The organism is Parabacteroides sp. Y3-G-102, assembly GCF_023656845.1.
GTDB classification, from domain to species: Bacteria; Bacteroidota; Bacteroidia; order Bacteroidales; family Tannerellaceae; genus Parabacteroides; species Parabacteroides distasonis.
In genome coordinates, this window is sequence record NZ_JAMOKU010000018.1 from 1 (window position 1) to 103144 (window position 103144).

Below are 103144 nucleotides of genomic sequence, written 5' to 3' on the forward strand. Positions count from 1 at the left end.
ACTGTAATACTCGCGTAACACGGATAATTTAAAGGGTTCCGTGAACACTCTTTTGGGCTTTCTTTTGATCATTTCTATACTTTTTAGCCCCTTAAAAGTGTCAAGCTATTTCAGGACAAGACATGTCACTAAACTCACGACCTTCCTGGTTTACTGAGATACCGGAGTGATACTCATCTCTCTCCGGTTACTCTTGTATATGTTAAACTCAAAACATATCTGCCCTTTTTATGTTTATACAGGATAAATGACATTCGTTGACGCAAAAACTAAAACATTGTCTATCAAAATAAACAAAAAACAGTAGTTATGTTGAAAAGATTCAGACCAGTCAGCTTAATCCTGTTGGTAGGGGCGCTTGGGTTCTCGGGAAACTTATACGCCACGCCTATGCCCGGGATTCCGAAGGTTGACATTTCCCAGCAAAACGCAAAGGTGTCGGGAATAGTTGAGGATGCCTTAGGACCCGTTACCGGGGCGTCCGTAATCGTGAAAGGAACTACCAATGGTACTATGACCGACTTGGACGGGCATTTTACTTTGGATAACGTGAAGAAAGGGGATATCATACAGATATCGTTTATCGGTTATACCTCGCAAGACATCCCATATACCGGCCAGTCCGAGATTACGGTTAAACTCGTGGAAGATACCCAGAAACTCGATGAGGTGGTGGTGACTGCCTTGGGTATGAAACGAGATAAGAAAGCCTTGGGCTATGCCATGCAGGAGTTGAAAGGGGACGACCTCTTGGCCTCCCGTGAGCCGAATTTGGCGAACTCCCTTTCCGGTAAGGTTTCCGGTTTGCAGATCGTCCGTTCAAGCAATGGCGTAGGAGGGTCCTCTAAGATCGTACTTCGTGGTAATAACTCATTGACGGGTAGCAACCAGCCCTTGATCGTCGTAGACGGTACCCCGATGGATAACTTCACCGGTGGCGTGGATGATGTATGGGGTAACTCCGGAGCGGATATGGGTAACGGTCTTTCGGATATCAACCCGGAAGATATCGAGTCCATGACGGTATTGAAGGGTGCTTCCGCCGCCGCCCTTTATGGCTCACGTGCCGGTAACGGCGTGATCTTGATCACTACCAAGTCCGGACGTAAGAACGAGGGACTCGGTATTACGATCAACGCCGGTATCACCGCCGAGACGATTTTCCTGAAACCTGATTTACAGAACGACTTCGGACAAGGCTCCGTGGGCGTTTACGATAACCAATCCCGCCTTAGCTGGGGACCGAAAGCCACGGGACAAATGGTAACCGATTGGAGAGGCAACCAAATCCCTCTGCATACATATGATAATATCGACGCTTTTTTCCGTACCGGAACCTCCTTTAACGAGGGTGTCAGCTTCCAGCAGAACATAAAGGGTACGGCGGTATTCGCCTCCGTAAACCGTTCCGACGATGCTAGCATCACCCCACGCTCAAAACTAAACAAGACGAATATTACCTTGCGTGCCACTACTTTCCTAGATGAGGCGGAAAAGTGGAAAGTAGATGCCAAGGTGAATTATATCAATCAAAACGCACATAACCGCCCGATTCAGGGCGTGAATCCCTCGAACGCTTTCAATACGATCTATAACCTGCCTCGTTCCTTGAATATCCGTGAGTTTGAGGATGACGTGGATGAGCAAGGCAATATGATTTGGTATGACGCCTCCAAGAATCCGCAGGAGAACCCTTATTGGGTGACCCGTTATCGCCAGAACGAGGATACCCGTAACCGTTTGTTAGGAAATATCTCCTTGAAATATGCCCCGACCGATTGGTTCGATATTGAGTTGAGAGGTGGTACGGATTATTATACCACGACGAAGAGCGAGAAAGTATATGCCGGTGGTAATACCAGTCCGAGAGGTCTGTATACCGAGGGATCGGAGACCTTCTATGAGAATAACTTCAGTTTCTTGGCTACGGCCCGGAAGGATAACTTGATCGATCGGCTGGGAGGCTTCGTTACTTTCGGTGGTAACTTGATGCTCCAGCAGCGTAATAAGATGAACGCTTCTGCCGGAGAGTTGTTGGTGCCGAACTTGTTCTCGCTGAATAATGGCGTGAATAAGCCAACAGTCACTTCCGAGTTGATCCGCCGTCGTATGAATTCCTTGTACGGGTCGTTGCAGTTGAACTGGGATGGTTATCTGTTCTTGGATGTTACGGCACGTAACGATTGGTCGTCTACGATGTCGAAAGCCAACCGCTCTTATTTCTATCCGTCTGTCAGCTTCTCCGCGGTGATCTCCGATATGTTGCCGAAGATTGGCGGAAGCATGCCGGATTGGTTCTCTTTCGCTAAGGTACGTGCCTCCTTCGCTGAGGTAGGTAACGACTTGGACCCGTATCAATTATATAACTTCTACTCTGTAGGCAAGGACCCCAACGGGAATACGACGGCGAAATCGGGTAAGGTACTTTACGACTCGGACGTACGTAGTGAGTTGATTAAATCATGGGAGGCCGGTTTCGATATCCGTTTCTTTAATAACCGGTTAGGCTTGGATGCCGCTTGGTATAAGTCCAACGCTACCCGCCAGTTACTGGATTTACCGATGGACCCGTTCTCCGGCTATGCTTCCCGTAAGATTAATGCGGGTAACATTCAGAACGAGGGTTTGGAGATCTCCTTGAACGGTACGATTCTAGACAATCCCGCCGGATTGAGCTGGAGCTCTACGGCGCAGTTCTCCTTGAACCGGAATAAGATCAAAGAATTATACGAGGGCGTGAATCTATATGATATAAAGACGTTCGACGCTATCCAGATCGTAGCTCCGGTAGGTGGTTATTATGGTGAGATCTACGGGCAGACCTTTATGCGTGTGACCGATGAGAATAGTCCTCACTATGGAAAGATCGTCGTAGGTGATGACGGTTTGCCTTTGATCTCTACCGAGAAGTCGAAAGTAGGAAACCAGAGTCCGGATTGGATGATGGGTTGGACCAATAATTTCTCTTATAAAGGTTTTAACCTGAGCTTCTTGATAGACTTCCGTATCGGTGGTAGCATCTATTCGGCGACAGCCTCCAACCTGTATACCCGGGGTAACGCCGCCGGAACAGTGGTGAATGGTGATCGTGCCGAATTCGTGGTACCGAATACCGTGGTTCAACAGGGCAGTGGTTATGCGGAGAATACGGTCGCCGTCACTCCCCAGAACTATTGGGAGCGTATTGGGTCTACCGGAAATTATGGTTTACCAGAGGTTTATACCTATAGCGCCACCAATGTCCGTTTGCGTAATATCACCTTTGGCTACGAGTTCAATCGACAGATGTTGAAGAAAACGCCTTTCCAGCGTGTACGTCTATCCGCTACTTGTAACAATGTTTGGATGATCCATTATAACTTGCCGGGTATCGACCCTGAGTCCGTTGCCGCCACGAATACCAACGCTACCGGATTCGAGAATGGAGCCGCGCCGACCAGCCGTTCCTATACGTTTAATGTAACCGTGGGATTCTAATGGAATACATGATAATTTGAATTACGATAAAAATGATGAAGATGAAAACAAGAAATATACTTTTTACCGGACTGGTATCGGTGGCTGCTCTTCTTTCTTCCTGTAATGACTTTCAGGAGATCAATGAGGACCCGAATCTTGTGGGAGAGGATAAGGTGAAACCCCAATGGTTCCTGAATGCCTCTATCATGGGAGACCAGATGAACCCAGAGATAGCCGAGCGTATCTTTATCTTGTACTGGGACCGTGCTTCCCGTTTCAATAGGGGAAGTGGTTTTACGATCGGTACGGATAACAATGATTATAGTACTACCTACTTGAGTAACGATTACGCCGTGGGTTGGCTGAACCAAGTGACCAAAGCGATCCAGTTAGGAGAGCAGATGGTTGCCAATGGCGAGGCGGATACTTATCCTTATTATAAGAACGTGATCCAGATGTCCCGCATCTGGCGTGCTTACTTGAACTCGGAAGTAGCTGACGGTTTCGGGCCGATCCCTGCGTTAGCCGCTTTCTCCGGTGTACCGGCTGAGTACGATAGTGTAGAGGCTATCTATCAATTTATATTGAAAGAATTACGGGAAGCTGAGTCTGCGTTAGACCCCTCCTTGGATATGTCCGCTATGGCTAACGAGGATGCTTTCTATGCGGGAAATGTTGCGAAATGGAAGAAGTACGCCAACTCCTTGCGTATGCGTTTGGCGATGCGTATCTCAGCTGTCGATCCTGCCTTAGCGAAAGCGGAATTTGAGGATGCCGCCTCTAAGACATTTATTTCCGAGCCAACCGATATCGCTTCCGTGCAGGAGAAAGAGGGTTGGGATGAGCTGACGAGCGTGATGTCTCGTCCTTGGAATGGGCAGGCGATGTCCGTGACGTTTAAGAACTTGGTAGTTGGTTTGGGTGGACAGGAATTTCCGTTGCCGGACTCCTTAAAAAGCCATTTGAAGAATCCATACGATTATCAAGGTTTATATTTGAACCAGCACTTCCCGCTGACGACGAATGATCCGTGCGCCGGTTTCTATTTCGACGGTATACCTCAATATGTAGATCCCCGTGCCCCGAAGTTGTTTAGTGTAGTGGGCTGGGATGATGGTGTGGTTTATTCCGATTATATCGGTGCGGCCAGCGAGGTGAAGCCGGTTCACTTGAAGAATCCGGCGGATAATACCCAGAATATGTTGACGATCGATCCGAAATATACGTGGGGCACTTGGGTCGCCGGAGAATGGGACGTGAAAGCCGGTCTGGTAAGTGAGCTGACAGGTAAGAATTATAATTATCCCTCTATATCGAAACAATATCGAATGAGCACCAATAAGCGTGTCTTCTTCGGCCCGTGGGAAAGTTACTTCTTATTGGCGGAGGCTGCAGTGAAAGGCTGGAAAGTTCCGGGAACGGCTAAATCCAATTATGAGTCTGGTGTTACGGCTAGTTTTGAGTATCATGGCTTATTGAGCCAAGTCGGTGATTACCTATCGTCTCAGAAATACAACCGTGTAGGTACTTCCGTCGCTTTCGACCATACGACAGAGGCGAAATCGTATACGATCCGTTATACGGACCCATATACGAAGGAGGTAAAAAGCCGTACGTATGAATATCCCCATAACTCGATCTACCGGAATGGCGCTTATAATAATGACGCTCTGACGAAGATTATCACCCAGAAATATATAGCGCAAGTTCCTTGGTTGCCGGAAGAGGCTTGGAGCGATCATCGTCGTTTAGGTCTTCCTTTCTTCGAGAACCAAGCGGTAGAGAAGGATTACAACCCATTGAATCAAGTTCCTTTGACGGTCGCTACCTCTAAGGAATGCCGTTGGGATTTCTACCCGAAACGTTATCGTTATCCGGCGAATATCCAAACGAATAATCAAGTGGGTTATGCGCAAGCTCTCCAGCTTTTGGGCGGCCCGGACTTGACGACTACTCCACTTTGGTGGAACGCTAAATAGCGAACCTGCTTGGTCTGTTTTATATATACTTTTTCGGTGTCACGCATTTACTTGTGTGGCACCGTTTTTTATGGATATCCCTTCCGGTTCCTCGGCCGCTAAGGATGCGGTAGACGAATTGATCCGTCTTTATTTACCGATGGATGGTAAGGAGGCTCCTCAAATCCCGGAGATACTTGGGATTCGTTCCCCTTATTCGGGTGCGGTGAAATATTTGCGAGGCCCAATCTCTGTCTCAAACGCCAGTACGTCTTTGGCTGAATTGCTGGAAGATTGCCCGTTCACGGGAGTCTGGTTCGTGGGAGAAAGGAAGACCGATTATTTTCAAGCCTTAATTTACGTGAAAGATCAAAAAACCTTGAAACGTTGGGGTGAGAAAATATCGGCCTCTTCTTGCATTCGCAAGGGAGATGACTTTATTTATATAAAAGGAACGGAGGAGGAGACAGCGGACGAGGGTCATGGAGACTTCGGGTTTTAACCCGAGTCTCTTATTCGATCATACTTAACCATTTCTCCAATTCCTCAGTCCATAAATGCTTAAAGATAAAGCTGTCCCTGAACCCAAAACTATGGCCGCCTTTTGGGTAAATATGCAAGGAGGCGGACACCTTGTTCTTTAGCAAAGCGAGATAATAAAGCACGCTATTCTCCGGGCTAATCGCCTCGTCATCCGAAGCCAACGCTATAAAGGCGGGAGGCGTCAGTGAGTTTACGTGCAATTCCAAAGAGAAAGCTTCCTCTTCCTCATGCGTGGGATTCGCTCCTAATAGCCGTTCCCTCGATTTAAGGTGCGTTAAATGAGGTAGCATACTGATAACCGGATAAAGGAGTATTTGGAAATCCGGACGTGCGTCGTCTACCCCGAATATTGCGGCATGCCCGGCGATATAACCGCCAATGGAGGCACCCATGACACCGACCTTCGTAATCTTCCACTCTTCCGAGTAATTACGGAGGATGCGGAGACCTTGGCGAACATCGTCCAGAGGGACTTCCCTATGTCCGTTCGGCATCCGGTATTTCAATACGGCATAAGTAATACCTTGCGCATTAAACCATGCGGCCATATCACGCCCCTCATGTCCGATCGAAATCTTGGAAAGTCCGCCACCCGGACACATCAAGATCGCCTTGCCATTCGGCTTCGTCGCCGGATAAACCAATAGGGAAGGATTCGATATATTGGATATGGCATTCGGGGCATCTTCCAATTCTACGCCGGCCAATCCATTACTAGTGGGCGCTCCATCCGGCCAAAGTAGGATAATCCTATTTTTCTGTTGTACTGTTTCCATTTTCTATATTCTGAATTGTGTTTATAGTATAAAACAACGTTGGCCTTTGATTAGTTTAGCATTCAAGATCTTTTCGAATCATCATCGTATATAAAAAAGTCCGGAAAAGACGAGGGAAATCACCCTCCATCCTTTTCGGACTTTTATCCTATTACATTGAAAGGTAAATTATTGCATACCTTCCGTAGTCATTTCCTTATTAATCTTTTTAACCAATCCCTGAAGAACGGCACCCGGGCCTAACTCGATGAAATGAGTGGCACCGTCGGCGATCATGTTTTGTACGCTTTGGGTCCAACGTACTGGGGCGGTTAACTGTGCGATCAAGTTAGCCTTAATTGTTTCCGGGCAAGTCTCGGCTTTCGTGCTTACGTTCTGGTAAACCGGGCAAGAAGGTTTATTGATCGTCGTAGCCTCGATAGCGGCAGCCAACTCCGTACGAGCCGGTTCCATCAATGGAGAATGGAACGCTCCACCTACTTTCAACTTCAAGGCACGCTTAGCGCCTGCGGCCAATAACTTCTCGCAAGCCTGATCGATACCGGGGATAGAACCGGAGATTACCAATTGGCCCGGGCAATTATAGTTAGCGCAAACCACTACCTCGTCCTTGATGCTTGCGCAAATTTCCTCAACCGTCGCGTCCGGCAAGGCTAATACGGCGGCCATTGTAGAGGGAGTTGCCTCGCAAGCCTTTTGCATAGCCATGGCACGTTTGGAAACTAATACCAAGCCGTCCTCGAAAGACAATGCTCCGGCAGCTACCAAGGCAGAGAATTCTCCTAATGAGTGACCTGCGGTCATATCCGGTTGGAATTGATCACCTAATGTTTTCGCGAGAATAACAGAGTGTAAGAAGATCGCTGGTTGAGTAACCTTGGTTTGTCTCAGATCCTCGTCTGTTCCGGCAAACATTAAATCCGTGATACGGAAACCAAGGATCTCGTTAGCCTTCTCAAACATCTCTTTAGCAAGAGGATTATTATCGTAGAGGTCTTTGCCCATACCTACGAACTGTGCCCCCTGACCGGGAAATACGTACGCTTTCATCTTTCTAATTTTTTTCTAATTTCAGTTTTTTAAGACGGTGCAAAGGTAATAAATTTGGAATAATGAGGCTACTATTCATTACAAATTGTATCTTTGCCCCCATAGAAACGAGAATATTAATGACTAATATTATAATATCATGAATGAATTACTATTTTTAGGAAACTTAGGTACTGGCGAGATCGTGATCATCGCCATTGTTGTGTTGTTACTTTTCGGTGGAAAGAAAATTCCTGAGCTGATGAAAGGTATCGGTAAGGGTGTGAAGAATTTCAAGGACGGTGTAAAAGGTTTGGAAGACGATATCAAATTAGACGATACGGAAAAGAAGTAAAGGAAGATGCAACAAGAAGAAATGTCATTCTGGGATCACCTAGAAGAACTTCGTTGGACTTTATTTCGTTCTGTTTTAGCGCTCTTTGTTTTTGCTATAGCCGGGTTCTCGGTAATGCCGTGGCTGTTCGATAATGTCGTGATGGCCCCGTGTAGCTCCGATTTCATCGTCTATCGGGAAATGTGTAAGATTAGTTCTCATTTTTCTTTTCTCCCGGACTTTTGTAATGATACGTTCCATGTGAACATTGTCAATATCAAACTGGCTTCCCAGTTCTTCACGCATATGACAAGTTCCTTCTGGCTGGCGTTATTATTGACTTTCCCCTATTTGATGTGGGAGATCTGGAAGTTCGTAAGTCCGGCTCTCTACGAGAATGAGAAGAAAAATGTACGTTGGGTATTCTTGTTCGGAACTATAATGTTCTTTATCGGATGCTCAGTGGGTTATTTCTTGGTGTTCCCGATGACACTACGTTTCTTGGCGACTTACGAGTTGAGTGCCGCCATTACGGAACAGGTATCCCTTGATTCTTACATGGATAACTTCTTGATGTTGATATTCGTGATGGGAATTGTATTTGAGATGCCATTGGTATCTTGGCTATTATCTCAGATAGGGTTGCTAAACCGCTCGTTCTTTCATAAATACAGACGGCATGCTGTTGTCGGCTTGTTAGTTGGTGCGGCGTTCATCACTCCAAGTAGTGATCCGTTTACGTTAAGTATCGTATTCTTACCGCTCTACGGTTTGTATGAGTTGAGTGCGTTCTTCGTGAAGAAAGCCCCAAAGGAAGAAGACGAGGAGAATGAGGAAGATAATAATGAGGAATAAACCCCGAAAGTTATAATAATGTAATATAAAAGAGGCGTGATCCATAACGGATTACGCCTCTTTTTGTGTAGGCCTTGTTTATCTGTTTTTCTCTAGGCTCAATATGAACCGTACCAATTCCGGATCATAATGTGAGAAAAACAGGCTTTGGGCTTTGTCTAACTTCGCGATTTCATTCATGTCCTGTTCCGAAAGTTCAAAACTGAATACGTCGAAGTTCTCTGCCATCCGTTCTTTATGCGTGGATTTGGGGATAACGACTATGTTGCGTTGGATGAGGAAGCGCAAGGCGACTTGCGCCACGGATTTATTATATTTCTGTCCGATTCCCGTCAATATCCCGTTCGTGAAAAAGTTATTGCGCCCTTCTGCGAAAGAGGCCCATGACATGATTTGTGTACCATATTCCCGCATGATTTCCTCTGCTTTCACTTGCTGATTGAAGACGTGTGTTTCCACTTGATTCACTGCGGGTTTTATTTTTACATGTTCCGCTAGGCCGATAAAACGGTCCGGGTAAAAGTTACTTACGCCGATGGCCCGGGCTTTTCCTGCACGGTAAGCCTCTTCCATGGCACGATATGTTCCATAATAGTCGCCAAAAGGCTGGTGAATGAGCAGAAGATCAACATATTCGGTCTGTAATTTGCGCAGAGACTCATCGATGGAGGCTTTCGCCTTCTCCTCTCCGGCGTTGGTCACCCATATTTTTGTGGTGATGAACAATTCATCGCGAGGTACGCCACATTTACTTATGGCTTTGCCTACACCTTCCTCGTTATAGTACGCTTGTGCCGTGTCGATGGAGCGATAGCCTACGCTGATAGCATCCAATACGCAACGTTCACATTCCTCGGGGGCTATTTGATATACACCATAACCCAAGATCGGCATTTCTACGCCGTTGTTCAATTTTACTGTTTTGTTCATCGTAATGTTATTTTAAATTGTGGTCGCAAAGTTATGTCTGATAAGCGGATATGACGATAAATAAAAGTCGGTGCTATTTTCATTTTTTTCGGTTGTTGAGTCTCGATTTTATTTTTATATCGTGTTTTTCTGTATCTTTACTCTGTAAACAAGAGAGCTGATTATGAATACGGATATCCTATTTGCTGACAACCTCGATGATATGATTTCCGGGAGTTTTGACCGGTATTGTACACATGCGCTTTGTCGTGAGGGTGAAGCTTCATTCCTGATGACGGGCGAATGGTTTCGGATGAGGAAAGGGGATTGCGTTATATTTACTCATAATGAACTTATATCTAAGATAGAGATAAGCGACGATTTTCAGGTAACGGTACTTTATATCTCGAACAGTTTTTCATTCAAGAATATCCCTCGAAATGATTATGACGTGATAGGAAAGTTGACACTACTCCGTAACCCGATCATGTCGCTTACAGAGCGAGAACAGCGGATATTTATGGAAGATATTGAACTTATCCGCAGGCGGTTGACGGACCATACGCATCGTTTTCATGACGAACTAATCGGTTGTTTGGCTAAAACTTTCGTGCTCGACCTTTACGATTTCCATGCACGAATTTATGAATCTCCCTCTGTATCGGAACAAAATGCCGTGTTGATGGAGCGATTTATAAATCTGCTAAAAGCGGGGGATTATCGAAACCACAGGGAAGTATCCTATTACGCTTCACGGCTCTGCATTACGCCTAAATACCTTACGGAAGTTTGTAAGAAAGCAAGCGGATTTACAGCAAATTACTGGATAGACCGTTTCACCATCTCCCGGATTACCCACTTGCTTTCAGACAAGAACCTGACATTGAAAGAAATCTCAGACAATATGAATTTCTCTTCTTTGTCTTTTTTCAGCCGTTACGTGCAACGATTGCTGAAAGTCTCACCATCAGAATACCGGAACGGCAATCTGATTGCTTAAGCTTTTAACAGTGGTAATTGACTCAACATATTCCTAAGCTTAATCGCTATCCGTGGCATAGGTTCGGCGACGGTAAGTCCTACTAGATCGTATTCGGACGCAATGTCATTGATGGCACGTACTACCTCGTTTATTTTCATCCCGTTCGGTTCTATGCCGCCCCCGGCTATCATATCCGCTGGATCAATGACATCTATATCGAGATGGATGACAACCTTGGAAGCACCTGTCCCTTTCAACCATTCGAGGATAAGCGAGCTATCAGCCGCCACTTCTTCCGGAGATAAACCTTTTATACCTAATTCTTTCTGCCGTTCCTTCATACCCTCGTCCCACGAGCGTAAACCTACGATTAAACTATTCGAGATCTTGAACTTTCCCGGTAATAATTGAAGAATCTCCTCATCACCCATCCCTAGACAGGCCGTCAGGGCCATCGCATGATATCCCTTATACTCGTCATACGGCAAGTTTATATCCGGATGCGCGTCTATCCAGACAATTGCGATATCATCCGGGTATTTAGCGGCCAGATAGGTGAAGGGTACGACACTCACCGAACATTCGCCCCCTAAAGTGACGATCTTTTCCGGAGTGTTTTCATGTAATAATTCAAGGGCCGCTTTTGTTTGTTTCAGAATAATCTTACGGGCGCTGACCCCTAGATCCGTTTCCCTATCCTTTATATCTAGTGAGATGGGTACTTCCACGGTTTTCTGGGGACTTGGGGGAGCGAGGATATTGAGTAATTGAGCACCAAGGTAATACCCTCTGGAAGCGTCGTCCGCAGGAAGGTCGGGCATCCAATGATTCACGATCCCACCTTGCCATTGGGGATAGATCAAACGAAGTGTCGATGTTTTATCTTCCATGTTATCGTAGTTTTTGTACAAAGTTAAAGGATTCCACCGAATTCTCGTCTTGATGAAAAAAGATTTTCTCCTTGATGAAAAAAGATTCTCATCATAATGAAAAAAGATTTTCACCCCGATGAAAATAGAAAGTTTTCCCCGTAAACTGTTTCTCTTTCGAAATAATTTATGTATGTTTGCTCAAACTCAAAACGAATTGCATAACATGAAGCACATGTCTATATTGGCGGTCTCTTTGCTGGCACTCGTGGCCTGCACGCCTGAAAAGAAACAGGAGGCGGATTACTCGCAGTATGTGAACCCCATGATCGGTACGGATTTTACCGGCAATACCTACCCGGGAGCCCAAGTTCCTTTTGGTATGGTACAATTGAGCCCGGATAACGGTTTGCCGGGTTGGGATCGCATCTCGGGGTATTTCTATCCGGATACGACGATCGCCGGCTTTAGCCATACGCACCTTTCCGGTACGGGGGCAGGCGATTTATACGATATCTCTTTTATGCCCGTGACCCGTCCTTATAAAGAGGCCCCTGCGCCGTTAGGCATTTACTCCACGTTCTCGCATAATGACGAGGCGGCTTCCGCAGGATATTACCGGGTATTGCTGAAGGATTATAACATTAACGTGGAGCTTACGGCTACCGAGCGTTGCGGTATCCAGCGGTATACCTTCCCGGAGGCCGAGGCTTCGGTATTCTTGAACTTGAAGAAGGCGATGAATTGGGACTTTACCTTGGATTCCAAGATCGAGGTGGTAGACTCTACGACGATTCGTGGATACCGCCTATCCCAAGGCTGGTCTCCCTTGCAGCATGTTTATTTCGAGACCCGTTTCTCTAAGCCTTTCGTGGCTTGTCATATGGATACGACTTCTATCGTGACCAAGGAAAAAGGTTGGATCGGTACGGCCTATGTGGCCCGTTTCGATTTCAATACGAAGAAGGATGAGGAAATCCTTGTCACGACCGGAATCTCTGGCGTCAGCATGGAGGGAGCGGGAAAGAATTTGCGTGCGGAAGCCCCGAAGGATGATTTCGATTACTATCAAGCGCAGGCTAGCGCGAATTGGAACCGACAGCTTTCCAAGATTGAGGTGAAAAGCCGGAATACGGACGATATGGTGAAATTCTATACGGCCTTGTATCATTCCATGATCGCCCCGACGATCTATAGCGACGTGGATGGTTCTTATTACGGCCCGGATCAGCAAATCCATAAAGCGGACGGATGGACGAATTACTCTACTTTCTCTTTATGGGATACCTACCGTGCCTCCCATCCGTTGTTTACGTATACGGAGCCGGAACGGGCGAATGATATGATCAAGGGTTTCTTGAAGTTCTATGAGCAGAACGGGGCTTTGCCTTTATGGAACCTTTATGGCTGGGAAACGAATATGATGATCGGTTATCATGCGGTGCCCGTTATCGTAGACGCTTATCTGAAAGGTATCGGTGATTTCAATGCCGAGAAAGCGCTGGAGGCTTGTATAGCGACAGCCAACCGGGATGACTATCGGGGTATCGGCGATTATAAGAAGTTGGGCTACGTACCGGCTTATAGCGATCCGAAAAAATGGGAGAACTGGTCTTTATCGAAGACCTTGGAGTATGCCTACGATGATTATTGCATCGCTAAGATGGCCGAGAAGATGGGTAAGAAAGAGATTGCCGACGAATTCTTTAAACGTTCACAGAATTATCATAATGTGTACAATCCGGCAACTTCCTTTATGCAGCCTCGTGATGAGAAAGGAAACTTTGCCGCTAATTTCAGCCCCGATGATTATACGGAAGATATTTGCGAGAGCAATGGTTGGCAATATTTCTGGTCCGTGCCGCAAGATCTGGACGGTTTGATCGGATTGGTAGGAAGTAAGGAACGTTTCGCCGAGAAATTGGATAGTATGTTTACCTATGTCCCCAAATCGGATGAGGAATTGCCTATCTTTAGTACAGGCATGATCGGTCAATATGCGCATGGAAATGAGCCGAGCCATCATGTGATCTACTTATATAATAAGGTCGGCCAGCCTTGGAAGACTCAGAAATACGTGGCTCAGGTATTACATGATTTGTATCTGAATACCCCGGACGGTATTTGCGGTAATGAGGACTGTGGGCAGATGTCCGCTTGGTTTGTGTTTAGCGCCATGGGATTCTACCCGGTTGATCCGATCAGTGGCCAATATGAGATCGGCTCCCCGTTGTTCCCGGAAGTGAAGATGCATGTAGGTAATGGCAAGACCTTTACGGTTTTGGCTCCCGAGGTCTCTGCGGAGAATATTTATATCCAATCCGTGAAGCTGAACGGACAACCTTATGATAAGAGTTATATCACCCACGAGCAAATCATGAGCGGGGCGACATTGGAGTTCGTCATGGGCAGCCAGCCGGGACCGGTATGGTATACGAACGAATGAAATAGCTCTCTATGATATAATAAAGAGAAGTGCCGTGGTCATATTGCCACGGCACTTTTTTTAATCCGGCTCATGGGAATCTTTCCCATAAGCCTTGACAATATCCTTTACGATGTACCAGAGTACGAACACTACCATTATGCTTCCGATCAATATCTTTCCCACTCTTATGATAGAATCGATGTATTCTTCCATAATGTTATTATTTAAGAGATTACCGTTCGAAGTAAATGTACGGATAAAAATCGGGAAATAAGTCTATGTCTCTAAGATAATTCAGATATTTGTTCTATTTTTGAACATTGTATAAATGATTAAATATAATAGCATGTTAAAACAAATGATAGCCTTGACGGCTTTGATGGTGTCATCCATTGCTTTTGCGCAAGACCGGGAGTATGTAATCGTGGTACATGGTGGTGCGGGGGCGATGGCCGGATTGGAGGAAGATCCGGTTAAGTCGGCTCAATATTACGCCGCATTGGACTCCGCTTTAATGATTGGAGATAAAGTTTTGTCGGCGGGAGGCGAGGGACCGGAGGCGGTTATGGCCGTCATTAATTACTTCGAGGGAAATCCGTTGTTTAACGCCGGAATCGGTGCTACCTGTACGGCGGAGGGAACTTTTGAGTTGGACGCTTCCATCATGGAAGGCAAGGATTTAAGCGCAGGCGCTGTAGCTGGCCTAAAACACGTGAAGCATCCGATCAATGCCGCCTATGCCGTAAAGACAAAATCTCCGCATGTCATGCTGAGCGGAGCCGGTGCCGAGGAGTTCGCCAAGGAACAAGGCTTGGAAATGGTAGAAGACAATATGTATTTCGCTACGCCCAAGACGATGGGGTGGATCGAGAAGTTAAAGCAAGAAAGTAAGAAGAACGGTACGGTAGGCTGTGTCGTTCTGGATAAGCAAGGAAACTTAACGGCCGGGACCAGTACCGGCGGTATGTTTAAGAAACGTTGGGGGCGTATCGGTGATTCGCCCGTGATCGGGGCGGGAACGTATGCGGATAATAACAGTTGCGCTGTCTCCTGTACGGGGCATGGAGAGTATTTTATCCGTCATGCGGTAGCGTTCGATGTGTGTGCCCGCTATAAATACCTTAAGGAAAGCGTAGAGAAAGCGGCGGATTATATCATCCATACGGAATTGAATACGAACGCCGGCAACGGCGGCTTGATCGCCGTGGATAAACTAGGAAATATCGCCATGCCTTATAACAGTGGTGGCATGTTCCGCGGATTCTTGTATAAGGAGAAAGGTAGCCCGGAAATTAAGAAGGGCTGCGGTATCGGAAAGAAGATCGTTGTAGTAGGGGAAAAGTAGTTTTTTGTATCTTTACGCCAAATTCAAGATAGAATGGCGAAAACAAAAACCGTATATGTCTGCTCTAACTGTGGCGCTGATTCCCCGAAATGGCTGGGTAAATGCCCGAATTGTGGGGAGTGGAACACCTATGTGGAGGAGATCGTAACGAAGGAGCCTGCCGTGAAGCGGCCAGTTCCCGGTATTATGGAGGGCAATAAGATCCGTCCGGTGTTATTGCGTGATATAACGACGGAAGAGGAGGCCCGTATCGATTTAAAAGATGATGAATTAAACAGGGTCCTCGGCGGAGGCTTGGTGAAAGGCTCTTTGGTCTTGATCGGGGGAGAGCCGGGAATCGGAAAATCCACCTTGGTCTTGCAAACCGTGTTGGGCTTGACAGGCTTGAAAACCCTATATGTCTCGGGCGAGGAGAGCAGTCGCCAGTTGAAACTCCGGGCGGACCGATTATCGCATGATAATCCGAACTGTTTCATCTTATGCGAGACACATCTGGAACAGATTTTTACGCAAGTTGCCAATATCCAGCCGGACTTGATGATCATAGATTCCATACAAACCATCTTTACGGAGGTCGTGGAATCTTCCCCCGGCAGTGTTTCCCAAGTACGTGAGTGTAGTGCCGCTATCTTGAAATACGCCAAGGAAAGCGGTGTCCCGGTCTTATTGATCGGCCATATCAATAAGGAAGGCAGTATCGCCGGTCCGAAGGTATTGGAGCATATCGTGGATACGGTGTTGCAGTTTGAGGGCGATCAGCATTATATGTATCGTATCTTGCGGAGCATCAAGAACCGTTTCGGCAGTACGGCGGAACTAGGGATTTACGAGATGCGCCAGAACGGGCTTCGTGAGGTCAGCAATCCATCCGAGTTATTATTAACCCAGAATCATGAGGGACTGAGCGGCGTCGCCATCGCCGCCGCTATCGAGGGGGTACGTCCTTTCTTGATCGAGACGCAAGCCTTGGTCAGCTCGGCGGTTTACGGTACGCCGCAACGTAGCGCCACCGGATTCGATTTACGCCGAATGAATATGTTATTGGCGGTATTGGAGAAAAGGGCGGGTTTTAAGTTGATCCAGAAAGATGTTTTCTTGAATATCGCCGGAGGTTTGAAAGTGAATGATCCGGCTATCGATTTGGCGGTAATCAGCTCCATCCTTTCCTCTAGCTTGGATATCAGCATCGAGCCGGGTGTTTGTATGGCTGGCGAGGTGGGCTTGTCCGGAGAGATCCGTCCGGTCAACCGTATCGAGCAACGTATCTTGGAGGCGGAGAAGCTGGGTTTCTCCCGGATTATCATTCCGCATAATAATCTAAAAGGTTTCGATACGGCGAAAAGTAAGATCCAAATCGTACAGGTAAAGAAAGTGGAGGAAGCCTTTCGGCAACTATTCGGTTAATATATAATAAACAATGATAAAAGAATTACAACTCCGGATATTGCCGGAAGAGGCTGTTAATGAGCAATCGCTAAGGCAAGTAGTAGCCCGTGAGACGGGTGAGGCTCCGAAAAATATCCGAGCCGTACGCGTATTGAAACGTTCGATAGACGCACGCCAGCGAACGATATTTGTCAACGTGAAACTGCGTGTTTTCATGAACGAGATGCCCAGCGAGCCGGAATATCAATCGATAGAGTATAAAGATGTCTCGGCAGGGAAACCTGTGATCGTCGTAGGAGCCGGTCCGGGAGGTCTGTTCGCTGCCTTGCGCTTGATAGAGTTAGGTTTGCGCCCCATCATCGTCGAGCGAGGTAAGGACGTGCGGGAACGCAAGAAAGATATCGCCTTGATCAGTCGTGAGCATAAGGTGAACGGAGAATCAAATTATAGTTTCGGTGAGGGCGGTGCCGGCGCTTATTCTGATGGAAAGCTGTATACCCGTAGCAAGAAAAGAGGCTCGGTAGATAAGATACTGAATATCTTTTGCCAGTTTGGGGCCAGTCCCTCTATCTTGGCGGATGCCCATCCGCATATCGGAACGGATAAGCTCCCCCGTGTGATCGAGAATATCCGGGAGCAAATCAAGCGATGCGGAGGTGAGGTACATTTCGAGACCCGTATGGATGCTTTTATCATGAAAGAGAACGAGGTGATCGGCATCGAGACGAATACGGGAAAGAGCTTTTACGGGCCTGTTATCTTAGCTACCGGCCATTCCGCCCGTGATGTCTATAACTATTTATACGAACGCCAGATCCAGATCGAGGCGAAAGGGATCGCGGTCGGTGTTCGTCTGGAACATCCTCAGGAATTGATCGACCAAATCCAGTATCATCGGAAAGAAGGTCGTGGGAAATATCTTCCTGCGGCAGAGTATAGTTTTGTGACGCAAGCGAATAACCGGGGCGTCTATTCCTTCTGTATGTGTCCGGGAGGTTTCGTAGTTCCTGCGGCGAGCGGACCTAAGCAGGTCGTGGTAAATGGAATGTCGCCTTCTAACCGGGGTTCCCGCTGGTCTAACTCAGGGATGGTGGTAGAGATCCGTCCGGAAGATTATTCCGAACTGGTAGGGCAGGAGGAGCTTTATCTTCGGAATGGCGAGAAGGTGGATGCGGACTCCCCATTAGCGTTGATGGCCTTTCAGGAACGTCTGGAAGAGGTCTGTTGGTTGAATGGAGGCATGAAGCAAACGGCTCCCGCCCAGCGCATGGATGATTTCATGCGGAAGAAGAACTCTTTCGATTTACCGGTTTCCTCGTATACGCCGGGTCTGCTGGCCTCTCCGTTGCATTTTTGGATGCCGGAATTCGTGACCAGTCGCCTGCGGGAAGGTTTCCGTTATTTCGGTAAGGTCTCTAGAGGCTTCTTGACCAACGAGGCAACCATGATCGGCGTAGAGACCCGTACATCCGCTCCGGTTCGTATCCTCCGTGATCGGGATACCTATCAACACGTCACGGTAAAAGGTCTTTTCCCTTGCGGTGAGGGAGCGGGGTATGCGGGAGGAATCGTATCCGCTGCCATCGACGGGGAACGTTGTGCGGAAGGAGTGTATAATTTAGAATCCAATAAATAAGAAAAATGAAAAGTGGTATGAAAATAGGAATATCCCTTTGTCTGGGAGTTCTTATGTGTTTGAATGCGGGTTGTACGGGAAAGAAGTCTGCCGCGGAAGAGCCGGAATTAACGTACAGTAATCCTTTGTCGGTCCAGTTTGGCGATCCATACGTATTGTTGGCCTCGGACGGACGTTATTATATGTATGGTACCGGTGCTGGGGCTGTAGACGGCTTTTGCGCCTATTCTTCCGATGATTTGATCCATTGGAAGTCGGAAGGGCAGGTTTATCGGGGCAATACGCCCGATTCTTGGGCAATCGCTAATTTCTGGGCGCCGGAAGTGTACGAGCGTGACGGGAAGTTCTATATGTTCTTCAGCGCGGATTGGCGGAAGAATCCGACCAACGAGGAGGAAAATTTCCGTATCGGCGTAGCTGTGTCGGATAAGCCGACCGGACCATTTAAGGAATTGGCCGATGCTCCTTTGTTCGATCCGGGATATCCTGTAATCGACGGAAACTTGATCGAGGATGAGGAAGGCCGTACCTATCTCTATTATTCCCGTTGTTGCTATAAGCATCCGGTAGAAAGCGAGATCGCCGATGAGGCAAAGAAGAAAGGCATGTTCGACTCCGTTGAGGAAAGCTGGATTTACGGGGTGGAGGTCGCTCCGGATCTTACGCACGTGATTGGGGAACCCGTACTTCTGCTGCGTCCGCCTGTGAAATTGGATGATGCGCAAAGTGAATGGGAAAGTCGCTCGGTTACCAAAGGGGAGGTCGGACGTCGTTGGACGGAAGGCTCTTTCATGCTACGTCACAACGGCTTGTATTATATGATGTATTCCGCTAATTATTTTGGCGGGGCAAATTATGCGGTGGGATATGCCGTGTCCGAACATCCGTTAGGACCGTTTGAGAAGGCATCTAATAATCCGGTGCTGGAGAAGAACGTGGAAAAAGGCGGTATCGTCACGGGTACCGGACATAATAGCGTTACTTGGTCGAAGGACGGAAAACAAATGTATTGCGTTTACCACGGGCGTACCCAGAAGACAGGGGATGAGCGGGTCGTATTCATCGATAAAATGCGAATCGATGAGAATGGCCTTCTAGTCGTGGAAGGCCCTACCACTGATCCGCAATCTATTCAATAGTTATTTATCTCTTCCAGCAACGCCACTCGTTCCAATGAGAACGTAGTGTCGTTGCGTTGGATATATTCCAATAGCTCTTTCGCTCTTGCCCGGAGTTTTTTACCTTGCGCCTCCGGCAAAAGGAAACTTTCTTCCAGCAAGGTCTTGGTCGCCAGCTCCATGCGTTGGAGGCCACACGAATCATCACCGTCCAGATAAGTGCGGATGCCGTCGATAGGCGTGTTCAGCAAGAAATCGTTATCCAGTTTTAAGGATGTGTAGACGGATTGGATTAACTCGGGGTTCTTGCGTGCCCCATCGTTGGAATTACGATTGAAGATGATCTGGGCGATCACTTTGCCCAGTTCCTCGATCTGTACCATGATGAAATCTCTCTTTAACATAGGAGTGGTGAATTATTCGATCGTTATACTTTGGATGCGGATGTCTTTCTTCGGACGGTCATTCTGGTCTTTCGGCTGGGTGGCGATCTGATCCAGAACGTCGAACCCCTCCGTCAGCTCCCCGAAGATCGTATAAGTGCCGTCCAGATGATGGCAACCGCCTACGGTGGTATAAGCCTTCCGTTGCTCGTCCGTAAATAGCAAATGCCCGGGAGTTGCTTGAATAACGGAGTCTATCTGGGCGTTGATCATTCTCAATCGCTTCTGGTATTCCCGTTTGTTACTCATCTTTATCATATTCAACTCGGCACGGACCGGTGCGTAAAACTCCTTCAGGGCCTTTTGCCGGGCCGGATAGTTGGCGGTACGCTCTAACGTATCCAGTTCGGTTTCCCTATAGACCTTCCCCTGCACGATAAAGAATTGCGACATGTCCGATTTCTTTTGCGGGTTGACATCGTCCGGTTGGCGGGGAGCGGCCAAGGCTCCTTTCTTATGGAAATATTTCTCGTTGATCTCGGGCAGGATCTCGGCGGAAGGATCGCCAAAGCCGCATTTGGCACCGGCGGGAGCGTTCTTGGAATCCGGGGCTCCTCCTTGGATCATAAACTCCGGCAGGACACGGGTGAATAAGGTCCCGTTGAAATCCCCCCGTTTCGCCCGTTCGATAAAAGTACGGGTGTGATTAGGCACATCATCGTACAGGATGGCCCTCATAGTACCTACATTGGTTTTAATAACTACCGTTTTTCCAGCTTCTTGCGCCGAGGTGGCTACCACGCAAAGGAACAATGCTGATAAAATGTAATATATCTTTTTCATGAGATTTTAATTTAAAAGGTAAATATAGGTGTTATGTTGTAAAACACAAAGTAAATGCCTAACTTCGCGTCTTTATTAATAGGTAATAAGATTTTTAAAGATTTTAGCATGGATTGGATAAACGACTTATTATGGGGAGAAGGTATCGGGCATTCTATCCTTTTACTATCTTTCGTGATTGCCGCCGGCATTCAGTTGGGAAAGATAAAGGTGTTTGGGATTTCGCTTGGGATTACCTTGGTGTTGTTTGTAGGTATTATTTTAGGGCATTTTGGGTTTACGGTTAACCACAATGTGATTCATTTCTTTAAGGAATTTGGATTGATCTTATTTGTTTATTCGGTAGGTATGCAAGTCGGGCCGGGTTTCTTCTCGTCTTTTAGGCAGGGGGGAATCACGTTGAATATGCTTGCCTGTGGAATTGTCTTCCTTGGCGTGGCTACGGCTTTGGTATTGCATTTCGTGACAGGTATTCCGATGCCTACGATGGTGGGTATTTTATCGGGGGCGGTGACGAATACCCCCGGATTAGGTGCGGCTCAGCAGGCTTATTCCGATATGTACGGGGTTTCTGATAATACGATCGCCTTGGGTTACGCTGTGGCTTATCCGCTGGGCGTGATCGGTATTATTCTTTCGATCATTTTCGTACGTTACGTATTCCGTGTGAATTTCGATAAGGAGAATGACGATTTGAATAAGGAGGATGCCTCGCATACGAATGAGGCGAAACCGATCTCGCTGGTCGTAAAGAACCCTGCGGTTTTCGGTAAGACGGTAGGGGAGTTATCCGGTTTGATGGATCATCTGGATTTCGTGATTTCCCGTGTATGGCGTAATGATAACAAGCAGATCGAGATCGCTTCCGCCGGTACGATCTTGAATGAGGATGATAAGATTTTCGTGATCACGACTGATCAAGATGCCGAGTCCGTAAAGACATTCATCGGCGAGGAGATCGATATGGAGCGCAAGCAATGGATTCGTATGGAGAGCCAGTTTATCAACCGCCGTATCTTGATCACGAAACCGGAGTTGAACGGCAAGAAGCTGGGGCAGTTGAAACTGCGTAAATTATATGGTATCAATATCACCCGTATCAACCGTGCGGGCGTGGACTTGGTCGCTACGCCGGGCCTGACGTTGCAAGTGGGTGATCGTGTGAATGTGGTGGGTACCGAAACCGCTGTCTCCAATGTGGAGAAGGTATTGGGTAACTCCATGAAACGCTTGAACGAGCCGAATTTGATCACGATCTTTATCGGCATTGCCCTCGGTATTGTCTTGGGTAGTATTCCTATCACGTTCCCGGGCATTCCGCAACCGGTTAAGTTAGGTTTGGCGGGAGGTCCGCTGATCGTGGCTATCTTGATTAGCCGTTTTGGTTACCGTTATAAGCTGGTTACCTATACGACCCAGAGCGCTAACTTGATGTTGCGTGAGATCGGTATCACCCTCTTCCTCGCTTGCGTGGGTATCAGCGCCGGCGATGGTTTTGTGGATACGATCGTGAACAACGGCGGATTCGCTTGGATCGGTTACGGTTTCATTATCACGACGGTTCCTTTACTGATCATCGGTTGTGTAGGCCGCTATTTCTATAAGATCAATTATTTCACCTTAATGGGCTTGATCGCCGGTAGTACGACGGATCCGCCCGCTTTGGCTTACTCGAACGCTACGGCTGGAAACGACGCTCCTTCCGTAGGTTACGCAACGGTATACCCATTGACCATGTTTTTGCGGGTGCTTACGGCGCAATTATTGATCTTGTTCTTCGCTTGATGCGGTAGTTATAATGGTGCCGTCTTACACGTATACCGGCATTGCCTCACACGTATATCGACGTTGGCCTATGCGAACGTAGGCGTGAGGCGATGTCGGTATACGTGCTGGATGGAGTTGACGCCGGGGAAAATAAAAAGCATAGATGTATTAAATTTACCAGTTTAAAAGGCAATGTTATTCGTAGCATTGCCTTTTTTGTTAGTTTTGTGGGAGTATAATCTAATTTAATATCGTGGAAAGAATGAGTGTAGAGAAGAAAAACGCTTATATCGGAGTGGATTTAGGGGGGACGAATATGCGTGCCGGCCGTATCGCAGGGGATCGATTAGTGGCTCAGGGGAATGCCCCGACTCCCCAGGACGCCGCGGATTGCGGGGAGACATTGGAGGCTTTGATAGAGGTGATCCGTTCAGTGTGGGACGAGGGCGTGGTAGCTATCGGTATCGGTGTGCCGAGCGTGGTGGATCGTGAGAAGGGGATCGTATATAACGTGGTGAATATCCCGCATTGGGAGGAGGTACATTTGAAGGAGATCTTGGAGGCTCGCTTCTCCGTGCCGGTTTATGTGGATAACGACGCGAATTGCTTCGCTCTGGGTGAGCGTATCTTTGGCGACGGAAAGACGGTTGATAACTTCGTGGGCCTCACCTTGGGTACGGGCCTGGGGGGTGGAATTATCCAGAATGGCAAGCTGCTGGCCGACGCTAATTGTGGCTCGGGAGAGTTTGGCATGATTCCCTACCAAGGACAGATCTTGGAATATTTCTGTAGCGGTTCCTATTTCATGAACGTATGGGGCGTGGATGGGAAGGAGATGTACACCCGTGCGATGCGGAAGGACGAGCAGGCGCTGGAGGCTTACCGGCAGTTGGGCGTACATGTGGCCGCCGCTATCAAGATCGTGGTATTGACGGTAGATCCGGAGATGATCGTCTTCGGAGGCTCGGTGACCTCCGCCCATGAGTTGTTTGAGGAGAGCATGTATGAGGACTTGAAGGATTTCGCTTATCCGAACTCTATCAAGAACTTGAAGATACGTTTCTCTAAGCTGGAGAATCCGGGGCTATTCGGTGCCGCTTCCCTTTGTTATGAATAAATAAAGACGGATAATCAATTGTTTACTTAAATCTGATTCATACCATGAGACATGTATTTTGTAGGAAGATCGTTTTCCTTTTGGCCGCTTTACTGGTTGTATGTGGCATGTCGGCCCGTAAGCCGATCAAGACGTTATTAATAACGGGGCAGAATAACCATAATTGGCAGGTGAGCCACGTGGTGCTTAAACAGATATTGGAGAACTCGGGACGCTTCTCCGTGGATTTCGCGGTCTCTCCGGAGGCGGGGAAGGATATGTCCGGCTTTGTCTTGGATTTTAGTCCTTACGAGCTGGTGGTGCTGGATTATAATGGGGATGCTTGGCCGGAAGAGACAAACCGTCGTTTCTTGGAATATGTGCGAGGAGGTGGTGGTGTCGTGGTCTATCATGCCGCTGATAACGCCTTCGTGAACTGGCCGGAATACAATAAGATTTGTGCCTTGGGCGGTTGGGAGAACCGGGATGAGAAAGCGGGACCCTATGTATATTGGAGCGATGGTAAGTTGATAAAGGATAGCTCGGCGGGCGTGGGTGGCTCTCATGGCAAGCAACATGAGTATGTGCTGAATGCCCGGAACCATGAGCATCCGATCATGAAGGGGCTGCCGAATAAATGGAAACATGCGCAGGATGAGTTATATGATCGTATGCGTGGCCCGGGAAATATAAAGGATTGCTTGTATACCGCTTATTCGGACAAGGAGACCGGAGGCTCCGGTCGTGAGGAGCCGTTGATCTTTACGGTTGATTATGGGAATGCCCGTATATTCCATACGATGCTAGGGCATGCGGGGGAAACGGTAGAGAATTGTCCGGCTATGCAATGCGCCGGCTTCCAGATCACCTTGTTAAGAGGTGCGGAATGGGCCGCTACCGGCAAGGTAACCCAAAAGGTTCCCACTGATTTCCCGACGGAAAAACAAGTATCTAATCGGAGTAATTATAAGCGGTGATACTTGGTTTATTAGAATGCCCATTGTAAGCTCCTTATGATGGGCATTCTAGCAAGCTAACAATGGGCATTCTAAGGAGCTTACGATGGGCATCGTGCTATTTTGCTGAATCCTCGTGCGATAGATAGCCGTCGCTTAATGTGAATCGGGGATCTTGATCCGCCAGAAAGCGGATGGCCGTGAGGCTTTTCTCTTGAGGGAAAGGTAATTTCTCAATAAGCTCTTTCACGGGGATAGGGGATTCCTCGGCCAATACCTTTACGAGACTTTCCCGGATAGCGCTGAATTCCCAATTCATAAGCTGTGATTCATGCTTCGATAAGCATACGTCGCAACAGCCACAAGGGGCGGAATCTTCCTCGCCGAAATAGGATAGGAGCATGCGGCTACGGCATACCCGCTCCTCGTTGATATATTCCAGCACCTTCTCGATCCGTTTCCCGAAACGCTCCTTGCGTTCCTCATACGCCGAGCGGGGTATGGAAAGATACCGCTGTTCCTCCCGGGTCTGGGTATAGATAATCAACGGGGTTTTCTTATGCGGGATGTAGTTTACGATCCGGTATCTGGATAAACCTACCAAGGTCTCATACACCTCGTGAGGCGTTACTCTCGCACGGGTAGCGATTACGCTCTCATCTATATAAACATAATCCGCAAATAACCCGGTGTAAGAACGCAAGATCGTCTGAATCACCTCATCCGTTCGCTTGTTCTCACTTAAATACCTGTAAAGCTCGTCACGGGTAGCCGTGAACATCAGGCGGGAAGCGTTGTCCACCTCCTCCGTATACTCGATATAGCCCGATAGCCCAAGGATCTTCAAGGCATGATGCGCTTGCAATAAAGAGAACTTATAAGCGGAACAAAAATCCGTTAACGAGAAATCGTGTACCGTGTCTAGCCCGTACCCTACGGCGATCTGGTAATAATTACCCAACGCCTCATAGACCCGGTAGATAAACTCCTTGTCCGGAAACTCATCCGCCAGCCGTTTCTTTAGCTTGGCGCTATCCGTGGAGGAACAAAGAGCCACGGCGAAGGCTTTCTTCTCATCACGCCCCCCGCGTCCGGCCTCTTGATAATATTCCTCCAACGATCCCGGCATATCCATATGCACGACCAATCGTACGTCCGGCTTATCGATACCCATACCAAAAGCGTTGGTCGATACGATTACCCGGCACTCGTTGTTTTTCCAACGGGCCTGACGCAGTTCTTTCTCGTCACGGTTTAATCCGGCATGGAAGAAATCGGCGGAGATACCCGCCTGTTGCAGCATGACGGCGATCTCCTTGGTGCGTTTCCGATTGCGGACATATACGATGGCCGTACCCGGAACTTTTCCCAATATATAAACGAGTGTATTTAACTTATCTTCCGTCTTCCGGACAATATAAGCCAGATTTTTGCGGGCGAAGCTCTTTTGAAATACGTTCTTCTCCTTGAACCGCAGACGCTCTTGTATGTCATTCACCACTTCCGGGGTAGCCGTGGCGGTCAAGGCCAATACCGGAACACCCGGCAATAAGTCCCGGATCTCAGCGATATTGAGGTAAGAAGGACGGAAATCATATCCCCATTGCGAGATACAGTGACTCTCGTCGATCACTAGCAGACAAACTTGCATGGCCTCCATCTTGATCCGGAAAATATCCGTACTAAGCCGCTCTGGGGAGACATACAAAAACTTATACCCTCCGAAGATGCAATTCTCCAGTTGCGTGATAATCTCTTGCCGGCTCATGCCCGAATAAATAGCCGTAGCCTTGATGCCGATCCGGCGTAAGTTCTCCACTTGGTCTTTCATCAAGGCGATCAAGGGAGTGACGACGATGCAAATCCCTTCCATCGCCAAGGCCGGCACCTGAAAGGTGATGGATTTACCACCACCTGTAGGCATCAGCCCAAGCGTATCTTTTCCGGCACAGACGGAATGGATAATATCCTCCTGCAAGGGGCGAAAAGCAGGGTATCCCCAATACTTCTCTAATATCTTATGGTAGACGTCCACCTGTCCTCCTCATATATCGTCGGGTTTGATGTCTTTGATCATCAGCTGGATAGAGGTGTTGCCGTTGTAGGTGTTCTCCTCCACCGTGTAGCAGATGTTGAAAGGCTTCATACCCTTGATATGGTCGTTGTGCCTGTGCATGCCGAAAGCGATGGCGTGCATGGGGGTGCTTGAGTTTCCGTCGATCAATTCCAGCTTGAGATGCTCCAGTTCCTTACCCACGAGCTTACTGGTGCCGTAGTCCTTTACGCCAAGCGAGCAGAATACAGGCTTCTGGTTGTCCGGTCCGAACGGGCTCATCTTCTTTAGGTCGTTCACGAACTTCTGGTTGATCTCTTTCAAATCCAAGATAGCGTCGATATCGATCTGTGGGATCATCTGTTCCGGTATGATCTCCTCGGATGCGATCTTCAAGAAACGCTCGGTGAATGCCTCTAGGTTCTCCTCCCGAAGGGAAAGCCCGGCGGCGTAGGTATGTCCCCCGAAATTCTCCAATAAATCCCGGCAGCTCTCTATCGCCTTGTAAATATCGAAACCCGTTACGGAACGTGCCGATCCGGTGATCAACTCGGACGATTTGGTAAGAACGACCGCCGGACGGTAATACTTCTCGGTCAAACGGGACGCTACGATACCAATCACGCCTTTGTGCCATCCCGGGTTATACACCACGATCGCCTTCCGGTCATCCATGTTCTCTACTTCGTCGATGACAGCGTTCGCCTCGTCGGTGATCTTCTTGTCCAATTCCCGGCGTTCCTCATTATATTGGTTGATGCTCTCGCTCTTCTCCCGGGCACTGGCGCTATCCTTGGACAGTAGCAGTTCCACCGCCTCCTTCCCGTTCATCATACGGCCGGAAGCGTTGATACGGGGACCGATCTTGAATACGATATCACTGATCGTGATCTCCTTTCCGGTCAATCCGCAGATATCGATGATCCCTTTCAGCCCGAGGCTGGGGTTGCTGTTCAATTGCTTCAGCCCGTAATAGGCGAGGATGCGGTTCTCTCCCGTAATCGGGACGATATCCGAGGCGATACTGACCGCCGTCAGTTCCAACAACTTCTCCAGATCCGAGAACGGGAAATTATTACTCTTGGCGAACGCCTGCATGAACTTGAATCCCACTCCGCAACCCGATAAATGCTCATACGGATAGATAGAATCCGAGCGCTTGGCATCCAATACGGCGACAGCGTCCGGCAAAGTGGCGTCTGGCATATGGTGGTCGCAAATAATAAAGTCGATACCTTTCTCCTTGGCGTACTCGATCTTCTCGATCGCTTTGATACCGCAATCCAGCGAGATAACCAGCGACACGCCGTTCTCGGCGGCATAATCGATACCCTTGTAAGAAATACCGTACCCCTCGTCGTATCGATCTGGGATATAGAAATCCAAGGTAGACGAGTAAGGTCTTAAATACTTGAAGACGAGCGATACCGCTGTCGTTCCATCCACGTCGTAATCGCCGTAGATCAAAATCTTTTCTTTATTCCCCAAGGCTTTGTTCAAGCGCCTCACCGCCTTATCCATATCCGGCATAAGGAACGGGTCGTGCAAATCGTTCAAGCTGGGTTTAAAGAATTTCTTCGCCTCTTCGATCGAAGTGATACCTCGTTGAACGAGCAAGAGACAGATCACCGGGCTGAATCCTAATTCAGCCACCAATTGGTCTCTCTTATGTAACTCTTCTTCTGATGGGGTTTGAAAGTTCCATTTGTTAATCATTATATATTGTTTTTTTCTTTTTTGCTTGCCTGATACTACGGATACCTTGTCATCCTTAATCTACCGTATGACAAAGGCGAGATTTCCGCAATATATTTCAACCCGTAAAGTTAGAAATTAAATATGGTATATCCGGTATGGCTTAAAGAAAATAGTTTTTTTGTTATTATTTTTTTGAAGTAGGAGAATGATTCGTACATTTGCCTAAATATTATAAAATACAATGACGGAAGATATTAAAAAAGCTTGCGAAGTAATGGCCGCAGGCGGCATAATACTTTATCCTACAGACACTATCTGGGGAATTGGTTGCGACGCTACCAATGAAAAAGCCGTACAAAGAGTGTACGAGCTAAAGCGAAGGGCAGACAATAAGGCTATGTTGGTCTTGATGGACAGCGAGGCTAAATTGGATAGGTACGTGTCGGATGTTCCCGATATCGCTTGGGATTTGATTAGCGTGTCTGATAAGCCGTTGACCATCATTTACTCAAGTGCCAAGAACTTGGCGACAAATCTATTGGGAGCCGATGGTAGCGTGGGTATCCGCATCACGAACGAGGAGTTCTCCAAGAAATTGTGCGAGCGCTTCCGTAAACCCTTGGTCTCTACTTCCGCCAACGTAAGCGGCGAGCCTTCTCCCGCTAATTTCAGCGAGGTATCGGAGGTGATCAAGGAGGGTGTGGATTATATCGTGAGTTATCGTCAGGACGATATGAGCAAGGCCGCTCCGTCCGGCATTATCAAGCTAGGAGCCGGTGGGCTTGTGCAGGTAATTAGATAAGGATGAAGAAAAGCGTACAAGCCGGAAAATATATTGTCTCGGATTTTATAGCGTCGTCGGTAGTCTGGTTATTATTTAACCTGATACGCTATGAGGAGGTGGCGGTGTATGAAGGGTTTGATACCGTCGGGGCCTTTTTGCTGCATATCCCCTCGTTGAAGGGGCAGCTATTGATCCCGTTTTTCTGGTTCGTATTATATTGGTTTTCCGGTTATTATAATAAACCGTTCGGTAAGTCGAGGCTTACTGAGTTGTTCTCTACCCTTGGGAGCGTGTCGATCGGTGTCGTGATCTTGTTTTTTGCCTTAGTGCTGAATGACTTGCCCCGTTCCTATCATGTGTATTATGATATGTTTTTCTCTTTATGGGGATTACAGTTTGTCTTGACGTATATTCCCCGGTTATTGATTACGCAGGCCGGGTTACGGAAGATAAAGTGCAGGGAATGGGCGTTGAACGTATTGATGATTGGGGCGGGGAAGAAGGCGGCGTGTATTGCCGACGACCTGTATGGGTTGGGTTATAATATCGTCGGTTTTGTCTCCGATGGTACGGAGAAAAAAGGCGGGGTCGCCGGAGATCGTGTGATCGGTAGGCTGGAATCTTTGCCGGTGATTGTAGAGGAGAAAAAGGTGGATGAGCTGGTTGTCGCCTTGGAGACGGTGGATAATAGCCGTTTGATGGATATCCTGTATTCGTTATATTGCTATAAACGGCCGATCAAGATATTGGCGGATAAATCCAGTTCATTATCGCAAGTAAAGATCAAGGCGATAAAGGGCGTTCCGCTGGTGGACGTGACGGATAACAACTTCTTGCCCATCGAGCAGAATGTAAAGCTCTTTATGGATAAGATGTTATCTCTGATTTTCTTGGTGCTCTTATCTCCCTTGTTCCTGTATATCGCTTGGCGGGTGAAGCGGGATTCCCCCGGCCCGGTGTTTTTCAGTCAGGAACGGATCGGATACATGGGCGAGCCTTTCATGATCTATAAGTTTCGTACGATGTATACGAACGCCGAGGAAGAAGGTCCGTTGCTCTCTTCCGAGGACGATTCCCGTATCACTCCCTTCGGACGGGTGATGCGGAAATACCGCTTGGACGAGTTACCGCAGTTCTGGAACGTGCTGAAAGGGGATATGTCGCTAGTTGGCCCCCGTCCGGAACGTAAATATTTCATCGAGCGGATCGTGAGGAAAGCCCCCTTCTACTATCTGCTGCATAACGTACGTCCGGGAATCACCTCGTTGGGTATGGTGAAATATGGATATGCCGGCAGTGTGGATGAGATGATCGAGCGCTTGGAATATGATATATTATACTATGAGAATATGTCCTTGATTCTGGACATAACGATTCTCATTTATACAGTTAAAACAGTGTTTACAGGTAAAGGTATTTAAAATGGCTAACGAAGGGTTATTCTATAAATTGTTGTTATGGCGGGAAAAGCGCATCAAGGAGAAGCATTTTATCCTTATTATCAGCTTTATCGTGGGAATTTGCACAGCTGCGGCCGCTATCATATTGAAACAATTGATCCATTTCATACAACATGTATTGACGGGTAATTTCAGTGCTGATGGCGTGAACTATCTCTATTTGCTTTATCCGGTGATCGGTATCTTGTTGGCCGGCTTGTTCGTGAAATATATCGTGCGTGACGATATCGGCCATGGGGTGACGAAGATCTTGTATGCCATCTCGCAACGAAAGAGCCGTATCAAGCCGCATAATACATGGACGTCTATCGTAGCCAGTTCCGTGACGATCGGCTTTGGTGGATCGGTCGGGGCGGAGGCTCCTATCGTATTGACAGGGGCGGCTATCGGTTCTAATCTGGGACGGGTGTTCAGGATGGAGCAGAAGACGTTGATGTTGCTCGTGGGATGTGGTGCCGCCGGAGCGATCGCCGGTATCTTCAAGGCGCCTATCGCCGGGTTGGTGTTCGTGATCGAGGTATTGATGCTGGACCTTACGATGACTTCCGTGCTTCCTTTGCTGATCTCGTCGGTGACGGCGGCTACGATGTCTTATATCTTTACCGGTACCGAGGCCATGTTTAAGTTTTCTCAGACCGAGGCATTCGAGATCGAGCGTATTCCTTACGTGCTCTTGCTGGGTGTTTTTTGCGGATTGGTATCCCTTTATTTTACCCGTGTGATGAACAAGGTGGAAGGGATGTACCGGAAGTTGGGTACGTATTGGAAGAAGTTCATGTTGGGCGGCGTGATGCTGAGTATCTTGATATTCTTGTTCCCCCCGCTATATGGTGAGGGCTATGATACGATCGGCTCGTTGCTGAACGGGCAGTTCTCGCATATCATGGACAAGAGTTTGTTTTACGATCTGAACGATACGTATTTCGGGGTCTTGATCTTCTTGACCTTGATCTTGCTTACGAAGGTATTCGCTTCCAGCGCCACGAATGCCGGAGGGGGTTGCGGTGGTATCTTCGCTCCTAGTTTGTATCTGGGCTGTATCGCCGGTTTTATCTTTGCGCATACGTCTAATTATTTCCCGTTCACGATGTATATCTCAGAGAAGAATTTCGCTTTGCTGGGTATGGCGGGCATTATGTCCGGGGTGATGCACGCTCCTTTGACCGGTGTTTTCTTGATCGCCGAGCTGACGGGTGGGTATGATTTGTTCCTCCCCTTGATGATCGTCTCGATCAGTTCCTATATCACGATCCTTATGTTCGAGCCTCATAGCATCTACTCCATGCGTTTGGCGCAGAAAGGCGAGTTGTTGACGCACCATAAGGATAGGGCGGTGCTTACCTTGCTACGGGCGGATAGCGTGATCGAGAAAGATTTCCAGATGGTGTCTCCAGAGATGACGTTGGGCGATATGGTAAAGGTCATTTCCCGAAGTGGACGTAACACCTTTCCTGTCGTGGACGAGCGGGGCGTGTTGCTGGGTATCGTCTTGCTGGATAATATCCGGAATATCATGTTCCGTCCGGAGTTGTATAATCGTTTCCATGTATCGAAGTTCATGGTTTCCGCCCCGGCCAAGATCGTAATCAACACGCCGATGGATCAGATCATGCAGACGTTTGATGATACGAAAGCGTGGAATCTTCCGGTGGTCGATGAGAATGGCCATTATATCGGCTTTATGTCGAAATCGAAGATATTTAATTCCTATCGGGAGGTATTGGTCGATAACTTTTCCGGGGACTAACTTGTTAAAAACAGATCCAATTTATTGTATATGAAGAAAGAGGATTTACGAATCGTATATATGGGCACTCCCGATTTCGCCGTGGAGAGCCTGCGTGCCTTGGTAGAAGGTGGATATAATGTGGTAGGTGTCATTACGATGCCGGATAAGCCAATGGGCCGTCATGGTAGCGTGCTTCAGCCGAGCGCTGTGAAGCAATATGCCGTATCGGTGGGTCTTCCGGTCTTGCAGCCAGAGAAATTGAAGGACGAGGCATTTTTAGAGGAACTGCGTGCCTTGCGGGCGGATTTGCAGATCGTGGTGGCGTTTCGTATGTTGCCGGAGGTGGTCTGGAATATGCCCCGTCTGGGAACTTTTAATCTGCATGCCTCCTTGCTTCCGCAATACCGGGGCGCCGCTCCGATCAACTGGGCGGTTATCAATGGTGATACGGAGACCGGCGTGACTACTTTCTTTCTTACGCATGAGATTGATACGGGTAAGATCATCCGTCAGAAACATCTGCCGATCGCTGATACCGACGATGTAGAAACCGTTCACGATGCCTTGATGGCGATGGGGGCGGGGTTGGTTACCGAGACCGTGGACTTACTGTTGGATGGAAAAACAGACGCTATCCCTCAAGAGGAGTTCTATAAGGATGCCGCCGAGTTGCGTCCGGCCCCGAAGATATTCAAGGATACCTGTCATATCGACTGGAACCAACCGGTGAAGAAGATCTATGATTTCGTCCGTGGGCTTTCTCCTTATCCTGCCGCTTGGACGGAATTGATCTCAGCGGATGGCAAACGTATGGTCTTGAAGGTTTACCAGACGGAGAAGCGTCCGGCAACGCATAACTTCCCGGTAGGTTCTATCCATACAGATCATAAATCGTATATCGATGTGGCCGTGAAGGATGGTTTCCTTCGATTGCATTCCTTGCAACTTGCCGGAAAGAAACGGATGAATATAACGGACTTCTTGAACGGTTTCAAGCAAATCGCAGAATATACGGTTGGCTGATGAACGGGACGAGACGTATCATATACATTACGTTAGGAACGTTTTTTCTCATATTGGGAGCGATCGGCATCTTTGTCCCTTTGCTCCCGACCACTCCTTTTTGGTTACTGACTTGTTGGTTTTATGTCCGTAGCTCGGAGAGACTTTATAACCGGGTGATGAGCAATCGTTATTTCGGGCCGCATATTAAGGGCTTTGTGGAAGATAAGGCTATTCCTTTGCGTTCCAAGATTATCACGATCGCTATCATGTGGCTATCTACGATCATTACTTCCCTTTTGCTAGTCGGCTATTGGTGGGTGAAAGCTTTGTTAGGGCTTATCAGTATCGGGGTCTCATGGCATATCCTCTCTTATCCTACTAAAAAAGAATGAGATAACCTGTTCATCCATAGGATTACTGGGGTTATCCCTCTTTTATCGCTTTCTATCGTAGCCTTACTACTTTATCGGTCTTCTTTCAAGGCCTCTTCCAAGCTGATTCCTAGAGCTTCAGCTACTCCCTTACCGTAAGCAGGGTCTGCCTTGTAGCAATTGCGTACGTGGCGTTGCTTGATGAACAGTTGGGCGTTACCCATCGCACGGGCGGTATTTCCGAATAACAACTGTTGCTCTTCCGGCGGCATCAAACGGAATAAGGCACCCGGTTGGCTGTAATAATCATCATCATACTCACGCTCGTTGTAATTATAAACATCCCCGTGTACTTTCAAAGGCGGTTCCTTCTTCTCGGGAGAGTCTTTCCATTCGCCGAAGCTGTTAGGTTCGTAACCCTTTGCGGCTCCATAGTTTCCGTCTACACGCATCGCTCCGTCACGGTGATAGGCATGGAACGGACAGCGGGGCTTGTTCACCGGGATCTGCTCTAGGTTCACGCCAAGGCGGTAACGCTGGGCGTCGCCATAAGAGAATAGACGACCTTGTAACATCTTGTCTGGGGAGAAGCCGATACCTTCGACAGTATTCATCGGGTTGAATGCGGCTTGCTCCACGTCTTGGAAATAATTCTCCGGATTACGGTTCAACTCGAGGATACCGACATCCATTAACGGGAAGTCCTTATGCGGCCATACTTTCGTGAGGTCGAACGGGTTGATCGGATAGGTCTCGGCTTGCTCCTCAGTCATCAATTGGATCTGGAATTTCCATTTCGGGAAGTCCCCACGCTCGATACTCTCGAACAAATCACGCTGATGGGATTCACGATCCTTGGCGATGATCGCAGCCGCTTCCTCGTCACTCAAGTTCTTGATACCTTGCAGGGTTCTGAGATGGAACTTCACCCAGATACGTTCGTTCTTATTGTTGATAAAACTGTACGTATGGCTACCGAAACCATGCATATGTCGATAAGAGTAAGGAATGCCGCGAGAACTCATCGTAATCGTTACTTGATGCAGGGCCTCGGGAAGCAAAGTCCAGAAATCCCAGTTGTTATCCTCGCTTCGTAGATTCGTTTTCGGGTCACGTTTGACCGCATGATTCAAGTCCGGGAACTTTAGGGGATCACGCAAGAAGAATACGGGGGTGTTGTTGCCTACCAAGTCCCAGTTACCCTCCTCTGTGTAGAATTTCATGGCGAATCCACGGATATCACGCTCTGCGTCGGCTGCTCCGCGCTCTCCGGCTACGGTGGAGAAACGGACAAAGCAGTCAGTTTTCTTGCCTACCTCGCTGAAAATAGCCGCTTTCGTATACTTTGTGATATCATGTGTAACGGTAAAGGTACCGAATGCGCCGGAACCTTTGGCGTGCATGCGTCTTTCTGGGATCACTTCACGGTCGAAGTGCGCTAGCTTCTCAATGAACCAAGGGTCTTGTAATACCATCGGGCCACGTGGCCCCACTGTTTGTACGTTCTGATTGTCCGCAACAGGGCGCCCGTTGGCGGCAGTTAGTTTTTTGTCTTCCATAACTTTAGTTTTTATGTCGCAATAAAGAATTTTAGATAAAGTAATCTTTAAATAAAACTGTTTAGAAACAACAATTGTTTTTAACTTCTTGACAAAAATAAGATGTTGTTAGACAGTTGTCAAATAGTTAATATCTATAAATATATAGACGGGTAGTAGAAACTCAGTGGGGATAGGCGCATGAGTTATAAAAGTATCTTAGTTTCATCGCCCCATACACCTAAGATACTTCGCCAATGAACTTAGGATACTTTCTCTATGAAACTAAGATACCTTGTTTAAAAGGTATGGATACAAAAAAGCGGTTGTCTGGCAAGATGCCAAGCAACCGCGGTATGGTTTGAAAAAATCAAATGTTCACCTTCCCGGTAAAATGGGGTGTTACTTATTTATTGTAACCCCATTTCGTTAACTCCGACTGACCGATAGCAGCGAGTGATCTCAAGCAGCTATCCAAAAAATGTCTAATAAAACTTTTCATAGCTCATTTTCTTTTTAATTAATAAATCTGTGCCTTTCGACACGTTTTAAATCTCACATAACTTTTGAAGTCCGAGTAACGAATGAATTGAAAACCTAAACCTTTAACCTTTTAACCTATTACTAACCTAATTCCGGACTTCTGATAACCTTAACCTAAACCTTCCTCTTTTTCATCGTGAGGTTTACCACATGCGGTAAACCCAAATTGTCCAAGGTTGAAACCCTAGCAAATCGATGTAACGTTTAAACAATCTCTTTACCATATTTGCTTTACAATTATGTTTTACGACACAAATATACGGCGTTATTCCATACGTGGTATGTTTTATAGCATGTTTTTTGCGGATTCCTATGTTTTCTTGATCTATGATAAAAAAAGCGGGAATCAGATTCATATAATGATAGTATTTGAACGTTTGGCATGTCTATTGTGTTACCATGCCATTGCGTTTCTATTTCTATTTGCTACATTTGCGGAGCTAAATGTAAGATAATGTAATATATATGAGTAGAAAAGAGGAGTACAAAGAGAAGAATCTATTGTATTTGGACGAGATCGCTTCGGAAGAGGGAATCCGGACATTACCGTGTGGTATATTATATAAGGTAATACAAGCGGGTACAGGCAAAGTCTCTCCTAATCGGGAAAGCGTCGTTTCCGTACATTATAAAGGAACGTTGATTAACGGAAGGGAATTTGATAACTCATGGAAACGGGGTTGCCCGGAAGCCTTTCGCTTGAACCAAGTGATTGAAGGCTGGCAATTGGCTCTTCAAGAAATGCGGGTAGGGGATAGATGGATAATCTATATCCCTTACAATTTTGGTTATGGTAATCGTGCCTCGGGTCCGATCCCTGCTTTCTCCACATTAATATTTGAGGTAGAGTTGTTGGGAATCGCCTAATTCCAATCATAGAATATATAATAATGTATTTGAAGGGAGTAAAAAAGAATAGCCATGGCTAAACCCATGGCTATTCTCTTTTTGCCTCATTAGAGGATTGGAAACTTTCTATTGTTTAGGCGTAACATCCGTCTTCTTTCCTTTATCCAGCCATTTCTCTTGGATGGTCTGCATCAGTTCATAGAAGTTAGGGATGAACATCGTGGCGAATATCGTATTGATAGCCATACCGAATACTACCGCCGCACCTAAGGATATACGGCTGGCCGCTCCCGCTCCGGTAGCGAAAAGCAAAGGCATGACACCCAATACAAAGGCGAACGAGGTCATCAGGATCGGACGTAAACGAACGTGTCCGGCTTCCAAGGCGGAATCCCGTATCGGATTACCTTCCTTTCGGAAATCCCGGGCGAACTCTACGATCAAGATACCATTCTTGGCGGACAAGGCGATCAATAAGATAATACCGATCTGGGTATATACGCTTACCGGAACCCCCATCACCCAGCAGCCGATAATAGCTCCCAACAAGGCGATCGGCAAACCCATGATAGCCGCCAACGGACTTGTCCAGCTCTCATATTGAGCCGAGAGAACCAAGAAAGCGACTAGCAACGCCATGGCGAAAATAATCACCGTCGTAGATCCTGCTTTCGTCTCTTGATAAGCGACCGAGGTCCATTCATATCCAAAATTATCACCTAATTGTTCCTGTATCAGCTCCTCCATCGCTAGGATCGCTTCTCCGGAACTATATTTCGGGTTGGCGATACAAGTAATAGCCGCCGATGAATACATATTATATAGGTTGATCTGGTCTAATCCCAATTGCTCGTCTAATTCGATAAAAGAGGAGAAGGGTACCATCTCTCCTTTACTATTCGCCAGACTCAAACGGAGTACATCATCGATCACTTTCTGCGCCTCTCCGTTCGCCTCGATCTTAACTTGGTAAATACGTCCGAACTCCACGAAATCGTTCACGTACGCCGCTCCCATATAATAGCTGAGCGTGGAGAATACTTGATTCAACTGAAGACCGAGCATCTGCACCTTATCCCGGTCTATCTTCAGTAGATACTGCGGGGTATTGGCCTGATACATACAAGAAAGGTTCAGCAATTGCGGTTTCGAGCGGTAGCTGGCCAGCAATGTCTCCACGGCATGCTGCATCTCCGTCGGACCTAGGTTCTTACGATCCTCCAATTGCAGTTGCAAGCCGCCCGAAGCGCCCAACCCCGGGATAGCTGGCGGTACCATACCGAATACCTGCGCTTCTTGGATAGCCGATGCCTCCCGGTTGAAACGGTTGGTCACGGCCTCTGCCGTATGCTCCTTACCTTTACGTTCGTTCCAGTTCTTTAGGATCACGAAGAAGGTGGCCGTATTGGATTGCTCCCCTCCACCCATCACGGAGAATCCGCTAACGCTGATGAATGATTTCACCTCGGGGTATGTCTTTAGGATCTCGTCGATCTGCTTGGTGACCGCCTCCGTCCGGTTCAAGCTCGCCGCCGGGGGTAATTGGGATACGATTAGGAAATAGCCGTCATCCTCTTCGGGTATAAAGGTTGTCGGCCAGCGCATAAACAAGATAACCGCTACCGCCGTGATGATACCGTAAACGATCATCGCCGCTCCCGGTCGTTTCAGCATCCGCTCCACGATCGAGTCGTACATCTTCTGAGTCTTTCCGTATACCTTATTGAATCCTTTGAAGAGGAAGAATTTTGGTTCTTCCGTATTCTTCTCCAAGAAAAGGGCGCAAAGCGAGGGCGTAAGCGTAAGCGAGTTAAATCCGCTTAATACGGTAGCGGCGGCGATTGTCAAGGCGAATTGCTTATAGAGCTGCCCGGAGATACCGCTGATAAACGTTGTCGGGATAAATACCGCCAATAATACCAATACCACGCCCACGATAGGCCCTACGATCTCATCCATGGCCTTCGATACCGCCTCGTGGGCCGTATATTTCCCGGTATCGAGGAGCCGGGTGGAGTTCTCTACCACCACGATGGCGTCGTCTACCACCACCGCTATCGCCAGAATCAAGCCGAATAAGGTCAACGTATTAATGGAGAAGCCTAAAGCCGCCATGACCGCCAGCGTACCGATCAATGAGACCGGAATCGTAATGAACGGGATGACTACCGCCCGGAAATTCTGTAAGAATAAGAAGATAACCAAGACCACCAGCAAGGTTGTCTCTAAGAACGTGATAAGCACCTCATGGATGGAGGCGTCGATCACCTCGGTCGTATCCAAGGTCACTTTGTATTCCACGCCTTCGGGTAAGGAACTGCCTAATTCTTTCATCTTGGCCTTTACCACCTTCGATACATCCAAGGAGTTGGAGCCCGGCAACTGGTAGATCGCTATCGCAGCAGTCGGCTGTCCGCTTAATTTAGAGACCACGTTGTAAGAGGAGCTACCCAACTCTATGCGGGCGATATCCTTCAATCGCAGGATCTTGCCACCTTGCCCGGTCTTAAGGACAATATTGCCGAACTCATCCGGTGTCGTCAACCGTCCTTTCACGGTCAAGGTATATTGATAGGGGTTATCCGCCCGTAGAATCGGTTGGCCTACGTAACCGGCGGATACTTGGGCGTTTTGCGTGGATATGGCTTGATAGACCATGTCCGGCGTCAAGTTACGGATACGCATCGCCTCCGGGTCTAGCCAGATACGCATGCTATAGTTTCCGGCTCCCATTACCTGTACCGAGCCTACACCCGGCAGGCGGGTTAGCTGGTCTATCATATTTAAGGTGGCGTAATTACTTAAATACAACCCGTCGTAAATGGAATCCTTGGAACTTAGGGTAAGCATCATCACGATATTGGAGGATTGCTTGCGTGTGGTGATACCTTGTACGATCACGGGTTCCGGCAAGCTACTTTGGGCGATACTCACCCGGTTTTGCACCATGACGGTCGCCATGTCGATATCCGTTCCCACGGCGAAGGTGATCGTCAGGGAGTAAGCCCCCGAACTGGAGGAGTTTGAACTCATGTAAAGCATACCGTCCACGCCGTTTACCTGTTGCTCGATCGGTAAACCTACGGTTTGCGCTACCGTCTGTGCGTCCGCCCCGGGATAAACGGCGGATACCTGTACGGTAGGCGGCGTGATCTCCGGATACTGGGCGATCGGTAATATATTGAGGGTGACCAAACCCGCCACGACGATGATCAGAGCAAGTACGGTGGCGAATATCGGTCTGTTAATAAAGAACTTTACCATAGCTTGCTTATTTTATAGGTTTGATAGTCATGCCATCTCGTACCTTAAGCAGGGCGGAGGTGACATAGGAGTCTTTGGGGCTGATACCGGCGGTCACTTGGCGAAGCGTATCGTCTACCAATTGGCCCACCTCGATAGGACGGTATCGTACGACATTGGAGTCGTTCACGATATAAAGGTACTTCCCTAATTGGTCGGTACCGATCGAGGCATCGCGAACCAAGACCGCATTCGGCTGCTCGGCATACGGCAGGGTGATGGTGACGTATAAGCCGCTCTTCAATACATGCTTCGGGTTATCCAGATTGGCACGTACGTTCAGGGTACCGGTCGATAGGTCGATATTGGGGGATAGATAATCCAGCCGGCCCGTATACGCATTGCCACCATCCTTGCCTATGCTGACGAGGATCTCGGTCGGAAGTTTCACGGTGCTATCGTTGCGGGCGGCTTCCAGCATCATCTTCATGAACTGGTTATCCTCGATATTGAAATTGGCGAACATCAAGTCGTCCTTGTATAAGGTGGCCAAGGTAACCGGCTGGACGGCTCCGTTGATGTAATTACCTATATCGTAGCTGGCCCGGGTAACCGCACCGTCGAAAGGCGCACGGATATAGCAATAGCTCAAGTTGGTCCGTGCGGTATTCAATTCCGCCTCGGCGTTCTTCACGGCAGCCTCAGACTCCGATACGGTAGCCTCCGCTTGGATCACTTGTATCTGGCTTACGGCGCCGCTCTTAGCCGCCTCCTTCATACGCTCGTAGTTGCTGCGTGCATATTCCAGCTGGGCTTTGGAGGTCTTTACGGAAGCCTCGGCTTGGGTGACGTTATCTTGATAGGTGTCCGGTTCGATCACGAAGATAAGATCGCCCTTCTTCACCCGGCTTCCGGCCTTGAGGTAAGAGGTACGCAAGTATCCGTTGACACGGGCTACCAAGTCTACTTTCAGTTGTGAACTAAGGTATCCGGGGTATTCTTTCGTCAAGGTAATGTCCCTCACGATCGGCGTGGATACGCTTATGGAGGGCACGGGCGTTTCCATCGGCTTGCTTTTCCCCTTGCAAGACGCCAGTAATAAGGCGGAGGCTCCGATAATCCCTATGTAAACAAATGTCTTCATATCTTTTGTCTTTAATGATTATTTATATTAATTGTTTGAGTGGGCTTTTGTTCGATCGGATCGAACGGCCTACATAGGATTCCATCCTCCGCCCAATGACTGATAAAGCTGTATCAAGTTCAGTAGGGAGCTACCTTGAGCCTGTGTCAATTGGTTCTGGTAGGTGAGGAGGGAGCGTTGCGCGTCCAGTACGTTTTGGAAAGGCGTAAGGCCCTGCTTATAGAGGTCTAGGGAAAGATCCAAGGTCTGTTTTCCTTGGTTTACCACTTCCCGGAGGGCTACGATCTGCTTGATCGAGTTCTTGTACGAGCTCATGGCGTTATCCACTTCCTGTACGGAGGTAAGCACGGTCTGGTTGAATTGCCGGATCGACTCGTCCAACTGGGCTTTCGCCAACCGGGTAGCCTGTATCTTCTGGGTGCCTTGGAAGAAGTTCCACGTAAGGGTAGGGGCGATCTCATAGGTCAAGCTATTATGATTCGCCAGCTTGTCGAAGTCGTGGGAGGCGAAACCGACCGAGCCTTTCACGAATACTTTCGGCCACCAATCGGACTTAGAGGCCCCGAGCGAGGCGGCAAGCGCATTGACCTGCCGTTCTGCCGCACGTACATCCGGACGGCGTAGCAACAGGTTTGCCGGTAGCCCTACACCGACCGGCTCGATATATTCCGGCAAGGAAGCGTCTGTCTCCATGATCTTTTGTAGATCGGAAGGGTACAGGCCTAGCAAGATCGCCAAGGAGTTCGCGTATTGGATGATACCGGCCTCCAGCATCGGTAGGGAGGCTTTCGTGCTGTAGTATACGGATTGCGCCTGCGCTACGTCCAGTTTGGAGACTAGCCCGGTCTCATACCGTTTCTGGGTGATCTGTACGACCGTCTGTTGGGAGCGGCAGTTCTGTTGCGCTACCTTTACCTCTTGTTGCAGTTCCCTCATATTGATATAGGAGGAGGCTACTTGAGCGCAAAGGGAGACCATGGCGGCGTTGTATTCCTCTTTCGAGGCGGCGAAATTCTCTTTCTCCGCTTTCACCCGGTTCCGGATACTCCCGAATACGTCCACCTCCCAGTTCATATCTACGGTAGCGCTGGAATATTGGGTGATCGCCTTGGGTACCTGATTGATATTGCCGCTACTTTGTTGCCGTGTCCATCCGGCGGAAAGCCCTAGGGTGGGCGAGTAGCTTCCTTGTGCCGACCGCAGGTTGGCTTTCGCCATGGCGATCCTATCCATCGCCATTTGCACGGAATAGTTTTGTTTCACGGCTACTTCTATCAGCGAGTCCAGTAACGGGTCCTTAAAATTTCTCCACCAATTATCTTCTACGGGAAGTGTCTGCTGGAAATCACTCCCTTCCTCAGACCATGATCCGGGTAGGGCACGGTCTAAATACGTATGCTCTGTCTGCGCCATTACCCCGATCGGCACCAGCAAGCACAACAAAGCATAACATGTCAGGCGTAAATGTTTGTGCATAAATATATATGTTTAGATTTAGCTTTTAGCAAAACAGTTAAGGGTGGGAAATGTTTGTATCTTTGTCTATTTATATATCCTAAAAACTGAAACGTATGGAAAATGGCAAGATCGTTATTTATCGGACAGCCGATGGTGAGACTTCAATTGACGTGAAATTGGAGAATGATACAGTATGGCTTACGCAAGCGCAGATGGCGGAGCTTTTTCAAAAGGATCAATCGGTAATAGCTCGGCATATCAGAAATGTTTTTAAAGAAGGAGAACTTGAGGAAATGAGTAATATGCAAATTTTGCATAATACTTTTTCCAAATACAAGCCTACTGGGGTTTATAGTCTTGATGTCATTATCTCAGTCGGCTATCGTGTCAAGTCTAAGCGTGGTACGCAATTCCGTATCTGGGCGAATAAAATCCTAAAAGAATACCTTGTCAAAGGCTACGCTGTCAATAAACAACTGACCCAACAAAAATACGACGAACTGAAGCTGCTTGTACAAGTCCTCGGTCGTACAGTTAAGAGTCAGGAGGTTCTTTCCTCAGATGAAAGCCGTACGTTACTAGATGTGGTTGTAGACTATACCTATGCCTTAGATACACTGGATAAGTATGACTATCAGCAATTGGATATTCATTCGACGACAAATGAGCAACGGTTTAAGGCTACCTATGAAAATGCGATGTTGGCTATCCAAGGATTGAAAAGTAAATTTGGTGGAAGTAATTTATTCGGAAACGAGAAAGACGGTTCTTTCAAAAGCTCTATCGGACAGATTTACCAAACTTTTGGAGGGGAGGATCTTTATCCATCGGTAGAGGAAAAAGCGGCTATGCTTCTTTATCTGGTTACAAAAAATCATTCGTTCAGCGATGGTAATAAGCGTATAGCCGCAACGCTTTTCTTGTGGTTTCTCGATAATAATGGAATCTTATATAATCCGGATGGAACGAAACGTATCGCCGATAATACATTGGTCGCTTTAACCTTGATGATTGCGGAAAGTCGGACGGAGGAAAAAGATATGATGGTGAAAGTTGTGGTGAATTTGATTAATAAGGAGAATTGGTGAAATAAAGGATTATTGTAAAGAGTGATTGTATGGATATCTTATTGGTTATACTAGGCGTTATCTGTTTGTTGGTGGGATTGGCGGGGTGTTTTTTGCCGGTCTTGCCGGGGCCGCCGGTGGCGTATTTGGCTTTGTGGCTGCTGCATTTTACGGGTTATGCGGAATTTACGGTTACGGAGTTGGTCGTGTGGGGATTGCTGGTCGTGTTGGCACAGGCGATGGACTATGTTACGCCCATGCTGGGGACTAAGTATAGCGGAGGGTCCAAGTGGGGAAATTGGGGATGTGCCGTGGGAACCGTGGCCGGCATATTCGTGTTTCCGCCTTGGGGAATCTTGCTGGGTCCTTTCGTGGGGGCTTTCGTTGGGGAACTTTTGGGAGGCAAGGCGTCCGGAGATGCGTTGAAGGCTGGTTTCGGGGCGTTCGCGGGTTTTTTATTGAGTGTCGTGCTGAAAGTCGCTCTTTGCGGCTATTTTATTTATAGCTTTGTGAGAGGGATAATTAATTGAAGATGGTAGTTAATAAAGTAAGATATGTTTGAGAAAATTGTAGTGGTAGATTCTACCGGATTGAATACATGGGGAGTGGAGCGTTTGAAGGAGCTTGGAAAAGAGGTTGTTTTTTATACCGGCATTCCGGAAACGGATGAGGAGATTGTGAACCGGATCGGGGACGCAGATTGCGTACTCGTCTCTTATAATACACAGATCCGGAGGAACGTGATCGAGGCTTGCCCGAATATCAAATACATCGGGATGTGCTGTACCCTCTATAGCGAGTCTAGCGCGAATGTGGATATAGCCGCTGCACGTGAGCGGGGGATAACGGTCTTGGGTATCCGCGACTATGGCGATGAGGGAGTCGTGGAGTATGTCATTAGCGAGCTGGTCCGTTTGTTGCATGGTTTTGGCGGGAAACAGTGGAGACATAAGGCGTATGAGCTGGGCGGGCAAAAAGTAGGCATCGTGGGATTGGGTCGCACCGGGAGAATGATCGCTGACGCTCTTCGTTTCTTGGGGGCTGAGGTTTATTATTTCAGCCGTACCCGTAAGCCAGATGCCGAGGCCGCCGGTATCGCTTACCTGCCTTTGCGGGAGTTGCTGCCGGAGGTGGATATTTTATGTACTTGCTTGCCTCGTAATACGATTCTTCTGGGGGCGGGTGAGTTTCGTTTGTTCGGTAATCTGAAGATATTGATCAATACGTCGGTAGGGCCTACTTTCCGTGTCCCGGATTTACAACGTTGGCTTAGCGCCCATAAGCGGAATTTCTTCTTATGCGATGAGGTGGGTATCGGGAACTACGCGGATACCTTGACGCAATTCGATAATGTCATATATACCCCGAAAGTCTCCGGCCACTCGGAGCAATGTATGGAGCGATTGTCGCAAAAGGTAATAGCGAATATCGAAAGCTATCTAAATTGACATGACCCTGTGTCAAAACTCTTGGTGGTCTATCTTTTAGACGCAGATGACGCAGATGACACGGATTTATTTTATTCTTATCCGTGTTATCCGTGTCATCTGCGTCAAAACTTATCTATTTTCTTTCTCGATCTGCTCCTGAACGATAGCGTCTACGACAGCTACGGTAGTCAGGTTCACGATATCGCGGGTAGAGCTTTCTACGTCGGTGAAGTGGATCGGTTTGTTCAATCCCATCTGGATCGGGCCGATCGTCTCGGTGATACCCAGCGTATCCAATAGCTTGTACGCGCTGTTGGCTGAGCTTAGGTTCGGGAAGATCAAGGTATTCACGTCTTGCCCTTTCAACTTGTTGAACGGGTACATATCGTCGCGCAGCTTCTTGTCGAGGGCGAAGTTTACTTGCATCTCTCCGTCTACTACCATGTCTGGGTATGTCTTATGCAAGAAGTCGATCGCCTCGTGCACCTTCAGCGGGCTACCCTGCTTGTCGGCCCCGAAGTTCGAGTAAGATAACATCGCCATCACCGGCTCGTGAGCGAAGAACTTCACGGCGTCGTGCGTCAGGCGGGCGATATCGATCAATACCTCGGCCGACGGATGACGGTTGATCAACGTATCGGCCATAAAGAACGTACCCTTCTTGCACGTCAGGATGTTCAAGGCGCCGAAATGTTTGTAACTCGGGCGGATGCCGATGATCTGCTCCGCCATCTTGGTAACCTCCGAGTAGCGGCTGTATACACCCGTCACGAAAGCGTCGGCGTCGCCGGTAGCCACCATCATCATACCAAAGGCGTTACGGTCTACCATCTTCTCGCAAGCCTCCGAGTAGGTCACGCCCTCGCGCGCCTTCTTATCGGAAAGGATGCGGGCGTAGCGGTGGCGGCGTTCCGTCTCACGGTCGTGGCGGAGGTTGACGATCTCGATACCGTCCAGACTGATATTCTCCTCGGCGGCGATCTTGGCCAGACGCTCCTCGTTACCCAGCAAGATCGGGAAACAGATACCTTCCGCTTTCGCCTCGGCGGCGGCTTTCAGCATATTCACGTGGTTCGCCTCGGCGAATACCACCCGTTTCGGGTTCGCTTTCGCCATATCGGTGAACGAGCGCAAGAGTTTATTATCGTACCCCATCATCTCACGCAAATGGTTGGCGTAGCCCTCCCAGTCGGTGATCGTCTTGCGAGACACGCCCGAGTCGATAGCGGCTTTCGCCACGGCGCAAGATACACGGGTCAGCAAGCGGGGATCGAGCGCTTTCGGAAGGATATAGTCGCGTCCGAAAGTGGTTCGTTTCAGCTTATAGGCGGCGTTCACCACGTCGGGAACCGGTTCCTTGGCAAGGTCGGCGATGGCGTAGACGGCGGCCCGCTTCATCTCCTCGTTGATCGCCTTGGCGTGCGTATCCAAGGCGCCGCGGAAGATATAAGGGAATCCCAGCACGTTGTTGATCTGGTTCGGATAATCGGAACGTCCGGTAGCGAAGATGATATCATCCCGCGAGGCCATAGCGTCGGCGTAGGAGATCTCCGGGTTCGGGTTCGCCAAGGCGAATACGATCGGGTCGGCGTTCATGCTACGTACCATCTCCTTGGTCAATACGTTCGCCACGGAGAGGCCCAAGAATACGTCGGCTCCCACCACGGCCTCCTGCAAGGTCTTGATCGGACGGTCGGTAGCGAACTCCCGCTTGGCGGCGTTCAAGTCCGGGCGGCTGGTAGAGATAACGCCCTTGCTGTCGCACATGACGATATTCTCCTTGCGCGCTCCCAGCATCACGTACAGTTTCGTACATGAGATAGAGGCGGCTCCGGCGCCGTTCACCACGATCTTCACGTCCTCGATCTTCTTGCCAGCGATCTCCAAGGCGTTGATCAGCCCGGCGCCGGAGATGATTGCCGTACCATGCTGGTCATCGTGCATGACGGGGATATCCAGCTCGTTCTTCAAGCGAGTCTCGATCTCGAAACACTCCGGTGCCTTGATATCCTCCAAGTTGATTCCTCCGAACGTGGGCGAGATCGCCTTCACGGTCTGGATAAACTTCTCCGGATCTTTCTCGTTCACCTCGATATCGAATACGTCGATGCCTGCGAATATCTTGAATAGCAATCCCTTGCCTTCCATCACCGGCTTACCGGCCAAAGGGCCTATATCGCCCAGCCCGAGTACGGCGGTACCGTTGGAGATTACGGCTACCAAATTACCTTTCGCCGTATATTCGTACGCGTCCAGCGGATTCTTCTCGATTTCCAGACACGGCTCGGCTACGCCCGGCGAATAAGCTAGGGATAAATCCGTTTGCGTGCTATGAGGCTTTGTCGGGATAACCTCGATCTTACCCGGTTTGCCCTCGGCATGGTACCGAAGGGCCTCCTCTTTTGTAATCTTTGCCATAGGTATGTTTATTAATTATGTTGTTCCTATTTAAAACCACCGCAAAAGTAACAAATTATTATGAGTTGGCTAGGTTTTGCTTACAAATAGTTTTTTCAAGAAAGTGCGAATAGTAATCCGGTTTTAACTTGTGAGAGTGGAACTCTATTGTTATATTTGAAGATTTAATAATCAGGGCCTCCATCCAAGAGAGACCTATAAATCTATTTATCATGGCAATACTAGTAAAACCCGTGCAACGAATAAACCCTTTGGACAAGGAAGCGCCTAAGAAATGGTATGTAACTCAAGTAACTACCGCCCAAGCGGACGAGACCGAGGTAGCGATGGAACTCGCCGACGAGACTACGTTGAACCCTTCCGAGGCGATGATGGCCATCCGCCAGCTTCGTAAGATCTTGCTTCGCAGGCTGCTGGGAGGAGAGAGCGTGAAACTGGGTAACTGGGGTAGTTTCAGCGTTACGCTTTCCAGTTTGGGGGTACCTACCAAGGAGGAGGTCAACGCCAAGAATATCAAAAGTGTGAACCTTAACTTCCAGCCTGACGAGGCTTTCAAGACGGATCTTCAGAAGGCTACTTTCGCTTGGGTGGACAAGCTGGCGGAAGGACGACCGGGTGGCTCCGGCGGCTCCGACTCGGAATCTCCGGACGAGATATAGGCTAGGATGATAGCCGCGGGCCGGTATCCGGGCAGGTACTCACGTGTACCCGCCCAGATACCGGCTTTTTGTTGCTCGGATACAAGCGGGTACCCGTACGGTTACGCTCTTGCACTTACGTATCCGCGTCCTTGTATCTACGTATCTGCATCTTCGTATCCGTACGGATACACGGATGCAGATACGTAGATACAAGAATGTAGCCGTACGGATACGAGTAAGGAAGATGCCGGGTAGATAAATAATCGTGGAAGAGGTGTAGGCGTTGTCCCTGCGGGACTCTGGTTAATTATGAGATCAAAGATAATAATATTTATTAAATAGCTGGTGAAAATCAATAATAGTCTTAAGAAAAAAAACAATAGTGTTAATGAGCGGAGTGAAATAAAACCATTTACCACCAGAGTCCCGCAGGTACTCGTAAACTTAAAGAACCATGAAACACCTACTTTATATATTTTTAGTTTTAGCAACCTTGCTTACGGGGTTGTACTTGCTACCTAAGCATACTCCCTTATTTGAGTATTATAGGCTGAGGCCTGTTTTTGAGGTAGCTACTATCGTATTTTTAATCGGTGTCTTATGCTTGTATGGGCGGGAGAAGAGGCAAGTCAAGATGATCTTCTCCCGTCTGTCTCAAAAGAATTTCTTCTTGGATTTGGCCATACAGTGTGGAGGCATATACATCTGGGAGTTTAAGGACGAGGAGTTCTTTTTCGAGTATCCTGTCGGTGACCAGTCACCACGGATCGAGTTGGAAGAGATGTGGAGGCTGATACATCCCGATGATCTCACTGCTTTCAAATTACTTTGGCAATCCTTATGGAAGGCGGACAAGGAGGTATTCCAATGCCGTGCCCGCTTCGCCGGATCTGATTATAAATGGTGGGAATTCCGCTTTAGCGCCATGCCTGCGTTAGATAATGCGGAGAGAGGCAAAGACGTGAGCGGTATACTTATCAATATCAATGACATGAAGAAACGAGAAAAAGAGCTTATCCTCATGAGGGGATATGAGCAAAAGTTCTTGGCGAACATGAGCCATGAGATACGTACGCCGCTGAACTCTATCGTAGGCTTCTCGAACCTGCTGGCCTCGGAGAAGGACTTAGACGAGGCCGACAAGCAGCTGTTTGCCAAGACGATCAATCAGAGTTGCGATCTGTTGTTGGTGCTCATCAATGATATTTTGGAGGTTTCGAGACTTCAATCGGGACAAATGAAATTCGAGAAAGAGAGCTGCTCCGTCAAGGAGTTGGTAGACGATCTTTACCTCGCCCATCAGTTATTGGTCCCCGCCCACCTACGATTCTCGAAAGAGGCGGAGGGGGATTTGTTTATCTATACGGATAAAAAGAGACTTTCTCAAGTTATAACCAATTTCTTGACAAACGCTTGTAAATTCACGAATAGCGGATATATAAAGTTGGGATTTAAGCATCTGAGGGGGACGGATGAGGCGGCGATTTTTGTCGAGGATTCCGGGATCGGTCTATCGGAGGAGCAACAAGAGAAGGTGTTCAGCCGTTTTTTCAAGCAAGATGAATTCAGCCAAGGGGCCGGTCTGGGGTTGTCTATCTGCCAAGGAATCGTACAAAACTTGGGGGGACGGATAGCGCTGAGTTCTAAGCAGGGAGAAGGAAGCCGCTTCTCGGTCGTGCTGCCGGTATATAAGGGGGGATACGCTTGATCATTCGTCTTTTTCATTCTACCAAAATCTGATATCTGAAGGGAAAGAAGTACATTTGCCGGATCAAAATAGAAGAAGATAAATGGCATTGAAACTTATCCATACGGCCGACTGGCATCTGGGCCAGACCTTTTTCGGCTACGACCGGGAGGCGGAGCACGACGCTTTCCTCGGTTTTCTGACAAATCTTTTGGTGGAGCGGCAGACGGATGTCCTGTTGATCGCCGGCGACGTGTTCGACGTGACGAACCCTTCCGCCGGGGCGCAACGTCGTTTCTATCGTTTCCTGAAAGAGGCGAATCGCCGGAATCCGGGCTTGCAGATCGTGATCATCGCCGGCAATCATGACTCCGCGATCCGTCTGGAAGCCCCGAATCCCTTGCTGGAGGAATTGAATACCTCGATTGTAGGTATCGTGGGGAGGACGGATTCCGGGGAGATCGATCTCGGATCGCTCGTTGTCCCCTTGAGGAACCGGGCGGGAGAACGGGAGGCGCTTTGTCTAGCAGTGCCTTTCCTCCGCCAAGGGGATTACCCGGCGGCGTCCGAGGGAGAGCCCGACTCGTATGTGGCGGGCATCGGCCGGATGTACCAGCGGCTCTACGCTTATGCGGATGCCCGGAGGAACCCCGGCGAGGCGATCGTAGCCTTGGGCCACCTCCACGCCACCGGAGCCGAACTATCGGACGACGACCGGAGCGAGCGTGCCATCATGGGAGGGCTGGAGTCCGTATCTGCGGATACCTTCGACGCCGGGATCGCTTATACGGCGCTAGGGCATATCCATAAAGCGCAACGGATTGGCGGGCGCGAGGCGGTACGTTACGCCGGAAGCCCGCTTCCCATGTCGTTCTCGGAGAAGAATTACCGGCATCAAGTGATAGCCGTAGCGGTCGAGGAGGGGAAGGTCGCTGGTACCGAGGCGATCGAGATCCCAAGAGTTGCGGACTTGATGCGTATACCGGATAGCCCGTTACCCCCGGAGGAGGTCTTGCGATGCCTCGCCGGGCTTCCGGAGCCGGAGGTGGTCAGCGAGGATGAGAGCCGCTGGCCTTACGTGGAGATACGGGTCCTGCTGACGGAGCCGGACCCTACGTTCCGCCATCGGGTAGAGGAGGCGTTGGTCGGGAAGGCAGTCCGCCTCACCTCCATCGTTCCTTCGTATCCCCGGCGGGAAGGAGAGGCAGAGGAGCGGGCCTTGTCGTATAATGATTTGCAAAAGATAGCCCCGCTGGATATGCTGAGACATACGTTTGCCGTGAAATACGGAGGCGAGTTGCCCGAGGAGATAGAGACATTGTTTAATGAGGTGATGAGGGAGGTTTCTTTATGAGAGTGCTGGCGATCAGAGGACGCAATCTGGCGTCGCTGGAAGGAGAGTTTTCCATTGATTTTACGGAAGAGCCTTTGGCTTCGGCGGGTATCTTCGCTATATCCGGGCCTACCGGGGCGGGAAAATCCACGTTGCTGGATGCCATGTGCCTCGCCCTTTTCTCCCGTACGCCGCGAACGGAGCTGGCGAAGGAGAATAACGTGCGGCTGAGGGACGTGCAAGAGGATGTGTTGCCGCAAAGCGACCCCCGCTTCCTCTTGCGCCGTGGGACGGCCTCGGGCTACGCCGAGGTGGATTTCGTGGCGCTGAACGGGTGCCGGTATCGCGCCCGCTGGTCCGTATCCCGGGCCCGGGAGAAGGAGAGCGGACGTTTGCAGGCCGCCCGCCTTACATTATATAATATAGATGCCGGGAAAGAGGAGCCGGGAACCAACAAGGACCTGCAAGCCCGTATCATCGAGCTGATCGGCCTGACTTTCGATCAGTTCACCCGCTCGGTGCTCTTGGCCCAGAACGATTTCTCTACCTTCCTGAAAGCGGAGCAGGGCGAGAAGGCCTCCTTGTTGGAGAAACTGACCGGTACGGAGCAATACTCGGAGATCTCCCGCCGGATCTTCGCCAAGAACGCCGAGGCGAAGGAGGCCTACGAGCGGCTATGCGCCCGCGTACAAGGCATAGAGCTTCTATCGGAGGAGGAGGTGGAAGCCTCCCAAACCCGCCTTTCGGTCTTGGAGGGGGAGCTGGCCCGTCTGGAGAAGGCGAGGGTCGAGCGGCAAAGCTTACGGGAGGCCGTGAAAGCGGCCGAGGTCCAGATCGCCTCGAAGGAAAAACAGCGGGAGGAGAACGCTCGTTTCTTGGAACGGGCGTTGGCATCGCTGGAAACCGTAAGGAAGGAGTATGAGCAAGGAGAGGTGCGATTGGCGAGGACGGATGAGGAATCTAAGCGTCTGCGACTGGAATTGCAACAGGCCCGGAAACTGGACGTGCAACTGGAATCTGCCTTGAAAGCCCGCTCCGAGGCCGATGAACGGATGAAAGACTTCTCCCGGCGGAAGCAGGAGGCGGAAGAGAAACTCAGGAAGGTGGAAGAGCGGCAGAAGAAAGCCTCGGAGGAATGGGACAAGCTGACGTCGTGGCGTGAACGTTACCGGAGCAAGGAGGGGATCGCCGAGCAACTGTCGGCCTTGTTGATTCATCTGGATACCTGCCTTACGGCTCGCCGGGCAGTCGAGCGGTCGGACAAGGCCTTGCTAGCCATCCGACAGAAAATCCAGCGGTTGGAGGTTCGGAGGCAATCCTTGCGGCGGGAGGCGGAGACGCACGCCAAGGAACAGGTAAAGATTGAGGAAGAGCGGAAGTCCGTAGCGCTTGCCCTCAAGGAATTGGAACCGGAGGCTTTGGATCGATCGATCGAGACCTGCCGTACGGAACGGGAGCGTTTATTGTTGGAGCAAGCCCAGTTCGTGACGACTGGCGATATCAAAAGCCTGCGGGACAAGCTGACCGCCGGAACGCCTTGCCCGGTCTGCGGAAGCCTTGAGCATCCTTTCGCCTCTCACGAGGCGCATGAGCGTCTGTTGGCCTTGGCGGATCACATCTCGGAAGCTACCCTGCGCCTCAAGCGGCTTCTCGACCGGAAAGAACGGCAGGAGGCCTGCGGGAAACAACTCGCCGCCCTGCAACAGAAAGAACTGGAGCTGCATAAACAACTCGCCGCGGACGAGAACGCACGGACGGAATTAAGGAATCAGCTACAATCCCTGTCCGAGCAAATCGACCGGGAAGAATTGGATAAGCGGGAGCAGCAGGAGAAGCTGTCCCAATCCCTATCCGCCGCCAACGCCCTGTTCGGGAACGACGCATGGCAGACGGGCTGGAACAAGGAGCCGGAAAGCTTCCGGGAGACCTTGACGGATTTCGCCCGGCAGTGGCAAGCCAACGGGGAACGCTTGCGGGAATTGGAACGGGAGCGGAGCGCCTATAAAGCGGAACGGGAGTCGTACGAGGCTTTCCTCCCTCCCTTGCGCAAGCAGTACGAGGACGCCGCGAAAGCCTACGACGAGAAGAATCAATCCTATACCCGTTTGCGCTCGGAACGGAATCTCCTGCTGGGAGGCCAGCCCGCCGACCAGGTGGAACGTACCTTCCACGAACGGGTGGAAGCCTTGAAGAGCCATTTGAAGGAGCTGCAAGAGAGTACGACGAAGCACGCCGGCGAGGTGGAGCAATACCGGGGGATTACGGAACAGATCAAGAAGGATCTGGTGGAGACTTCCGGCCTTCTTTCCGCACGCCGGCAAGAACTGGATAACTGGTTGGCCGCCTACCAAGAGACCTACGAAGGCAAGACGCTGGAGGAATCCCTGTCGGAAATGACGGCCCAAAAGTCTGAATGTAGTTTCCGTCTGCGTACGCACGAGGAGAATAAGCGGAAGATAGCCGGCTTCCAGCAAGAGCTCTCGGAGCGGAGGGCGATGAGCGAGCGTTGGGCGAAGCTGAATGAATTGGCAGGCTCGGCGGATGGCGCCAAGTTCCGTAGGATCGCCCAAGGCTACACCTTGGATGTCTTGTTGAGTTACGCAAATGTGCAATTGCGGCAACTATCCCAGCGTTACCGGTTGGAGCGTGTGCCGGATACCTTGGCTTTGCAGGTGATCGACCAAGATATGTGCGACGAGATCCGTACCGTGCATAGCCTTTCCGGAGGGGAATCTTTCTTGGTCTCGCTGGCCTTGGCGCTAGGCTTGTCCTCTCTCTCCTCGAACCGGATGAAGGTAGAGAGCCTGTTTATCGATGAGGGCTTCGGCTCTTTGGATGCGGAGACGTTGCGGCTCGCTATGGATGCCTTGGAGAGCCTGCGTACGCAAGGGCGCAAGATCTGCGTTATCTCGCACGTACAGGAAATGACGGAACGTATTCCCGTGCAGATCCGGGTGAACCGGGCGGGAAACGGACGGAGTTATCTGGAAGTCATATAGCTTTACCAGCCATTGTGATGGATCTGTTGGACGTTGTATTTGTTTTTGGGAGTCTCTTTCTGCATGGGGTATCCCACAGGTATGACGTTCAACGGCATGATATGATCCGGTAGCCGAAGCTCTTTCCGGACGATCTCAATCCGGTCCGGATAGGGGTAAACAGCCGTCCATACAGCTCCCAATCCCATGGATTCGGCGGCAAGTAACAGGTTTTGCGAGGCGGCGGAACAATCCAGAAACCAAGCGTTGGAGGATTTGATCGTATCGCCGCAAACGACGATCGCTTGCCTTGTCTCTTTCAGCATCCGGGCGAAGGGAAGGCCTTCGGCCATCGTATCCAAGGCTTTCCGGTCGGTTACGATAATGAATTCCCAGGGTCGCCTGTCACGGGAGGAAGGGGCGGCCATTCCGGCTCGTATCAGTTTGTCTATCTTTTCCTTTTCTACCGGGCGATCCTTATACTTACGTACGCTTTTGCGATTGAGTATCGTTTCCAAGGTCTGGTTTTCCGGTTCCTGCCGCTGGTTCCCCGTAGAGGAGCAGGCCATGAGGAAAACGGTGATCAAGAAGAAAAGACAGATTCTCATAAAGACGGGTTTATATGGTTTATAACGGATTATTTACTTAATATCAACGTAGAAGGCATCTTCTGCAAGGCTTCTTTCCGGTGCTCGGAGACATCGTTCCATGTCTTATAACTGATCAGCATGAAGTTGAAGCCGTTGAAAGACTGGGGCGTAAGGTCTTTCTCTCGTAGAAGCGTGGTCTGCTTCACGTCTTCCGTGAATCGCAGGATTCCTTCCTTGATCACCTCGTTCCCCGGGGTCGTGCTGCTGGATTTATCAAGTACGCTGGCCGAGCCGTGTGTAGACTTCAATAAGGTCTGGGCGTATCCCAACAGGAATAAATCCTCCTCGGAGTCGATGACCACGATTACGTTCGATGCCTTGACGAAATTCCGGTTCACGAATACACCTACCGGGCAATTGCTTTGCTCGATAAACATCTTCGTCTTGTCTTTCAATAAGGCACCCGGATAAAACCAGGATTCCGGAGCCTTGAAGCGTTTGAAATAACGGTTGTAGAACGAGGCCCGATAATGGCTTGCCGCTATATCGTCCGGTGTGTTGCTCATCGATATCCCGGAACCGACCAGAAGGAAATCGTACCCCTCATTGTTTACGATGCTACAAATATCCACTCCGGCGTTGTTCGATACCTCGTAGCGGGTCTGTATCTGAATGCCCAGCTTCTTGGCCCCGTAAAGGATCGGGCCGAAGCTGACTTCCTCGAAATTATCCGTGTGTAGCGGGTTTACATCCGAGCCAACCGTCAAATGCAGTGCCGTCAGCTCCAGTTTGTTTTTGCCTTGGGCGAACATCTGGTAGGCTACGTCCAGCATGATCTGTCCATTTCCGGCTCGTCCGAAGGACAACAGTACCTTGAATATCCCCTCCAATGGCATTCTCTCTTTTTGCTCCATCAGCTTGTCATGCGCTCGGTAACAGAATTTGATGAATGAGACCAACGGTGTTGTCATAAAGGTGGTGACCAGCGTCATTAGCACTAAGATCACGAATACGGAAGGCGTCAATATCCCCATCTCGTACCCGATCGTCAATACGACCAGCTCCATCAACCCGCGGGTATTCATGAGCGCCCCTATGTATAGGCTATCCTTCCAGCTCTCACCCACGAATCGGGCGGAGAACATCGCTCCCCCAAACTTTCCCGCGATGGCCACGACTATGAAGATAAGGCATAGCCACCATAACTCAGGCTTGTTTAGAAGACCTATTTCCGTACGTAATCCGGTAGATACGAAGAATAAGGGAAGAAATAGAGCAAGGGATACATCCTCTACTTTCTCGGTCATGATCTTGCGGAATTTGACATTTCCCGGCATCACCACCCCTGCGATAAAAGCGCCGAACAAGGCATGCAATCCCAATATCTCAGTCAGATAAGCCGAGGTGATCAATAGCAAGAAGATGAAAGCTACTAGCCCCTTGTCGATTACCTCCTTGTTGTGGTAAATATGTCCGATCATCCGCAGGAATGGCCGCACCGCCAAAAACATAAACACTATGTAAAGGACTGAGAATAAAATGTTGTAAACGGCACTTAGCATCGAACCCGCTTGTGCGATCGCTATGACAACCGCTAGCAAGCACCATGCGGTGATATCCCCATTCGCTGCGCTTGCCAACGAGATGGTACCCAAATGTGTCTTGGTAAGTCCTTTCTCTTGGATAATACGTGCCAATACGGGAAAGGCGGTAATACTCATGGCGATACCTATAAACAAGGCGAAAGAGAGGAAAGGCGTACTCTTATCCGCATATTTGTCGTACACGAAATAGGCGGTCAACATACCGAAAAAGAAGGGGACGATCGTACTGGTATGACTGATTAAGATCGTCTCTTTCAGCTTTTTCCTTACCTCGGAGATATTAAGTTCCATCCCGATAGCGAACATAAAGAGTATAAGTCCGAATTGACTCAGCATATTTATATTCACCAACGATTCCACAGGGAAAAGGAAGGCGGAAGCCTCCGGGAATAAATTGCCTAATACGGACGGCCCTAGCACGATTCCGGCAACGATCTCGCCGATGACGGTGGGTTGCCCGATCTTCTGGAATAACCAACCGAACAAACGGCACGTAAGCAATATCGTGATGATTTGTAAAAGCAGAATTCCTATGGAAGACTCGATATTATGTACTAATAATTGAGTAAATATGGTAAATCCCTCTTCTAAATTACTAGGTGCGTTTTGGATGGACGCAATCGAATTTTCCAGTTGCTGACTTTCCCCTTCTTTGGCGATAAAGTACATCAGCGAACCGAAAATGAGGATCATCATTAGGTAAAAGGCTATACTTTTTGTTCCTTTGCTCATCTTTGTACGGTTTACCGCGAATATAAGAAATATCCTAATATTATCAATGGGTATGTTTTTTTCTTTTATCTTTGCCGAGAACCAAATTATAATAAATCATGGAGTCTCTAAATCTGATAAAAAATGACCCGTGGCTGGCCCCTTATGAGGCGGCTATAGAAGGCCGGTATCAATACGTGATTGATAAAGAAAAGAGCCTGACGAATAATGGTAAACTAACCTTATCCGAGATGGCTTCCGGATATCTTTATTTTGGGTTACACAAAACCACGAAAGGCTGGGTGTTCCGTGAATGGGCGCCGAATGCTACCGCTATTTATTTGATTGGAACATTCAACGGATGGCAGAAAGATAATAAATACAAGCTTAAACGTAAGGCGAATGGCGTATGGGAGATCGCTTTGACCGATGCGCAGATGTGTCATGAGGACTTGTTTAAGTTGCTGGTCGAGTGGGACGGCGGTAGCGGAGAACGTATTCCCGCATGGACTCGCCGGGTGGTGCAAGATGAGCAATCTAAGATATTCAGCGCTCAAGTATGGAACCCGGAGAAACCTTATAAATTCAAGAATAAACGATTCAAACCTAAGAAGTCTCCCCTTTTGATCTACGAGTGCCATATCGGTATGAGCACCAACGAGGAGAAGGTGGGGACGTATAATGAATTCCGTCAAAATATATTACCTCGTGTAGCGAAGGATGGTTATAACGCCATTCAGATCATGGCTATACAAGAACATCCCTATTATGGATCGTTCGGCTATCACGTAAGTAGCTTCTTCGCCGCCTCTTCCCGTTTCGGTACGCCGGACGAGTTGAAACAACTGATCGATGAGGCGCACGGGATGGGTCTCGCCGTGATCATGGACATCGTACATAGCCACGCCGTAAAGAACGAGGTGGAGGGATTAGGCCGCTTTGACGGTTCGTATGACCAATATTTCCTGAGTGGCGAACGCCGTGAGCATCCGGCATGGGATTCCCTGTGCTTCAATTATGGAAAGAACGAGGTGCTTCATTTCTTATTGTCGAATTGTAAGTTCTGGCTGGAGGAGTATAAGTTCGATGGTTTCCGTTTCGATGGCGTGACCTCCATGCTTTATTACAGCCATGGCTTGGGCGAGGCTTTCTGTAATTATGGCGATTATTTTAATGGCCATCAAGATGGCGACGCTATCGCTTATTTAACCTTGGCCAATAAATTGATCCATGAGGTGAACCCGGGTGCTATAACGATCGCTGAGGAGGTGAGTGGCATGCCGGGTTTGGCTGCCAAGGTCGAAGATGGTGGTTATGGCTTTGATTATCGCATGGCTATGAACATTCCGGATTATTGGATCAAGACGATCAAGGAAAAGAAGGATGAGGATTGGCATCCGTCTTCGATCTGGTGGGAGACGACGAACCGTCGTGCCGATGAGAAGACGATCAGTTATGCCGAGAGCCACGATCAAGCCTTGGTGGGTGATAAGACGATCATCTTCCGCTTGATCGACGCCGATATGTATTGGCATATGCAAAAAGATGACCATAATTTCATGGTAGATAGAGGTATCGCCTTGCATAAGATGATCCGTTTGGTTACGGCTTCTACCATTAATGGCGGTTATCTGAACTTCATGGGAAATGAGTTTGGGCATCCGGAATGGATCGACTTCCCAAGGGAGGGCAATGGATGGTCTTATAAATACGCTCGCCGCCAATGGAATTTGGTGGACAACTTGGATTTGAAGTACCATTTCTTGGGCGATTTCGACCGTGAGATGTTGGAATTGATCGGGGATGTGAAGAATTTCCAAGATACCCCTATCCAGAAGGTTTGGGATAATGATGGCGATCAGATATTGGCTTATATGCGTAAAGACTTGGTTTTTGTGTTCAACTTTAGCCCGACGAAATCGTTCACGGATTACGGTTTCTTAGTTCCGAAGGGAGAATATGAGGTCGTATTGAACACCGACGCTACCCGTTTCGGGGGGTTTGGCTTGGCTGATGATACCATAAGGCATTTCACGCAATTTGATCCGTTATATAAGAAAGAAAAGAAAGAATGGCTGAAACTTTATATCCCGGCACGTAGCGCCGTCGTATTAAGGAAAGTGAAGGTCAAAAAGTAAAACTCTATACACAAAACACGTTATGTTATATCCATTTACATTTAAGCCGATCCTCAAGAAGGTGATTTGGGGCGGTTCTGATATCTGCCCGTTTAAGGGCATTACTCCGGTTGAGAATGGTGTAGGCGAGAGCTGGGAGCTTTCTCATGTTGAGGGAAATTATTCTATTGTCGACAATGGTGAGCTGGAAGGTAAGTCTTTGGATGAGTTGATCCGCTCTTATGGCAAGGAATTGCTGGGAAAGAAGGTGATGGAGAGATTCGGGACGACTTTCCCGTTGCTAATCAAGTTTATCGATGCCCGTGATAATTTATCTATTCAAGTTCACCCGGACGATGAGCTGGCGAAAAAGCGCCACAACTCTTTCGGTAAGACGGAGATGTGGTATGTGATCAAGGCAGAGAAAGGCGCTGGCTTGTATTCCGGTTTCTCTGAGCAAATCGACGCAGAGGAATACGTGAAACGGGTGGAGAACAATACGATCATGGATGTGCTTCAACGTTACGACGTAAATGAAGGCGATGTATTCTTCTTGCCGGCGGGACGTGTGCATGCGATCGGAGCGGGTTGTTTTATCGCCGAGATCCAGCAGACCAGTAATATCACGTATCGTATTTACGATTACAACCGTAAAGATGTGAACGGTAATGGCCGTGAGCTGCATACGGAATTGGCGAAAGACGCTATCGATTATACGTTGTATCCGGATTACCGTACTCACTACAAAGGTCATACGAATGCCACGGTAGAGTTGGCGGACTGTAAATATTTCACGACAAACCTTTTGGATCTGGATACGATTATGGTTCGTAATTTCTCGGAACTGGATTCTTTTGTCGTTTACATCTGTATGGCAGGCAAGGCTTCCATCCGTGATAATAAAGGAAACGAGATCTTTGTTCACCAAGGTCAAACTGTCTTGATCCCTGCGGATACGGAGGTAATAACCATTTCTCCGGCTCCGGGCGCTAAGTTCATGGAGACTTATATCGGTCAATAAGATCAGCTCACTAAAATAATAATGAAGGCGGGAACATGCTGTTTCCGCCTTTTTTATTATCTTTTTCGGCAAACGCAGTCCACCAGATGATCGTTGATAAATCCCGAAGCCTGTAGGTGGGCGTAACAAATTGTAGGTCCGAAGAATTTGAATCCTCGTTTCTTCATATCCTTGCTCATGGCTTCGGATTCGGGAGATGATACCGGAATCTCACTCAATGACTGAAAGGTGTTGATAATCGGTTTTTGGTTAGGAAAGAATGATAGAGTGTAATTATAAAAGCTACCGAACTCTTTCTGTATGGAGAGAAACTGCCTTGCGTTTGTGATTGTCGATTTAATTTTCTGACGGTTTTTCACAATTCCCTCAAACTGCATCAACCGTTCAACATCTTCATCGGTCATTTGCGCCACTCTTTCGATATCAAAATCACAAAATGCCTTGCGATATCCCTCACGCTTCCTAAGGATAGTTATCCAACTTAACCCGGCTTGAGAACTTTCCAGCACAAGAAACTCGAACAGTGTTTTATCGTCAGTCACCAACTTTCCCCACTCTTGATCATGGTATCTCATATACAACTCGTCAGTTCCGCACCAACCACAACGCCCGTTTATTATATCTTGCATAATTATGATATTTCTGTTTTCTTCGGATAGGGATAAAAAGACAATCCGTTATACATAAATCGATAAGTAGGGACATCAACGCCGAGCTTCTCCGCTTGACGAATTACATATCCTGTCAATGTTTCCAACTCTGTTTTTTTCCCGGCGAGAAAATCACTATGCATGGAAGTCGTGGAGCCGGTCGGCATCATCTTTTGCGTCTCGATGGAAGTATAGACGATGTCATCGGGTAAACGGACTCCCATAGCCTCCGCTACGCTTTTTAATTCCGTACCCAAAGCGATGAACAGGTCGATATGTTGGGCTAGTACTTCATCAATGGGCTGGTTGAAGAAACTCGTAGCCGTAGCCGCCGTAGAAATCATGAAGAATTTCTTCCAGATGCGTAGGTCTATATCCGCTGGATTAAAAGCGTTTAACCGGGCATACATAAGTAATTTAAGCAACTCGGTTTGCTTATCTTTGTTTGCATCTTTGTTGCCGAAGAAAATACGTTCTTTCAAGGAGAATTTCAAGATAACACCCGGCTCTGTCAAGCGGGAACCGATGTAAACACATCCTTTCCAGACCTCTTGTTCGGGTAGTATATTATGGATTCGTTCTTCGATATCCAATCCGTTTAGCAAGGGGATGATAACGGTCTCAGGTCCGATAACAGGCTTTAGCTGCTGGATGTTTTCTTCTAGATCGTAACTTTTTGTACAACAGAAAAGGTAGTCTACCGGCCCTATCTCGGCGGGATTATCGGTGGCTAGTGCCGGAGCCGTATGGATTGTCCGGATGCCTAGTTGCATTTGTAAACCGTTTTCACGGATAGCCTTTAGATTTTCTCCACGGGCGATAAAAAAGATATCTGCTTTTATTGTTCCTTGATAGCGGGCGGCGACCATACCTCCGTAATAACCACCCACCGCACCGATACCAGAAAACGCTATTCTTAATTTAGCCATACTATTATATTCCTTTTATTTGCAAATATGAGAAAAAAAAGGCTCTCATTTATATCAGTTTCAGTTCTTTTAGTAAATCCGGAATGGATTGTTCGAAGTTCACGCCAAAGCGATAATCCGTTTGCGCCTTGAATGTTCGAAGAATACTTTCTGTCGTGAAGCGAACGGCTATTTCCGCAGATCTCTCCAAGTTGAAATTATTTAACAAACCGGACAGTAAAGCACTTGCGAAAACATCTCCCGTACCATGATAATAACCGGGTATTTTCTCTGTTAAAACATACTCTGTCGCATTTCGTTCCATATCGAAAGTGGCGGCTCCCAGTTCTTTCTCGTCGAAATAGACACCGGTCAAGACAACTTGCTTAGGGCCTAGCTGACTTAGTTTATGTAAAATACCATCGATATAAGCTTTGGTATAGGGACCTGCTTGGTAGGGTTCGCCCAACAATAATGCGGCCTCCGTCAGGTTCGGTACGATAATGTCCGCTTTTTCACAAAGGGATCTCATTCCTTTGGCGAATTTAGGGGTGAATATCTTGTATAGTTCTCCGTTATCGCCCATGACAGGATCAACTAGAATCAGGTTATCTTCCCGCTTGAAAAGGGAGAAGAACTCTTTTACGATATCTAATTGCTCGAAAGATCCAAGAAAGCCGCTGTAGACGGCGTCGAAACGGATATCCAATTCTTTCCAATGCTTCATGAACGGACGCATATCTTCCGTCAAGTCTCTATAAGTATAGCCGAGAATACCTCCTGTGTGTGTAGAAAGTATGGCCGTAGGTAAGGCGCTTGTCTCTATTCCTGCCGCCGAGAGGATCGGGAGGGCAACTGTCAATGAACATTTGCCAAATCCCGATAGGTCATGAATGGCGGCTACTCTTTTTTGTTGTTCCTTATTCATCTTGAATCGATTAAAATGTGATAGGAAAACAAGAGCGGATCGGGAAAGGTTTATTTTACTTTCCTAGAAATAGTTCCATGTCTTCGTCCACGCTACCTATTCCGGCGATCCCGAAATTATCGACCAATACTTTGGCTACATTCGGCGACAAGAACGCTGGCAATGTCGGTCCTAAGTGAATGTTTTTTACGCCTAGGTAGAGTAGGGCGAGTAATACGATTACCGCTTTTTGCTCGTACCATGCGATATTGTATGCGATAGGTAATTCATTGACATCATCCAGCCCGAAGATCTCTTTTAACTTGAGGGCGATCATCACCAATGAGTAACTGTCATTACATTGTCCGGCATCTAATACCCGTGGAATACCTCTGATCTCCCCCAAAGGCAGTTTGTTGTAACGATATTTGGCACAACCGGCGGTTAATATGACGGTATCTTTCGGTAATTTCTCGGCGAATTCGGTATAGTAGCTACGGCTCTTCATTCTTCCGTCGCAACCTGCCATGACAAAGAATTTACGTATCGCTCCTGATTTTACGGCATCGATAACCTTGTCGGCTAATTGGAATACCTGCTCATGAGCGAATCCACCGATGATTTCTCCGTGTTCGATTTCCGTTGGAGGGGCGCATTTCTTTGCGTGTTCGATTAACGCAGAGAAATCCTTAGAGCCTCCGGGCTTACGATCGGCGATATGTGGGAATCCTTCGAACCCGGTAGAGCCGGTCGTATAGACCCGATCGGCATAAGTGGCGGAAGAACGGGGAGGGACAAGGCAGTTGGTCGTAAACAGGATAACTCCGTTGAATGTCTCGAAATCAGATGTTTGTTTCCACCATGCGCTACCGTAGTTTCCTACAAAATGCTTATACTTCTTGAAAGCCGGGTAATAATGTGCAGGAAGCATCTCGCCATGTGTATAGACATCTATGCCTGTACCTTCGGTTTGTTCCAGCAAGTCTTGAATGTCTCTCAAGTCGTGTCCACTGATAAGTATACCCGGGTTCTTTCCTACGCCGATATTCACTTTCGTAATTTCCGGGTTGCCATAGGTGGAAGTATTCGCTTTATCTAATAAGGCCATGGCTTTTACTCCGTATTCGCCGCAGGTGAGTACCCATCGGGTTAAATCGGCGACGGTCAGGTCCGATTGAGTCGTTGCGACCAAGGCGTCTTGGATAAAGGCATAGAGGCTGGTATCCTCGAAGCCTAGATTGTAAGCGTGTTCCACGTAGGCAGCCATACCTTTTACCCCATAAGTGAGTAATTCTCGTAGAGAGCGGATATCCTTGTTTTCTGTGGCGAGAATACCTACTTCTTTCGATTTGACCTCCATTTCCTCTACTTTGTCCGATTTCCAAGTCAGACAATCGCAGGTTAAGGATGGATGGATTCCCTGTCGATGTAGCTCGTCGAGAAGGTTCTCCCGTAGCTGATAGGCTTCTTTGATCTTTGAGACGAATCTGGATGAATCGAAATTGGCGTTTGTGATGGTCATGAAAAGTCCGTCGACGATAAACTTGTTGGCCGTGGATGATTCCACGCCTCGCTTGCGTAAAGTCGTTGTTAGTTTGGAGATTCCCTTCATTAAGTACATCAGTAAATCTTGTAATCCGGCCACTTCGGCGGTCTTACCACATACACCTTTTAATATACAGCCCTTTCCTTGGGCGGTTTCTTGACATTGATAACAGAACATAGCTTTTATTTTATAAGTTTATCGCGAATGTAGGGGATAGAAGATCGTTTAACCTGTAACAGTTGTTACACTCTTTGATTATTTTCTTTATCTTTATCCGCAAAAGGAAGTTTTATGAATCTGAGTTTGTGTCCTATTTGCGGAAAATTGTCTGAGGAAGAGCAAACCGCTCTTTTCAGTTCGTTGGATTATTCGACAAGGTCGTTTAAGAAAGGTGGCTGGGTAGCTCGTCAGGGAGATGCCTTATCTTCGCTTTATCTATTGAGTAAAGGACGGGTAAAGACAGAGATGATCACCGAAAGCGGGACAATTTTGGAAGTGGAGACTTTATCGGCGCCTACTCCTTTGGCCTCCGCATTTTTGTTTGCGGAAAATAATCGCTTCCCGGTAGATGTTATCGCCTTGGAGGAATGCGAGATCATTTTAATACCTAAGAATGCGGTGATGCGTTTGCTGGCGACAAACGAGCATTTTCTTCAAAGCTATATGGCTTTTAACGCCAACCGGACACAATTTCTTTCTGAACGTCTTCAATTATTATCGATTAAGACCATTAAAGGTAAACTGGCTTACTATATACTTAAACGTATTCAAGGAGATCATTATAAGCAGGATCGTAATCAAACAGAGCTTTCGGAATATTTTGGAGTGGCCCGTCCTTCATTGGCCCGTAGTTTCTCGGAAATGATAGAGGAAGGGGCTATTTCCCGGGAAGGGAAAATAGTTGATATGAATAAGCTGAAAAGCTACGTGCTTTGAAAATCCATCTACGAATGTACTTGTTCTCGAAACAACTTCCTCTCTATATATGTTACTAGAGTAGATGATTTTTCATTCGACATGGTTATGATGATAAATGAATTAAATACAGGCTTGATTGAAGCTTTAAAAGAAAAACTTCCCCCTAAGACAAATTTGGCGAATCTGTTGATGGATACCCTTTATATTGGCAGAGAAGCCATTTATAGGCGCTTACGTGGCGAGGTTCCTTTCACCTTGGAAGAGGCAGCTCTTATCTCAAGGAAATTGGGTGTGTCATTGGATAAAATAGTAGGGGTTAGTTTTAGTGCCAATGCCGTGTTCGACTTGAATGTGGTAGATCACGATGATCCTTTTAATGCTTATTTTACGATCTTGTCTAGATATGTGAAGATCTTTAGGGCCTTTCAGGATGATCCTACTACGGCTTTGGGTACCTCTTCCAATACTATTCCTCAGACCCTTTATTTGAAGCATGACCTTTTGTCAAAGTTTCGTTTATTTAAGTGGATGTATCAGAATAAGCATATCCAATGCAATCATTTTGAGAATCTGAAGATACCGGAAAAACTGGTTGATACCCAAAGAGAATTTGTATCGTTGACACAGTATATCCATTCTACGGATTATATTTGGGATAATATGATCTTCCATCATTTGGTCAATGACATTAAATATTTCTCCGATATCCATCTTATTTCCTGTGAGGATATACAACGTATCAAAGAGGAGTTATTAGTGTTGGTGGATGAATTGGAAGAACTTGCCATGAGAGGAAAGACCGAGGCTGGCAATAGTGTACGAATTTATGTATCGCATATTAACTTTGAGGCTACGTATAGTTATCTGGAAACAAGTTCTTTGCAGTTAAGTATGATACGGGTTTACTCGATAAATTCTATTACGACACAGGATTCTGAGATGTTTAATAGCTTGAAAGACTGGATTCAATCTTTAAAAAAGTTCTCTACCATGATCTCCGAGAGTGGAGAGATGCAACGTATCCAGTTTTTCAATAGACAAAGGGAGATTATAAATACGCTTTAGAGTTTGAACTTGTTTCGATAAATGAAACAACCTAGATCTTCCGATTGCGCGATTCGAAATTTATAGGTGCTTTTTTAGTTTAATTTCGTTTTCTATCTTTTTCTGTCTGTATTTGCTTTAATTAGAAAAGGAACAATTCTCATAGGCTTGCTTTATCGTACAAAACTATCGTTTACATGTTTTACATTTGCCAAATGTATCAAGGAATATTAATAGTTGGAAATAAGGTATAAGGCAATGAAAGATAGTATTGTAAATGAATTGATAACCGCAATGAAAGATAGGCTTCCTCCCGGACAAAATCTTGCTAATTTCTTGACGGATACTTTATGTATCGGGAGAGAGGCGGTGTACCGCAGGCTTCGGGGAGAGGTCGCTTTTACGATTGATGAGGTTGCGCAAATTTCCTATAAGTTGGGGATCTCCATAGATCAGATCATAGGAAATCACTTGCATAATAGAGTGACTTTCGATATGAACTTGCTCCGGTCTGCCAATGCGATAGAAAGTTATTATGAGATTATTGATCGTTACTTACGGATATTTGACTATGTGAAAGGAGATAAGAGTACGGAGGTTTGTACGGCATCGAATGTTTTGCCTTTTACGCTTTATTCCTCTTTTGAATATCTGTCTAAGTTCCGTCTTTGCCGCTGGTTATATCATCATGGACAGATAAAGACTCCAAATTCTCTATATGGGATGGTGGTGGAAGAACGAATTATAAATGTACATAAAAAATTAAGTTATAGCGTAAAGAATTGTCCGAAAACCAGTTTTATCTGGGATATGAATATTTTTGTTTCTTTCGTGAAAGAGGTCCAATACTTTGCTTGCCTGAATTTGATATCGAAAGAGGATGTTCTGTGCTTGAAAGAGGAACTTTATCAATTACTTACTCATATGGAGGCTTTATCTATCACAGGAGAGTTCAGTGAGGGCCATAAGGTGTTTTTCTACTTATCAAGCATTGATTTTGAGGCAACCTATACTTATATAGAGAAGCTGGATTTCCAAATTAGTATGCTACGAGTTTATTCAATCAATTCTATGGACTCCCAAAGTCCGCAGATTTGTAAAATGCAACGAGATTGGATTCAGGCATTGAAACGCCATTCTATCCTAATATCCGAAAGTGGAGAGGCACAACGTATCGATTTTATAAAAAGACAGAGATCGGTTATTGATATATTATAATTATAGATAAGACGAAATATAACGGACCTAATTTCTACATAAATGAATATTATAAGGGATGTTTATTGAGCCTTTAAGCGATCTTTCGTTTAAGGGCTTTTTCGTGGATTCTTATTAATGTGATTTGTTTCGATAATCGGAACTGTTTGATAAGAGTCTTGCGTATAATAGAAAAATAGAGCCTTTTGATCTTGTTTTTCTGGAAACTGTAACGGCCTGAAAAATAATTGCATAATTAGATGTAAACTGTGATTCATATTGTCATTATTGGGTGCATATTTAGTTTATTGTGACTTTTTATATCGTGATATTTGCATTATAACATTAGAGCAATTTTTATGATAGTGGAAGAGTGTAAAATATATAAAGGTTTCGTGGCAGTCTTGTTATTGATAATCCTTTTCTCATGTACGGATGAGACAATGATTAGCGGTAATGTGGAAGGAGCCTATATTTCTATTAGGAATATAGATTCTCAAAATACGACTCATTCGGGTAGCGAAGAGGACTACGACGTGAATACGCTTCGTGTTTTGGCTTTCAATAAGACAACGGGAGCATGCATATCTAATATTCACTATAGTAAGAATCAATGGATAGAAAATATCATCCGGCATCCAATCGTAGCTGGGAATTATGATTTCGTATTTTTGGCGAATGAACCGACGGATAACGTTATAGCCAATAAACTGAACACTCTTTCACGTTATGACGATTTGAATCTTATCGCTTATCCCGCAAGCTCTTTTTCTTCGGAGAAATCGATCCCAATGATGCAGGAAATAAATAACGTAGAGGTTTTACCAAAAGGTAAAGGGGCTAAATTGAGTGATGGGACAACGGTTTCTTTATTACAACTGGCCCTTAATCGTCTGGGAGTTCGAGTAGATGTTGTTTTGGAGGCGGCAGATAATTTCGATGATATTTTTAATGGAGTTATATTTAGTGGTATCCCTAATTTGATCCCATTGACAGCTCAATATAGTGGCTCTACTATTGAGAGGAATGTAACACGTAATTTTACATTGAGAGAAGATGGTGATTATTTCTCCTCTGTTACTCCAAATATTCCCGGAATGAATTGGGCTCGGAAGATCACTCGTATTATTTTGCCCTCTAATGAGTTGGAGAGAAAGAACGATCCGGCAAATGCGGTGGTTTTTACGGTAGATATGGAGGATAGCTATAATCCCTCCTGTGAGTTGAAAATAAACTCAGAGCCGGTTGATTATAACTTACCTAAAAATACGAAGCTAGATCTTACCGGGATCATTAAACAACCCTTGGAGATGAATATACAGGCATCGGATTGGGATTCAATAGCAAATGATTGGAATATATCTGGTAATAGAGTGCTAAATGTGTCACATACAGAGGTCGATATTACCGATTTTAACGGGGCACGAATCTCTTTCTCGTCCAATATGCCGGTTGTGAGGATTTTTGATAAAGTAAAAGTGCTAAGTACAAACACTTATAAGGAAACGAATGAGGTGTTTAACGCTTTGTCGAGTCAAGAGTGGCAGCCGAACGCTGATGAGAGGATTTTGTATGATCCGAGTACTGGAGCGGGCTATATGGATATCTTACTTGATTTGCCAAACTATATTATAGGTAAGGAAACCTATGAGATTACATTGATGGCTGCGGAAGATTTCTCGGGGAAGAACGCTATTCGTAGAACGATAACCGTAAAGGTCAGTCAATATGGAAATCGTTATCCGTTTGATATTAATTCAACGAATCATCTATGGTCTAACCCTTATGTAGGGGCTTTCTATAAGGATGATGAAAGTGGAGAAAGGATAATTAGTGGGAACAAGTGGAGTTATTGGTATCAGTGGCGTGTGGAAGTTCCAACCGAATATCAGGATTTTATAGTGATAAGCTCGACACCTAGCTTTGATCCTAACGTTGGAACAGGTTCTCCGGGAGATCCGGAAGACTATCCGGTTATTCCTAATTCACAGAAAGGTGAGACAGGCAGTTTTGTACAAGGAAGAGGACGTGTTTACTTCCGGATAGGATTGAAGAGCAAGAATCCTAGAAAAGGAGTGCCTAGATATGGTGTCGTAAAGCTTTCTTATACGGAAAATGGGACGACTTACGAAACTGATTTATATGTCCGCCAAGGAGAGGCTCCTGATTATATAATGCGGAGGGGTACAAACGAGGGGCCGGATTTAGGTGTAAAATTTAGTGCGTACAATTTGACAGCTCGGTCATTCTTAAATGATGTTGATACAAAGGATGAATGGAGGCAGATAGATAAAAGCACTGATCAAGTTGATTTTGTTAAGTATCCGACTCAAGCCGGCGCTCATTTTCAATGGGGATTACCGGTAGCATATGCTTCTTTAGCACTTCGTGCGTATCACCCTACCAACGTGAATAATAAGAGTGCTACGTGGGAGTTATCGGAATGGCCGATAAGACGTATTGAGACTCCCACTTTTTGGGATGCTACGAGCGGGGATAAACTGAAAGATTATTACGAGATCTGTCCCCCGGGTTATCATCGTCCAAGCGACGGTCCCTTGGATAGGATTGTGTTGAATAGTTATACCTATAATGATGTATATAAATCCGAGATAAGAATGTCGTTATTCCGTAATCCAATGAAAGGGGATGGAAATTGGGTGACGGCTGAAAAACCGATTGATCCACAGAATAAACCGGAGAAATATATCCCTAAGATTCTGGAAGAGATCAAGTACGGATTCTATGCGGATGGTTTTTTCGACAGGCGTCCTATCGTGGAAAGAGATATGATCGATGGCATAGAAAGAGGTTCGGGGAAGGTCAGTAAGTATAAAGGAGTGTCTTTAGATACGACGGAAGCGGCTTATGGGGGTGTCTTGATATTTAATCCGGACAATAACGCCTCTATTTTCTTTCCGGCCGCAGGCCGAAGATGGCATACGGATGGTAGTTTGGAATATGCGAGTGAGACAGGGTATTATTGGTCTTCTTCAGCGGCTCCGGGGTGGACTGATACGTCAAGTGGAGAAGAGAAAGGTTCTGCTCACGGTAATATTTGGGGGATAGAGTATAATTATTTAGCGACAACTCCCAAGTCTTCGAGTCATCAATTTGGTTTTACAATTCGTTGCGTGAAAGAATGAGAATAATTAGTATGCATATGATCGGTTTTTGGGCTCTGTTATCCCTATTAATGCTATCTGGCTGTGAGCATGAATTTGCTTTGTCTGAACAGGTAGGAGAGGAAGAAGTCTTTTCTGAAAAAGTACAGCTGGAGATTTTCGCCCGTGCTAATTCGTACCATCTCCCGTCAACAAAAGGACTTATGGATGAGGGTACGGTGGGTAAGAACCCATGGATGTTTGTTTTCAAAGGAGAAGGGCCTAACGCTACTTTTGTGGAAGCCGTGCAAGCCTTTGAATTAGCGGGAAAAAGATATGTGATATTGACTAAACAATCGAATGACAGTAAATATCAGTTATTGATATTGGCTAATTCACCCGATAGATTTTATTATGGGGATGCGGTTACGGAATATGGATTCGATGAAACTGGATTTTCTGCCCAATTGATGCAAGGTTTGACGACATTGGCTGATTTCTGTACGAATATGCTGACGGCTCCATTGGCGGTACCTTCGGTTTCTGTCATTCCTTATAGTGGTAACGGGCAAGTGATCCCGATGAGTTATTTACTGGAAGTAGATAAGATAGATCATACAACAAAGATCGAGAATACGGACGGAACGCCCTTGATGCTTACCCGGGCGATCGCTAAAATGGTAATTGTCAATAAGGCGACGAACTTTGAGCTAAAGGGAGTTGTGGCGGTTATGAATGTACCTAGGCAAGGACCGTTTCATACGCTGGATGGTCTCATTAGGGATAATACCTCTAATTTGACTGAATACAGGAATGATGCTGCTTATTCATCCTTATTGGTTCAGGCAGATTTCATAGATGGGGGGGAGAGTACTGAGAATGATCCAGTCTATTTATATGAGTCTGATATGCGGAATAATACACACTTGATTATTCAAGGTGCGTATGGGGGACGGGATTATTTCTATAAAATGGCGATCGTCAATAAGGATGTCCAGTTAATGGATTTACAACGTAATCATTCTTATCAATTCACTATTGTTACGGCAAAAGGTCCCGGCTATGATACGGTAGAAGATGCAAAAGCCTCTAAACCTTCCAACACAGCTCTGGATTATGAGATCTCAGTTGATAATAGAGACTCATACGAAGTTGTAGCGAACAACGATTTCTTTCTGGGAGTCAGTAATTCGGTATTTATCGCCTATACGAGTGAGGGTGCCAATTTTGAGGTTTTTAAATTGATTACGGATTGCCGGACTCGTTTTCCGAATGCCTGCCGGATTAGTGATAATGGAAACGAGGTCGGCATTGGGGTACCCTTGCTGGTAAACCCATCTAATGGAGCGAGAATACCGATCGTGGATGATACGACATCAGATCCGAATATCACGGCTGTGGAAGCTCAAATATCGAATGGCTTGTTAGATCATGCGTATATCACGCTGAAATTGGGGACTCTCGAAAAGACGGTGCGTATTAGGCAAAGATATGCTATACCGGCGGCTGGAGTGACAATTAAATATATGCCGGCTGCGGATAGCAGCGATAGTTTCGATATGAACTACTATTGTCTTTCCGCATATGTGGAAGATGGGGCGGATGATCCTAAGAGCTGGATAAAGCTGCGTCCTTCCGTCGGCGCTGTACGGGAGGACACGGATAAGATCACGGTTGATGATGGGACAATTTATATTGAAGTCTTGGGGAATACAATGTCCAAACAGAGAAGTGGCATTATATACCTGACTACTATAAAAGATCCCGGTGTATCCTCGAATACTAATTCTGTACAACGTATAAAGTTAAATATTAGTCAATTATCCCAAACGGTCGTGACGGATTAAAAGATGACTAAGAGATAAAAAGTGATAAGTGTTTAGTTAGAAACAGTTTAATTGTTGTAAAATGAAAAAGAAAAGACTTTTTATGTTTGCGCTTGCGACGCTAGTGTTTGCTGCGTGTAGTGATGACCATGCTATTTCGGATGGGAATAGCGATGTAGTAACCGATCCTTCGGGCGATGCGTGGGTGGCTTTGAATATTAAGACTCCCGCCGCCGTTACCCGTGGATTGAATATCCCTAATCAAGAGAATGCGATAACAGGCGAATATGAGATTGAGGATGTTAAAGCGATTTTCTTCGATGGCGATCAAGATGCGAGTCTAGTTACAAAAGTGATAGACCTAAGTACCGGCTCCGGTGATTTGACATCTTCCGGCGCAAGCAGTAGCAGTAAGGCTTTTCAGATTCCGGCTACTTCTAAGACAATACTGATTATCGCGAATCCGGGTGCCGGTTTCTCCAGCGTCGGGGAAGGCTCTAGTTTCGTGGATGTGAACAAGGCGGTGAAGGATGAGTCGATAACAACGAGTGTCGCGAAAACAGGAACATTTTTGATGACAAACTCAAAAGGTCATCTGGAACCTTCGGATAACTCGGGAAATACGATAAACTTAACTCTTTATAAGAGCCAAGATGTCGCGGTAAAGAATCCGCTAGCGATTTATATAGATCGTGTTGTCGCTAAAGTACGTGTATATACCAGCGCTATGGATAATAGCACGGCATCGATCTATAGCCCGAAATGGATTCTGAACGTTACTAATAAATGGTATTATCCTGTATCGAGGAGGATTAAGACTTGGAATGAAGATCCTGCCAATACTCCGGATGCTCGCGGTACTTGTGTCACTCCATTCGATAGGTATGAGATCGGTTCATACCGGGTAGACCCGAATTACAACAATACGAATATCGGTGAGTGGAACGAGGCGAATCAAGTGGCGTATACGAATAATTACAATTTTGTGTCTGCTTCGACGAACGCATCTGCCATATCTTGGAATGAGATAAGTTCAGCATCTAATCCCGTTACTGAATATTGTCTGGAGAATACACAAGAAAAAGAGTATAACAACCATGCTTATACGACCCAAGTCCTTTTACAAGCGAACTTTGCGCCGAAGAAACTGAAAAAATTAGATGGCGGTACGGTTGATGTGGGAGAGGGTGAGTCTTGGATGATCGTAAATGGCGTAAGCTATACATATGATACCTTGATGGACTGGATAGAAAATGAGTTGACAAAGAAATATAAGGATGGGAACCCTGACGGTTATCCAACCTCTATATCAACAGCCTTCAACCGGTATGTAAAATACGTGGATTCCTCCAAGGAGGTTACTATTCCAACCGGAGATGAATTTAAGCAATCCGGTCAAAGCGCAGAAACGCAGGCTGCGGCACTTAAACAGAAATTTGTAGACGCAAGGCTTGCCGTAGAGAATAAAGGGGCGGGTAGTTATGGTACGGTCTTTTATTATGATGGTGGTGTAAGTTATTACAAGATCATGATTAAACATGATGACTCGGATAAGGCGATGAATGAGTTTGGAGAGTTTGGGGTTGTGCGTAATTCCGTTTATGATATTAATATCAAGGGATTTAATAATCCGGGTTATCCTACTATTCCGGATCCGGACCCAGATACGCCAGATGAGAATGATGAGACATGGTTGTCTATCCAGATTAACGTGAACCCGTGGACTTGGTATAGCCAAGAGGAGATCTTATGATTTTAGGTTATTAGTTAGGTATCGCAGGTTAGAAAAGGGGAGTTTCCAAACAGTGTTTTTTCCTTCTGGGAACTCCCTTTAATTAGAGTAAGGATTAATTAGAAAAATAGAAAAATATGAAACAGAACCGTCTTATACGTTATACAATTTGGGGAATCCTTATTATCTGTCCGTGGATATTGACCTCTTGCGATATGTTTCATGAGGATCTTCCCGAATGTCGTTTATTTGTCAAGTTTAAGTACGACTATAATATGCTTTTCACGGATGCGTTCCATACGCAGGTGGATAAAGTGGAGCTTTATGTATTTGACAAAGACGGAAAGTTTCTGTTCAGTCAAGTAGAGGAAGGTGAAGCGTTGGCGACAGGCAATTACCAAATGGAGGTAAAGCTTCCGATAGGAGAATACCAATTTCTGGCTTGGGCCGGCGCACGTGACTCCTACGATATTTATACGCCTAGGGGAGAGAATACGATTACTGATATGAGGTTAAGGCTGAAACGTGAGGAGTCTCTTATCATCAGTAAAGAACTGGAGCCTCTTTGGTATGGTTATATCAGTGACGTTGATTTTACAGGGACCAGCCATCAGACTAAGACGATTGATCTGATAAAAGATACGAATAAGATACGGTTTGTTTTTCAAGGTTATTCCGATAGTTATATCCGGGCTACCTCCGGAGATAATTGGAATGTGAACATGAATGATTATGAATATGAGATCATCGAGTCGAATGGCCATCTGGCCTATGACAACTCGTTATTGGAGGATGATGTGTTAAGTTTCCGACCTTATTATATGGAACAAAAGTCATCATCGGCGGCAGCTGTCGAGTTGAACACGATGCGGCTGATGGAAGATCGGCCGACACGTTTTGTCGTAACGGAGAAGTCTACCGGCAAAAAGGTATTCAATATTAATTTGACAGATTTTTTAGCCTTGACTAGTATGGAGGGAAATAATATGGATGTACAAGAATATCTGGATCGCCAAGATAGATATAAGATTATCTTTTTCTTTGCTGATAATACATGGAATGCCGTACAGGTAAATATAAATGGCTGGACATGGTATCTCCAGTCCGAGGGGATATGAAGAGGCTTTACACGATAAAGGTTAAAGAACTAGCTAACTTCGCCCGGATTCTACTTAAGGATTGAGCCGTGACACCTAGATAAGAAGCTATATATTTTAGGGGGACGGATTGGATGATTTCGGGCTGTTTGTCCAATAGAATGGCGTAACGTTCAATGGCGGTTCGTTTGTAAGAACTTAACCATGAAGTCTCGATCTCAAGCATAAAATTCTCTAGAATCCTTCTTCCGATATTTGCTAATTGCACGGAGGATTGAAATAGGATTTCTAGTTTCTGTTTGGATAGGCAATACGCCTCGCTTTCCGTAACGGCTTCTATGGTATAAAGAGAAGGAGAGCCGGAAGTATATCCCCATACCGGGAGTGCGATCTCGCTCTCCACGGCGAACCAAAAGGTATCTTCCGTCCCATCTTTAAATGTATAAGCCCGCCAGATTCCCTTGGATAAGATATACATATTCGTGTTTATCTCACCTTCATGTACGATTATATCTTTGGGGACAAACGACATCATCTCTGCGCTTTCCAGCAATAACTGCATGGCCTGCTCAGAGATTGAAAACCGTTCCATCACTTTCTGGCGAACTTCCTCTTTCATGCTCTTCTACGTTTCAATAGATAGTATACCACTATGATTACAAAAGTAATTAATTCCGACAAAGGTACGGCCAGCCAAATACCTTTAATTCCGCAGACAACAGGTAGGTACATGAAACTTAGGGTGATAATCACGATTCCTCGTAGAATAGTGAATAGCGTAGCGGGTTTGAAACGTTCTATGCTCTGGTAGTACCCGATACAAACGATATTGAGAGCGAAAAAGACATATCCCAAAGAAAAATAGGGAATGCCGGAGACCGCTATCTCGTAAGCGTTGCCATGATTACCGAGAAATAAGGAGGAGACTTCCGGGCAGAATAAAATAGTACCCACGCAGGCGAGTCCTCCGCACACGACAGCGCATAGCAGGGCTAACTTAAACGCCTGCCGTACTCTTTTCCACTGCTGTATGCCATAGTTGTAGCTTATGATCGGCTGGGTAGACTGGGCGATCGCATTGTTCACCATGAATACGATAGGAAAGCAATAACAGGCTACACTATAGGCGGCAACCCCGTCTTCCCCAAGGTATCTCATGAATATATAATTACCCACCAGCATCATACAAGCGATAGCTGCCTCAGTTAAGAACGCGGAAGAACCAAGCTTTACCATGTATCCGATATTGCGGATTGTCAATAAGATACTTTTAAGCGAGAATTTAGGGCGGTAAAGATGTAATACTTTAGAAAAACCTACGATATAAACCACGATCATAATACTTCCTACGATTACGGAAATAGCGGAAGCTAAAGCGGCTCCCATTAATCCCCAATGCAATGGGAAAACGAAAATATAGTCTAATGTTAGGTTTATCAGGGCCGGGATAGCGCTGCATAACATGGCGTATGTAGGTGATCCGTCTAACCGGATAATGAATAACCCGATATTCAATAACATGTAAAAGGCAAGGAACGGGACGATCCAGTTCATATATTCCAATACGGAGGGCAATAATTGTTCGGAACTACCCAATAAAAGAGCGACCTCAGTACGGAATGTCATCACTAACAAGGAAAGCGATAACATAATACATAATGAGACCGAAAGCGCTTGCGTGATATTAATATTCGCTACCTTGACTTTCTGGTGTGAAAGGTGGATCGAGGCGACGATAGATGCGCCTACTCCGAACATAAGCCCGATTCCGGTTGCTAACATGAAAAAAGGAGCCACGATATTTACCGCAGCCAAGGCGTCACTTCCTACGCCTCTTCCTACGAATATTCCATCGGCGATATTAATAGTGGCGGAAAGGACCATACCTAATAAGGTAGGGATAAACATCATACGGAACAACTTCGGAATGTTCATTGTTCCAAAATCAATACTGTCTTGCATCATCAGTTTCTTTTCTTTTTATTTTTGCGGCACAAAAGTAGGCTTCTCCATTTAGAAAAAAGTTACCATTAGGGTAAAAAACGGAGTATTTATCAAGTTTGAATTCGATAGCTTATATTTCCTTTGTACATTTGTCCATAATTAAATATTATAGTGACATAATGAAAGACGCATTTATAAAACTGCATATATCTATTATTTTGGCAGGTGCGACGGGCATATTTGGAAAATTGATTAGCTTGAATGAAGCCCTATTGGTCTGGTATCGTATGATGCTTGCGTCTTTGTTGTTTTTACTCGTTTTATCCGTCGGCAAAAGATTGAATCGAATTTCTTTCGGGGATGCCTTGAGAATAGGGGGAGTAGGGTTATTGCTGGGATTGCATTGGGTTTTCTTTTATGGAAGTATAAAGGCTTCGAATGTGTCTATTGGAGTGGTTTGTTTTTCTCTGGTAGGTTTCTTTACGGCTTTTCTAGAACCATTGGTTAATTGTCATAGAGTGTCTTTCAAGGAGGTTGTTTTTAGTTTGTTGACTTTATTCGGGGTGGTGCTGATTTTCCATTTCGATACTCGCTATCGTTTAGGAATAGGTTTGGGTATTATATCATCCGCTTTAGCGGCTTTGTTCACGATCACGAATAAGAAGATCGGAAATAATTATTCAACAAGTACCATGCTCTTGTATGAAATGGTAGGTGGCTTTATCGGGCTTTCCTGTATTTTACCGTTCTATTTGCGATATTTTCCTGTATCGACGATTGTTCCCGGGCTATTAGATTTTACTTATTTATTGCTTTTAGCTTCTGTTTGTACGATTGGTTTGTATTTACTTCAGATACAAGTCCTGAAAAAGATCTCTGCGTTCACGGTAAACTTGAGTTATAATCTGGAACCTATTTATAGCATTATCTTGGCTATGCTTCTTTTTAGTGAGGCTAAAGAGTTGAACGCCGCTTTTTATATAGGGCTAGGGGTAATAATATTGTCTGTCATCTTACAAACACTAAGTGTTATTCGATCAAACAAGAAGATTTAGTGTAGGTAACAAAAAATCTAAAAAGTCCCACAAATCCAACGATTTGTGGGACTTAACTGTTCATTGTCTGGTTAGTTCTGCGGAGAGAGCGGGATTCGAACCCGCGAAACCCTTTAGGGGTTTACACGCTTTCCAGGCGTGCCTCTTCAACCACTCGAGCATCTCTCCAAGGTCTTGTTGAAACCGGGTGCAAAGGTATTGATTTTTTTTGATTATGCAAGAGTTTCGCTTGCGAATTTACATAGAGATGCAATGTCTGGATGCGATTACTTGGCTCACCCGATATTTATTGGGAACAGAGTTAATTCAAAGGGATAAAACAAGAATCGCGGATGTCAGCTTAATGCGATGAATGGTATCTTTTTGATTGAAATGCCTTCTTTTTCACGACACGGCTCTCTGGCTATAAAAGCCAACGAGCGTAAACGGGGAGCGCGAACAAGCTGCCACAACCGCTTTTTAACACGATAAGCGTCGCTTTTTAACGAATATATACGTATCAACCTACACATATGGCTGTATCAACTCACACATATAGCAGTGTCAACCCACACATATAGTCGCGTCAAGCTACACATATAGTGGCGTAAGCCTACACATATATAGGCATCGGCCCTCACATGCGGTAGCGTTGGGCATTTTTACCGCCTTACGACCGTAAAACATGAACTAGGGTGAATTATTTCGACTGGAACGAAAGGCCGTTTTTCAGCAAACGGCTATCAAACAGAGAATTGCTGTTTTTTTCTCTCGAATTTGGAAGCGAGACTCACTTAGGTACGGAATAATCGATTCTCCGGGACTTCAGATTACAAGTTGTCAAAAAGACAAATGGGCCACTTGTATCTATAGTTCCTCTGCCATTTCCCGATAACCATCGGGGGAGAGACGGTTAATGTATAATTTATGCCTTGTCAGGTGAATAACTTACGGCTTGTCAAGTGAATAACTTACGGCTGGGGGTAGCCGTAAGCTTACGAGTCTGGAAATGGTTAGTTATTCACTTGGGAAGCCTTTCTCAAGTGAGTTGGCCTGTTGATTAACAGGATATAAGACAGCGATTTATATGGCAATGGTTATCCCATGATCTCATCTGTTGGCCGACTTCGATATTTCTGTAGGTCGACTTGTCTTAGGTTGCCGGCTGAAATGAAATATATATGAGCCTGAAGATACCCCCACTGATTATCGGGTGAGCCGAATTTTCTTCTGATAAGGCATTGGAGACAAGACTTATAGGCAATAATAAAAAAACCTACAAATCGCAGATTTGTAGGTTTTTGTCCACTTACTCTCTTGTTTTGTTCAGTAGATTCTGCGGAAAGACAGGGATTCGAACCCCGGGAACCTCTCGGTTCAACGGTTTTCAAGACCGCCGCAATCGACCACTCTGCCATCTTTCCAATATGTTTTGCGATCAAACGTTTCGTTTAATTGCTTTGCAAAGGTAGTCATTCTTTTGGAATATACAAGAGTCTTATGCGCTTTTTTTCTTTTTGTTTATTCTTTTCTTTTAAGAATAGAATGTGTGGGAATCCCCTTTTTATTGCTATTTTTGTAGCAAATAATTTATCAATCAAGTAAAAGGTTTCTATATGAGAAAGTTGAAAAGTTTATGGCTGGTTTCGGTTGTGCTGCTATTAGTAAGCTGCTCGATGTCCGCTAAATCAGATAAATCAAGTGAGGCTGGTACCGCCTCCAAGGGAGAGGTCGTTACTTTGAACAAGGCAGAGTTCCTGCAAAAGGTATTCAATTACGAGAAGAACGCTACGAAATGGGTATATGAAGGTGATAAGCCTTGTATCATCGATTTTTATGCGGACTGGTGTGGTCCCTGCAAGCAAGTGGCTCCTATTTTAAGGGATTTGGCTATCCTGTATAAGAATGATATCGTAGTTTATAAGGTAAATGTGGATAAGGAAAAGGAGTTGGCTGCCGCTTTCGGCATACAAAGTATTCCTACGTTCTTGTTTATCCCTAAGGAAGGACAGCCTCAGATATCGATGGGAGCTCTTCCCCGTGAGGAGTTTGTGAAACAGATCGATACTTTCTTGTTGAAGAAGAAGTAACACGACTTAGTTAATCATCATTTATAGATCGGAAAGCCGTAGAATTTTAGATTTTACGGCTTTTTTAATTGGGAGGGATGCTTTATGAAAGTAGGAATTATCAGATGTATGCAAACAGAGGATTTTTGCCCCGGTACTACTGATTTTAGGATGATCCGTGAGAAAAAGGGAGCCTTTGAGGGTGTAGAGGAAGATATTGAGATCATTGGGTTTATCAATTGCGGAGGTTGTCCCGGAAAAAAGGCCGTATTAAGGGCGAGGGAGTTGGTGAATAGAGGGGCGGATAGTATCGCTTTTGCTTCCTGTATCCAAAAAGGGACGCCGATAGGTTATGCCTGTCCTTTCGCCAAAAGGATGAAGGATGTTATCCAGAACGATTTAGGCGATGGCATCCGGCTGATCGATTATACGCATTAGGAAGATCCGGTAGCTGGTGGAAAAGGCATAAAAAAAGAGGGCATTGAAAAATGTCCTCTTTTTTATTTTGGCATCGCACGAATTATTCAGCGCTTTCAGTTGCCGGAGCTTCTTCAGCGGGAGCCGCTGCGGCTGCTTCCTCAGCTTGCTTAGCAGCTTCAGCTGCTGCCAATTCTGCTTTCTTTTTAGCTACGATTTCTGCTTTTGCCTTATTAGCTTCCTTCTCAGCCTCAAGACGTGCTTTAGCTTCTGCTCTAGCTGCTTCGCTGTCTTTTTCTTTGATAGCTTGTACGGAAGCTTGTTTGTTCTTCAACCAAGCTTGGAATTTCTCCTCAGCTGCGGCTTCGTCGAACGCACCCTTCTTAACACCTTCCAATAAATGCTTTTTCAAGCAAACGCCTTCGCGAGAAAGGATGTTACGAGTTGTGTCTGTAGGTTGAGCACCTACTTGTAACCAATACAAAGCTCTTTCGAAGTTCAAATCTACTGTAGCAGGATTAGTGTTCGGATTATAAGAACCTATCCTTTCAATAAATCTTCCATCACGTGGAGCCCTGCTGTCTGCGATCACGATTTGGTAGAAGGCGTAACCTTTACGACCGTGTCTTTGCAATCTAATTTTTGTTGCCATGTTTGAATAATTAATTTAAGCTGTTTGTATTAGCGGGTGCAAAGATAGGAGTTTCTGTTTATAAAACAAGCGTTTTGTTGGAAAATATGTGGATGCTTCTGCTTTTTTTAAAGGTAGTTTAAGGGATTAGTCCCTTATGCAATTGGTTGCCGACACCGTCGGCAATAATGCTGACGCTGTCGGAAATATTGCTGACGGCGTCGAAAATATTGTCGACGGCATCGGCAACCAATTTCTTCCTAGTCTTGCCCCGGAAAGATCGTATGAAATCTCCTGTACATCCCTAATGAAAGGGATTTTTCTTATCTTTGCGGCTTCATTATATTAATGTATTAAAATAAACATATGATTTCAGTTGACGGACTAACAGTAGAGTTTGGTGGAAGCGCCCTTTTCTCGGATGTTTCTTTTGTGATTAACGAGAAAGATCGTATCGCCTTGATGGGTAAGAACGGTGCCGGTAAATCTACCTTGTTGAAGATATTGGCCGGCGTGCGGGAGCCAAGCCGTGGAAAAGTGTCCGCCCCTAAAGATACCGTGATCGCTTATTTGCCGCAGCATTTGATGACGGAGGATGGCCGTACCGTTTTCGAGGAGACGGCGCAGGCTTTCGCCCATCTGCACGAGATGGAGGCGGAGATCGCCGAATTGAATAAGCAACTGGAGACTCGTACGGACTATGAGTCGGATGGTTATATGGAACTGATCGAGCGGGTCTCTACCTTGAGCGAGAAATTCTATTCCATAGAGGAGATCAATTACGACGCCGATATAGAGAAAACCTTGTTGGGACTGGGTTTCAAACGGGAGGATTTCGACCGGCAAACCAGTGAATTCAGCGGTGGCTGGCGTATGCGTATCGAACTGGCGAAACTACTGTTGAAGAAACCGGATGTCCTTTTGCTGGACGAGCCGACGAATCACTTGGATATCGAGTCTATCCAGTGGTTGGAGGATTTCTTGATCGATAACGGTCAGGCCGTAGTGGTGATCAGCCACGACCGTGCGTTCGTGGATCATATCACGACTCGTACGATCGAGGTGACGATGGGCCGGATTTATGATTATAAGGTAAACTATAGCCAATACTTGCAATTACGGAAGGAACGTCGTGAGCAACAACAGAAGGCTTATGACGAGCAACAGAAGATGATCGCCGAGACGAGAGAGTTCATCGAGCGTTTCAAGGGCACGTACTCCAAGACCTTGCAGGTGCAGAGCCGTGTGAAGATGCTGGAGAAACTGGAGATCTTGGAGGTGGATGAGGAAGATACCTCGGCTTTGCGCTTGAAGTTTCCGCCTTCGCCCCGTTCGGGCTCTTATCCGGTGACGATTGAGAATGTCTCGAAAGCGTATGGCGATCATACGGTTTTCCGAAACGCTAATCTGATGATCGAGCGAGGGGATAAGATCGCTTTCGTCGGGAAGAATGGCGAGGGTAAGTCTACCTTGGTGAAGTGTATCATGAAAGAGATCGAGCATGAGGGGACGTTGACGCTGGGGCATAACGTGATGATCGGTTATTTCGCCCAGAACCAAGCCTCCCTGCTGGATGAGAATCTTACGGTTTTCCAGACGATAGACGATGTGGCACAAGGCGATATCCGTAATAAGATCAAGGATCTGCTGGGTGCGTTCATGTTTGGCGGCGAGAACTCGGCGAAGAAGGTGAAGGTGCTTTCCGGTGGCGAGCGTACACGTCTGGCCATGATTAAGCTATTGTTGGAGCCTGTGAACTTGCTGATTCTGGATGAGCCGACAAACCATCTGGATATGAAGACGAAGGATATCTTGAAGCAGGCGTTGCTTGACTTTGACGGGACGTTGATCGTCGTATCCCACGACCGTGATTTCTTGGATGGGCTGGTCTCTAAGGTCTATGAGTTCGGAAACCAAAAAGTGACGGAGCATTTGGAAGGCATCTATGAGTTTATGCAGCGCAAGAAGATGGAGAATCTGCGTGAGCTTGAGCGGAAGAATTAAATCCTCCACCCAAGCGTCAGCATAATATCATACGTGGAGCTATCTATATCTTTATGATACTTATAATGGGTACGGCGGGAGAAATAACGATTTCGCAACGCAATATTCCATTTATGCTTGGACATATAGGCTAAGGTGGTGGAAAATACCGTTAAACGTGCGTTGCCGGCATCGCCTTGTACGTTTAACTTTGTAGGGTCCACCGCATTCCAGTCTATATCCGGCTCGTATCCTTTCCATGTGAAGATATGGTAGTTCTCCAAATCGATCAAGAACGCCCAGCGTTTATCGTAGGCCAATCCGGTAAACGCTTTCACGCTATAACCGCTTCCCAGATTATAATCTCTCTCTTCCAGCCGGAGGTAATCGGAGATGCTTGCGCCCAAGGCGACTCCTGTTCCGTATAATTCGGCGTAAACATCTACTTTATTGTCCGGCGTGCCTCTTTTGTAATAGATCAATCCACCACCGACCGCCGCCGCTTCCGATATGCGGTAGGGAGCTACCGTTTGGGAACTATTGGATTTTAACTCGGAATCATAGTAGTCGAAATGCTGAAAGATTCCAGCGGCCAGACTACGAGGGCCTTTACTCCAGACCTGTTTCCCCCAGATAGCCCCAACGGCATTGACTTGGCTGATGAGCGGCTGGCTCGAAAAGAAATCGAACCCGGCCTTCAACTGAAACCATTCATAGGGCGAATAGAAGTCATCATTGAAAGGATCTCCATAATCCAACCTGAAGGATACGTGCATGCTCGTAGTGCCATGCTTGGAGCCTTCCTGCTCGGCAAGGAAGCGAGGGCCGACACCCACGATGAAGTTTACGGGAACCGAGGTGTAGACACGCCCCTTGGAGCTGCTGTGTCTCCAAGCTTCTCCCGTGATGATACGATTGATCGCCCGCATCGGAGATATCAAACCGGATAAGATCTCCCGTCCCACACGTTCCGCCCCGTGGGAGCGGTTGTCGATGAATAAGTCGGAGAGCCGGTAGGTAATCTCACCTAATTCTATACCGCCGAAAGAGGTGGCAAGCATGTCATTGATGGAGGGCGGTTCCGTTTCCATAAAGAATTCCCACATTAGGCTGCCTCCCGCCGCGAATGGAATGGATTGCCAGAAATTCAGTCCGTTGCTACGGGCCGCGTTGAAATATAATGATCCGTGATAGGGATGGGCCACCAGATTGGTAGAGAACTTATCCGTGTCCCAAACAGGCCCCGTCTTGAAGTTTTGCTTAATCGTATGTCCGTTTATCTTCGCGAAATCCTCGTTCATTAAGAAACGGTCGAAAGTCCAGACGGCCATGTTCATTCCGAATACCTCGCTTGCTGCCAACCAAGGGCGGCGTGGAATGAAAAGGGCCGTGTCGCTCACGTAATTGCGGGCATCCATCTGAGGGAAGTGTTGCCCCCACATCCATTGGCTGGATAGCAGACAGATCAACCCGATCAACATGCATTTTTTCATCCTCATCTAACTCAATTCTCTTTTGTGAATAAAAATCAATAGGTTACGGTTATAACCACTCCGCAAACTTATATATAATAAACATTAAGGGATTCGTTTGGTTTAAATTATTGTTAGGTATTCTTTCTATAAATGCTGTTATTTGCGAACTATTCCGTATTTTTGCGAAAAAAACAAAATGATAGATTTTATCACCTTTTGTGACTATACAGGGACCTTTGCGTTTGCCATAAGTGGCATAAGATTGGCTTCTGCGAAACAATTTGATTGGTTTGGCGCCTATGTGGTGGGTGTCGTGACCGCTGTAGGAGGAGGTACGATTCGTGATATTTTATTGAATGCGGTGCCTTTTTGGATGGAACAAGCCTCTTATTTGATTGTCTCGGCCTTGGCTTTGTTGTTCGTTATCGCTTTCCGAAAATACGTGATCCGTTTGAACAATACATTTTTTATATTCGATGCTATCGGATTGGGGTTGTTTGTGGTGGTAGGTATCGCCAAGACCTTGGATTTCGGGTTTCCCATGTGGGTGGCGATCGTGATGGGAACTATAACCGGCTCGTTTGGCGGTATGATGAGGGATATATTGATTAATGAGGAGCCTTTGATATTCCGGAAAGATATTTATGCGTTGGCTTGTGTCTTTGGCGGTTTGATATATTATATATGTATGCAAACTTCTATGTCGGCGGCGATGATACAGTTCGTATCGGCGTTGAGCGTGTTCCTCGCACGTATAATCGCCGTAAAATATCATATAAGTGTTCCGGTGTTGAAAGGAGAAGAATAATTTATTAACTTTGCATAATTATATGGACATGCATACTCAACAAGAAAAGGCTTCCATCCTGTTGATATATACGGGTGGGACGATAGGTATGATCGAGAATCCGGAGACTGGAGTGTTAGAGTCGTTTAATTTCCAGCATTTGAAGGACAATATGCCGGAGTTGAAGAAACTGGGGTATTCGGTGGCCACGATACAGTTCGATCCTCCGATGGACTCCTCGGAGATGGGGCCGGACTCGTGGATGAAGATCGTGAAAATCATCGCCGATAATTATCAGAAATACGACGGCTTTGTGGTACTGCATGGCACGGATACAATGTCGTATACGGCATCGGCATTGAGTTTTATGCTCGAGAACCTGAGTAAGCCGGTGATCCTTACGGGATCGCAATTACCGATCGGGATGTTGCGTACCGATGGGAAGGAGAACTTGATTACGGCGATCGAGATAGCGGCCGCCAAGGAGAACGGCTTACCGTTGGTCCCGGAGGTCTGTATCTTTTTTGAGAATGATTTATTGAGGGGGAATCGTACGAGTAAGATAAACGCAGATAATTTTAATGCGTTCCGTTCGTACAATTACCCGGCTTTGGCTCATGCGGGTATCTATATTAAGTATGATCTGCCGCAGGTATATCATCCGGTATCGCGTAAGCCGCTGAAGCCGCATTATTTGTTGGACCGAAATATCGCTATACTAAAACTATTCCCCGGAATTTCTCCGCAAGTAGTGGAAAGTATCCTGAATATCCCGGGTCTGAAAGGCGTGGTGATGGAAACATTCGGAAGCGGAAACGCTCCGTGCGAGGAATGGTTCTTGAATATGTTGAAGGAGGCTGTAGACCGTGGTATCGTCATCGTGAATGTTACTCAGTGTAGGGCCGGAAGTGTGGAGATGCACCGTTATGAGACGGGGCACAAATTGTTGGAGGCAGGCGTGACGAGCGGCTTCGATAGTACGACGGAGAGCGCCGTGACGAAGCTAATGTTCCTCTTCGGCCATGGGCTGACACCCGACGAGGTGAAGGAGCATATGAACTGCTCGTTGATCGGGGAGGTATCGATCCCTGAGACGTTCCGCCCCTAGTGTATACTATGTAAAACAGAAAAAAAGCAGTGTTGCGGAATAGGAGAGTATGAAACTATCATTTCTGAGTTTAGCGAGTGGGAGCAGTGGGAACTGCTATTATTTGGGGACTTCGGAATTCGGTATGCTGATTGACGCAGGTATCGGAATCCGGACCATAAAGAAAGTATTGAAGGACCGGTCGATCGATTTTACCAAGATCGTGGCCGTGTTGATTACCCACGATCATGCGGATCATATCAAGACGGTCGGGTATTTGGGCGAGAAGCTTTGCATTCCTGTCTATGCGACAGCCGACGTGCACCGGGGGATTGATAAGAGCCGGTATGTGGAGGAGACCTTATGTGTCTCCCGCAAGGTTATAGAAAAAGAAGTTCCATTCCTTATCCGTGATTTCCGTATCACGGCTTTCGAGGTGCCTCACGATAGTACTGATAATGTGGGGTACCATATCGAGTATGGTAATCATAAATTCACTTTCGCTACCGACGTAGGCCATATCACGGACACGGTGGGGAAATATATCTGCATGGCGAACCATTTAATATTGGAAGCGAACTATGACGAGGAGATGCTTCGTTTCGGTACATATCCCGCTTTCTTGAAAGAGCGGGTGGCGAGCCCCACCGGGCATTTGAGTAATAGGGAGGCCGCAGAGTTCTTGGCGACCCATTATAATACCGGTTTGAAGAATATCTGGCTTTGCCATCTCAGCCGGGACAATAACCATCCCGAACTGGCCTATAAGACAGTGGATATACGTCTTTTCCAAGAGGGCATAAGGGTAGGGAAAGATGTCTCATTGGTAGCGTTGAAGCGGACTACACCCTCGGATATTTACGAGTTTGATTAAAATTTTAAGAAAAAAAGTAGTCGAAAAGTTTGCGAGGAAAAATAAAACCTCTATCTTTGCACCCGCAATCGAGAAACAAACGGTGGTTTGAAAAAGTAACGATAGCGAAACAGAATGACTTGGTAGCTCAGTTGGTAGAGCAAATGACTCTTAATCATTGGGTCGAGGGTTCGAGCCCCTCCCAGGTCACTCAAACAAATAACATGTTGACTTGGTAGCTCAGTTGGTAGAGCAAATGACTCTTAATCATTGGGTCGAGGGTTCGAGCCCCTCCCAGGTCACACGATTTACTTATTGGAAAGATGGCAGAGTGGTCGATTGCGGCGGTCTTGAAAACCGTTGAACTGAGAGGTTCCCGGGGTTCGAATCCCTGTCTCTCCGCTGAACGTGCTGGACAGAAATGGTCAGCAAACGGACAAAAAGCTACAAATCAATGATTTGTGGCTTTTTTTATTGCCCGAAAGTCCTGCTTCCAAGACTTCAAAAGTACGGTAAAAGACAAAGTTTCGTTACTAAATCGTTACCTATTCCCCGCCGGACAAAAACGGTAACGATTTGTCCATAAATGACCTGATAATGACTTGATTAGTCCATAGTCTGCATAACTCGAAAACGAGAGGTAAAAATTAATTTTGCAACTAAAAAAAGTGAGTTATGAAATCGACATTCAAGGTTCTTTTTTATTTGAAGAAAGGTTCTGAAAAGAAAAACGGCGAGGTTATGATTATGGCACGCATCACCATAGACGGCAAACTTTGCCAGTTCAGTACGAAACAGAGCATCCAGCCCGACAACTGGAGCATTACTGCGGGCAAAGCCAAAGGCAGGGATGCCGGGAGGATAAACGCCCTTTTGGACGACATACGTTCTTCCCTGAATACCATTTACCACGAAATGCAGCGGCGTGACAATTACGTGACCGCCGAGAAAGTGAAAAACGAGTTCTTGGGACACAGCGAGAGCCACGAAACAATCCTTTCATTGTTCCAAAAGCACAATGACGATGTGAAGCAGCTTGTAGGCATATCCAAGACGATAGCGACCTACCGCAAGTATGAAGTGACCCGCCGCCACCTCGCTGAATTTATCCAAAGCAAGTACAACGTATCGGACATATCCATAAAGGAGATAAGCCCGATGTTCATTACCGATTTTGAGTTGTATTTGCGTACCGCCTGCAAGTGCGGCTACAACACCACCGCCAAGTTCATGCAGTTCTTCAAGCGTATCATCATCATCGCCCGTAACAACGGCATACTGGTGGGCGACCCTTTCGCCAGCTACAAAATCCGGCTGGAAAAAGTGGACAGGGGTTATCTGACAGAGGACGAGATTAAAATTATCCTTAAAAAGAAAATGGTTTCCGAACGGCTGGAACACGTCAGGGACTTGTTCGTCTTTTCCTGTTTCTGCGGTCTGGCATACAGCGATGTCGCCAATTTGCGGCAGGAGAATATCCAAAAGTCTTTTGACGGCAACCTTTGGATAATCACCAAGCGGGTAAAGACCAACACGGACGTGAATGTCCCCCTGCTGGATATTCCCAAGATGATTTTGAAGAAGTACAAGGGCAAGTTGCCGGACGGCAAGATACTTCCCGTAATCAGCAATCAGAAGCTAAACGCCTACTTGAAAGAGATTGCCGATATATGCGGTATTAAAAAGAACCTGACATTCCACCTTGCCCGGCACACGTTCGCCACGACCACCACGCTGTCAAAGGGCGTACCCATTGAAACGGTGTCCAAGATGCTGGGACACACAAACATAGAAACTACGCAAATCTACGCCCGCATCACCAACAGCAAGATAGGCAGCGATATGCAGGGGCTTGACAAGAAGTTTGTCGGCATTGAGAAGATTTACAAGGAAGTTGCCATGTAATCTTGATTATATGGAACTGGTCACAATTTGTGACCAGTCCTTACTATTATTCCAACATTGCTAAATCTCCTAAAATATACGATTATGGATTTGCAGATTATCCAAAACAAGATTTTTGAGGTCAGAAGTTGCCGGGTGATGCTCGATTATCATTTGGCAGAACTCTACCAAGTGGAAACACGAGCCTTGAAGCAGGCGGTCAAGCGCAATATCGAGCGTTTTCCGGGTGATTTTATGTTTGTACTCACCCAAGAGGAAGCTAACTTGCTGTTATCCATAGGGGTATCACAAAATGTGATACCCCCTGCTTACAACTTCGGCGTTGCTATGCCTATGGCTTTCACCGAGCAGGGCGTAGCCATGCTTTCTTCGGTTCTCCGCTCCAAAGTAGCCATAGAAGTAAACATTTCAATCATGCGGGCTTTTGTCCTCATGCGCCAAATGGCAATCGGTTACGAGGAACTGTCAAGGCGCATCGAGGAACTGGAGGTAAGCACCGATGCGCAGTTCAACGAACTGTACCAAGTCCTTACCCAGCTTTTGAGCCAGTCGAAACAACAGAAAGAACGCCGTCCGGTAGGTTTCGTTACCTATAACCGTGGCAAGAACGAATAGGTAACGATTTCGGTAACGAAATTCCACTTAATAACCTATATCCCAGCATTGTACATTCTTCCACCTTGCGGGCAGTCTACCGACTACCCGCATTTTTTATATCCTTTTCCAACTGGCACATTTCCCGAAACGCCAGCCGTGCGTGGCATGGCTGACTGTATTTCGTGAAAAGAGCCGTTGGAAACCCGCACAAGCGTATTGCAAGCAAGCTCACAACACCCTTGCCTTTCCCGCCCGCATGGAGTGTTCCCTAAAAGATGAAAGAGAACAGGCACTTTTCCCCAGTTTCCCTATTTGTAAATCTTCCTCTTACGCAGTCCCCCAGCCGGGACAGTCGTTTTAATCATTTCAATAGGCAAAGGTAGTTACGTGTTCTTCACGATTTTGCAAGGTCGAGCCGTTCCGGTTTGGCGAAAAAATCTTCCCTGCCTTGCGAGGTATTTTTTGCCCAAAACCTTGCAAACTCTAAACACTACCCTTTTACGCCTATGTGAAACGAAAACGACCGACCCGACCGGAAGACGCATAAAAAAAAAGTCGGATTTACGGGAAACAGGAAAAAAATTCAGTGAAACTTCAACTCCCTCACCTCTCAAATCCGCATAAAATTAAAAACTTAAAAAATTACAGCAATATGGAAGCAAAGGTATTATCGGAAGCAAAAGTTTATGTAGGCACTTATGCCAAGTACAACAACGGTTCATTGTCCGGCGCATGGCTCGACCTTTCGGACTATTCGGACAAGGAAGAATTTTATGAAGCCTGCCGGGAACTTCACAAGGACGAGGAAGATGCGGAATACATGTTTCAGGACTGGGAGAACGTGCCGGAGGGCTTAATCGGCGAAAGCTGGATTTCTGAAAACTTCTTCGCCCTGCGTGATGCGGTGGAGGATTTGAGCGACACCGAGCAGGAAGCCTTTTTCGTGTGGTGCAACTATAAAAGCCATGATTTGGGCGAGGAAGATGCGGACGACCTTGTACGTGATTTCCGGGACGAGTATCTGGGTCAATATGACGATGAAGAAGATTTCGCCTATGAAATTATCGAGGAATGCTACGACCTGCCGGAGTTCGCAAAGACCTATTTCGATTATGAAAAGTTCGCCCGTGACCTTTTTATGTGCGATTACTGGTTTGATGACGGTTTTGTGTTCCGTGCGGCATAACAACCAATCCGGGCGGGGTGTCAAAGCCCTGCCCGTTAAAAACGACCAAGCGATGAAACGGAAAAGCATTTATAAAATCCTTTGGCGGGTGTTGCTGCTCTGCCTTGCATGGCGGTTTACCAGCGTAGCCGGAGCAGGCACGGCGATAACGGCGTATATCGTGTTTTGTGCCGCCCGTTTCCTGCTCCGGGTCTGCCTTTCAGCCCTTTATGCGCTGGGCGTGGCTCTGCTTTTCCTGCTGTTGCTTTCTTTACTGATATTATAACCATTAAAAAAAATAGAACATCATGCAGTCACTTAACAAAAACGGGGTAAGCATTACCCAAACACCGGGAGAAGAAAAGTTCGTGAAATGCTGTTTAGGGGCTTTCAGGGGACAAATTTATTATCAATATGACTACCGCCACACGGACGGCGAACTTTTCAGCACGGTAGCCAAAACGCTGGACGAGTGCCGCCGCAGGCGTGACGAATGGATAGCGAAGAAGAACGGAGTAATAAACAAGTAAATTTTAGGGACATGAAAACAACAGAAGTAAACAAGGAGCTTATCGGCAGGCGTTGCGAGTGCATTTTTACGGGCTTAATGGTAACGGGCGTTATCGAGGACACAGAAGAAAACGAACACACCATAGAGGTAAAAGTCCGTTTCGACCACCCGCACCAGTGGGGCGATGATTTGTATAATGATGTGTGGGCGTGGGGGCGCAAAATAGACGAGTTCGGCACGCTGCACCATTTGCAACTGTTGGAGGATAAACCGGACTTTCAGATAATGACGGTAGTTTTCGGCGAACCAATCAGCCGGATAGACCGCAGTGTTTTTGAAGATGTTGCAACGTGGGGTGTCTGTTCCCTGCAAGGCTGGGTAAACAGCTATGAAAGTGTCCGGTTTGTAGCTATAGACGACCATACGGCAATCATCACGGGCGAATATAACATGGAGCAGGTAAAGGTGTGGTTAGAGAAATACACGTCCATAAAGAGCCTTAAAACCAGTTGATAGAAAACGGCGGCTGCTTGCCGCCGTTACTTTCTTCCGTGAGCCTGCCAGCGGGTGAAGAAAGTAACAAAGAAGCCTTTCGTTTTCCCTATCATGGAAACATCCCGCCGATGCTTCCCGGCGGGATGTCTGCCCGATATTTACGCTTTGCGTATCATTCCATACCCGGTTTCCCAAGAGGATGATAAAAACGAATGTCGCAACTATAAATCCTCATAGTGAATAAATTTTACACCAAGTATGCACACGGTTTCTTCTTCCTCGATGTCATATTTCCATGTCCGTTTATTGACAAGCATTTCCGTGTCGCAATCGAACCATTCCATTACAGGCGCATCATCTTCTTCGTCCGCCCATTTGAAAACCTGATTGGACGGCGTTTTCCATAATTCAGCACTGTCACGTTCGGAAATACAGTCCTTGTCCATAATGATGATGTCACCTACTGCCGGAACTGTATCTGTTTCCAACGTGGTTTCTATGTACCACGAGATGCCTTCTATATCCAATTCTATTTTTACCATGTCGTTTTATTATTAGGGGGTTATTGTTTCCGTTTCTTCTTCGCTGTTGTCATTATTGAATGATAGTGTAAGTTGCTGCATCTGCCCGAAGCTGTCGATGATATAAATGTCAATCGTCTGCTGGTCGGTCGATGCCGAGGTGTAGTAGAGCCAGAACGTTTCTTTCTCCAGCGGGTAGAGGTCATTGGGCAGGAACACCGTGCCGTTATCCATTTCCAGCTTCCCTTTGCCGTCCGGCTGGAAATACCTTATCTGATAGGTAGTCGGCTGGTAATAGCCGCCACGCACCAGTCGGCAGCGTATTTCGGCGGTTTCCCCGACTTTCAGCCTTTTGGGTACTGGCAGTGTTTCGATGCTGAACGGGTACGCCTGCTGAATATCCAAGTTGTCATTACAGGCGGTGACAAGCACGAGGGCGGCCACGATGTAGCAGCCCATGATGATTTTATACATTACATTCTTCATATACATTATTATATAGCGGTCAGTTGATAATGAATTTCAGTCCCAAAGATACCTGCGTGTGGAACTTGCCTATGTCCGAGCCGAACAACGCCCGTTCCCTTGCACTGACAAGCAAGGCTATCCGGTCGGTCAGGTAGGCTTCCAGTTCCAGCGTCAGCGCACCGCCGTAGATGAAGCAATCCTTATCCAGCAAGGTAGAGCCGTCCGGCAGCAGCTTTTCGCTTCGGTTGCTTGTTTCGTACCCGGCGAGAGCCGACAATCCCAATGAAAGGAAAAAAGTCTTTCGCCTGTCCGATAGGAATTTCAGGTAATAGCCGCCCTCTGCGGTGAACTGTTCTACGGGTATCTGCATATCCTTGTAGTCATACTTCTTGTGCAGGTATTCGCCGCCAATCACCCAGCGGTTGGCGTTCTTGGTGTAAACGCTGTACGCCGCCCCGATGTGGTAGGCAAAATCCGTGTCGGAGTTCCAATGCACCCCGTCCGCCATGCCCGCCGTGACTTGCAAGCCTTTCATGCCCGGCAGGTATCTTTGCGCATGTGCCTGAAACGAGGTCAGGCACAGCGCAAAGAGCATCATTATAAAGATGTGTCTTTTCATTCCCTATTTGATTTTTAGTTCGTCAATCACTTCTGCGTTCACGATGTCGGCGTTCTCCACCCGTATGGTCTGATGCCGCCCGCCGTTCTTCTCGTAGAGTTCCACGACCAGCAGCTTGTCGTCAGGAATGGTGAACTTCGGCAGGGCGTACACCGTGCGCACGGTACTTTTTCCTGCAATCTCTATCACCTCGTTGTAGCTACGTACCGCATCCAGCACCGTTTCCTGAATAGCCGTGCGCTTGGGTACTTTCTTATCGGTTATCTTAAACTTGATGAAGTCGGTATCGAAAGGCACGTTGGAACTGTTCTTTGTCTGCGTGTGTACATAGAGCATCCCGTTATAGGTGTAAATCCCCTTGATTAAGAACTGTATGCCGAAACGCTTGCTACCCAAGTGGCGCACTTTCCGGTCATTGTTCTTGTAGATGCTCTGCATTATCAGTTTCACCAATAGCGGGCTTTCATTCCCCAGTTCCCGGAAATAGATGTTCATCCGGGTATGTGAGAAGTCGGACGTATCTTCATTCTCCAAGAAGTCTTTCATTTCGATGTTGAGCATTTCCGGTTCACGGGCGTACTTGGCGTTGAACGAAAAGAAACTGCCGTCCTCGCAGATAACGGAGAAGTTCGTTTCTCCCGGAAAGCCCTCTGTCGTGGCTTTCACCCTGATTACGTTCTCCGCACCGTCCGCCTTACCCGCTATGATATGGTTGCTTCCCAAATCGACATAGCGGACGGCGGCGGGGAAGATGATATGCACCGTCTTGGCAAAGGTCACTTCCACGCCGTAGGGCGTAACCATTTGGCGGTACGGGAGTTTCCGGGTAATCCCCCGGTACAAGTCGTTGCCAGCCGCATACTTCACGGTGTCAGTGGTTTGTGCGTTTGCCGCACACACGCCCAGCAAGAGAGCGAACATTACAAAAATCTGTTTCATTGCTAATTGAAATTTTAACGGTTGATAAAATGGTTATTGTTGTTTGGCGTAAAGCATCACCCTGTACCCGGCTTTCAGCTTCACTTTCACGGTTCGGAACTTCTTGGCGAGGTAGCCGGACGTTCCTTGCAGCAATCCCCTTGTCACGTCCATAGCCACCTGCTGCCCGGCACTTTGGGCAAAGGAAATGCTTGTACCCAGCCCGCTTCCGATATTCGCCATAGCTTCGTTGAACGCTTCCTGCTCCATAGAGGACGGGACGGACAGCCCCTTTTGCCCGTCCGTGTCGAACACGGCGAGTTCCACCGGGATGATGTTGCCAGCGTACTCAATCGAGGACACCAGTATGTCAAGCCGCTCGCCCTGCACCTTTGCCGTCCCCGCCACGAGGGTATTCTTCGGCACGACTATGTTCCCCGCCTGCATGGGTTCGAGCAGCCGTAGTTTCACCGCCTGCCCGTCCGTCAGGGTTTGGTCTTGGTGGATGCAGGCGGCTACCGTGTTCTTTCCCATAGCGTACCCCGTGCCTACTGCCGTGTTGAAGCCGTAGTTTCGTGGCTGGCTGTAAGCCCGGATGAAGTCGGCATCGCTCATGGGCTGCCGCAATCCCGAAACGGTCGTTTCCCTGACAGCCTGCACCGCCACCGCATCCGGCTTGCGGTCAATGTCGCCCGTTACCGGGACTTGTGCGACTTGTCCCTGCCCGCCGTTCATGTACTTTGCCGCCAGCTCGTAGGACTTTTCCAAGAGTGCCATTTGGTCGTCAGCGGTGGGTGTGGCGTTCTGTTGTTGCAGCCTATCGGTCAGTTCCGCTACCTGCCGCTTCAAGTCCTCTTTTTCCTCGTCCACCGCCGGAGTTTCATAGAACGTGCTTAACTGGCGGTTGATGTCCCGGTAAGCGTATGCCGAAGAAGCACCGCCGCCCCTTTGGGGCTTCGCATCCTCTTCCGGCATCAGGTCGATTTCCGCTTGCGGTTCTTCCGCTTCATCGTTCCCGGTGAAACCGAAGTCCTGCAAGGACTGTATCTTCTCCTGCTGCCTGCGGCTTATCATCGCCTGTTCGTAAGCCTTTTGCTTGTCGGCTATAATCCCGTCCTCTGCGGGCAGGGGTATGTCGGCGTTGAAGCCGCCCACGCTTTCCACGTTCACGTCCTCTTTGCCGGAGGGTGCGAATATCAGGTACATGCACCCGGCAAAGGCAAGGAACATCAGCGGGAAGACTATCATTTTCCTGCGCTGCTGCACCTGCTGCGGGGTAAGTTCCCGTTTGGGTTTATCTTCCTTTTTCGGCTTCCCGTCCGCCTGCGGTACGGTCGTGCCGTTCTCATTCTTCTGTACTTCTTCCATATTGCGGTCTGTTTAAGGGGTTGATACTTTTGGTTGTGTCGTTGCCGTGCAACGGCAGTTGCCTGATGTGTTCTATTTGCAGCCGCCTGCCGTCCCGCTTCCCGATGTTGTAGATTGATGAAACGGTAATGTAGATAGACAAGCCGCCAAGGAAGAAGAACATCACGAGGATAACCGCCAGCCTTTTGCCCGGCGTAATCCGTCCGCACATTCGGCGCAGGCGGTCGTCCGCCCAGTCCCGCACCTTTCCGATGTAGTTTCGTTTTCTTTCCATAAGGCTATCTCTTAATGGTCTGCAAATCCTTGTTCTCGGTAATGGTGAACGCTTCGATGATGAAGCCGTGCGGGTTGTTGTCGCTCCGTGTGGCGTTGAGCAGGCGGCACGAGGTCACAAGGCTTCGCACCGTCAGGCTGCTTTCCCGGACAATCAACTGGCGGGCATACGTGTTCACCTTGTAGGGGTACTGGTCGAAGTCGCACTTCACGCTGTCAATCTCCACCGTCTGCGTGACGTTTCCGGAAATCACCCGGTTGTAGTAGCCCTTTTCCGCCAAGTCCTTGTAATAGTTGAAAGCGGTCTTGTCGGCGAGGAACAGCGAGCGTTTGATGTTGCTTTCGATAGCCCCCTTGTCGGGTGAGAGCGTGAAGAAAAGTTCGTGGAAACGCCGCACGTGCGACTTGGCTTCCACGGGTCTGTTCTGCGCCATGTCCTGCGAGAGTGCCAGCATCAGGCTTTTGCCGTTGTCGAGGACGTATATCTTCTGCCGCTGCTTTTCGGCGAAGCTGTACGAGTTCCACACGGCAAAGCCCGTCACCAGTGCGCACAGGCAGATGAATACCAGCGCAAAGAGCCTGATTTGCCGGAAACTCGTTTCGATGTTCGTTAATGACTTAAATTCCATATACTAAATATTGATGTTGGTTATTTGAGTAGTTTCCCGGTTACTTTCCCGCTTGCCGCACCGACCGCCGCCCCGGCGATTGACCCAGCCCGTGCCACGTTGCGGTTATAGGCAGACGTACCGCCAGCCGACACTATCCAGCTTGCCACCGTTGGAATGGTGAAGTAGCCCACGATGCCGATAATCATAAAGATTACATACACGGTGCTGCTCCCGTCAGGAATGAAATTCGGGTCTGAAAGCTGCTCGATGTCTTTTTGTAGCATCAGGGTTTGTATGCGTGCCAGCACGCTGCTGAACAAGTCCGACACGGGTAGCCACAGGTAAATGGATATATAGCGTGAAATCCACTGGGTCAGCGTGCTTTGGAAACCGTCATAGACGGAAATCGCAAACGCCAGCGGACCCAGTATGCTTAACACGATTAGGAAGAACGTGCGCAGCGTGTCTATAATCAGCCCCGCCGCCTGAAAGAGCATTTCCAGCAGTTCCCTGAACCAGTCCCGGACGGACTTCTTTATATTGTACGCCGCCCTGTCCATATACATACCCGTCATAGTTACCATATCGGAGGGCGACCAGCCCAGTTCTTCCAGTTGCCTGTCAAATTCCTCGTCCGAAGCGAGGTAAGCCGTTTCGGGGCTACGCATCAGGGCTTCATATTCCAGTCGGTCTTTCTGTGCCCGGTATTCGTTCATGTCGAAAGTCTGCGTTTCCATAAGTTGGTTGCACCCTTTCACCACTGGCGACAATACCGTGTTGATAGTCCCCAGCACGAACGTGGGAAAGAACATGATGCACAGCCCCAGCGCAAAGGGACGCAGGAGCGGGTACACGTCTATGGGTTCGGCACGTGCGAGCGACTGCCACACTTTGGCGGCTACATAGAACAGCGCACCCAGCCCGGCTATTCCTTTGGCTACCCCCGTCATGTTGCTGCACAAGGGCATCATTTCATCGTACAGCACCCGCAACACTTGGTGCAGGTTGTCAAAATCCACCGCTGCTAATAACATAGGCATACCGATTTATATGTTACCAGTAGCGTTCATCCGCCGAGCCGTAAAGAGCCAGCACCCGGTCTGTGTCGTTCTTCTTCTTTGCCCGCAGGTAGGACACGGATATGTTCTTTCGGGTGTAGTAGTTCACGAGGTTGCGGTAGTTGAGCAGGCTTTTGTAGGCGTTGTTGATTACCGCCAGCCTTTCGGCATCCGTCAGCGACATACCCGTCACGTTCACTACATTCTTCAAGTCCTGCAACACGTCCGCACTTTCGGAGAGCAGCTTGGCATACCCGGCTGAAATGGCGGTGAGTTCATCCGGCGTGTAGTTCGGGTCAGCCAGCATGTTCTGGTAGTTTCGCACGTAGATTTCGGATATTTCCGCCACCAGTTCAATGGACTTCTTCACCTTGATGCCGCCCTTGACAACGTCGTGTACCGCTTTGAGCGCATCGTAATAGACTTTTCCCTGCTGGAAAATCTTCTGCGCTTCCATGAAGCCGTCCAGCGTGTTTTTGGCTGTGGTGGAAGTCTGCACTATCTGCTTGGTGGTGTTGATGATGCCCTGTGCCAAATTGCCGGGGTCTGACACCACCCACTGTGCGGATGCGTTGCCGATGAAGCAAAGGCATACCGCCATAAGGAGAATTGTTCTTTTCATGTTCCTGATTTTTAAGTTGTTGATGATTGGGGATTACGTTTGCTTTCTGCAAGCCTCTTGATAGCCAGTTCAAGGTTGCCGCCCAGCTTGTCGGCAAGTGCGAACAGTTCCATTTTCTCGCTTTCCTCTGTCGTGAAGGTGTAATATTCTTCCAATGAAACTTCTGTGGCGTACACCGCCGACTGCGTGCCGCCCAGCGAGAAGAAAACTTCCTTGTACTTCCGTCCGGGGTGGTTCGCCATGTTGATAGACAATATCTGCGAACGCTCCTTGTCGGTCAGTCCCAAGAGGTTCTGTATGCTGTCAAACTTGTTGAGATATTTTCTTTGGTCTAACAGGATTTTGCAGTCCGAGTTATTGATGATACTCTCTTTCACGATAGGGGAAGAAATAATATCCTCAATCTCTTGCGTGACTACAATCGCTTCCCCGAAATATTTTCGGACGGTTTTGTAGAGGTAGCGGATATAGTCCGCCATGTTCGCCGATGCAATCGCTTTCCACGCTTCCTCGATTAGTATTAACTTCCTTATTCCCTTTAACTTGCGCATCTTGTTTATAAAGGCTTCCATGATGATGATAGTCGTTACCGGGAATAAAATCTTGTGGTCTTTGATGTTGTCCAACTCAAAGACAATGAAGCGTTTGTGCAACAAATCCAGTTCCTTGTCGGAGTTCAGCAGGTAGTCGTACTCACCGCCACGATAGTACGGTTCAAGCACGTTCAGGAAATTGTTTATGTCAAAATCCTTTTCCCTGACGTTCTTCTGTTCAAGCTGTCGGCGGTAATCATCCCGGACAAACTCGTAGAACGTGTTGAAGCAGGGCGTTACCGAACGGTCTTTGCCTGTCAGTTCGATATAGGCACTCACGGCGTTTGACAACGCCACTTCTTCCGACCGCTTCGGGGCTTCATCATCCCGCTTCCACAGGGTGAGTATAAGGGTCTTGATGCTCTCTTTCTTCTCTATGTCGAATACCCCGTCCTCGACATAGAACGGGTTGAACGCTATCGGGTTCTCGTTGGTGTAGGTGAAATAAATCCCGTCCTCGCCGTGCGTGCGGTTGTGGATAAGCTGGGACAGCCCCAAGTAACTGTTACCCGTATCTACCAGCAGCACGTGCGCCCCCTGCTCGTAATACTGACGCACCATGTGGTTGGTAAAGAAAGACTTACCCGACCCGCTCGGCCCAAGTATGAACTTGTTGCGGTTGGTCGTGATGCCTTTCTTCATGGGCAAATCCGATATGTCGATATGCAGCGGGCGACCGCTCACCCTGTCCACCATTTTGATGCCGAACGGCGAAAGCGAACTCTTGTAGTTCGTTTCTTCCACGAACAGGCAGAGAGCCTGCCCCAAGAACGTGTAGAAACTTTCCTCTGCGGGGAAGTCCGCTTCGTTTCCGGGTATGCCCGCCCAAAAGAGCGTGGGCGTATCGACCGTGTTGTGGCGTGGCTTGCACTCCATTAGCGCAAGCTGGCTTCCCACATCGTTGCGTATGCGTTTGAGTTCTTCCCGGTCGTCACTCCATGCCATGACGTTGCAGTGGCAGCGCACCGATACAAGCCCCTTGCTGTGCGCTTCGTTCAGGTACTCGTCTATCCATTCCTTGTTCACTTGGTTGGCACGGGAATAACGGGAGAGCGATTGCATGTTCCGGGCGGTCTGCTCGAAGTTCTTCAGGTTTTCGGCGTGGTCGTCTATGAAGATGAACTGGTTATAGACGTGGTTGCACGACAACAGCACGCCCACCGGGGCGGCGAATGACAGTCGGCAGTCGCTCCGGTCAGTGGACAGCTTCTCAAACCGTGTGTCCGTCCCGACCTTTCCGGGCAAATCTTCCACGTCCGAAAGCGTGTGCAGGCACAGTATGTCGTCCCCGACACGCATTTCTTCCGGGTACAGCCCGATGTCTTTCAGGCAGGTGGTATCTGTCTGCGATAGCGAGAAGTATTTCTCGATGATGCCCGCCTTTCCGTCCTGCCCGGTGATTTCCGATGCCGCCAGCCGGGTAAGGGTGACAAACCCGCTGTCGTTCATAATCCTTTCAAACTGCCCGACCGCTTCGATGAACTTTGCCGCCGCTTCCTTGTCGGCTATCTCCTGCGGTACAATCCTGCCCCGGCATAGGGTGGAGAAGTCGCTCTGTCGGCGGCTTCTCTCCCTTGTCGTCTTTGTCAGGAACAGGTAGCAGTAATGGTTCAGGAACGGGCGTTCATTGAAGTGCCGTTCAAAGGAGCGGCTTAAAAAACTAAGCTCGTCCCTTTCCGTGTCGGGCTGGTAGTTCTCCTTGATGAAGAAGTCCTGCTTGTGTACTATGGAGTAGTCGGGCAGCACCTTGATTGCCTTGTACCATGCCGAATGTATGGCTTCGTACTCGGCACTGGTGACGGTGAACAGTTCGGGCAGTTCCACCCTGAAAGCCACCGTTATGTCCGCATCCTTTGAAATGATGCAGCCGTTCTCCACCGCCAAAAGGGGGAATTTCCTTTCCAGCGTGGTAGCCTTTAACATATTTCTCATGGTCTTTCTTCCTTTCTTTTTTTGTAGGTGAATAATCGGGGTATCGCCTTTCGGCTGATAATGAAGCGTGGATGCCGTTTGCGTGCGGCGGCTTTCATCAGCCCGTGCGTGCCGTACTTGGCGTTGAGCCGGAACGTCTGCCACACGAGCAGCAGCGAAGCCGACACGATGAAACCGATACATAGCCACTGGTTCACGCCCGCCATGAACAGGACGATGAACACCACGAAGACGGCGAGCAAGCCGCCGCAAAAGATAAAGAGGTACTGGCTTTTCAGCCCCTTGAACTCCACGGGCTTCCCGATACCCCTGTTTACCTGATATTTTTCGGGCTTAGCCCTCAACAACTCGTCAGACATAGCCGCAGGTTTAGAGGAAGAACGAGCGCAGGATAGTGGCGGCTACAATCAGGAAGATGCACGCCCCGAACCAACTGGCGGCGGTCTTTGAGGTGTCGGGGTCGCCGCTTGAAAACTTGTTATATACTTTTACCCCGCCAATCAAGCCGCAGACCGCCCCGATTGCGTACACCAGTTTTGTTCCGGGGTCGAAATACCCGGTGATTAGGTTCGTGGCTTCGGTGATGCCCGCCTGCCCGTTTCCTTGTGCGTAGGCACTTACCACGGCGGCAAGTATAGCCGCCGACAAGAAGATTTTCTTTCTCATTGTGATTTGTTTTTAATGCCGGGCGGCGGGTGGATAGTCCGCCTTTCCCGGCTGGTGAATAATTTGAAATTTTAGTGGTCGGGGATAGTCCCGTTTGTCTGTTTGGTTTTCAGGTTGCCAATCAACCGTAATCACGCTGTTTCATGCTGTCAGGCTTATACATTATTATATTATAGGAAATCGTTCATGTCGAACGCTTCGTGTTCCTTGCTTTTATTGCCAGCTTCGGCAGGGACAGCAGCCGCAGCCAGTTCCGCTTCGTTGCGTCCCAGCAGTTCCGCCACCTTTGCCAGCCCGCCGTTGATGTTCTCCACCACCGCATCGTAGAGGTTCGTCCCCTCAATCCTTGCCAGTGTCCCGGCGGCTTGCCGCTGTTCCGTTTCGGTGGGGTTGTCGGCGTTCGCCGTGCGTACCGCTTCGCCCAGTTCGTCAAAGCTCACGCCCGTAGCCCGCCCGGTATCATCGTCACCGTCCATGTACCCGGCTATTTCCTCGTCCTCGTAGTCGGGTTCGTCATTCTCGTAACCGGGCGTTTCTTCCGGCAGTCCGTCAGCCTGCGGCGCAAAAATAGTATCATTTTCAGCCGCTTGCGGGAGGTGTCCCGATTTGTCCTGCGCTGTCTGAAATTGTCCGCTCTTGTATCGGCTTTCACCTATCAGCGTGTAGCCTGAAACCCCGTTTCGTGGAAGCGGCGCATCATCCGTTTTGCCCGGTGATGTCCGGCTGTCCGTGTAGCGATACCACAGCCACAGGGCGATGTAGTACACCAAAAGCCCGGTAAGTATGCAATAGATTACCATAGTCAGACAGGCTTTTGGAAGTGGCTTTCGTACAGGGTGTTTATCTCGTCTTGGTACTGCTCGAAGTGGCGCAGCAGAATGTTTTCCACGTAGCTGCTTACCGTCACCTTTCGCCCGCCTATCACCGTCACGATACGCATCAGCTTCTCATGCGTGGTTCGGCTCACGTACAAGGGCTGTCGGTCTGCCAGTTCCACTTTCTGAAAGTAGGTTTCCCGGTAGTCGCCCGAACCGCCCTTGCGCTTGCGGGGTGTCGGTTTCTCTACTTGCACTGTTTCAGCCTGCCGTCCCTCGTGGGCGGTTTCCGTTTCGCTGCCGGGCTGCGGTTCATCATCCGGCTGGCTCTCCCGCTTGGCGGGTACACCCTGCGAGATAAGTTCCCGCATAAAATCCTCGTCTATCTTCGGCATCCCGCCGCTTTGCTTTGCCATATCATTTTAATTTGATGTAGTACACTATTTCGGTTATCAGTTCTTCCAAGTTGCTTCCCCTTACCAACGGGCGGCTGGCGGGAAAGAGCGTGGAGCGGAACACCGCCTTTTTATCGTAAGCATTCGATAAACTCCCCCTTTCATTCTAAAAATGTGATATTACTTTTGTAATCAAAGTAAAAAAGCTCAATTGTTATGTCACATCAATGGACCATGGAAGATTTTGAATCTATTTATT

87 protein-coding genes, 5 tRNA genes and 1 pseudogene are annotated in these 103144 nt (G+C 47.5%); 52 read left to right on the forward strand and 41 right to left on the reverse strand.

Going from position 1 to position 103144, the window contains the following annotated elements:
• Positions 1-309 precede the first annotated feature (309 nt).
• From NBH16_RS10650 to NBH16_RS10660, 3 genes are read left to right on the forward strand one after another with little or no spacing between them, the layout of a single operon-like run.
• Positions 310-3477 (forward strand): SusC/RagA family TonB-linked outer membrane protein, encoded by a 3168-nt coding sequence (locus NBH16_RS10650; protein ID WP_250788500.1) that lies wholly within the window; start codon positions 310-312, stop codon positions 3475-3477.
• Positions 3478-3518: 41 nt separating this feature from the next.
• The gene (locus NBH16_RS10655; protein ID WP_044545814.1) at positions 3519-5438 is read left to right on the forward strand and encodes a SusD/RagB family nutrient-binding outer membrane lipoprotein; all 1920 of its coding nucleotides are present in this window, start codon (positions 3519-3521) and stop codon (positions 5436-5438) included.
• A gap of 55 nt (positions 5439-5493) precedes the next feature.
• Positions 5494-5919, forward strand: a complete 426-nt coding sequence (locus tag NBH16_RS10660) for a hypothetical protein (protein ID WP_229040482.1) — start codon at positions 5494-5496, stop codon at positions 5917-5919.
• Between the two features lie 10 nt (positions 5920-5929).
• Here NBH16_RS10660 and NBH16_RS10665 read toward each other — a convergent pair whose 3' ends face one another.
• Entirely contained in the window at positions 5930-6736 is an 807-nt protein-coding gene (locus NBH16_RS10665; RefSeq protein ID WP_048928368.1) for an alpha/beta hydrolase, read from the reverse strand.
• A 168-nt stretch (positions 6737-6904) separates the two neighbouring features.
• Entirely contained in the window at positions 6905-7786 is an 882-nt protein-coding gene (gene fabD / locus NBH16_RS10670; RefSeq protein ID WP_005866160.1) for an ACP S-malonyltransferase, read from the reverse strand.
• Between the two features lie 139 nt (positions 7787-7925).
• On the opposite strand from fabD, the gene NBH16_RS10675 reads away from it, so the two are divergent.
• Both NBH16_RS10675 and tatC read left to right on the forward strand, forming a co-directional pair.
• Positions 7926-8120, forward strand: a complete 195-nt coding sequence (locus NBH16_RS10675) for a Sec-independent protein translocase subunit TatA/TatB (RefSeq protein ID WP_005858259.1) — start codon at positions 7926-7928, stop codon at positions 8118-8120.
• A gap of 6 nt (positions 8121-8126) precedes the next feature.
• Positions 8127-8954: a twin-arginine translocase subunit TatC gene (tatC, locus tag NBH16_RS10680; protein WP_005866162.1), complete on the forward strand. Its 828-nt coding sequence runs from the start codon at positions 8127-8129 to the stop codon at positions 8952-8954.
• Positions 8955-9032: 78 nt separating this feature from the next.
• Here tatC and NBH16_RS10685 read toward each other — a convergent pair whose 3' ends face one another.
• Positions 9033-9884 carry an aldo/keto reductase gene (locus NBH16_RS10685; RefSeq protein ID WP_250788503.1) on the reverse strand — a complete coding sequence of 284 codons (852 nt, stop codon included), beginning with the start codon at positions 9882-9884 and terminating at the stop codon, positions 9033-9035.
• Between the two features lie 163 nt (positions 9885-10047).
• Here NBH16_RS10685 and NBH16_RS10690 point away from each other — a divergent pair, with 163 nt between their 5' ends.
• Entirely contained in the window at positions 10048-10863 is an 816-nt protein-coding gene (locus NBH16_RS10690) for a helix-turn-helix domain-containing protein (RefSeq protein WP_005866166.1), read from the forward strand.
• On the opposite strand, the gene NBH16_RS10695 is transcribed toward NBH16_RS10690, so the two are convergent.
• The gene (locus NBH16_RS10695) at positions 10860-11735 is read right to left on the reverse strand and encodes an arginase family protein (RefSeq protein WP_005866168.1); all 876 of its coding nucleotides are present in this window, start codon (positions 11733-11735) and stop codon (positions 10860-10862) included. The two genes, NBH16_RS10690 and NBH16_RS10695, sit on opposite strands and share 4 nt — an antisense overlap.
• A 118-nt stretch (positions 11736-11853) precedes the next feature.
• On the opposite strand from NBH16_RS10695, the gene NBH16_RS10700 reads away from it, so the two are divergent.
• The gene (locus NBH16_RS10700; protein WP_121962593.1) at positions 11854-14160 is read left to right on the forward strand and encodes a GH92 family glycosyl hydrolase; all 2307 of its coding nucleotides are present in this window, start codon (positions 11854-11856) and stop codon (positions 14158-14160) included.
• Positions 14161-14220: 60 nt separating this feature from the next.
• Here NBH16_RS10700 and NBH16_RS23300 read toward each other — a convergent pair whose 3' ends face one another.
• Positions 14221-14355 (reverse strand): hypothetical protein, encoded by a 135-nt coding sequence (locus NBH16_RS23300; RefSeq protein WP_005858250.1) that lies wholly within the window; start codon positions 14353-14355, stop codon positions 14221-14223.
• 133 nt (positions 14356-14488) lie between these two features.
• Here NBH16_RS23300 and NBH16_RS10705 point away from each other — a divergent pair, with 133 nt between their 5' ends.
• From NBH16_RS10705 to NBH16_RS10720, 4 genes are read left to right on the forward strand one after another with little or no spacing between them, the layout of a single operon-like run.
• Entirely contained in the window at positions 14489-15487 is a 999-nt protein-coding gene (locus tag NBH16_RS10705) for an isoaspartyl peptidase/L-asparaginase family protein (protein ID WP_195474476.1), read from the forward strand.
• 33 nt (positions 15488-15520) lie between these two features.
• On the forward strand, positions 15521-16891 hold the full coding sequence (radA, locus tag NBH16_RS10710; protein ID WP_250788505.1) for a DNA repair protein RadA: 1371 nt from the start codon (positions 15521-15523) through the stop codon (positions 16889-16891).
• Positions 16892-16904: 13 nt separating this feature from the next.
• A complete protein-coding gene (locus NBH16_RS10715; RefSeq protein WP_008774174.1) occupies positions 16905-18509 on the forward strand; it encodes an NAD(P)/FAD-dependent oxidoreductase in 1605 nt (534 codons plus the stop codon).
• A 17-nt stretch (positions 18510-18526) separates the two neighbouring features.
• Positions 18527-19648: a glycoside hydrolase family 43 protein gene (locus NBH16_RS10720; protein ID WP_250788506.1), complete on the forward strand. Its 1122-nt coding sequence runs from the start codon at positions 18527-18529 to the stop codon at positions 19646-19648.
• On the opposite strand, the gene NBH16_RS10725 is transcribed toward NBH16_RS10720, so the two are convergent.
• Positions 19642-20031: a hypothetical protein gene (locus tag NBH16_RS10725; RefSeq protein WP_005866180.1), complete on the reverse strand. Its 390-nt coding sequence runs from the start codon at positions 20029-20031 to the stop codon at positions 19642-19644. The genes NBH16_RS10720 and NBH16_RS10725 overlap by 7 nt on opposite strands.
• Positions 20032-20043: 12 nt before the next feature.
• The gene (locus NBH16_RS10730) at positions 20044-20853 is read right to left on the reverse strand and encodes a peptidylprolyl isomerase (protein ID WP_211737337.1); all 810 of its coding nucleotides are present in this window, start codon (positions 20851-20853) and stop codon (positions 20044-20046) included.
• A gap of 108 nt (positions 20854-20961) precedes the next feature.
• Between NBH16_RS10730 and NBH16_RS10735 the strand changes: the two genes are divergently transcribed.
• From NBH16_RS10735 to NBH16_RS10745, 3 genes are all read left to right on the forward strand, one after another.
• Positions 20962-22638, forward strand: coding sequence for a putative transporter (locus NBH16_RS10735; protein WP_008778112.1), 1677 nt, complete (start codon positions 20962-20964; stop codon positions 22636-22638).
• A 244-nt stretch (positions 22639-22882) separates the two neighbouring features.
• Positions 22883-23737, forward strand: a complete 855-nt coding sequence (locus NBH16_RS10740) for an ROK family protein (RefSeq protein ID WP_122144160.1) — start codon at positions 22883-22885, stop codon at positions 23735-23737.
• Between the two features lie 44 nt (positions 23738-23781).
• Positions 23782-24693 carry a ThuA domain-containing protein gene (locus NBH16_RS10745; protein WP_146376060.1) on the forward strand — a complete coding sequence of 304 codons (912 nt, stop codon included), beginning with the start codon at positions 23782-23784 and terminating at the stop codon, positions 24691-24693.
• A 97-nt stretch (positions 24694-24790) separates the two neighbouring features.
• On the opposite strand, the gene NBH16_RS10750 is transcribed toward NBH16_RS10745, so the two are convergent.
• Positions 24791-26707, reverse strand: coding sequence for a RecQ family ATP-dependent DNA helicase (locus NBH16_RS10750; RefSeq protein ID WP_122145420.1), 1917 nt, complete (start codon positions 26705-26707; stop codon positions 24791-24793).
• Positions 26708-26716: 9 nt separating this feature from the next.
• Complete coding sequence (gene recJ / locus NBH16_RS10755; protein ID WP_005866190.1) at positions 26717-28441, reverse strand: single-stranded-DNA-specific exonuclease RecJ; 1725 nt, start codon at positions 28439-28441, stop codon at positions 26717-26719.
• A gap of 223 nt (positions 28442-28664) precedes the next feature.
• Between recJ and NBH16_RS10760 the strand changes: the two genes are divergently transcribed.
• The 5 genes from NBH16_RS10760 to NBH16_RS10780 are packed head-to-tail and all read left to right on the forward strand — an operon-like array spanning position 28665 to position 33793.
• Positions 28665-29225, forward strand: a complete 561-nt coding sequence (locus tag NBH16_RS10760; RefSeq protein WP_008774182.1) for an L-threonylcarbamoyladenylate synthase — start codon at positions 28665-28667, stop codon at positions 29223-29225.
• A gap of 2 nt (positions 29226-29227) precedes the next feature.
• Positions 29228-30628, forward strand: a complete 1401-nt coding sequence (locus NBH16_RS10765; protein ID WP_005866194.1) for a sugar transferase — start codon at positions 29228-29230, stop codon at positions 30626-30628.
• Position 30629: 1 nt separating this feature from the next.
• The gene (locus NBH16_RS10770) at positions 30630-32414 is read left to right on the forward strand and encodes a chloride channel protein (protein ID WP_005858223.1); all 1785 of its coding nucleotides are present in this window, start codon (positions 30630-30632) and stop codon (positions 32412-32414) included.
• A gap of 30 nt (positions 32415-32444) precedes the next feature.
• A complete protein-coding gene (gene fmt, locus NBH16_RS10775) occupies positions 32445-33419 on the forward strand; it encodes a methionyl-tRNA formyltransferase (RefSeq protein WP_005866196.1) in 975 nt (324 codons plus the stop codon).
• Entirely contained in the window at positions 33419-33793 is a 375-nt protein-coding gene (locus tag NBH16_RS10780) for a YbaN family protein (RefSeq protein WP_005866200.1), read from the forward strand. The genes fmt and NBH16_RS10780 overlap by 1 nt, the downstream gene beginning before the upstream one ends.
• Before the next feature lie 71 nt (positions 33794-33864).
• On the opposite strand, the gene NBH16_RS10785 is transcribed toward NBH16_RS10780, so the two are convergent.
• Positions 33865-35331 carry a catalase gene (locus NBH16_RS10785; protein WP_005858216.1) on the reverse strand — a complete coding sequence of 489 codons (1467 nt, stop codon included), beginning with the start codon at positions 35329-35331 and terminating at the stop codon, positions 33865-33867.
• 987 nt (positions 35332-36318) lie between these two features.
• Here NBH16_RS10785 and bamJ point away from each other — a divergent pair.
• Positions 36319-36720 carry a BamJ family beta-barrel-assembly machinery protein gene (bamJ, locus tag NBH16_RS10790; protein ID WP_005866204.1) on the forward strand — a complete coding sequence of 134 codons (402 nt, stop codon included), beginning with the start codon at positions 36319-36321 and terminating at the stop codon, positions 36718-36720.
• Positions 36721-36828: 108 nt separating this feature from the next.
• Here the strand turns inward: bamJ and NBH16_RS10795 are convergent, their stop codons facing one another.
• The 3 genes from NBH16_RS10795 to NBH16_RS10805 form a co-directional block, all read right to left on the reverse strand.
• On the reverse strand, positions 36829-39966 hold the full coding sequence (locus tag NBH16_RS10795; RefSeq protein ID WP_048928372.1) for an efflux RND transporter permease subunit: 3138 nt from the start codon (positions 39964-39966) through the stop codon (positions 36829-36831).
• Between the two features lie 7 nt (positions 39967-39973).
• Positions 39974-41089 (reverse strand): efflux RND transporter periplasmic adaptor subunit, encoded by a 1116-nt coding sequence (locus NBH16_RS10800; RefSeq protein ID WP_005858206.1) that lies wholly within the window; start codon positions 41087-41089, stop codon positions 39974-39976.
• Between the two features lie 69 nt (positions 41090-41158).
• Positions 41159-42565 (reverse strand): efflux transporter outer membrane subunit, encoded by a 1407-nt coding sequence (locus NBH16_RS10805; RefSeq protein ID WP_005866210.1) that lies wholly within the window; start codon positions 42563-42565, stop codon positions 41159-41161.
• A 95-nt stretch (positions 42566-42660) separates the two neighbouring features.
• Between NBH16_RS10805 and NBH16_RS10810 the strand changes: the two genes are divergently transcribed.
• Genes NBH16_RS10810 through NBH16_RS10820 form a run of 3 tightly spaced genes read left to right on the forward strand, consistent with a single transcriptional unit; the run spans position 42661 to position 45062 of the window.
• Complete coding sequence (locus NBH16_RS10810; RefSeq protein WP_122115074.1) at positions 42661-43635, forward strand: virulence RhuM family protein/type II toxin-antitoxin system death-on-curing family toxin; 975 nt, start codon at positions 42661-42663, stop codon at positions 43633-43635.
• A 29-nt stretch (positions 43636-43664) separates the two neighbouring features.
• Entirely contained in the window at positions 43665-44144 is a 480-nt protein-coding gene (locus tag NBH16_RS10815) for a DUF456 domain-containing protein (protein WP_008774188.1), read from the forward strand.
• A 24-nt stretch (positions 44145-44168) separates the two neighbouring features.
• The gene (locus tag NBH16_RS10820) at positions 44169-45062 is read left to right on the forward strand and encodes a D-isomer specific 2-hydroxyacid dehydrogenase family protein (protein WP_250788508.1); all 894 of its coding nucleotides are present in this window, start codon (positions 44169-44171) and stop codon (positions 45060-45062) included.
• A 111-nt stretch (positions 45063-45173) separates the two neighbouring features.
• Here NBH16_RS10820 and NBH16_RS10825 read toward each other — a convergent pair whose 3' ends face one another.
• Entirely contained in the window at positions 45174-47462 is a 2289-nt protein-coding gene (locus NBH16_RS10825) for an NADP-dependent malic enzyme (RefSeq protein ID WP_250788510.1), read from the reverse strand.
• A 212-nt stretch (positions 47463-47674) separates the two neighbouring features.
• Here NBH16_RS10825 and NBH16_RS10830 point away from each other — a divergent pair, with 212 nt between their 5' ends.
• From NBH16_RS10830 to NBH16_RS10845, 4 genes are all read left to right on the forward strand, one after another.
• Positions 47675-48121 (forward strand): HU family DNA-binding protein, encoded by a 447-nt coding sequence (locus tag NBH16_RS10830; RefSeq protein ID WP_005858196.1) that lies wholly within the window; start codon positions 47675-47677, stop codon positions 48119-48121.
• A 436-nt stretch (positions 48122-48557) separates the two neighbouring features.
• Positions 48558-49811, forward strand: a complete 1254-nt coding sequence (locus NBH16_RS10835) for a PAS domain-containing sensor histidine kinase (protein WP_250788512.1) — start codon at positions 48558-48560, stop codon at positions 49809-49811.
• An 82-nt stretch (positions 49812-49893) separates the two neighbouring features.
• Positions 49894-51144, forward strand: a complete 1251-nt coding sequence (locus tag NBH16_RS10840; protein ID WP_048927761.1) for an exonuclease SbcCD subunit D — start codon at positions 49894-49896, stop codon at positions 51142-51144.
• Entirely contained in the window at positions 51141-54122 is a 2982-nt protein-coding gene (locus NBH16_RS10845) for an AAA family ATPase (protein WP_158532878.1), read from the forward strand. Before NBH16_RS10840 ends, NBH16_RS10845 begins: the two co-directional genes overlap by 4 nt.
• A 2-nt stretch (positions 54123-54124) precedes the next feature.
• Here NBH16_RS10845 and NBH16_RS10850 read toward each other — a convergent pair whose 3' ends face one another.
• Positions 54125-54709, reverse strand: a complete 585-nt coding sequence (locus NBH16_RS10850) for a nitroreductase family protein (protein ID WP_008779572.1) — start codon at positions 54707-54709, stop codon at positions 54125-54127.
• 29 nt (positions 54710-54738) lie between these two features.
• The gene (locus NBH16_RS10855) at positions 54739-57027 is read right to left on the reverse strand and encodes a cation:proton antiporter (protein WP_008779573.1); all 2289 of its coding nucleotides are present in this window, start codon (positions 57025-57027) and stop codon (positions 54739-54741) included.
• Between the two features lie 98 nt (positions 57028-57125).
• Between NBH16_RS10855 and NBH16_RS10860 the strand changes: the two genes are divergently transcribed.
• Positions 57126-59144 (forward strand): alpha amylase C-terminal domain-containing protein, encoded by a 2019-nt coding sequence (locus NBH16_RS10860; RefSeq protein WP_057325946.1) that lies wholly within the window; start codon positions 57126-57128, stop codon positions 59142-59144.
• A 22-nt stretch (positions 59145-59166) separates the two neighbouring features.
• Entirely contained in the window at positions 59167-60144 is a 978-nt protein-coding gene (locus tag NBH16_RS10865) for a type I phosphomannose isomerase catalytic subunit (RefSeq protein ID WP_048927764.1), read from the forward strand.
• Between the two features lie 56 nt (positions 60145-60200).
• Here NBH16_RS10865 and NBH16_RS10870 read toward each other — a convergent pair whose 3' ends face one another.
• From NBH16_RS10870 to hcp, 4 genes are read right to left on the reverse strand one after another with little or no spacing between them, the layout of a single operon-like run.
• On the reverse strand, positions 60201-60773 hold the full coding sequence (locus NBH16_RS10870; protein WP_048927765.1) for a DNA-3-methyladenine glycosylase I: 573 nt from the start codon (positions 60771-60773) through the stop codon (positions 60201-60203).
• Between the two features lie 2 nt (positions 60774-60775).
• Positions 60776-61723, reverse strand: a complete 948-nt coding sequence (locus NBH16_RS10875; RefSeq protein ID WP_250788513.1) for a ketopantoate reductase family protein — start codon at positions 61721-61723, stop codon at positions 60776-60778.
• A gap of 49 nt (positions 61724-61772) precedes the next feature.
• Positions 61773-62630 (reverse strand): pyridoxamine kinase, encoded by an 858-nt coding sequence (locus NBH16_RS10880; RefSeq protein WP_005866243.1) that lies wholly within the window; start codon positions 62628-62630, stop codon positions 61773-61775.
• Positions 62631-62685: 55 nt separating this feature from the next.
• The gene (gene hcp, locus NBH16_RS10885; RefSeq protein WP_250788515.1) at positions 62686-64332 is read right to left on the reverse strand and encodes a hydroxylamine reductase; all 1647 of its coding nucleotides are present in this window, start codon (positions 64330-64332) and stop codon (positions 62686-62688) included.
• Positions 64333-64446: 114 nt separating this feature from the next.
• On the opposite strand from hcp, the gene NBH16_RS10890 reads away from it, so the two are divergent.
• The 7 genes from NBH16_RS10890 (at position 64447) to NBH16_RS10920 (ending at position 75094) form a co-directional block, all read left to right on the forward strand.
• Positions 64447-65091 (forward strand): Crp/Fnr family transcriptional regulator, encoded by a 645-nt coding sequence (locus NBH16_RS10890; RefSeq protein WP_048927769.1) that lies wholly within the window; start codon positions 64447-64449, stop codon positions 65089-65091.
• An 87-nt stretch (positions 65092-65178) separates the two neighbouring features.
• A complete protein-coding gene (locus NBH16_RS10895; protein WP_034532310.1) occupies positions 65179-66138 on the forward strand; it encodes a hypothetical protein in 960 nt (319 codons plus the stop codon).
• A gap of 237 nt (positions 66139-66375) precedes the next feature.
• Positions 66376-67335, forward strand: coding sequence for a hypothetical protein (locus NBH16_RS10900; RefSeq protein ID WP_008774203.1), 960 nt, complete (start codon positions 66376-66378; stop codon positions 67333-67335).
• A gap of 338 nt (positions 67336-67673) precedes the next feature.
• Positions 67674-70460 carry a fimbrial protein gene (locus NBH16_RS10905; protein ID WP_250788516.1) on the forward strand — a complete coding sequence of 929 codons (2787 nt, stop codon included), beginning with the start codon at positions 67674-67676 and terminating at the stop codon, positions 70458-70460.
• Positions 70457-72265, forward strand: a complete 1809-nt coding sequence (locus NBH16_RS10910; protein WP_048927771.1) for a hypothetical protein — start codon at positions 70457-70459, stop codon at positions 72263-72265. Before NBH16_RS10905 ends, NBH16_RS10910 begins: the two co-directional genes overlap by 4 nt.
• Positions 72266-72326: 61 nt before the next feature.
• Positions 72327-73997, forward strand: a complete 1671-nt coding sequence (locus NBH16_RS10915) for an Mfa1 family fimbria major subunit (protein ID WP_250788518.1) — start codon at positions 72327-72329, stop codon at positions 73995-73997.
• 116 nt (positions 73998-74113) lie between these two features.
• A complete protein-coding gene (locus NBH16_RS10920; RefSeq protein ID WP_170105511.1) occupies positions 74114-75094 on the forward strand; it encodes a FimB/Mfa2 family fimbrial subunit in 981 nt (326 codons plus the stop codon).
• A 7-nt stretch (positions 75095-75101) separates the two neighbouring features.
• Here NBH16_RS10920 and NBH16_RS10925 read toward each other — a convergent pair whose 3' ends face one another.
• Both NBH16_RS10925 and NBH16_RS10930 read right to left on the reverse strand, forming a co-directional pair.
• Positions 75102-75692, reverse strand: a complete 591-nt coding sequence (locus NBH16_RS10925) for a Crp/Fnr family transcriptional regulator (protein WP_008779579.1) — start codon at positions 75690-75692, stop codon at positions 75102-75104.
• Positions 75689-77038 carry an MATE family efflux transporter gene (locus NBH16_RS10930; protein WP_250788520.1) on the reverse strand — a complete coding sequence of 450 codons (1350 nt, stop codon included), beginning with the start codon at positions 77036-77038 and terminating at the stop codon, positions 75689-75691. Before NBH16_RS10930 ends, NBH16_RS10925 begins: the two co-directional genes overlap by 4 nt.
• Before the next feature lie 158 nt (positions 77039-77196).
• Here NBH16_RS10930 and NBH16_RS10935 point away from each other — a divergent pair, with 158 nt between their 5' ends.
• Complete coding sequence (locus tag NBH16_RS10935) at positions 77197-78072, forward strand: DMT family transporter (RefSeq protein ID WP_250788522.1); 876 nt, start codon at positions 77197-77199, stop codon at positions 78070-78072.
• Positions 78073-78152: 80 nt separating this feature from the next.
• Here NBH16_RS10935 and NBH16_RS10940 read toward each other — a convergent pair.
• Together NBH16_RS10940 and NBH16_RS10945 are read right to left on the reverse strand one after the other, a co-directional pair.
• Positions 78153-78240 (reverse strand) — tRNA-Ser (locus NBH16_RS10940).
• 1150 nt (positions 78241-79390) lie between these two features.
• Positions 79391-79475, reverse strand: a tRNA-Ser gene (locus NBH16_RS10945).
• 192 nt (positions 79476-79667) lie between these two features.
• On the opposite strand from NBH16_RS10945, the gene trxA reads away from it, so the two are divergent.
• A complete protein-coding gene (trxA, locus tag NBH16_RS10950) occupies positions 79668-80141 on the forward strand; it encodes a thioredoxin (protein ID WP_005858169.1) in 474 nt (157 codons plus the stop codon).
• Between the two features lie 84 nt (positions 80142-80225).
• A complete protein-coding gene (locus tag NBH16_RS10955) occupies positions 80226-80558 on the forward strand; it encodes a CGGC domain-containing protein (RefSeq protein ID WP_005866270.1) in 333 nt (110 codons plus the stop codon).
• A gap of 82 nt (positions 80559-80640) precedes the next feature.
• Here NBH16_RS10955 and NBH16_RS10960 read toward each other — a convergent pair whose 3' ends face one another.
• The gene (locus NBH16_RS10960; RefSeq protein ID WP_005858168.1) at positions 80641-81189 is read right to left on the reverse strand and encodes a 30S ribosomal protein S16; all 549 of its coding nucleotides are present in this window, start codon (positions 81187-81189) and stop codon (positions 80641-80643) included.
• 345 nt (positions 81190-81534) lie between these two features.
• Between NBH16_RS10960 and NBH16_RS10965 the strand changes: the two genes are divergently transcribed.
• Positions 81535-83172, forward strand: coding sequence for an ABC-F family ATP-binding cassette domain-containing protein (locus NBH16_RS10965; protein WP_005858166.1), 1638 nt, complete (start codon positions 81535-81537; stop codon positions 83170-83172).
• On the opposite strand, the gene NBH16_RS10970 is transcribed toward NBH16_RS10965, so the two are convergent.
• Positions 83169-84650 (reverse strand): DUF3943 domain-containing protein, encoded by a 1482-nt coding sequence (locus tag NBH16_RS10970; RefSeq protein WP_005858165.1) that lies wholly within the window; start codon positions 84648-84650, stop codon positions 83169-83171. The two genes, NBH16_RS10965 and NBH16_RS10970, sit on opposite strands and share 4 nt — an antisense overlap.
• 172 nt (positions 84651-84822) lie before the next feature.
• Between NBH16_RS10970 and NBH16_RS10975 the strand changes: the two genes are divergently transcribed.
• From NBH16_RS10975 to NBH16_RS11030, 12 genes are all read left to right on the forward strand, one after another.
• Positions 84823-85434 carry a trimeric intracellular cation channel family protein gene (locus tag NBH16_RS10975; protein WP_005858164.1) on the forward strand — a complete coding sequence of 204 codons (612 nt, stop codon included), beginning with the start codon at positions 84823-84825 and terminating at the stop codon, positions 85432-85434.
• 22 nt (positions 85435-85456) lie between these two features.
• A complete protein-coding gene (locus NBH16_RS10980) occupies positions 85457-86521 on the forward strand; it encodes an asparaginase (protein ID WP_005858163.1) in 1065 nt (354 codons plus the stop codon).
• Between the two features lie 49 nt (positions 86522-86570).
• Positions 86571-87374 (forward strand): MBL fold metallo-hydrolase, encoded by an 804-nt coding sequence (locus NBH16_RS10985; protein ID WP_005858162.1) that lies wholly within the window; start codon positions 86571-86573, stop codon positions 87372-87374.
• Between the two features lie 116 nt (positions 87375-87490).
• Positions 87491-87563 (forward strand) — tRNA-Lys (locus NBH16_RS10990).
• Between the two features lie 19 nt (positions 87564-87582).
• A tRNA-Lys gene (locus tag NBH16_RS10995) sits at positions 87583-87655 on the forward strand.
• A gap of 15 nt (positions 87656-87670) precedes the next feature.
• A tRNA-Ser gene (locus tag NBH16_RS11000) sits at positions 87671-87755 on the forward strand.
• A gap of 273 nt (positions 87756-88028) precedes the next feature.
• The gene (locus tag NBH16_RS11005; protein WP_007478215.1) at positions 88029-89258 is read left to right on the forward strand and encodes a site-specific integrase; all 1230 of its coding nucleotides are present in this window, start codon (positions 88029-88031) and stop codon (positions 89256-89258) included.
• Positions 89259-89342: 84 nt separating this feature from the next.
• Positions 89343-89873, forward strand: coding sequence for an ORF6N domain-containing protein (locus NBH16_RS11010; RefSeq protein ID WP_007754106.1), 531 nt, complete (start codon positions 89343-89345; stop codon positions 89871-89873).
• 634 nt (positions 89874-90507) lie between these two features.
• A complete protein-coding gene (locus NBH16_RS11015) occupies positions 90508-91041 on the forward strand; it encodes an antirestriction protein ArdA (protein WP_007754113.1) in 534 nt (177 codons plus the stop codon).
• Between the two features lie 52 nt (positions 91042-91093).
• A complete protein-coding gene (locus NBH16_RS11020) occupies positions 91094-91306 on the forward strand; it encodes a hypothetical protein (RefSeq protein WP_007754115.1) in 213 nt (70 codons plus the stop codon).
• Positions 91307-91328: 22 nt separating this feature from the next.
• Positions 91329-91550: a DUF3873 domain-containing protein gene (locus NBH16_RS11025; RefSeq protein WP_007754116.1), complete on the forward strand. Its 222-nt coding sequence runs from the start codon at positions 91329-91331 to the stop codon at positions 91548-91550.
• A gap of 11 nt (positions 91551-91561) precedes the next feature.
• A complete protein-coding gene (locus NBH16_RS11030; RefSeq protein WP_028728958.1) occupies positions 91562-92044 on the forward strand; it encodes a DUF7258 domain-containing protein in 483 nt (160 codons plus the stop codon).
• Between the two features lie 203 nt (positions 92045-92247).
• Here NBH16_RS11030 and NBH16_RS11035 read toward each other — a convergent pair whose 3' ends face one another.
• The 15 genes and pseudogenes from NBH16_RS11035 to NBH16_RS11105 form a co-directional block, all read right to left on the reverse strand.
• Positions 92248-92568, reverse strand: coding sequence for a hypothetical protein (locus NBH16_RS11035; RefSeq protein WP_007754121.1), 321 nt, complete (start codon positions 92566-92568; stop codon positions 92248-92250).
• A 12-nt stretch (positions 92569-92580) separates the two neighbouring features.
• Entirely contained in the window at positions 92581-93039 is a 459-nt protein-coding gene (locus NBH16_RS11040) for a DUF3872 domain-containing protein (protein WP_007754124.1), read from the reverse strand.
• 13 nt (positions 93040-93052) lie between these two features.
• Positions 93053-93634: a conjugal transfer protein TraO gene (locus NBH16_RS11045; RefSeq protein ID WP_007754126.1), complete on the reverse strand. Its 582-nt coding sequence runs from the start codon at positions 93632-93634 to the stop codon at positions 93053-93055.
• 3 nt (positions 93635-93637) lie between these two features.
• Entirely contained in the window at positions 93638-94573 is a 936-nt protein-coding gene (gene traN / locus NBH16_RS11050) for a conjugative transposon protein TraN (RefSeq protein WP_007754128.1), read from the reverse strand.
• Between the two features lie 33 nt (positions 94574-94606).
• Complete coding sequence (traM, locus tag NBH16_RS11055; RefSeq protein WP_007754131.1) at positions 94607-95920, reverse strand: conjugative transposon protein TraM; 1314 nt, start codon at positions 95918-95920, stop codon at positions 94607-94609.
• Complete coding sequence (locus NBH16_RS11060; RefSeq protein ID WP_007754134.1) at positions 95898-96194, reverse strand: TraL conjugative transposon family protein; 297 nt, start codon at positions 96192-96194, stop codon at positions 95898-95900. The genes traM and NBH16_RS11060 overlap by 23 nt, the downstream gene beginning before the upstream one ends.
• Before the next feature lie 4 nt (positions 96195-96198).
• Positions 96199-96822 (reverse strand): conjugative transposon protein TraK, encoded by a 624-nt coding sequence (gene traK, locus NBH16_RS11065; protein WP_004325451.1) that lies wholly within the window; start codon positions 96820-96822, stop codon positions 96199-96201.
• Positions 96823-96842: 20 nt separating this feature from the next.
• Positions 96843-97838 carry a conjugative transposon protein TraJ gene (traJ, locus tag NBH16_RS11070; protein ID WP_028728967.1) on the reverse strand — a complete coding sequence of 332 codons (996 nt, stop codon included), beginning with the start codon at positions 97836-97838 and terminating at the stop codon, positions 96843-96845.
• Between the two features lie 19 nt (positions 97839-97857).
• Complete coding sequence (locus NBH16_RS11075) at positions 97858-98484, reverse strand: DUF4141 domain-containing protein (protein WP_007566703.1); 627 nt, start codon at positions 98482-98484, stop codon at positions 97858-97860.
• An 11-nt stretch (positions 98485-98495) separates the two neighbouring features.
• Positions 98496-101009, reverse strand: a complete 2514-nt coding sequence (locus NBH16_RS11080; RefSeq protein ID WP_007566701.1) for a TraG family conjugative transposon ATPase — start codon at positions 101007-101009, stop codon at positions 98496-98498.
• Positions 101006-101368 (reverse strand): DUF4133 domain-containing protein, encoded by a 363-nt coding sequence (locus NBH16_RS11085; protein ID WP_007566699.1) that lies wholly within the window; start codon positions 101366-101368, stop codon positions 101006-101008. The genes NBH16_RS11080 and NBH16_RS11085 overlap by 4 nt, the downstream gene beginning before the upstream one ends.
• 10 nt (positions 101369-101378) lie before the next feature.
• A complete protein-coding gene (locus NBH16_RS11090) occupies positions 101379-101675 on the reverse strand; it encodes a DUF4134 domain-containing protein (RefSeq protein ID WP_004308755.1) in 297 nt (98 codons plus the stop codon).
• 170 nt (positions 101676-101845) lie between these two features.
• Positions 101846-102475 carry a hypothetical protein gene (locus tag NBH16_RS11095; protein WP_007478186.1) on the reverse strand — a complete coding sequence of 210 codons (630 nt, stop codon included), beginning with the start codon at positions 102473-102475 and terminating at the stop codon, positions 101846-101848.
• Positions 102476-102477: 2 nt separating this feature from the next.
• Positions 102478-102906, reverse strand: coding sequence for a DUF3408 domain-containing protein (locus tag NBH16_RS11100; RefSeq protein ID WP_007478184.1), 429 nt, complete (start codon positions 102904-102906; stop codon positions 102478-102480).
• 1 nt (position 102907) lies between these two features.
• Positions 102908-103021: pseudogene (locus NBH16_RS11105) on the reverse strand (ParA family protein); the annotation flags it as partial.
• Between the last annotated feature and the right edge of the window lie 123 nt (positions 103022-103144).

Coding starts and splice junctions, on each gene's coding strand:
- NBH16_RS10650 (WP_250788500.1), top strand. CDS start 310: ATGTTGAAAAGATTCAGACCAGTCAGCTTAATCCTGTTGGTAGGGGCG.
- NBH16_RS10655 (WP_044545814.1), top strand. CDS start 3,519: ATGAAAACAAGAAATATACTTTTTACCGGACTGGTATCGGTGGCTGCT.
- NBH16_RS10665 (WP_048928368.1), bottom strand. CDS start 6,736: ATGGAAACAGTACAACAGAAAAATAGGATTATCCTACTTTGGCCGGAT.
- fabD (WP_005866160.1), bottom strand. CDS start 7,786: ATGAAAGCGTACGTATTTCCCGGTCAGGGGGCACAGTTCGTAGGTATG.
- NBH16_RS10675 (WP_005858259.1), top strand. CDS start 7,926: ATGAATGAATTACTATTTTTAGGAAACTTAGGTACTGGCGAGATCGTG.
- tatC (WP_005866162.1), top strand. CDS start 8,127: ATGCAACAAGAAGAAATGTCATTCTGGGATCACCTAGAAGAACTTCGT.
- NBH16_RS10685 (WP_250788503.1), bottom strand. CDS start 9,884: ATGAACAAAACAGTAAAATTGAACAACGGCGTAGAAATGCCGATCTTG.
- NBH16_RS10690 (WP_005866166.1), top strand. CDS start 10,048: ATGAATACGGATATCCTATTTGCTGACAACCTCGATGATATGATTTCC.
- NBH16_RS10695 (WP_005866168.1), bottom strand. CDS start 11,735: ATGGAAGATAAAACATCGACACTTCGTTTGATCTATCCCCAATGGCAA.
- NBH16_RS10700 (WP_121962593.1), top strand. CDS start 11,854: ATGAAAATAGAAAGTTTTCCCCGTAAACTGTTTCTCTTTCGAAATAAT.
- NBH16_RS23300 (WP_005858250.1), bottom strand. CDS start 14,355: ATGGAAGAATACATCGATTCTATCATAAGAGTGGGAAAGATATTGATC.
- NBH16_RS10705 (WP_195474476.1), top strand. CDS start 14,489: ATGTTAAAACAAATGATAGCCTTGACGGCTTTGATGGTGTCATCCATT.
- radA (WP_250788505.1), top strand. CDS start 15,521: ATGGCGAAAACAAAAACCGTATATGTCTGCTCTAACTGTGGCGCTGAT.
- NBH16_RS10715 (WP_008774174.1), top strand. CDS start 16,905: ATGATAAAAGAATTACAACTCCGGATATTGCCGGAAGAGGCTGTTAAT.
- NBH16_RS10720 (WP_250788506.1), top strand. CDS start 18,527: ATGAAAATAGGAATATCCCTTTGTCTGGGAGTTCTTATGTGTTTGAAT.
- NBH16_RS10725 (WP_005866180.1), bottom strand. CDS start 20,031: ATGTTAAAGAGAGATTTCATCATGGTACAGATCGAGGAACTGGGCAAA.
- NBH16_RS10730 (WP_211737337.1), bottom strand. CDS start 20,853: ATGAAAAAGATATATTACATTTTATCAGCATTGTTCCTTTGCGTGGTA.
- NBH16_RS10735 (WP_008778112.1), top strand. CDS start 20,962: ATGGATTGGATAAACGACTTATTATGGGGAGAAGGTATCGGGCATTCT.
- NBH16_RS10740 (WP_122144160.1), top strand. CDS start 22,883: ATGAGTGTAGAGAAGAAAAACGCTTATATCGGAGTGGATTTAGGGGGG.
- NBH16_RS10745 (WP_146376060.1), top strand. CDS start 23,782: ATGAGACATGTATTTTGTAGGAAGATCGTTTTCCTTTTGGCCGCTTTA.
- recJ (WP_005866190.1), bottom strand. CDS start 28,441: ATGATTAACAAATGGAACTTTCAAACCCCATCAGAAGAAGAGTTACAT.
- NBH16_RS10760 (WP_008774182.1), top strand. CDS start 28,665: ATGACGGAAGATATTAAAAAAGCTTGCGAAGTAATGGCCGCAGGCGGC.
- NBH16_RS10765 (WP_005866194.1), top strand. CDS start 29,228: ATGAAGAAAAGCGTACAAGCCGGAAAATATATTGTCTCGGATTTTATA.
- NBH16_RS10770 (WP_005858223.1), top strand. CDS start 30,630: ATGGCTAACGAAGGGTTATTCTATAAATTGTTGTTATGGCGGGAAAAG.
- fmt (WP_005866196.1), top strand. CDS start 32,445: ATGAAGAAAGAGGATTTACGAATCGTATATATGGGCACTCCCGATTTC.
- NBH16_RS10780 (WP_005866200.1), top strand. CDS start 33,419: ATGAACGGGACGAGACGTATCATATACATTACGTTAGGAACGTTTTTT.
- NBH16_RS10785 (WP_005858216.1), bottom strand. CDS start 35,331: ATGGAAGACAAAAAACTAACTGCCGCCAACGGGCGCCCTGTTGCGGAC.
- bamJ (WP_005866204.1), top strand. CDS start 36,319: ATGAGTAGAAAAGAGGAGTACAAAGAGAAGAATCTATTGTATTTGGAC.
- NBH16_RS10795 (WP_048928372.1), bottom strand. CDS start 39,966: ATGGTAAAGTTCTTTATTAACAGACCGATATTCGCCACCGTACTTGCT.
- NBH16_RS10800 (WP_005858206.1), bottom strand. CDS start 41,089: ATGAAGACATTTGTTTACATAGGGATTATCGGAGCCTCCGCCTTATTA.
- NBH16_RS10805 (WP_005866210.1), bottom strand. CDS start 42,565: ATGCACAAACATTTACGCCTGACATGTTATGCTTTGTTGTGCTTGCTG.
- NBH16_RS10810 (WP_122115074.1), top strand. CDS start 42,661: ATGGAAAATGGCAAGATCGTTATTTATCGGACAGCCGATGGTGAGACT.
- NBH16_RS10815 (WP_008774188.1), top strand. CDS start 43,665: ATGGATATCTTATTGGTTATACTAGGCGTTATCTGTTTGTTGGTGGGA.
- NBH16_RS10820 (WP_250788508.1), top strand. CDS start 44,169: ATGTTTGAGAAAATTGTAGTGGTAGATTCTACCGGATTGAATACATGG.
- NBH16_RS10825 (WP_250788510.1), bottom strand. CDS start 47,462: ATGGCAAAGATTACAAAAGAGGAGGCCCTTCGGTACCATGCCGAGGGC.
- NBH16_RS10830 (WP_005858196.1), top strand. CDS start 47,675: ATGGCAATACTAGTAAAACCCGTGCAACGAATAAACCCTTTGGACAAG.
- NBH16_RS10835 (WP_250788512.1), top strand. CDS start 48,558: ATGAAACACCTACTTTATATATTTTTAGTTTTAGCAACCTTGCTTACG.
- NBH16_RS10840 (WP_048927761.1), top strand. CDS start 49,894: ATGGCATTGAAACTTATCCATACGGCCGACTGGCATCTGGGCCAGACC.
- NBH16_RS10845 (WP_158532878.1), top strand. CDS start 51,141: ATGAGAGTGCTGGCGATCAGAGGACGCAATCTGGCGTCGCTGGAAGGA.
- NBH16_RS10850 (WP_008779572.1), bottom strand. CDS start 54,709: ATGAGAATCTGTCTTTTCTTCTTGATCACCGTTTTCCTCATGGCCTGC.
- NBH16_RS10855 (WP_008779573.1), bottom strand. CDS start 57,027: ATGAGCAAAGGAACAAAAAGTATAGCCTTTTACCTAATGATGATCCTC.
- NBH16_RS10860 (WP_057325946.1), top strand. CDS start 57,126: ATGGAGTCTCTAAATCTGATAAAAAATGACCCGTGGCTGGCCCCTTAT.
- NBH16_RS10865 (WP_048927764.1), top strand. CDS start 59,167: ATGTTATATCCATTTACATTTAAGCCGATCCTCAAGAAGGTGATTTGG.
- NBH16_RS10870 (WP_048927765.1), bottom strand. CDS start 60,773: ATGCAAGATATAATAAACGGGCGTTGTGGTTGGTGCGGAACTGACGAG.
- NBH16_RS10875 (WP_250788513.1), bottom strand. CDS start 61,723: ATGGCTAAATTAAGAATAGCGTTTTCTGGTATCGGTGCGGTGGGTGGT.
- NBH16_RS10880 (WP_005866243.1), bottom strand. CDS start 62,630: ATGAATAAGGAACAACAAAAAAGAGTAGCCGCCATTCATGACCTATCG.
- hcp (WP_250788515.1), bottom strand. CDS start 64,332: ATGTTCTGTTATCAATGTCAAGAAACCGCCCAAGGAAAGGGCTGTATA.
- NBH16_RS10890 (WP_048927769.1), top strand. CDS start 64,447: ATGAATCTGAGTTTGTGTCCTATTTGCGGAAAATTGTCTGAGGAAGAG.
- NBH16_RS10895 (WP_034532310.1), top strand. CDS start 65,179: ATGATGATAAATGAATTAAATACAGGCTTGATTGAAGCTTTAAAAGAA.
- NBH16_RS10900 (WP_008774203.1), top strand. CDS start 66,376: ATGAAAGATAGTATTGTAAATGAATTGATAACCGCAATGAAAGATAGG.
- NBH16_RS10905 (WP_250788516.1), top strand. CDS start 67,674: ATGATAGTGGAAGAGTGTAAAATATATAAAGGTTTCGTGGCAGTCTTG.
- NBH16_RS10910 (WP_048927771.1), top strand. CDS start 70,457: ATGAGAATAATTAGTATGCATATGATCGGTTTTTGGGCTCTGTTATCC.
- NBH16_RS10915 (WP_250788518.1), top strand. CDS start 72,327: ATGAAAAAGAAAAGACTTTTTATGTTTGCGCTTGCGACGCTAGTGTTT.
- NBH16_RS10920 (WP_170105511.1), top strand. CDS start 74,114: ATGAAACAGAACCGTCTTATACGTTATACAATTTGGGGAATCCTTATT.
- NBH16_RS10925 (WP_008779579.1), bottom strand. CDS start 75,692: ATGAAAGAGGAAGTTCGCCAGAAAGTGATGGAACGGTTTTCAATCTCT.
- NBH16_RS10930 (WP_250788520.1), bottom strand. CDS start 77,038: ATGATGCAAGACAGTATTGATTTTGGAACAATGAACATTCCGAAGTTG.
- NBH16_RS10935 (WP_250788522.1), top strand. CDS start 77,197: ATGAAAGACGCATTTATAAAACTGCATATATCTATTATTTTGGCAGGT.
- trxA (WP_005858169.1), top strand. CDS start 79,668: ATGAGAAAGTTGAAAAGTTTATGGCTGGTTTCGGTTGTGCTGCTATTA.
- NBH16_RS10955 (WP_005866270.1), top strand. CDS start 80,226: ATGAAAGTAGGAATTATCAGATGTATGCAAACAGAGGATTTTTGCCCC.
- NBH16_RS10960 (WP_005858168.1), bottom strand. CDS start 81,189: ATGGCAACAAAAATTAGATTGCAAAGACACGGTCGTAAAGGTTACGCC.
- NBH16_RS10965 (WP_005858166.1), top strand. CDS start 81,535: ATGATTTCAGTTGACGGACTAACAGTAGAGTTTGGTGGAAGCGCCCTT.
- NBH16_RS10970 (WP_005858165.1), bottom strand. CDS start 84,650: ATGAGGATGAAAAAATGCATGTTGATCGGGTTGATCTGTCTGCTATCC.
- NBH16_RS10975 (WP_005858164.1), top strand. CDS start 84,823: ATGATAGATTTTATCACCTTTTGTGACTATACAGGGACCTTTGCGTTT.
- NBH16_RS10980 (WP_005858163.1), top strand. CDS start 85,457: ATGGACATGCATACTCAACAAGAAAAGGCTTCCATCCTGTTGATATAT.
- NBH16_RS10985 (WP_005858162.1), top strand. CDS start 86,571: ATGAAACTATCATTTCTGAGTTTAGCGAGTGGGAGCAGTGGGAACTGC.
- NBH16_RS11005 (WP_007478215.1), top strand. CDS start 88,029: ATGAAATCGACATTCAAGGTTCTTTTTTATTTGAAGAAAGGTTCTGAA.
- NBH16_RS11010 (WP_007754106.1), top strand. CDS start 89,343: ATGGATTTGCAGATTATCCAAAACAAGATTTTTGAGGTCAGAAGTTGC.
- NBH16_RS11015 (WP_007754113.1), top strand. CDS start 90,508: ATGGAAGCAAAGGTATTATCGGAAGCAAAAGTTTATGTAGGCACTTAT.
- NBH16_RS11020 (WP_007754115.1), top strand. CDS start 91,094: ATGAAACGGAAAAGCATTTATAAAATCCTTTGGCGGGTGTTGCTGCTC.
- NBH16_RS11025 (WP_007754116.1), top strand. CDS start 91,329: ATGCAGTCACTTAACAAAAACGGGGTAAGCATTACCCAAACACCGGGA.
- NBH16_RS11030 (WP_028728958.1), top strand. CDS start 91,562: ATGAAAACAACAGAAGTAAACAAGGAGCTTATCGGCAGGCGTTGCGAG.
- NBH16_RS11035 (WP_007754121.1), bottom strand. CDS start 92,568: ATGGTAAAAATAGAATTGGATATAGAAGGCATCTCGTGGTACATAGAA.
- NBH16_RS11040 (WP_007754124.1), bottom strand. CDS start 93,039: ATGTATATGAAGAATGTAATGTATAAAATCATCATGGGCTGCTACATC.
- NBH16_RS11045 (WP_007754126.1), bottom strand. CDS start 93,634: ATGAAAAGACACATCTTTATAATGATGCTCTTTGCGCTGTGCCTGACC.
- traN (WP_007754128.1), bottom strand. CDS start 94,573: ATGAAACAGATTTTTGTAATGTTCGCTCTCTTGCTGGGCGTGTGTGCG.
- traM (WP_007754131.1), bottom strand. CDS start 95,920: ATGGAAGAAGTACAGAAGAATGAGAACGGCACGACCGTACCGCAGGCG.
- NBH16_RS11060 (WP_007754134.1), bottom strand. CDS start 96,194: ATGGAAAGAAAACGAAACTACATCGGAAAGGTGCGGGACTGGGCGGAC.
- traK (WP_004325451.1), bottom strand. CDS start 96,822: ATGGAATTTAAGTCATTAACGAACATCGAAACGAGTTTCCGGCAAATC.
- traJ (WP_028728967.1), bottom strand. CDS start 97,838: ATGTTATTAGCAGCGGTGGATTTTGACAACCTGCACCAAGTGTTGCGG.
- NBH16_RS11075 (WP_007566703.1), bottom strand. CDS start 98,484: ATGAAAAGAACAATTCTCCTTATGGCGGTATGCCTTTGCTTCATCGGC.
- NBH16_RS11080 (WP_007566701.1), bottom strand. CDS start 101,009: ATGAGAAATATGTTAAAGGCTACCACGCTGGAAAGGAAATTCCCCCTT.
- NBH16_RS11085 (WP_007566699.1), bottom strand. CDS start 101,368: ATGTCTGACGAGTTGTTGAGGGCTAAGCCCGAAAAATATCAGGTAAAC.
- NBH16_RS11090 (WP_004308755.1), bottom strand. CDS start 101,675: ATGAGAAAGAAAATCTTCTTGTCGGCGGCTATACTTGCCGCCGTGGTA.
- NBH16_RS11095 (WP_007478186.1), bottom strand. CDS start 102,475: ATGGTAATCTATTGCATACTTACCGGGCTTTTGGTGTACTACATCGCC.
- NBH16_RS11100 (WP_007478184.1), bottom strand. CDS start 102,906: ATGGCAAAGCAAAGCGGCGGGATGCCGAAGATAGACGAGGATTTTATG.